The organism is Ruegeria sp. YTSC199 (assembly GCF_059609725.1).
Genome location: NZ_JBXWMF010000002.1, coordinates 1 through 113920, shown reverse-complemented (window position 1 = coordinate 113920; position 113920 = coordinate 1). Strand labels below are relative to the sequence as shown.

The window sequence follows — 113920 nt, the reverse complement described above, 5'->3', positions numbered from 1 at the left end:
AAGATCCTTTGCGGTATACGTCACCCGCCGGCAGGCAGCCGGTAAACTGCTCGGCATCACGGCCAAACGTTGCGCCGACCTTGTTGTCTACGCGGGTGCTGTTGTTCGCTGTGCGCAGGACGCCGAACAAAGTACCGTTCACATTGACCGTGCTCAGGAACAGGTTGGTGTCAGACCCGGTCAGAACCACCGCGTCGGTGTCGCTGCGTCCGCCGTTGTCGATTGCGACACGGGCAACTTTCTCGGCATCGGTCTGGTCGGTCACCACGGGAACTACAGGCAGCACGGCCAGTTCAGCCGGTACGTTCGTGGCAGGTGGCAGGAAGGCTGCCGCACCCGGCACATCCGAAATGGAGCGGGGTTCACCATCGATCCCCGTGAACCCGACGCCTTCGCGGTTGTACGGGTCCTCGCAGGCCGCAAGGGCCAGAACGGTCATTGTGGATAACAAGATTTTTTTCATGACGGCCAACATTTTGGAACGGTTTGTTGAAGCGTAGGGGTAAGCCCCTGCAAAAAGCAACCCACCGAGGACCCGATTGCCCTGCCCGCTGATGCTTCGTTGCAACGGCGTTAGACGTCATGAAGAACCGTCCCCGAAATGACGAGCAAAGAAAAAGGGTCCCGCCAAGGCAGAACCCTTTGAAACTGTCCAAGCTGGACGGCAGATTACTTAATCTTGCCTTCCTTGTACTCGACATGTTTCCGAGCGACCGGATCGTATTTACGAACGGTCATTTTCTCGGTCATGGTGCGTGCGTTTTTCTTGGTCACGTAGAAGTGGCCCGTGCCCGCGGTCGAGTTCAGACGGATCTTGATTGTCGTCGGCTTCGCCATGGTTATCTCCTGCGTCCGAAAAGGCAGGGGCCTTTCGGTTGAATTCCTATGAGCGTGCGCTTTTACCCGGTCGCGCGGCTGAGTCAACCGGATTCCACCCGTAAAGCGCACAAATCATGCACTCGAGGCTTGCCCCGGTTTGGTTGGCTCACGGTTCTGTGATATGGTCGCGCGATTAAACCCCAGAAAAGAAGCCGATAACAGGCTCGCACCCCGAGGCGCCACGTCCAGGCGAGACGCTCTGCCAGCAGAGTTTTTATGATCACTTGGGGGGCATGACAGGTGGAGACACCGACGAGATGGCGACGCGGCATGTCTTCGTTTGCCCCGATGGGCCGGAAATGGCACCGGGAAGAACATACAGGGCGTGCCCGGTCCAGGTTTTCGCTTCCGTGGTACCCCGCCGGACATCTTTTCTCCTGCCGAACAGGCCCAAAGGCCATCGCGTGGAAACGGGCGGGCAGCGCAATCAGCCTGCCCCCAATCTCCCGGGGCAGCATGGCGTATTCGTGGTACCGGAGCCGCATTTAACGTCGTGGACGCTTGACTGATCGCGGAGCTAACAGGCCGCGTCAGGCTGACACTCGCAAGAGGGCTGTAGGACCAGCCTGATTAAAGGTCCTGAATCAACTTTTTACAGGAGGTAGACATGCCAATTTTCATTACATACGCGTCCTATTCGCAGGATGGAGTCAAGGGGATGCTGAAAAAGCCTGTGGACCGTACGGCCCCTGTCAGGGCTTTGCTGAAAAAGGTCGGCGGCAAGCTTTTGGGGTTCTATATGACGACGGGTGAAAATGACGTAGTGGTCATCAGCGAAGCCCCGGACGGCACGGATGCTGTGGCTGTTGGAATGGCCGTTGCCGCATCAGGCGCGGTGTCGAAAGTCCAAACGGTGCGCGCCTGGAAGGCGAAGGACTTTGTTGCCGTTACCAAGAAAGCCGCAAAACTGACCGGCGCCTATGCGCCACCGGGCAAGTGATCAGAAAGACGCGCGGAGGGCCTGTAAGCCGGATCTTGTTCCGGGGTTGCCCCCTTCGATGACCATTCCTCTAGGCCGTGCATTGCTGCGCGGCTCAAGCTGCCAACCCGGTCCCTCTCGGCCAAGACGCGCTTAGCGGCGGTATCGGCGGACGCCGACCGGCCCGCGCGGGGACCCTATTTGGCATTGCTCCCGGTGGGGCTTGCCGTGCCGCCGCTGTTGCCAGCGGCGCGGTGGGCTCTTACCCCACCGTTTCACCCTTACCGCGCTTTGCCGGAGGCGAACCTCTGCAAAGGTGCGGCGGTCTGTTTTCTGTGGCGCTTTCCGTCGGGTTGCCCCGCCCGGGCGTTACCCGGCACCGTTGTCTTGTGGAGTCCGGACTTTCCTCTCGGGCCAAGGCCCCAGCGGCCATCCGGCCCTCCGCGCAGTGCGGTGGGTATGCTTTGGTCTGGGTGACGTCAAGAGGTTAGGCCAACATGAGGCTAGATGAAGAGCGGATCACGACTTACGTAACGAGTGGCGCGAAATCGGCAGGGTGAAGGCCGCCGGTGGCCCAGGGACGATACCTGAGCCGTACCGCAGCCAGCAGTGTGTCATCGTCGACCTCAGAGGAATACCCTGCGGCGCGGGCCGAGGCCCGGAACGATTGGATCGTTGGGTTTTGCGGCCCCTTACCTTCTCCGCGGCGGCCTGCGAGGTTCAGCCGCTCCAGTCGTTGCCATGGGAATCGGGGGCCAGGGTCGCATTTTCGACCCGGAGCCATGTCGGAATGGCCAATCACGTGATCCGGGCTGATCGACCACCGCTTCTGGATCTGGTGCAACAGGGTTTCAAGCGCTGCCAACTGAGGCTCAGAAAACGGATGCGCCCCGGCGTTGTCCAGTTCAATACCGATCGAGCGGGAGTTGATGTCACTTTGGCCGTTCCATTCGCCAGCGCCTGCGTGCCAGGCACGGTGATCTTCGTGGACCATCTGCCAGAGCGTGCCATCAGAGCCGATCAGATAATGTGCCGAGACTTCATAAGCAGGATCGCACAACCGCTTCAGTGCAGCACTGGCGCGGTCCATTGCAGTGTAGTGAAGCACGATCATGGTTGGCGTAAGCCCATCCCTGCGCTCACCGAAATTAGGGGACGGGTGCCAGATCGGCGTCAGCGACTTAGTTGTTGACGGCACTGCGGAACGGGCTGGGGTCCCAGCCGCAAGCGTAGCCGTCACCATCCGGGTCGAGGCCTTTGCGGTCACGCTGCGGGCCGCCATTTGCAAGGAACTCGATCTGGGCCTGGTCAGCTGACGGGAAGCGCGCACAATTGCGCTGCGCCTTGGCCTGCAGGTTGAACCCGGCACGGCTATAGAGTTGCGTTCCGACCGGATTCGACGTGTTCAGCGCGTATTGCACGATGTTAGGCTGACCATCAGAACCCCGCGCCGGAACGGCGGTCGGCGCAACAACCTCATAGGTCTGGCGGTTCTGTTCGATCAACGCCGCGTCGGTTTCGATGCTGCGACGGCCTGAGACCGCCTCGAAATCCTGTTCGTCCGAAATGGTGTTGTTGATGGGGTCCTCAACGGGTGAGGGTTCGTAGGTGCTTTGCCCTGACGTGCTGGCCAAAGCTGCTGCCGCTGCCGAGGCAAGGTCAGCGTTCTCGCCGGCTGGCAACGGAGCACCATCCCCGGGCGCGCCAAGCTGCTGCTCGGACACTTCAACTGGACCAAGCAGGGGGTTTCCGGTGTATCCCTGCCCCGCCAACTGCGCCTCACGCTGCGCCTGATAGGCGGGCGTGTTGAAATCCGTGCCACCCACGGGGGCCACCGTATCACAGGCGGCCACCAATCCGATTGCGGGAATCAGAAGCGTAAAGCGCATACAGCTGCTCCGTATTGTGTTGTCTTGCCTGACCCGAGGATTACCACCATTTGCTCGGCTTGGCCACAAACCCGGCCGCGGTCTCCAGCGCGTAGGCCGTGTTCAGCAGATCGCCCTCTTCCCACGGGCGCCCGATCAGCTGCAGACCGAGCGGCAGACCTTGCTTGTCCAATCCGGCAGGCACGGAGACACCCGGCAAACCGGCCAGATTCACCGTCACGGTGAAGACGTCGTTGAGGTACATCTGAACTGGATCAGCCTCGGTCATTTCACCCAACCCGAACGAGGCCGACGGGGTGGCCGGGGTCAGGATCGCGTCCACACCTGCGGCGAAAGCGTCCTCAAAGTCTTTCTTGATCAGGGTACGGACACGACGCGCGCGGTTGTAATAGGCATCGTAGAAACCTGCGGACAGCACATAGGTTCCGATCATGACGCGCCGCTGCACCTCGTGGCCGAAGCCCTCGGCGCGGGTTTTCTCGTACATCTCGGTGATGCCGTCGCCCTGCGCCAGCTGCGCGCGGCGGCCATAGCGGACACCGTCATAGCGCGCGAGGTTCGAGGACGCTTCGGCCGGGGCAATCACGTAATACGCGGGCAGCGCGTATTTGGTGTGCGGCAGCGAAATATCGACGATCTCGGCACCCGCAGCCTTCAGCATCTCGGCACCGTCAGCCCAGAGCTTTTCGATCTCGGCGGGCATACCATCCATACGGTATTCTTTCGGGATACCGATCTTCTTGCCCTTGATGTCGCCAGTCAGCATTGCCTCGAAGTTCGGCACGGCCAGTTCAGCGCTGGTCGAGTCCTTGGGGTCGTGACCGCACATCGTTTCCAGCATGATCGCCGCGTCGCGCACATTCTTGGTCATCGGTCCGGCCTGATCCAGCGAGGACGCAAATGCCACGATGCCCCAACGCGAGCAACGACCATAGGTCGGCTTGATGCCGGTGATGCCGGTGAAGGCTGCAGGCTGACGAATCGAGCCGCCGGTATCAGTGCCGGTTGCGGCCAGGCACAGGTCGGCGGCCACAGCCGAGGCCGACCCGCCGGACGAGCCGCCCGGTGTCAGCTGTGCATCGTCATTGCCACGACGCCATGGGCTGACCGCATTGCCATAAACAGAGGTTTCATTGGACGAGCCCATGGCGAATTCGTCCATGTTCAGCTTGCCCAGCATCACGGCCCCAGCGTCGGCCAGCTGCTGCGACACGGTGGATTCGTATTCCGGTTTGAAGCCTTCCAGAATCTTTGAGGCCGCTTGCGACGGCACACCCTTGGTGCAGAACAGGTCCTTGATGCCAATCGGCAGACCACACATCGAAGGTGCGTCACCGCCCTTGATCCGCTCATCCGCGGCCTTGGCCCGCTCCAGCGCGATCTCGGGAGTCTTGTGGACAAAAGCGTTCAGTGCGTCGGCGTCATCAATGGCCTTGAGGCAAGATTCGGTCAATTCGACCGAGGTCACGTCACCCTTGCGCAGCGCGTCGCGGGCCTCGGCCAGGCCCAATTTGTTCAGATCGCTCATGTCTTACTCCACAACTTTGGGAACAGCGAAGAACCCTTCGCGCGCATCGGGGGCGTTGGCCAGAACCTTGTCCTGTTGGTTGCCGTCGGTGACCACGTCCTCACGACGCTTCAGTCGCATCGGCTCGACCGAGACCATCGGCTCGACACCTTCGACGTCCACTTCGTTCAGCTGTTCGATGAAGCCGAGGATGGTGTTGAACTCGGACGCCAGCGCGGGCAGCGCGTCATCCTCGACCTTGATCCGGGCCAGTTTGGCCACCTTGGCGGCGGTGCTTTGGTCAATCGACATCGGAAAACCTCATATGCGTTAAGGGGCATTTACCTGTCCGATGCTCAGGTCGCAAGGGCATGGAAGGGAGGTTATGGCCTGGTTCGTACAGATCGCCGCAGCTGCCATTCAATTTTGCATATCCCCTATGCGCAAAAGTAAACCGTTTAGTTCATTTTTGGCATTGAAAATGTGTACTGAACGGTTCATTTCATGAGGTACGGCACAGCCTAAAACGGAGAAAGACAATGAAAACGTTCATGACTGCATTAGTATTGTCCACCACTGTTCTTGTTGCCCAGGCGCAGGCCTTTGGCCCCACCATGAACACCCTGACGCGCGACCTGACTTTCCCCGAGACTGTCTCGCAGCCCGTCACGCAGGATCAGACCAAGCTGGGTAAATGACATACCCCCTCGTCCCGGGTCGGGCATTCGACGTCCGGCCCGGAAAACTGCAATTGACTACTGCGCTTATTGCGTCCAATCGCTAGGGTGATCAAAGTGATCCGCCGGGCCAGAAAGCAGGTTCGGCAAGCCAACGGAGCGGAAGATGAGCGCGCGCAAACAAGCAGTTCTGGACGCAATTGATGCGGCCAATACCCAAGACCCCAACCTTGAAGACGACCAACCGGTCGAGTTGCTTTACGGCCAGCGCATGAGCGCCGAATTGGACCGGCTTTTCCCAGATGCTTCGGATGTATTGCAGATAGCTGCGCGGGGTCAGCACGTTGAACGCTGGAAGTTGGCACGCAGCGAATACCCCGAAGGCCGGGCTGGATATCTGGCCTGGCGTAAGGCGCAAGGCGTGCATCACGCCGAAGTCGTCATGGGGATGATGGAACAGGCCGGTTACAGCGCCGATGAGATCGAAGCCGCCGGGCGCATGCTGCGCAAACAGGGCATCAAACGAGATGACGATGTTCAGGCACTGGAAGACGTCATCTGTTTCGTCTTCCTCAAATGGTACTTTGCGCCATTCGCCGAGAAACACTCAGCCGAAAAAATCCAGAGGATCGTCGAAAAGACCGCCCGCAAGATGTCGACCGAGGGCCGGGCGCGTGTGCTGTCCGAGTTCGATCTGCCCGAACATCTGGCTGCTGCGTTTCAAGACTGAGGCGCACGGGCCATGTGCCTGCGATAAACCTCGATCATCCAACCCAGCATGGTGGCATTCAGGATGTGCCACATGAAATGCGTACCCAGCGGAAGTTGCGCGCATAGGGGTTCGTCCAGAGCACGAAAGGTGATCGAGGCGATCAGGATCACCGCACCGATTGCAAGACCACGCGCCGTGTCGGGGACGCGGTTGCGCAGCAGAAATGCGTAGATCAGAATCAACAGGGGCACCGGCGCATAAGCGGACGATCCGCCCAGCCCCGGAATGAACTGGAACAAGGGGATCGTGGCTACGGCATAGGGCACGAACAGGACGGTAACGATCAGGGCATAGGTCGGCCGCATTTGCCAGACATCCCGGTTAATGGCGTAAATATAGACCAGAATGTACAGCAGGATTGGCGCGACATCAGCCATCGCGGCCCAGACCTTTGCGTGGGTGTGGAACATGAAACTGCCCACTCCGATCCCCGCCAGGATGATCACCAATACCGTCGCCAAAGGCATCCCCTGCCCGCGCACACGCTGCCACATGACAAAAGCCGCGATCAGGAATGCCGCATTTGTCACGGCGTTGATCGGCTCAGCCCAATAGGCGGGCGACAGGCGCTCGCAATATCCGTCAATTTCCTGCAACCAGTCCATGAACTTTTACATAACCGATGCTACGTTGGCGCCAAGAGCTTGTTTTGGGAGGGCGTTTTCATGAACATCATTTGGCTGGGTCACGGCAGTTTCCGTATCGAAACCGAAGGGCAGGTTCTGCTGATTGACCCGTGGCTGACCGGCAACCCGGTGCTATCCGAAGAACATCACGACGCCGCATTGGACGGCGCAACGCATATTCTTCTGACGCACACGCATTTCGATCACGTTGCTGACGTGGTATCACTGGCCAAACACCTCAAGGTGCCCGTGGTCGGCCAGTTCGACTTGATGGGTTATTGGAGTGAGGCCGAGGAGCTGGAAACCATTGGGTTCAATAAGGGCGGCACGGTGAACCTGAGCGGCGTCAAGGTGACGATGGTGCCCGCTTCGCACAGTTCGACATTTTCAACGCCAGAGGGCCTGCGCACCGGCGGCAGCGAGGTTGGCTTCATGATCGCGTCCGAGGGACATACACTCTACGTCTCTGGCGATACGGATATCATGGCCGATATGGATTGGATGGGGGATTACTACAAACCCGATATCGGCATCCTGTCAGCGGGCGGCCATTTCACGATGGATATGAAAGCAACGGCTTATGCGGCCAATCGGTATTTCAATTTTAAGACCGTTATCCCCTGCCACTACAAGACTTTCCCGATTCTGGAACAATCCGCTCAAGCGCTGATCGACGGGTTGCCGGGGGTCGACGTCATCGAACCCGAACTGATGAAACCCATCACTCTCTAGGATCGCGACGCGCGGCGAAGAATTCCTTCAGCAGATCGGCGGCCTCCTGCCCTGCGATGCCGTCGTATATCTCAGGGACATGGTGCGCCTGTTTGTGTGTAAACACCCGCGCACCATGGGCCACTCCGCCGGATTTCGGATCGGCGGCGCCATAGTAAATGCGCCGGATGCGTGCCGCGGCCAGTGCCGCCGCACACATCGCGCAGGGTTCCAGTGTGACATAGAGGTCATGGTCCGGCAGCCGTTCGGACCCGGCCTCGGCGCAGGCGGCGCGCAGGGCCAGAATCTCGGCATGAGCGGTGGGATCGTTCAACTCTCGCGTCCGGTTTCCGGCTGAGGCCACAACGCGACCATCCGGCGCGGCGATGACGGCGCCCACCGGAACCTCTCCGCGATCCGCCGCAGCGCGCGCCTCGACCAGCGCCTTGTCCATATGCGATCTGAACTCCATGCCCCTGACTGCATCAGAAACCTGTCTTTCGCAAGCGGGCGGGATGCGCTATGGCCTGCGGATGACCAAAACCCCTCCTCCCGGCGACCGGATCGCCAAAGTGCTTGCCCGCGCGGGTGTCGCCTCGCGCCGTGAAGCCGAACGCATGATCGAAGCAGGCCGCGTGACCGTGAACGGCAAGACCATTGACAGCCCTGCCCTGAACGTCACCGACAAAGACAGGATCACCGTGGACGGCAAACCAGTGTCCGAGCCGGAACCCTCGCGCCTGTGGTTGTACCACAAGCCATCGGGTTTGGTGACAACGACCCGCGACGAAAAAGGCCGCGCCACCATTTTCGACAACCTGCCCGAGGACATGCCCCGCGTCATGAGCGTGGGGCGGCTGGACCTTAACTCGGAAGGGTTGCTGTTGCTGACCAATGATGGCGGCATCAAGCGCAAGCTGGAATTACCTTCTACAGGATGGCTACGCAAATACCGTGTGCGTGTGAACGGCCGCCCCAAGGACGAAGATTTTGCACCGCTACGCAAGGGGTTGGTGATCGAAGGCGAGCGTTTTCTGCCGATGGATGTTTCGCTGGATCGCCAGCAGGGTGCGAACGCCTGGCTGACCATCGGCCTGCGCGAAGGCAAGAACCGCGAGATTCGGCGCGCGATTGAGGACATCGGTTTTGCAGTGAACCGTCTGTTGCGTGTATCCTACGGCCCGTTTCAACTGGGCAGCCTCAAGCCCGGCGAGGTCGAGGAAATCCGTCGCCGCGTGATGCGCGATCAGCTGGGGCTGGACGCAGAACCGGAAGCCCAGCCGAAACGCCCCGCGCGACCGCAAAGAAAACGGGCGTCCATCGGCAAGAAAACTCGCAAGTGACGTGGGTTTGGCAACCTTCCCCCTAGCGCCAAGCCCTCGTATCGCCTAAATTTTCCGAAAGGAGAGCCATTGGGGGGAGCCATGTCAGGGACCGGAGTGCAAAAACTGGCCTACGCAGCCCTTCTGGTGCTGTTGTTCGGTGTCTGTACCGGCGTGCTGGGGGGCTTGTAGCGCATGTCAAAGCGATATGGCGGGAAGTTCAGCCCACAAGGCGGTGGGTCTGACGACGACCAACAGCCACGCGGGCAATTCCACGGCGCGCGGGTCGAACCGGCAGGCGCGCGGGTGAATATCCTGTTTCTGCCCGCCATTCCGCTGGTTTTTCTGTCTCTGAACGACGGCGCAATCGGGATGACGATCGGGCTGATCGCAGCGGGCCTGCTAACCGGTGCCGCCTTTCTGCTGCGCGAGGGTTTGCGCGCCGAAGCCGCCTATAACGCGCGCCGCTCTGCGCGCCGTCCTGCTTTTCCCCGCAAGATTTTCGCAAGCGTATTGACCGGGCTGGGTGCCGCGCTGGCCGCGTATCGATCCGAGTATCTGGACGCCGAGGCCGCCGCGCAGGCGGGCCTGCTGGCTCCGATCCTGTTTGGTACGGTGGCCACGCTGCTGCATTCCGTGTCCTTCGGGCTGGACCCGATGAAGGACAAAGGCATGGAAGGAATCGACACCTTTCAGCAAGACCGGGTGGCCCGGGTGGTCGAGGATGCCGAAACCCATCTGTCCGAGATGACCGACGCCATCAAGCGTGCCGGGGACCGTCGGGTCGAGGCGCGCGTCGAACGCTTTCAGGACACCGCCCGCGATCTGTTCCGCACGGTCGAGGAAGACCCGCGCGATCTGGCCGGTGCCCGCAAATACCTGACCGTCTACCTGCAGGGCGCGCGCGATGCGACGGTGAAGTTTGCCGATGTCTTTGCCCGCACCCGCGATGCGCAGGCGCTGGCCGATTACACCGCCTTGCTGGACGATCTGGAACAGAATTTCGCGGCCCGTACCCGCAAGATGCTTTTGGATGACCGCAGCGATCTGACGGTTGAAATTGACGTGTTGCGCGAACGCCTGCAACGCGAAGGCGTCCGGTTGGACTGACCGGACAGTTATTTGAGAAAGGATTACCCCATGTCTGATGCGATCAAGAACAAGGCGGTGGAAGCTGAAACGCTGGTGCAGGAGGTCACGGCCGTTGCCCTACCCGACCCCACCGCCGAGGTCATCTCGCTTGAGGAAGCAGACGAACCCGTCAGCGCCGAGATCCGCAAGCGGATGGATGAGATCGACATGGAAAACACCAACTCGATCGTCTCTTTCGGATCTTCTGCCCAGGCTGAACTGCAAGAGATCAGCCAGGCCATGCTGGCGGATGTCCGCAACAAGGATGTGGGTCCCGCCGGAGACAGCCTGCGCAATATCGTGACCACGATCCGCGGCTTTTCCGTCAGCGAACTGGATGTACGCCGCGAACGCAGCTGGTGGGAAAAACTGCTGGGCCGCGCCGCGCCCTTTGCCAAGTTCACCGCGCAGTACGAAGACGTTCAGGGCCAGATCGACCGCATCACCGACGACTTGCTGGGCCATGAGCACACGCTGCTGAAAGATATCAAGTCGCTCGACCTGCTGTATGAAAAGACGCTTGGTTTCTACGACGAGCTGGCGCTCTATATCGCGGCGGGTGAGGAAAAACTGACCGAGCTGGACAGCCACGACATCCCCGAAAAAGAGGCCGAAGTCCAGGCCGCACCCGAGGACCAGCAGGTGATGAAAGCGCAGGAACTGCGCGATGTGCGCGCCGCGCGCGATGATCTGGAACGCCGTGTGCATGATCTGAAGCTGACGCGGCAGGTGACAATGCAGTCGCTGCCTTCGATCCGTCTGGTGCAGGAAAACGACAAGTTTCTGGTGACCAAGATCAACTCGACGCTGGTGAACACCGTGCCGCTGTGGGAAACCCAACTGGCGCAGGCCGTCACCATCCAGCGCAGCGCCGAGGCCGCAGCTGCCGTGCGCGACGCCAATGATCTGACCAATGAGTTGCTGACCTCGAACGCGGCCAATCTGCGTGAGTCCAACAAGATGATCCGGGAGGAAATGGAGCGCGGTGTATTCGATATCGAAGCGGTCAAACAAGCCAACGCCGACCTGATCGGCACTATCAACGAAAGTCTTGCCATCGCGGACGAAGGCAAAGCCAAACGTGCCGCCGCCGAGCAGGAATTGCAGAAGATGGAAGCAGAACTGCGTGACACGCTGGCCTCGGCTAAGGCGCGCCGGGACGGTATCGGCGACAATGCCGGAACGGCAGTTCCGGGCTGACGGCGGGCTGCGCGTGAAGGTATCGGGATATCTGAAGCACCTGTTGGGTTTTGTCGCACTGTTGGCTTTGGCTAACTGCGATGAAACTCTGACGTCTTCGGTTGTCCCGCAACCGCGCCCAGCCGCGCCCGCACCCGCACCCAACGCCTATGTGCCGCCGTCTGCGGCCAGCCAGGATTTGGCCCGGTTCTATCAGCGGGTCGAACGAGACCTGTTAACCCGTGGCCTGTTGCGCATAGACGGTGGTGGCCCCGATACCCCCTATGACGCCGACGATCTGGCGCGCAATTTCGAGGCCATCGCATTCTACAGCGAATATCCCGAACACGCAGTGACTGCGTCTTCGCACACAACGGACGGGCAGCTCAGCCGCTGGACCGGCCCGGTGCGCGTGCAGACCGAATTTGCCCCGTCCGTTGCGCCCGAGGCGCGCGAACTGGATGCCGCGCAGGTCGAATCCTACACGGCGCGTCTGGCCAAACTGACCGATCATCCGATTTCGGTGGTCAATCGCAAGGCCAATTTCCACGTCTTTTTTGCGGGCAAGGATGACAGCAGCTATGTGGTCATGCGCCTCAAGCAATTGATCCCCAATATCAGCCAGGCTTCGCTGGATCTGGTCGCAAACCCGCGCGCCAATATCGACTGTTTCGTGTTTGCCTCGGCCACAAGCAACGCACCAAACCGCTATGTGCGGGCCGTCACGCTGATCCGGACCGAACTGCCTGATCTGCTGCGCCGCAGTTGTATTCACGAAGAAATCGCGCAGGGCCTCGGCTTGTCCAACGACAGCCCTGCCGCTCGGCCCTCGATTTTCAACGACGATGACGAATTTGCGCTGCTGACCAGCCATGACGAAAAATTACTGACGATGCTCTATGACCCGCGTCTGACAACCGGTGTGACAGCCGAGGACGCCCGCCCCGTGGTGCGTATCATTGCGCGTGAATTGATGGGCCAGCAGCTCTGAGCCCAAGGAAAGGAGACCCCAATGGGTATTTTCGATTTTCTGACCGGAGAATTTATCGACGTCATTCACTGGGTCGACGACACCCGCGACACCATGGTCTGGCGATTCGAACGCGAGGGCCATGAAATCAAATACGGCGCCAAGCTGACTGTGCGCGAAGGTCAGGCGGCGGTGTTCGTGCACGAAGGGCAATTGGCGGATGTGTTCACGCCGGGTCTTTACATGCTAGAGACCAACAACATGCCGATCATGACCACCCTGCAACATTGGGATCACGGCTTTCAGTCTCCGTTCAAGTCCGAGATCTACTTCGTCAATACCACCCGGTTCAATGACCTGAAATGGGGCACCAAGAATCCGATCATGCTGCGCGATCCCGAGTTCGGGCCCACGCGCATTCGGGCCTTTGGCACCTATACCGTGCGTGTAAAGGATGCGGCGAAATTCCTGACTGAGATCGTGGGCACCGATGGTGAGTTCACGATGGATGAGATCAGTTTTCAGATCCGCAACATCATCGTGCAGGAATTCAGCCGGGTGATCGCCGGGTCGGGTATCCCGGTTCTGGACATGGCCGCCAACACCGCCGATCTGGGCAAGCTGATCGCGGCCGAGGTTTCCCCGGTGCTGGATGGTTACGGTCTGGAGATGCCTGAATTCTATATCGAAAACATCTCATTGCCGCCCGCGGTTGAGGCAGCGCTGGACAAGCGAACCTCGATGGGTCTGGCAGGCGATCTAGGCAAGTTCACCCAGTATTCAGCAGCCGAGGCGATGACGGCCGCCGCCAACAATCCCGGCCAGGGCGGCGGCATGGGCGCTGGGCTTGGCATGGGGATGGGAATGGCGATGGCCAACCAGATGGCAAACATGGCAGCGGGCCAACCGGGCGGCCCGTGGGGCAGTTCCGCCCCCACTGCCCCGCAACCGGCAGCGCATGCAGCACCGCCTCCTCCTCCACCGGTTGAGCATGTATGGCATATTGCGGTTGATGGACAGACCAGCGGACCGTTCTCGAAAGCCAAGATGGGACGTATGGCAACGGACGGAGATATCACCCGCGACACCTACGTCTGGACCGCCGGTCAGGATGGTTGGAAAAAGGCCGGAGATGTACAGGAGCTGGCGCAGCTGTTCACCATTCTGCCGCCGCCTCCGCCGGGAGCCTAACCTTTCAGGCGTCAGTGCAAGAATAGGGTGGCAGGATGACCGAAGAACACAGATTCCCCTGCGAGCAATGCGGTGCGGACTACCGATTCAACCCCGGTGACGGCAGCCTGACGTGTGACCACTGCGGGCATTCCGAGGCAATCGGCGCCGGCCCCTGGGGCGGCGGCAGCCTGAAAGAGTTGGATTTCGATGCGGCCGTTGCGGATCGGCTTCCGGACAGTGAAATCGAAGAAACGCGGGTTCTGTCCTGTCCCAACTGCGCGGCTCAGGTCGAGTTCGATCCTGCCACCCACGCGGCTGAATGTCCGTTCTGTGCGACACCGGTTGTGACCGATACGGGGGTCAACCGGCACATCAAACCGCGCGGCGTGCTACCCTTTGCGCTGGATGAACGCGCGGCGCATAAGGCGATGGGCGACTGGTTGGGACGGCTGTGGTTTGCACCGAACGGGCTGAAGGATTACGCCCGCAAAGGTCGCAAGATGCAGGGCATCTATGTGCCCTACTGGACCTTTGATGCCGACACGCAATCCAGTTATCGCGGAGAGCGCGGCACCGTCTACTATGAAACCCGAACTGTCATGCGTGACGGTAAGCGCGTGCAGCAGCAGGTACCCAAGGTGCGGTGGTCTCCGAAATCCGGGCGGGTGAAGCGGTTCTTTGATGACGTGCTTGTGCTGGCCTCACGGTCTTTGCCCAAAAGTTATACTGACGCGCTGGAGCCTTGGGACCTGCCGGCGTTGGAGCCCTATCAGCCTGAATACCTGGCTGGGTTTCGGGCCGAGGCCTATACGGTCGAATTGCAGGAAGGATACTCCGAAGCGCGCGGGTATATGGCGCGGGTCATCGAGCGGGACGTGCGCTTTGACATCGGTGGAGACCGCCAGCGGATACACGCAATCGATACGGATGTACGGAATGTAACTTTCAAGCACATCCTTCTGCCGGTGTGGATGGCGGCCTACAAGTATCGCGGCAATACATATCGTTTCGTCGTCAACGGACGCACCGGCCGCGTTCAGGGCGAGCGCCCCTGGTCCGCCATCAAAATCACCATCGCCGTTATTCTGGGCCTGCTTGTGGCCGCTGGCGTCGGGTATCTGATGGCGACCGGTCAACAAGGGTAAAACGGCTCCGAAACCCACAATTGTTACCGCTTGAACTCCGCTCAATCAGCCGCCATTCTGCGCCGCGTCAACGCCGAGCGGGGAGGCCTGTGTGACACTATCCGATCTGAACCACTTGCTGACAGCACGACATTCATGTCGGGCGTTCCTTCCCGACCCGGTGCCGAAGGAGCAGATCGAGCAAATCCTGATCAGCGCCGCGCGTGTACCCAGTTGGTGCAATGCCCAACCCTGGCACGTGATCCTCACCAGCGGCGAAGAAACCGACCGGTTTCGAGCGGCACTGCAGAAAGAAGCGACTATAGGCACACCTGCCCCGGACCTGCCGTTTCCGACCTCCTACACTGGGGTCTATCAGGACCGCCGCCGCGCGTGCGGCTGGGCTTTGTATGCGGCAGTTGGCGTGGAACGCGGCGACCGCGCGGCCTCGACCCGGCAGATGATGGAGAATTTCTCTCTGTTCGGCGCACCGCATTGTGCCATCATCACCAGCCCGAAAGAGCTTGGGGCTTATGGCGCGCTGGATTGCGGCGGGTTCGTTACAGCGTTTTCACTGGCTGCTCAGGCTCTGGGCGTGGGCACGATCCCACAAGCAGCGGTAGCCACTTACAGCCCGTTCCTACGCCGCTATTTCGACATCCCGGATGACCGGGTGATTTTATGCGCGATTTCTTTTGGTTATGCAGATAAGGACCATCCAGCCAATGGCTTTCGCACCGATCGCGCCGATCTGGGTGAGATCGTCGAATGGATCGGATAACAAACGCACTTAGCGGAGAGTAAATTTGCGCGCAGTACTACAACGAGTTTCACGCGCCAGCGTATCGGTGGCCGGTCAGGTTATCGGCCAGACCGGGCACGGGCTGATGATCCTGGTCTGCGCAATGCAAGGCGATGATGAGATCAAGGCGGATAAACTGGCTGCCAAGGTTTCAAAGCTGCGGATTTTCAAGGATGACGCAGGGAAAATGAACCTCTCGGTGAAAGATATCGAAGGGTCCGCATTGGTGATCAGCCAGTTCACGCTGTCCGCCGATACATCGCGCGGCAACAGGCCGGGATTTTCGGAAGCGGCCGCACCGGATCTTGGCAAACAACTGTATGAGGTATTTGCCCAGCGACTTGAGGCGCATGGCGTGCCGGTCGAAACCGGTGAGTTTGGGGCGGATATGGCGGTAGAGTTGGTCAACGACGGGCCGGTCACGATTTGGGTGGAAAGCTGATGGACAGAAAAGAACAGGCAATTCGCATCTGGCAGGCCGGCGTCGATGAAGTGGGCGGTCACGCTGCAACCAGCAAAGTGCTGCACGATGTCCCCGTGCCCGACCAGATTCTGGCCGTGGGCAAACCCGCAGCGGCCATGGCACGCGCCGCGTTAGAGCATTTTGGCCCTCGCCCGACGGTGGTTGTCACCAAGGACGATCACGGGCGCGACCTGCCGGAACATGTGACGGTGATCGAGGCCTCTCACCCGGTTCCGGACAGCCGCAGCCTTCAGGGCGGTCAGGCCCTGCGCGAAGCGGTCGAAGCGATGCAGCCGGGTTCACATCTGCTGTTGCTGGTTTCAGGCGGAGCCTCTTCGCTGGCCGAGGATTTGCTGCCGGGCAAAACGCTTTCTGATCTCGAGCAACTGAACAAAAAGCTGCTGGCCGAGGGGATGGACATCACGGCCATGAACGCCGAACGCCGCAAGCTGTCCCGGATTAAAGGCGGTGGGCTTCTGTCTCATTTTCAAGGGAAAAAGGCGACCGTATTGGCGATTTCGGATGTGCCCGGGGATGACCTGAACGTTGTCGGCTCGGGGATCGGGGCGCTGCCGGAGAGCTATGATTTTGAGGCAAGCACGCAAATCGTGGCGTCTAACGCTCATGCCCGCGCGGCCGCTGCGGATTTGGCGCAGGACGAAGGCCTGACGGTTCTTTCCAACGAAGAATGCCTGCACGACGACTTTCTGAACGTCGCCAAATCACTGGGCGCGCGTATCCGTTCCATGCCAAGCGGTGTCATGGTCTTTGGCGGAGAGCCAACGGTTGTCCTGCCCGAGAACCCGGGGCGCGGCGGGCGGAATCAGGGGTTGGCGCTGGCATTGGCCCGCGAAATTGCCGGAACCGAGGGCCTAACCGTAGTCGTGGGTGGAACGGATGGCACGGACGGCCCAACCGACGCGGCCGGAGCGATCATTGACGGCGCCACTTGGGGGGAAGGCGCGGAACAGGCGCTGCAGAAGGCGGATAGCGGCAGCTATCTGGATCGAGCAGGCGCATTGCTGGTGACGGGGCCGACGGGAACGAATGTAATGGATCTGCTTGTCGCAATCCGCAATTGATCTGACGATTTTGACCCAACCTGATTTGCAATTCCGCCGGACAGTGTTGAAATGACGCCGCCAGCCAACGCGCTACGCTCGATCGAAGACCTTCCCGACGTTGGCATCGAGATGCCTGATGGCTGTCGCTTGTCTGCACGCGTCTGGCGTCCGACGGATGCAACTGAAAACCCCGTCCCCGCTATTCTGGAATTCCTGCCTTATCGTAAACGCGATGGAACGACAGTGCGCGACGCGCTGACTCATCCGTGGTTCGCCGAGCGCGGTTATGCCTGCATCCGCGTCGACATGCGCGGCAATGGCGACAGCGAAGGGCTGATGGAGGACGAATACACCCAGCAAGAACTTGACGATGCCGTCACGACGATCAATTGGCTGGCACAGCAACGCTGGTGTACAGGTTCGGTTGGAATGATGGGGATCAGCTGGGGCGGGTTCAACGCGCTTCAGGTCGCGGCGCTGCAGCCCGAACCGCTGAAGGCGATCATCACCCTGTGTTCCACAGCCGACCGCTATGCGGACGACATCCACTATAAAGGTGGCTGCCTGCTGAACGAGAATCTGGGCTGGGGCGCGACGATGTGGTCGTACTCTTCCCGACCGCCGGACCCGGAGCTGCGGGCGAACTGGCGTGAATTGTGGCTGGAACGGCTGGAGCATGAACCATTTCTGCCCTCGGTCTGGCTGCGCCACCAAAGACGAGACAAGTATTGGCAACACGGCTCGGTTTGTGAAGATTTCCGCGCGATTCAGGCGACGACCCTCGCCATCGGTGGCTGGGGGGACGCATACAAGAACACAGTGCCTTTGTTGGTTGAGCAACTGAAAGCCCCGGTCAAAGGGATCGTGGGGCCTTGGGTGCATAAATACCCTCATTTCGCGGTGCCCGAACCGCGGATAGGGTTCCTGCAGGAAGCTTTGCGGTGGTGGGATCACTGGCTGAAAGGTGTCGACACCGGCGTCGACACCGACCCGGATTATCGTGCCTATCTGATGGATGGCGTGCGGCCGCAGCGCTGGTACAACGAACGGCCGGGGCGTTGGATCGCCGAGGCTGATGGCGCCACGTCCCACCTGCCCAGCCTGACGCTGGGCTTGTCCGATGCCGGTTTGGGACAGAACGGCCCGCTGGATATTCGGGTGCGGTCCCCGCAAACCTGCGGCATGGAAGGCGGAGAGTATTGCGCCATCTGGCTGGGCCCCGACATGCCCGGAGATCAGCGCTCGGATGATGCACTTTCGGCCTGTTTCGACGGCGCACCGCTGGCTGAAGACATGGACATCGTGGGCGCGCCGCGCATCCGCCTGCGCCTGAGCGCCGACCGCCCGCAGGCACAGATTGCTGTCCGCCTGAACCATGTACACCCGGATGGGGCCTCGACACGCATTACCTATGGCGTGCTGAACCTGTCGCATCGCGACAGCCATGCGGAACCAACGCCGCTGACACCGGGCACCGTATATGACGTTGCGCTGAATCTGGATCACATTGCCTATCGCATACCCAAAGGGCACAGGCTGCGAGTCGCGATCTCCAGCGCGTATTGGCCGCTGATCTGGCCGTCGCCAGAACGTACCGAACTGCATCTGACGCAGGGTGACATTACAATACCCCGACGCCCATCCGGTGATGACGAATACACGTTTCCGCCGCCCGAGTCGGCCCCTCACCTGGGTCAGACATCCCTGCGTACGCCGAACAATTCGCGGCGGGTAGAAATGGACATGAACTCGGGCGAAACCCACCTGATCATCGAGGATGACTTTGGTCTGGTCACCAACGATGATCACGGCCTGACACATGGTGGAACCGCGTATGAACGCTGGACAATTCACCCGGACGATCCCCTCTCTGCCCGGGGATTTTGCAATTGGACACAAGAAGTCAGCCGGAACGGTATCGACCTGCGCACCGAAACCTCCTGCGAGATATGGGCGGATCAGAATTCCTTTTTCCTCAAGGCCCGCATGGATGCTTTTGAGGACGAAAAACTGGTATCGACTAAGCAACTGGAGGATACCGTACCTCGTGACCAAATGTGATGCGGGTCGCTCAAGTGTCAGACATTTGTTCTTGCCCGTCCGACCGAATTCCGCCTACTTTGACTCATGCGTCAATAAAAAGCCCAAAAGGGCAACAATCCAATCAACTGGGAGACCATAATGAACGAACAAATCACTCACATGACCAAACAGGTCACAGCTGGCAAGCTCACCCGTCGCGAATTCATGGGGAAAGCAGCGGCTTTGGGTGTTTCTGCGGCGATGGCCAGCACCATGTTTGCAGACGCCGCGCGTGCGGCCGGCCCGAAAAAGGGCGGCGATCTGAAGTTCGGCCTGCAGGGAGGCGAATCCACCAACTCGCTGGACCCGGCAACCTATGCAAGTTCGGTTCCGTTCCAGAACGGCAAGCAGTTTGGCGACCAACTGGTCGAGGTTGCGCCTGACGGTACGATCGAACCCCGACTGGCCGAAAGCGTCGAAGGCAGCGCGGATGCGAAGGTCTGGACCTTCAAGCTGCGTCAGGGCGTTGAATTCCACAACGGCAAGACCATGACCAGCGAAGACGTTCTGAAGACCATGCAGCGTCACTCGAACGAAGATTCGAAGTCCGGTGCCCTGGGCATCATGAAAGGCATCGAGTCGATGAAGGCCGATGGCGACAATTTTCAGGTTACTCTGGCTGAGCCAAACGCTGATCTTCCCTACCTGATGGCTGATTATCACCTGATCGTTCAGCCGGATGGCGGCATGGAAGATCCCGGCGCGGGTATCGGCACCGGCCCCTATCAGGTCGAAGTCAACGAACCCGGCGTCCGCCACGTATACAAGAAGTTCGCCAACCACTGGAACCCGGATTTCGGCAACTTTGACAGCGTCGAAGTGGTGGTCATCAACGACGCAACTGCTCGTACCGCTGCTCTGCAATCCGGTCAGGTGCACGCAATCAACCGGGTCGAGCCTAAAGTGGCTGATCTGCTGGGCCGCGCGCCCAACCTGACGGTGCATTCGACCGCCGGCCGTGGCCACTATGTGTTCATCATGCATTGCGACACAGCGCCGTTCGACAACAACGAACTGCGTCTGGCGTTGAAATATGCAATCAACCGTCAGGAACTGGTCGACAAGGTTCTGCGTGGTTACGGCACCGTGGGCAACGACATGCCGGTCAACGCGGCCTACCCGCTGTTTGACGGCTCGATCCCGCAGCGCGAATTCAGCATCGAAAAAGCAGCCGAGCACTACAAGAAGTCCGGCCACGATGGCTCGCCGATCATTCTGCGCGTCGCCGATGGTGCCTTCCCTGGTGCCGTGGATGCTGCAGCCCTGTTCCAGCAAACCGCTGCTCAGGCGGGTATCCCGCTGGAAATCAAGCGCGAGCCCAACGATGGCTACTGGTCCGAGGTCTGGAACGTTCAGCCCTTCTGTGCGTCCTACTGGGGCGGCCGTCCGGTGCAGGACCAGATGTACTCGACCGCTTATCTGTCGACCGCAGACTGGAACGACACTCGCTTCAAGGTTCCGGCATTCGACGAGATGCTGTTTGCGGCGCGTGCCGAGCTGGACAACGACAAGCGCAAGGACATCTACAGCCAGATGGGCATGATGGTCCGCGACGAGGGCGGCCTGATTTGCCCGATGTTCAACGACTTTGTCGAGGGCGTCAGCAATCAGCTGGAAGGTTGGGAAAGCGATCCAACCCAAGAGATGATGAACGGCAACATGTCCCGCAAGATGTGGTTCGCCTGATAGGAACCACGGATCATGCATCCTATCATCAAACTGGTTTCCCAGCGCCTTGCGCTGGGACTCCTGCTTCTCTTCGGTGCATCGGCTCTGATTTTCGGCCTCACCGAAGCCCTTCCAGGGGACGCGGCGCAAGCGGTCCTTGGCCAATCCGCAACCCCCGAGGCGCTGGCAAACCTGCGCGAGGAAATGGGCCTCAACCGCCCCGCTCTGACCCGCTATTTCGAATGGTTGGGCGGCATCTTACAAGGTGATCTGGGTCAGTCTCTGACAAACAAACTCGACATCGCTGAGAGCATCGGCAAACGGCTGGGGAACACGCTGTTCCTGGCTTGTGTTGCCGCCATCGTCTCTGTCCCGCTTGCTATTTTTCTGGGCCTTCTGGCCGTCCGGTATCGCAATCGCTGGCCGGATAAGCTGATCTCTGCCATCACCCTGACAACCGTTTCCATCCCCGAGTTCCTGATCGGCTACGTGGTGATCTACTTCGTCTCAGTGAAGCTGGGTTGGTTTTCTTCGCTTGCGATGATCAACGACTCGATGTCCTTCGGGGAAAAACTCAACGCGATTGCGCTGCCTGCTTTCGTGCTGACACTAGTGGTTCTGGCGCAGATGATGCGGATGACCCGCGCTGCAATCCTGAACCTGATGCAATCGGCCTATATCGAGACAGCAGAACTGAAGGGCCTGTCGAACTTTCAGGTTATTGCACGTCATGCCTTTCCCAACGCAATCTCCCCCATTGTCAACGTCGTGATGCTGAACCTGGCCTATCTGGTCGTGGGCGTCGTCGTTGTCGAGGTGGTTTTCGTTTATCCCGGCATGGGGCAATACTTGGTGGACTCGGTGACCAAACGTGACGTGCCGGTCGTTCTGGCCTGCGGTGTCGTCTTTGCCGCCGTCTATATCGGGCTGAACATGGTGGCCGATATTGTGTCCATCCTTGCCAACCCAAGACTGAGGCATCCGAAATGATGAAGAATATTCCTATTTCGGCCATGATCGGTCTGTTTTTCACCGGGCTGTACTTTTTCATTGCCTTCACCGCCCCGCTGATCGCCCCTTACGGTATGGCCGAAGTGGTCGGCGATGTTTGGGAACCGTCAAGCGCCGAGCACCTGCTGGGCACCGACAATATCGGTCGGGATTTGTTAACCCGCATGATCTATGGCGGTCGCACGACCATCTTTATCGCCGCAGCCGCAACGATCCTCAGCTTTGTCACCGGCACTTCTTTGGGCCTGCTGGCCGCCGTGCTGGGTGGGTGGGCCGACCAGGTCCTCAGCCGGACGGTTGACCTGGTCATGTCGATCCCAACGCTGATCCTGGCGCTGGTTATTCTGGCGATTGTTCCGGTGACGGTTCCGATCCTGATCCTGGTGATGGGCCTGCTGGACGCCACGCGCCCCTATCGCCTGTCGCGCTCCGTCGCTGTGGACATCAACGTGATGGATTATGTCGAGGCCGCCAAACTGCGTGGCGAAGGTCGGGGCTGGATCATCTTCCGGGAAATCCTGCCCAACGCCCTGTCGCCTCTGGTGGCTGAATTCGGGCTACGGTTCATCTTCATGGTTCTGTTTATCTCGACCCTGTCGTTCCTGGGCCTAGGCGTTCAGCCGCCGCTGGCCGACTGGGGCGGCATCGTGAAGGAAAACAAGGACGGCATCGTATATGGCATCGGCGCGGCGCTCTACCCTGCTGTGGCTATCGCAACGCTCGCCATCTCGGTCAACCTTGTGGCTGACTGGGTTCTGAACCGTACCACATCGCTGAAAGGAGGCCGGGGATGAGTGATACCCTTCTCAAGGTCCGTGGCCTCAAGATTGGCGCGACTGTCTATCCACCGGGCGAAAAGCCCCATGACATCGAGATTGTGCACGGGGTCGATTTCGACCTCGAACGCGGCAAGGTGCTGGGGCTGATCGGCGAATCCGGTGCCGGTAAATCGACCATCGGTCTGGCATCCATGGCCTATGGCCGCGGTGGTGTCGAACTGACCGGCGGAGAAGTCTGGGTCAACGGGCGCGACATTCTGAAATCTCCGCATAGCGATATTCGCAATCTGCGTGGTGGCGAGGTTGCCTATGTCTCGCAATCCGCCGCCGCGTCGTTCAACCCAGCCAAGAAGATCATGGATCAGGTTGTCGAAGCCGCGGTCGAGCATAAGAAGTTTTCACGCAAAGAATCCGAAGGCCGTGCGCGAGAACTTTTCGCCAAGCTGGGTCTGCCCGATCCGGACAATATTGGTGATCGTTATCCGCACCAGGTTTCGGGCGGTCAGCTGCAGCGTTGTATGACGGCGCTGGCGCTATGCCCCGAACCTGATCTTGTAGTCTTCGATGAACCCACCACGGCTCTGGACGTGACTACGCAGATCGATGTTCTGATGGCCATCAAGGAAGCCATCGCAGATACCGGCGTTGCCGCGCTCTACATTACCCACGACTTGGCGGTTGTGGCACAAGTGAGCGACGACATCATGGTTCTGCGGATGGGCAATACGGTCGAATACGGCAACACCGATCAGATCATCAACAACCCACAGGAAGATTACACCAAGGCCTTGGTCTCGGTGCGGTCCATCGAGCACGAAGAAAAGAAGCCCACACCCGAACCGGTTCTGAGCGTTGACGGGATCACCGCGCGCTACAAGGGTCTGAACTTCGACGTGCTGCACAACGTCAATGTCGAGCTTCATCCAGGGCAGACACTGGCGGTTGTGGGCGAATCCGGCTCGGGCAAGTCGACGCTGGCCCGTGTGATCACCGGCCTGCTGCCTCCGCGGGATGGTGAGATCACCTTTAACGGACGCAAGCTGAGTTCCGATTTGAAAGGGCGTTCCCGCGAAGACGTGCGCGAGCTGCAGATGATCTATCAAATGGCGGACACAGCGATGAACCCGCGTCAGACCGTTGGCACGATCATCGGTCGTCCGTTGGAGTTTTACTTCAACATGCGCGGCGCGGAGAAGCGCAAGCGGATCATCGAACTGTTGGATGAGATCGAATTGGGCGAGAAGTTCATTGATCGCTATCCGGCAGAACTGTCAGGTGGTCAGAAACAGCGTGTCTGTATCGCGCGGTCACTGGCGGCCAAACCCAAGATGATCATCTGTGATGAGGTCACCTCGGCGCTTGATCCGCTGGTGGCGGACGGCATCCTGAAGCTGCTGCTGGACCTGCAAAAGATCGAGGATGTGGCATACCTGTTCATCACCCACGACCTTGCAACGGTGCGCGCGATCAGCGACAGCATCGCAGTGATGTATCAGGGTCGTGTGGTTCGCTATGGGTCGAAAAGCGAGGTGCTGAGTCCGCCGTTCGACGACTATACCGACCTGCTGCTCAGCTCGGTCCCCGAGATGCATCTGGGCTGGCTGGAAGAGGTCGTCGCCCACCGCAAAATGGAAAGTGCCGGGAACTGATCCCTGCCCTTTCCGTGACAGTTCGGTAAAAAAAGAAATCCCGGCACCTTATTAAAAAACAGGTGTCGGGATTTTGCTATTGGGGGCGCGAACGGGCAGGCCTCTGATCGCGAATCCCTTAGGGTCGCCTGAAAAATCTAGTCAAAAGGCCAACGACATGGACCGCAAACTACTCCTTATTATCCTGGACGGTGTTCCGTGGCGCAATTTCCGACGGTTGTTCGGCAATCTTGAAGGCTGGGTCGACAATGGAGAGGCGCGGGTCTGGAAACTGCGCGCTGTGCTGCCGTCGACGTCGGCCAGTTGCTACGCCTCGATTCACACCGGCGTCACTCCGCAGGAACACGGATGCACCGGCAATGGCAACGTCTTCCGCCTGAGCCACAAGGACGTTTTCAGCCAAGTTCGCGAGGCTGGTGGCGTAACCGGAGCAGTGACCCACAGCTATTGGTCACAATTCTTCAACCGCCACCCGTTCGATTACGTCCGCGACATCGAATATGATGAGCCTGAGAGTAAAACGATCAACCACGGTCGCTTTCACACCATGACCGGCTACGGCAAAGCCAATCAGATGACGCCGTCTGATGTAGACCTTTACGCCACTCTGACCAATCTCTGCCTGCGTCACGGGCTGGACTACGGCCTGCTGCATGCTTGTACATTGGATAGTATGGGGCACCGTTTCTACCACGACTGCGAAGAGATGGACCATGCCTGCTTCGTCGCAGACGAGATGCTGGCCCCCTTCATCCCGCGTTGGCGGCAACTGGGCTATGAGGTCGTCGTGACCGCCGATCATGGTCAGGACGAACGTGGCCATCATGGAGGGCGCAGCCCGTTGCAGCAGGAAACGGCGTTGTATTATTTCGGGGATGCCAAAGGCCCCGATGCTGACACCGTGATCGACCAGCTACAGCTGGCACCGACGATCCTGAATCGCATCGGCGCACCGATTGCCGAAACGATGAAGGCTGCGCCATTCCTGAAATAAGCGATCAGTCGTAGGGCCAAACCTCTTGGCCCAATGCTTCGATGGCGATTGATATCCGCTCAAAACTGTCTGCGGCGCGTTTCACCGAGGTGCGCGCCCGCAGATAACCGTGCACGAGGCCGGGTTCGTTGATCCATTGCGCTTGCCCTCCAGCTGCTGTGATCTGCTCGCAATAGATCGGCCCGTCATCACGTAACGGATCACAATCCGCCGTCACAACAATGGTCGGTGGCAAGTTCGAGAAATTGGTATCGCACAAGGGCGCAAAGGTCGGGTCATTGTGCGGAACCGTGCCGCCACAGCGTATCTTCTCGTAGAACTTGATTTCCTCAAGCGTCAATAGCGGGGCGTGCGCGTGTTCGATGTAAGACCCCGCCGATGTATCTCCGCCCAGTCCGGGGTAAATCAGAACCTGGCCCAGCACATGCTCAAGCCGCCCGCGGCCATAATGTGCAACCGCTGCCGCGAGATTGCCCCCCGCGCTGTCTCCAGCCAGAACCAGAGGGTCTTCGAATTCCGTGACCACCCAGTTGGCAGCGGTCCAGCTATCCTCAAACTGTGCCGGATGCACATGCTCGGGGCAGAGGCGGTAGTCGACGGCAACAACCCGATAACCGGTCTGCATGCAAATCTCGGCGCAGACGTCGTCGTGGCTGTCCAGCCCACCGACAACAAAACCGCCGCCATGAAAATAGACGACGGTTCGTGTTGGATCTCCGGCGGTATAAACCCGGACAGGCACGCCATCGGCGGACCCGTCCTGTATATCCAGACCCGGAGGCCGGGGTTGGCGAAATTCCTGACACATTTCGTTATAGACGCGGCGCTGATCTTCGATTGTTAGATCAACCGCGTTGTCAGGATAGCTTTCAGCCGTTCGCCTTATGAACGCCCAGGTTTCTTCATCGATCAGACGTTCATAATCCATTGTCCCTCCGCGGTCAGGTAGCCCATTCCCATGGCCGGGTGAATGATCCCAGCACTTTCCCGACATCGTCGTCCGAGGAGCCGTTGGCGTCAAGCTGCGCGACAAGCCCGCGCTTCTTGTCGTCGATCACCGAGACAACGCGCGCATCCAATTCGGCTTTTTCCAGCGCGCCGTTATAGATGCGGGTGATTGCCTGTTTGCGAAGCTCGGGCTTGAACACTTTACCCACGGCGGTTTTCGGCAGTTCGTCCAGAATGGTCATGTGCTTGGGCTGCGCCGCACGCTCATGGACATGCACGCTGCAATACTCCATCAGCTCTTTCTCGGTCACGCTGGCCCCGTCGACCAGCTCGACAAAAGCACAGGGCACTTCGCCGGAATAGGCGTCGGGCTGACCGATGGCCCCGGCAAAGGCGACGGCGTCGTGACCCAGCAAGGCCTCTTCGATCTCAGCCGGGTCGATGTTGTGTCCGCCACGGATGATCAGGTCCTTGGCACGACCCGTAATCCACAGATAGCCATCCTCGTCAAACCGGCCCAGATCACCGGTGCGCAGGTATTTGTCGAAATGATAGAGGTCCACATTCTTATCGACCTCGGTATAGGTGTTGCCCGCATAGACACCGGGGTTCGAAATACAGATCTCGCCAATCTCATCCGAACCGCATTCCTTGGGGCCGTCCGGCCCGTTCTGTAGGATTTTGACATCCGTATAGGGGAACGGAATCCCGATCGAGCCGATTTTCTTTTCCCCATCCACCGGGTTGCATGACACCAAACAGGTTGCCTCGGTCAGACCGTAGCCTTCGACAATGGTCACGCCTGTGGCTTCTTCAAAGCGGCGGAACAGCTCAACCGGCAGCGGAGCTGAGCCAGAAAACGCTGTTTTCACGGTTGAGATATCTGCATCCACCGGGCGCTGCATCTTGGCGGCAATAGCTGTGGGTACGGTGATGATGAAAGACACTTTCCAGCGTTCGATCAGCTTCCAGAAATTATCGAACACGCCGTCGCCGCGATACCCGGCAGGTGTTGGGAAGATCACATGCGCGCCCGACGACACCGCCGCCATCACGATCACATGGACGGCAAACACGTGGAACATGGGCAGCGGGCACATGATGACGTCTTCGTCCGAGAACAGCAGCGTGCTGCCCAGCCAGCCGTTATAGATCAGGCCCGAATACTTGTGCTGCGCCACTTTGGGCATACCCGTGGTGCCGCCGGTATGGAAGTAACAGGCAACACGGTCTTCCTTGCTGTCTTCGAAGGTCAGCGTCGTGGGTTGCTTGGCCAGTTCCTGATTGAAATTCTTGTAATCCGCATGGGCCAGATGTTCCTTGTCGCCCATCTTGGGGCGCAGGAAAGGCACCAGCCAGGATTTCGGCGGCGTCAGATACCGGTTGAGGTCAATCTCAAGAATGGTGTTGACCTTGGGCGCGTGTCGCACCGCCTCTTCGACCTTTTGCGCCACGTCGGTCTTGGGGAACGATTTCAGCGTCACTACCACCTTGGCGCCGGTCTCGCGCAGGATCGCGGCGATCTGTTCGGGTTCCAGTAGCGGGTTAATCGGGTTGACGATCCCGGCAACCGCGCCGCCCATCATGGTGATCAGCGTCTCGTTACAATTGGGCAGCACGTAGGCGACCACGTCCTTTTCGCCCACACCCAGCGATCGGAACAGATTGGCGGCCTGGTTGACCTTGCCCAGCAGCTCGGACCATGTCAGCGTCTCGGCCTTGTCGGTCGGGCCGGACAAAAGCTGAAAACTGATCGCATTGCTGTTGGGGAACTTGTCTGCCGTGCGCGACAGCAACTGGTGGAAAGTGACCGGAACATCGCGGTCCTCCCACGACATTTCCTGCTCCATCCTCGCCTTGTCTTCCAAACCCACAAAGGCCATGTGGTTCCTCCCCTATCTCTCCCGTGTCCCGCACGGGTTTTGTATCCACGCCAAGATGGAAGCAAAACCGCGCAGGTTCAAGAAAGGCCTTAGCTGTGAAGGCAGCAAAGAGGTAGAATGACGCTGCGGACTTAGCCGTTTTGCCCCTGCGTCACTTTATTCGGCGGCCATTCCGTCGGTGAATTGCAGGCGCGCCAGTCGGGCATAGAGCCCATCCTGCGCCACCAGATCGTCATGAGTACCCTGTGCCACGATCTGGCCTGCTTCCATCACCACGATCCGGTCGGCCTTTTTCACCGTCGCCAGTCGGTGTGCAACGATCAGCGTCGTGCGGCCCGCTCGCATTTGATCCACGGCCCCCTGAACGGCACGTTCGCTTTCCGCATCCAGCGCCGAGGTTGCCTCATCCAGCAGTAGAACCGGCGCGTCGCGCAGGATCGCGCGGGCGATGGCAATGCGCTGTTTCTGCCCGCCCGACAGCATCACGCCGCGCTCACCGACGAAACTGTCATAGCCCTCGGGCAGAGCCGAGATGAAATCATGCGCAGCCGCGGCGCGGGCGGCGGCCTCGACCTCGGCATCCGAGGCGTCCAGACGGCCAAAGCGAATGTTCTCGCGGGCTGAGGTGGCAAAGATGATCGGGTCCTGCGGCACCAGCGCCATATAGCGGCGGAAGTCGGCCCGGTCGATGTCTCGCAAATCGACGCCATCCAGCCTGACCTGCCCCGAGGCCGGGTCATAGAACCGCTGAATCATCTGGATGACGGTTGTCTTACCCGCCCCGGAGGGGCCAACAAACGCCACAGTCTCACCCGGGTTGACCTGAAGCGTGAGATGCTCAAGCGCCACTACATCGGGGCGCGAAGGATAGCGGAAGGTCACATCGTCAAAGCGAATCTCGCCACGAACCGGCGCCGGCAGCGCGGTCGGGTTGGCCGGGTCGTTGACCGTGTCCTGCGTGTTCAGCAGCTCGACTAAACGCTCGGTCGCACCGGCGGCGCGCTGCAACTCGCTCCAGATTTCCGACAGAGCTGCGACGGACCCCGCCATGATGATCGAGTAGATCACGAACTGGATCAGCACACCTTCGGTCATTACGCCGTTGCGGACGTCATTCGCACCCATCCACAGCACGCCGACGATCCCGGTAAACACCAGAAAAATTACGATGACCGTCAGAACCGCGCGGGTCTGAATCCGGCGCAGCGAGACAGTATAAGAGGTCTCTGTCATGTCATCGAACTGCTTGCGGCTGGCCTGCTCGTGGGTGAATGCCTGCACCGTTTGCACCGCGCTCAGTGCCTCGCCCGCGTTACCGGACGACGCCGCGATCCAGTCCTGATTCTCGCGGCTGATCACACGCAGACGCCGCCCCAGCAGCAGAATCGGCACCACCACGATCGGGATCAGCAACATCACCATGCCGGTCAGCTTAGCCGAAGTCAGCAACATCAACACCAGACCACCCAGAAACAACAGCACGTTCCGCAGCGCGATAGAGACGGACGAGCCCAACACAGACTGGATCAGCGTCGTGTCCGTTGTGATCCGACTCAGGACCTCGCCTGTCATGATGCGTTCGTAAAACTCGGGGCTCATGCCGATGACGCGATCGAACACCGCTTTGCGGATATCGGCCACCACGCGTTCACCAAGCCGGGTCACCAGCGCATAGCGCAAGCCGGTTCCAAGGGCCAAAACGGCGGCAATGCCCAGCGCTGCCAGAAAGTACCAATCCAGCAGCTCGCCATCTTCGATACGGAAATTATCGACAACGCGGCGCACCGCCAGCGGTAGTGTCAGGGTCATGCTGGCGGTCAACACCAGCGCCAGCGTCGCACCGATCATCAACAACCGGTATGGCCGCATGAACGGCCAGAGTGACGCCAGAACGCCAATCTTCTTGGAGCCCGCGCGCTCTTCGCTGGCACCCGGAGCGGATTGTTGTGCTGGACTGGCTGAGGCTCTTCTTGCCATGCTTGGCCCTTAACTCATGTTCGCGTTCGTTTGCCCGCTTCTTGGCGGCAGCGCACCGCCGGGTCAAGCTGCGCATCGCGAATTGGTCCCTTCTCAGGGCCATTTGACGCAGAATTCTGGGGCTGACTTGGAGCGGGCGGCGGGAATCGAACCCGCTTCATCAGCTTGGAAGGCTGAGGTAATAGCCAGTATACGACGCCCGCTCAGCGCAGGTCGGTTTAAGCGATGCATCTGACGCCGTCAAGCGCCGTTCGACGGCGGATTCCAATTTCTGCGCAAAGCCTCGACGAGCCGTGAATAGTAGCCCCGCTACGCCTTCGCCGGAAGCCAGTCATGTGTGTCGAGACCAGAGGAACTCCGGATCATCGACGCATATTGTAATGGCTGCGCAGCCGTTTGAGCAATCAATGACGCCGGATAGGTGGTTGCGGCGGCCAGCGCTTCCTGCAGTGGCACCCCCACCTGAGAAACAAGATGCGGATGGCCGAAGTCGGGTCCAGATCGGCCAGTGTTCCGTCCTTAAGCGTCAGCTGCCCATCTGTTCGCGCAATCCGACGGCCTTCAAGTTCGAACGCATTCTGATCCGTGCCCGCAAAAGCCATCGCGTCGCTGACCAGAAAGATTTGACTTGGAGCGGTTTTGGCGGCCCACGCGGCGCATCACCTCTGGGTGAACATGGATACCATCGGCGATCAGACCTAGGCGATGACGCTGGCCGATAAGTTCGTCGTACTGCTAGACGGGCGGGTGGCACAGATCGGCACCCGATGAAGTTGTACAACAACCTCTCCAACCGGTTTGTTGCCGAATTTCCAAAACCTTCGTCGATGAACTTCTTGCCCGAATTGTTGCTGATGAGTTGAATACCATCTACATCCGACCCGAAGACTTGTTCCAGCTTAGTGATGGCCCGTTGGCTATTTGCGTCAGTCATGTCGAGAAACTGGCCAGAGACACAAACGTCATCACCAGGGTGCGGGACCATACAGAAACGGCACGGCGGTTCGGTCAACTGGCGATCGCGGAAGATCAGGAGCTGAGATTCACCTTTTCGGCCGACAAGGCCAATCGATTCGACCCGACAGTTCAACGACTGCGCTGAGAAGCGACTACGCACAAAGGTGATCTTTGTCCGATGTCTCACCCGCCACGCAGCCGGTGTAGGTATTGGCTTGTTTTACGCACCTGAAAGAAGCTCTTTTCCGATGACCCAAGCAGTGTCCTTAATAGTGCTGTCAACAACCTGTCACAAAGAAGCTCTACATCCGATTCAACACTTTTCATTCGACCGCCAGGAGCCATCCATGAACAACGTTGACCCCACCACTTTGTCTGCCGACGACTGGGACGAGCTGCACTTTCCCCGCCCCGAAGAAAACGACTTTGACCACGTTGTTGAACACGCCATATCGCGGCGTGGTTTTCTGGGCGGCGTGTTGGCCTTTGGCTCGGGTGCAGCGGCCATGGGGGCGGGCCTGATGGGGTCCAGTTCGGTGCAGGCGCAAACTGCATCGCGCTTTGCGTTCACTCCGATTGCAGCGCAAACCGACGGCACAGTGCACGTCCCGGAAGGGTACGAATGGAAAATGCTGATGCGTTGGGGCGATCCGTTGTTTTCCGACGCCGACGGTTATGACCTGACAGACGGTGGTGCGGTCGAGAAATCGGACCGCGTGTTTGGTGAAAACACCGACGGGATGGAGACCTTCACGTTCCAAGGTCACGAGTTGATCGCGATTAACCACGAATACCCGAACCGCAAGATCAATCTGCCCGCCGCGAATGAAGGCGTGCCTGCCAATGCCGATGATGTTCTGAAGCTGCAGAACATCCAGGGCGTCACCGTGATGGAAATCACCGAAGGCCCCGACGGCTGGTCGGTTGTCAAGGACAGCCCCTTCAATCGTCGCATCCACCATAACACGCCCATGAGGATCGTTGGCCCGGCGGCCGGCCACGACCTGCTGAAGACCGAGTCCGATCCGACCGGCACCACCTCGCTGGGCACTATGAACAACTGTGGCGCGGGCAAGACCCCATGGGGCACCTACCTGACCTGCGAAGAGAACTTTAACGGCTATTTCGGCTCGTCCTATAAAAACGCCAGCTATGACCAGAAGGTCGCGGATGGCATGACCCGGTATGGTATCAAGGCCGAAAGCTGGAACGGGTACGAGTTCTTTGATCCGCGTTTCGACACCTCAAAAAACCCGAATGAGCCGCACCGCGCCGGCTGGATCGTAGAAATTGATCCGACCAAACCGGACAGCACACCGGTCAAGCACACAGGACTGGGCCGCTTCAAGCACGAAAACGCCGAGGTGACACTGGCTGCCGATGGCCGCGTGGTCGTCTATATGGGCGACGATGAGCGCGGTGAATACCTGTACAAGTTCGTCTCGAACGGCACTTTCCAGCCGGGTGGCGAGACCGAGAACCTTCTGAACGATGGCACGCTTTACGTTGCCAAGTTCAACGATGACGCGACCGGTGCATGGCTGCCCCTGACACCGGGATCAACCGGTATGGAAGAGGCAGAGATCGCGATCTTTACCCGAATGGCCGCATCCAAGGCCGGCGGCACTACCATGGATCGTCCGGAATGGGTCGCCTCCAGCCCGGTCGCGGTCGAGGCCTACTGCTGCCTGACCAACAACAAGAACCGGGGCGTCAAGCCGAATGCCGGTGGTGACGATACCTCGGTCAACGGACCCAACCCACGCGAGGCCAACAAATACGGTCAGATCGTGCGCTGGCGCCCGGCGAATGACGACCACGCCGCCGAAACCTTTGACTGGGACCTGTATGTCATGGCCGGCAATCCAAAAGTGCATTCCGACGATCGCGCCGGTTCGCAAAACGTGAACGAGGGCAACCTTTTCAACTCGCCCGATGGCATGGCCATCGACTCGACCGGCCTGGTCTGGATCCAGACTGACGGCAATGACGACGACGAGGATGACTTTGCAGGTCACGGCAACAACCAGATGTTGGTTGGTGACCCGGTAACCGGTGAGATCGCGCGCTTCATGACTGGCCCGAATGGCTGTGAGGTCACAGGTCTGGCGTGGTCCAGCGATCTACGTACCATGTTCGTCGGCATTCAGCACCCGGGCAGCAACTGGCCCGATGGCGGTACGCCGCGGTCCTCGGTGATCGCGATCAAGCGCGCAGACAATAGTCTGGTTGGCTAAGCTGCACAAAAACGCCCCCGGCCTTGCGGTTCGGGGGCGTTTTTTTCAAATATCCTGACCCGGCGGCTCCAGTGGCCCGCCCGGCCCTAAAAGATGGCGTTCCGACAACCACGGGTTCAGTTGCAGCGCATTATTCAAAGTCTCTCGCGCTTCGTCCAATCTTTGAAGTCCCATCAAGGTCAACGCGCGCCCGCTGATCGCGGCCACATGGTTCGGCGATAGCTCGATGGCTTTGTCCAAATCGGGCAAGGCGGCGGCGAAATCCTGACCCAGGTAATACGCAAAGGCGCGCTGGTTATACCCTTCGGCATAGGATGGGCAGTAGGCGATCAGCTTGTCGAAATCCTCGATCGCACCCCGCAAGTCCGAAGCCCTGAGACGCGCCATTCCCCGGTCCAGCAACCGTTGTGAACTCGCGTCAGGCGCGTCCGCCCAGAACTCCCACAACTGGCTCGATAGGGTTCGGGCGGCCTGCTCGGTCTCGGCCTTCTGGATTTGCGAGATAACTCCGCTGACACCCGCGCTGTGATCTGGCGCAGCCGGGCATTCTCCGGCCTGCGATGGTGTAGAAACGGTCGACAGGATCAAAGCGAAAGCAATCTGTTTCATGATCCAATGGTGGTATCACCGAAGCTTTCGTCAACCCATCCCGTCAATGGCGCCTGATACACCGGTCTCTTTCACCGCCTCCATGGCCACGAAAGTAGAGGTATTGGCCACATGCGGCAAAGAGGAGATTTTCTCGGCCAGCACGGCGCGATATTCCGACATCGAACCGGTTCGGATTTTCAGCAGATAATCAAAATTCGACGCGATCATATGGGCTTGCTCGATCTCAGCGACCCTGCGCACCGCCGCGTTGAACTCAGCCAATGCCTTCTCGCGCGTGTCGGTCAGACGCACCTCGACAAAGGCGACATGGTCAAGCCCAAGACGGATCGGATCCAGCAGAGCCCGGTATCCGGTGATGATCCCTTCGGCCTCAAGCCTTTTCACACGAGCTTGTGTCGGGGATTTCGACAACCCGATGCGTCGCGCCAGATCGGCGACCGAGATACGCCCGTCCTCGGCCAGAATCGTCAGGATCGCCCGGTCAAACCGGTCCAGATCGGGGCGGTTCATTTGCATCGAAACCTCACAAAAATTCAGTCCATTCGCCTCTCGCAGCCCAAAATTAAGGCAATCTTCCCGCAAAATCGATCCTATATTTAACAAAAGCCCGGAGGATACATGACACACAGCCTGCTCACCCATATCGATGGCCAGACCTATGCCGATCAGTCCGAAATTCTGGATGCCCTGATCGCACAGTCGGAACTGAGCGAACCCGACCGTGCTGCGATTTGCGCGACGGCAGCGCAGTTGGTGCGCGATATCCGGTCCAGCACCTCACCGGGTATGATGGAGGTGTTTCTGGCCGAATATGGCCTGTCCACCGATGAAGGCGTCGCGCTGATGTGTCTGGCCGAGGCGCTGCTGCGGGTCCCGGATGCCGACACGATTGACGCGCTGATCGAGGACAAGATCGCGCCGTCGGATTGGGGGAAGCATCTGGGTCAATCCTCATCGTCGCTGGTGAACGCATCGACCTGGGCACTGATGCTGACGGGCAAGGTACTGGATGAAGGCAGGGCCTCACCGGTAGGTGCTCTTCGTGGGGCGATCAAACGGCTGGGTGAGCCGGTGATCCGCACCGCCGTGGGCCGTGCGATGAAAGAGATGGGCCGCCAGTTCGTGTTGGGCGAGACGATCCAATCCGCCATGGACCGCGCCAGCGCTATGGAAGCCAAGGGCTACACCTATTCCTACGACATGCTGGGCGAAGCCGCACGCACCGAGGCCGACGCCGCCCGCTATCACCTGTCTTACTCGCGCGCGATTGCCGCCATTGCAGATGCCTGCACCCATGATGACATCCGCGCCAATCCCGGAATTTCAGTAAAGCTTTCGGCACTGCACCCACGCTATGAACTCGCGCAGGAGCAGCGCGTGATGGACGAGCTTGTGCCCCGCCTGCGCGCGCTCTGCCTGTTGGCCAAAGCGGCCGGAATGGGCTTGAACGTCGACGCCGAGGAAGCCGACCGTCTGTCGCTGTCCCTGCAGGTAATCGAAGAGGTGATGGCCGAGCCCGCCCTCGCCGGATGGGACGGGTTCGGGATCGTGGTGCAGGCCTACGGCCCGCGCGCTGGAATCGTACTGGATACGCTCTATGACATGGCGGAACGCCATGACCGCAAGTTGATGGTGCGGCTGGTCAAGGGTGCCTATTGGGACACTGAGATCAAGCGCGCGCAGGTCGAAGGCGTCGACGGCTTCCCAGTATTCACGCGTAAGGCTGCGACCGATATTTCCTACATCGCCAATGCCCGCAAGTTGTTGGGAATGACCAACCGAATCTACCCGCAATTCGCCACCCACAACGCTCACACAGTCAGCGCGATCCTGCATATGGCCGATGATCAGCCGTTCGAGTTTCAGCGCCTGCACGGGATGGGTGAAACCCTGCACCAGATCGTAAAGGACCAAAGCAACACGCGCTGCCGGATCTATGCGCCCGTCGGCGCACACCGTGACCTTCTGGCCTATCTTGTGCGGCGCCTGCTGGAAAACGGTGCGAACTCGTCTTTCGTGAACCAGATCGTGGATGAGGCCGTGCCGCCGGAAGAGGTTGCCTCTGATCCGTTCGTCACCATTCAGGAACCGAAATCCCCCCTGCCAACCGGTCCCGAGCTGTTTCAACCGGAACGGCCGAACTCGAAAGGGTTCGACCTGCAGCACACGCCGACACTCGACCGAATTGACGCGGCCCGGGACGAATTCCGGGCACATCACTGGTACGCGCAGCCATTGCTAAAGGGGGACGCGCACCCCGAACAAGACCAGCCTGTTACCAACCCGGCAAACCCACAAGACCGGCCCGGCGCCGTCGCTGCGGCCAGCGCACAAGATGTCGAACTGGCGCTGGCCTCGGCCGGCCTGTGGCAGGTTCCTGCCGCAGATCGCGCACGCGTCCTGAACGCCGCCGCTGATCTTTACGAGGCACACTACGGCGAGCTTTTCGCCCTGCTGGCCCGCGAGGCAGGCAAGTCTGTTCCCGACGCGGTGGCCGAACTCCGCGAGGCTGTGGATTTCCTTCGGTACTATGCGGCCAACATCCCGCAGGCCGAACCGGCGGGAACGTTCACGTGTATCAGCCCATGGAACTTTCCTTTGGCGATTTTCACCGGCCAGATTTCCGCCGCATTGGCTACTGGCAACGCCGTTCTGGCCAAACCCGCGCCGCAGACCCCGCTGATCGCACACCGGGCCGTGCAACTGCTGCACGAAGCTGGGGTACCACGCGACGTGCTGCAATTGCTGCCGGGTGGACCATCGGTTGGTGCTGCGTTGACGTCTGACCCGCGCGTGTCAGGCGTGGCGTTTACCGGCTCGACCGCGACGGCGATGAAAATCCGCGCGGCCATGGCGGACAACCTGCGTCCCGGAACGCCCTTGATCGCCGAGACCGGTGGGTTGAATGCGATGATCGTGGACAGCACTGCCCTGCCTGAACAGGCCGTAGAGTCCATCATCGAAAGCGCATTTCAGTCAGCGGGGCAAAGGTGTTCGGCCCTGCGTTGCCTTTACGTGCAAGAAGACATCGCCAACGACCTGCTAACCATGCTGACCGGTGCGATGGAGGCGTTGCAGGTCGGTGACCCATGGATGCTGACCACGGATTGCGGCCCGGTCATTGATCAGGACGCACTGCAGGGAATCACGGATCACATCGCACAGGCCCGCGCAGAAGGGCGGGTTCTGAAGGAACTGGCAACGCCGCCCGAGGGTACCTTCATCGCCCCTACCCTGATCGAACTCTCCGGAATTGCCGCACTGGAGCGCGAGGTCTTTGGCCCGGTGCTGCATGTAGCGCGGTTCAAGGCGTCCGAGATCAATCAGGTCATCGCCGATATCAATGCAACTGGCTATGGGCTGACCTTTGGCCTGCACACCCGCATCGACGACCGTGTGCAGTATATCACCGAGGCCGTCCACGCGGGCAACATCTATGTCAACCGCAACCAGATCGGGGCCATCGTCGGTTCTCAGCCTTTTGGCGGCGAAGGGTTGTCGGGCACCGGCCCCAAGGCGGGTGGACCGAACTACATGGCCCGTTTCTGCGCGCCGGATCGGCAGGACAGCACGGCGCAATGGGACAGTACCATGGGTGATCTACCCGCCCCGCAGGGCCAACCCGTCGCCATCCGCACACAGTCCCTGCCCGGCCCGACAGGCGAATCCAACCGGCTGAGCGAAACCCCTCGTGCACCGCTGCTGTGCATGGGGCCGGGACCGGACGCCGCGCAGGCGCAAGCCAAAGCTGTTAAAGCTCTGGGTGGCACGGCCATCCAAGCAAATGGCATGATGGACCTGCACCGGCTGGAGAACGCCACCGGGTTTTCAGGCGTACTCTGGTGGGGCGACGAAGACACAGCGCGTGAAATCGATCGTCACCTGGCCCGCCGCAACGGTCCCATCCTGCCGCTGATCCCGGGGCACCCTGACCGCGCGCGCATACTGGGCGAGCGCCACGTCTGCGTCGATACTACCGCCGCAGGCGGTAACGCCGCCCTGTTGGGAGGTGCGGCGTAACCGTACCTTGACGCTGGGCTGCCAAAAGCCCAGCGTCGCCGCATGTTTCCGATCCGTGACCATAACCCCTCGGGGCGTACGCCATATGTCGTCTATCTTCTGATGGCGGCCAATATCCTAGTTTTTCTCAGCTATGTGGGAATCATGGGTAATGAGAGGCTGATCAGTCGGCTCTATTTCGATTACGCAGTCATCCCGGCACGGATCACCGACGGGTTTGCGCTGGAAACGCTCGTGACCTCGATGTTCCTGCACGGCGGCTGGATGCATCTGGCGGGCAATATGCTGTTTCTGTGGATTTTCGGCGACAACCTCGAAGACGAGATGGGCCACCTGCCCTTTTTACTGTTCTATCTGGTCGCCGGGGTAGGTGCAGGGTTTATCCACGTCATCACCGCGCCGGACTCGGTGGTGCCGACGATTGGCGCGTCAGGCGCTATCGCCGGAGTGATGGGGGGCTATCTTCTGTTGTTCCCGAAGGCCCGCGTGGACGTCCTGTTGATCCTGATCGTCTATTTCCGGGTCTTCACAATTCCGGCCTTTATCATGCTGGGCATCTGGCTGGGCATCCAGTTCATTGGCAGTTTCGCCAGCAACCCGGACGAAGGCGGCGTCGCCTATTGGGCGCATACCGGCGGCTTCCTTGTTGGCCTGATCCTGTGCATCCCCCTTTGGTTGAAACGCGGTGGGCCAACATACTGGAGCCGTACCCACGGCCACCCACCCCACCCCGAGCACAATTACAAACTGTCGAAATCCCATATTCCGCGGATACCACGAAAATAAAGGTCATCCCTTCGCCTGATCCGGAATCCGGCCACCGCTGAGGTACGTGATTTCCTGCGCAGCATCTTTCACCAAAGCGCCGAATTCCAGTGCCCTGTCCCCGTGAAAACGGACAGACCGGCCAGAAACGGAAATCCCGGCGCAGGGTCTCCGGCCCCGGCCATAGTAGATGGCGGCTCTGATACAGGGCATGCCTTCGTCCTATTCCTCGTGGCCATACGACCATCTCCAGCCACGGGTCTTGCCCAAATCTACCGTCAGGTACAGGTCTCCCGTCAGCCTGCGGTCTATAAATCGCTCGGGCTTCACTGGACTGACGATCTTACTGGCCGCATACGGGTTCATCGCAGCCATTATCGCCTTACCCGGCTCAACGAACATCCCGGACCGGCTGCAAGTGGCGATGAAAGCTCAGACACAGGATCACCACGCGCTGGATATTGTTGGGACATTCTCAACGGCGCTAGAGGGCAGCAAAAACCGTGTTTGAAACAACTACGGGTCTGGTAATCCCCTTCCCCGCCAGCGGAACGGGAGGGTGGAAGGACACTCAGCCCCAAGTATGAGGTTCTGATGGCGCGGTATGCGATGTTCAGCCATCGCTGGATCAACCTGTGCCAGTGTCAAGGTCTGGACATGCCGATCATCGAGTGCCCCTGGGGCAGCGGAGCACCGGCGGAGAAGTTTGCCGATGCTCTGACAGCAAACACGGACCTTGTGATCAAGGCAGTCCTAGTCCCCCATAACGAAACAGTCCCGTGAGTGCACTCGGACATGGCAGCGGAGCGCAGGCGAAGGATGCCAGTGTCCAACCTGCGATTCTGTTCGTCGATTGCGTCAACTCGCTGGCCTCAATGCCGTTCGACTTTGATGACTGGGGCATCGATATCGCGGTACCGGCATCGCAAAAGGGCTGCCTTCTGGCGACAGGTTTGCGATCCTCTGCGTCAACCCTAAGGGCTTTAGCAGCAATACCCGGCCGATATGACTTCAACGCCGATACCGTCAGTTGTGGCATCGGGCGGAGCGAGATGAATAGCAAGGCCTTCCGCATCAGCGATCTGGGCGGCCTGACGGACGTTATGGTGCTTTCGGGGCTGGCCACGACCGAGATTGCGACGGCCGATCTGAACCATCCTATCGAACTGGGCAGCGGCGCTGAAGAAATTCCGCACTGGCAGCTCCACCCTTATGCAATCAGCGGCTTGAGGAGGAGATTGACGTAGGAGACGCCAACCACAGCCGATCGCGCGACCTTCGCCTGAATTCTCGAGGCGTATGAGCGGTTCAAACCCCATGTCAACCGCACAGCCGAACTGCGGGTCGACTATTTGGACGAGTTAACCGGCGCGCAGCTGTTCATCAAACGCGAGAACTATCAGGAAGCTGGGGCCTTCAATGAACGGTCTCATCATACTGGTTCAATTTGGGTTTTGTTCATGATTGGCCTCAGTCCCATCGGGATAGGGGGGCCAGAGGCTGGTGGGCGTTAGCCAAATGCACTGTGCGGTTTTTCTTATTGTAGTGTTTCCTCGATTGATCGATCAGAAATTGAGCCTCGCGCAATCTGTTGAAGATCTCGCAATACCCGTTCTCCCAAAGTGCCCCTGGATTAAAATAGGCGGTCTTTGCGCCGACGGCGGCGATCTAACTACGAACAGCCTGTGCAACAAACACAAGGCCATTATCCGATCGGGTGAAGGCGGGAGCGCCTCGCAGGATGAACAGGTCCGATAGAACATCAATTACATCTGTCGAGTTCAGCTTACGCTTAAACTTGTTCGCAGGCATTCCCGGCTGTGCCCATCAAGGATATTCAAGGTGCGGAACACCATCTCATCATCTGTCCGGCATTGTACGAAACCATATGATCAGACATATTTTCGATACTCTGGCCGCAATCGGACACACGAATCGCAGTTCAGCCAGAGCCACCTTTTTTTCGGTTGTTTTGCTGGAACCTCAGCCCTTCGCAGCTTCCGTCCGAATAAACTTGTTGAAGATGAACGGGCCCACAAGTTGGCGTTTGACAGAAGGCAGCGCGCGGCGCGCGTCAGACCCACCCAGATCGCGGGCGCGCGGGATGATCAATGTATCAAGCTCCGCATTTTCCGACAGGCACTGGGGTTGTAGGTCGGGTGCCAACTCATTCCAACTCTCCCGCAATCATTGGTTTAAAGTTCACAAATGCAGAATTTAGGGGGAAATTTTAAAAAAATCGCAAATTTACACAATCAGGGTGCAAGCACCCTCAGCAATCGGTACTATTTGCACTGCCTAAGGCCATAGCCGGGGGAAAAACGGCCCGTCGATTCGATCGCCTTCACGGTAGCCCGCCGCCTCGAACTGCGCGCGCTCTTCTTTTGCCCAGTCGCCGCGATACCGGATGACCCCGTCCGGCGCCGTCATCCGCAGGGTAAAGCGCCGGACCGTTTCAGTTGGCGTGACCGAGGACAACCCTCCGTGCAACGTGCGCATGTCAAAAAAGATGCAATCGCCCAACTGCATATCCCATTGCAGCAGGTCATAGGCCTCGGGATCGGCGTTAACATCGGGCGGCGGATGATAAGTCCGGCCGGCGACCTCGGTTGGTTTATAGCTGGGATGCCCGTCCGCAAACCGGACCCGCATGAACAGTTTGTCCCACAGGTGCGAACCCTTGACGAAGGCAATCCCGTTCTCCTTGCTCACCGGCTCCAGCGGCAGCCAGAGGACGCACATCGTGCCTTCGAAATCGAAATAAGACAGGTCCTGATGGAAGGGCGGACGTGAGGTCGACCCGGCCTCGCGAAGGAACCAGTTGTCCATCACAAGGTTGATCGAGGATGCGCCCAACAGTTCAGCTGCCAACGGGGCACAGGGGGAATGACGCACAAAATCTGTGAATTGGGGGATTTTGCTCCAGGCCCAGTAGTCCTCGAAATAGGCCGGGGCTCTGAGATCTTTGGTGTGGCGGGTGAAGTTATCCGTAGGGTTGGCAAGGTCCGCATCGATCCCGTCGCGCAGCAACGACAGCCAATGATCCGAGAATTTCGAGCGCAGGACAACCGCCCCGTCGCGCTTGAAGGCGTCGATTTCATCGGGTGACACCGTTTGCATCTTGTCCATTGGGCAGCCTTTCGGATCGGTATCGCAAAGATGGCACTGTTGTTTGAGCAGGGTCAAAGAAATTCGCGCACATCGATCACGGGGACGTGAAGTCTGCCTCGGAAAAGGTGTAAACCGTGCTATCTTTGCGCTGTGGCTCGTTCTAGCCCGTTTGGATGACACCTAGCAGGAGGTTCCGACATGACGAATACACGCTTTACCCGTCGTTCCGTGATCGCCTTCGGCGGTACTATTCTGGCGACCGCCACGACCGGCCTGCTGCTGCCTGCGCGTGCGGCGGGGATGGCCCCCACGCCGTCAATGCGCGGTGGATCCAACAACTACCGTCCCGGCGCCCCCATCGTTGATCGGATCGGCGGCGGCGGGTTCTGGATGACCGGCACGGTGCGCCGCGCAGGCGATGGAGCCCCCCTGCCCGGCCGGCGTATCCAGATCTGGGCGCACACGACCGAAGGGCACGAACGCGACCCGCAGAGCCACGGCGCAACGCTAACAGATGCGAACGGAGAATTTCGGCTGGAGATGCCACAAATCGTACCTGCCTTTGGCCAACCGCATGGTCATCTGGCCTATGATAGCGGCGAGTTTGAGACCGTATTCCTGCGGCCGATCATGGCGAGCTCAAAGGACAAGACCCTCGCCGCACATTTCGTCCTGCAGCCCGCCTGACCTTTTGTGACCCGCGCCCTGTTGATCTGGACGGTTCTGGCCCTGATCCTGGCGGTTCCGCTGATTGCGGCGGCAAACAGCCCGCTTCTGGCGTGGCGTGATCCGGTCTACATCATCGCAGGGTTTGCCGGCGTAGTCGGAATGGGGTTGCTGTTGGTGCAACCTCTTCTGGCCGGACGTTACCTTCCGGGTCTTTCCCCTTTAGCCAGCCGCCAATGGCACCGACGGGTCGGCATCTGTCTGATTGTAGCCATCCTAATCCACGTTGGTTGCTTGTGGATCACCAGCCCGCCGGATGTTGTGGATGCTTTGCTGTTTGTCTCTCCCACACCGTTTTCGGCCTGGGGGGTGGTTGCGATGTGGGCGGCCTTTGCGGCCGCCTTCTTGGGTCTGTATCGGCAACGTCTGAAACTGCGGTTCCGCGTCTGGAGGCTGGGTCACACGGCGCTGGTCGCCGTGACCATCACCGGTAGCGTCGTGCACGCAATGCTGATCGAAGGCACAATGGAGACCATAACCAAAACCGCCATTTGCGCGTTGGTCTTGGTGGCGAGCGCCCGGACGCTCGCCAAACTGCGTGTATGGGATGTGCGCAGGCGTTAAACGCCCAGACACCAGCGCATTACCGCCTTTTGCGCGTGCAGGCGGTTCTCAGCCTCGTCAAAGATCACCGAGTTTGGCCCGTCCATGACCTCGGAAGTCGCCTCTTCCTCGCGGTGCGCGGGCAAACAGTGCATGAACAGTGCGTCCGGTTTGGCATGCGACATCAGATCAGTGTTCACCTGATACGGGCGCAGCAGGTTGTGGCGGCGTTCCTTGGCCGATTGGGAATCGTGCATCGACACCCAAGTGTCAGCGACCACCAGATCAGCGCCTTCAACGGCCTTGAACGGATCACGCTCGACCACGATCTTCGAACCCTTCTGGCGGGCAAAGCCCATGAACTCTTCCTCGGGGTCGAACTGCGCTGGGCCGGTGAAGGTCAGGTCAAACCCGAACTGGCCCGCCGCGTGCAGGAACGAGGCGCAGACGTTGTTGCCGTCACCTGTCCAGACAACCTTTTTGCCGGCGATCGGGCCGCGGTGCTCCTCGAAGGTCAACACATCGGCCATGATCTGGCAGGGGTGGGTGCGGTCCGTCAGGCCGTTGATCACCGGCACGTCCGAGTACTCGGCCATCTCGGTCAGAATGGTTTCGTCAAAGGTCCGGATCATGATCATGTCGACATAGCGCGACAACACACGGGCGGTGTCGGCGATGGTTTCGCCGTGGCCCAGTTGCATATCCTTCCCCGACAGTACCATGGTCTGCCCACCCATCTGGCGCACGCCCACGTCAAAGGACACGCGAGTCCGGGTGGAGGGTTTTTCGAAGATCAGCGCAACCATGCGGTCCTTGAGCGGCAGATCATCATCCGGGGCGGCTTTGGGCTGACCCAGTCGGGCCTGCTTCATCTCAGAGGCCTGATCGATCATCGCCCGCAGGTCGCCTGCGTCGGTTTTGTGGATATCGAGAAAATGGTTCATTTCGTTTCGCTTTTAGCTGTCGGGTGGTGGGGTCACCCCCCACACCCAAGGTAATTGGGAACAGATGGAAATCAGGCGGTCGCAAGCTCACCTTCGACCTGCGCAGCAGCCTTGTCGAGGCGGATCATGGCCTGGGCAATGTCATCCTCAGTCAGGGTCAGCGGCGGCAGCAGGCGGATCACATTGTCGGCGGCGGGAACGGTGATGACCTCATTGTCATAGCCCGCATTCACCACGTCCGTATTGGTTGCCTTGCATTTGATACCCAGCATCAGACCAGTGCCCCGAACCTCTTCGAAAACCTCAGGGTGATCAGCGACCAGGCCTTCCAGCTTTTGGCGCAGCAGACCGGCCTTGCGGTTCACACCTTCCAGAAAGGCGGGCGTGGCGACCTGATCGATCACCGCGCAACCGACGGCGCAGCCAAGGGGGTTGCCGCCATAGGTCGAGCCATGGGTGCCCGCCGTCATACCACTGGCGGCGTCTTCGGTGGCCAGTACGGCGCCAAGCGGAAAGCCTCCACCTATGCCTTTGGCGACCATCATGATATCTGGAGTAATCCCCGCCCATTCATGCGCAAACAGCTTGCCGGTCCGGCCGACGCCGCATTGCACCTCGTCCAGGATCAGCAGCAGCCCGTTTTCGTCGCAGATTTGACGCAAGGTCTTGAGCTCAGCGTCGGGGACAGGGCGGATGCCGCCTTCGCCCTGAACCGGTTCGATCAGAATGGCCGCGGTTTTGTCGGTGATGGCATTGGTGACGCCGTCGAGGTCCCCGAACGTGACATGCACGAAACCCGGCAGCAGCGGGCCGAAACCCTTGGTCATCTTCTCAGACCCCGCAGCGGCGATACCGGCTGACGACCGACCGTGAAACGAGCCGCTGAAGGTGATAATTTCAACCTTTTCGGGCTGGTCTTTATCATAGAAATACTTGCGGGCCATTTTCACGGCCAGTTCGCAGGCCTCGGTTCCCGAGTTGGTGAAGAACACCGTGTCCGCAAAGGTATGCTCGACAAGCTTGTCGGCCAGCGCCTGCTGTTGCGGGATCTGATAGAGGTTCGAGACATGCCACAGCGCATGTGCCTGCTCGGTCAATGCGTTGACCAAAGCGGGATGCGCGTGCCCCAGCGCATTCACCGCGATCCCGGCGCCGAGGTCCAGAAAACGTCGGCCATCCGCCTCGGTCAGCCAAGCGCCTTCGCCCTTCACAAAGGTCAGGGGGGCACGATTGTAGGTCGGCAGAACGGACGGGATCATCGGATCATCCTTTTCGAAATGTTAAGCCCCGTGAGTGATACACGAAGGCAGGGTTCGTCAACAGATTTGGTGGGGATTGCGCGGATTTACAGCGCGCAATGGATCAAACGGACCGGTTACGCGGCTATGCGTCGGCGTCGGAGTCGCAGGATATGTGCGTGTTTGATCATGACGGCGCGTATAGCGAGACGCGGGCGGTCTGAAAACCCTGAAAATCGCGGCACCCGAGATTTCATCCTGAGACGTATGGTTCTTGCTTGCTATTTCACCGATGCTGGCCCACCGCTAGGGGCATGACACTCGTGCGCCAGAATCCTGCCCTTGCGGCCTTGCTGATCGTGATTGCCAGCGCATTCATCGCTGGCACCACGCTGCTGGCCAAAGCGCTGGGGACGGATACGTTAGGTCCGGCGCTGCATCCGATGCAAATCAGCCACGGGCGGTTTCTGTTTGCCTTTCTTGTGATCGTCGGCGCGGTGGGTATCCTGCGCCCGAAGTTGCGACGCCCACATTGGGGGCTGCACATCGGACGGACAAGTTTCGGTTGGGTCGGGATTACGCTAATGTTTGCCTCGGTCGCGTTCATCCCCATCGCTGACGCCACGGCGATTTCCTTTCTGAACCCGGTCTTCGCGATGGTGCTGGCGGTCCCTCTATTGAAAGAGGGTGTTGGCCCATGGCGCTGGCTGGCTGCAGCAGTCGCCCTGGCCGGAGCGTTGATCCTGCTGCGACCGACGCCTGCCAGTTTCCAGCCCGCGGCCCTGCTGGCCCTGACGGCGGCGGCGGTGATCGGGATGGAGCTGATCTTCATCAAGAAACTCTCGGGCCGGGAAATCCCGATCCAGATCCTGCTGATCAACAATGCGATGGGACTGACAATTGCCTCGGTTGCGGTAAGCTTTGTCTTCCAGATGCCCACGCCACAACAATGGGCGGCACTGGTCGGGATCGGCGTGCTGATGGCCTGTGCTCAGGCCTGTTTTGTCAACGGTATGGCGCGTGCGGATGCATCCTTTGTGGCTCCGATCAGCTATGCCACGCTAATCTTTGCCGCCCTTTACGATTTTGCGGTGTTCCGCGTGATCCCGGATGCGATCAGCCAGATCGGTTCGGCCATCATCCTGACGGGTGGGCTGATTCTGGTGTGGCGCGAAACGCGGCAGCGTCAGGCCTTGAGCCGGTAACCCGTGCGCAGCATCTGCCATGTGATCGCACCGACCACCAAAGTTGCGCCAGTGCAGACGACCATACCCAACCACGGAGAACTGTCGGACACGCCGATCATCCCATAGCGCAAGCCGTCAATCAGGTAGAACACCGGGTTCAGATGGCTCAGGTTGTTGAGAACAGGAGGCAGCGCCTCGACCGAATAGAAGGTACCCGACAGGAAGGCCAACGGAGTGACGATGAAGTTTGTGATCGCTGCCATCTGGTCGAACTTGTTGGCAAAGATACCGGCAAAAAGACCCAGAGCACCCATGAAAGCACCGCCGAGGATCACGAAGATCAGGGCAATCAACGGGTTCTGCGGCGCAATAGAGAGGAACACCAAAAACGCCGCCGAAACGACAAAAGCGATCAGGACGCCTCGGGCTATGCCTCCGGCCAAATAACCAAGCAGAATCTCCAACGGCGACAGCGGCGGCATCAGAGTATCGACGATATTCCCCTGCACCTTGGCGATGATAATTGAGGATGAGGTGTTGGCAAACGCATTCTGGATCACCGTCATCATCATGATCCCCGGTGCCAGAAACAGGATAAACGGCACGCCCATCACGTCGGGGCGCCCCGGTCCAATGGCGATTGTGAAGATCATCAGGAACAATCCTGCCGTTACCAGCGGTGCCAGCAGGGTCTGTGTCCAGACCGCCAGAAACCGAAGGGTTTCACGTTTGGCCAGCGTGTAGAGGCCCATCCAGTTGACCGTACCAAACCGGCGCGCGTCCTGATCCACAAGATTCTGCATGTCTGCCCCATAGCTGATTCGAAGACCGCTTGTAACTCGGACCGCAGTGATTAAAATAGGGCGCTGAGACGAATTCCCAAGGCGGCCCGAATCCGGGGCCGCTTTACGCTTTTGAAAGGCAACCGATGTCCTGGACTGACGAGCGCGTAGAACTGCTGAAGAAAATGTGGGGCGAGGGCCAGTCGGCCAGCCAGATCGCCAAGGAACTGGGCGGCGTGACCCGCAATGCCGTGATCGGCAAAGTGCACCGTCTGGGCCTGTCGAACCGCGCAACCGGTGCTTCCCCGGCCAAGGCCGAACCCAAGGAAAAACCGGCACCCGCGCCCAAGGCTGAAGCCAAGCCGAAACCCGCACCCAAAACCGAACCGGCCCGCCCGGCCCCCGCCCCGGCGGCCGCGGCGAAACCCGCCGTCCCCGCCCGCCGCCAGATTATACCGGCAGGCCAACCGCTGCCGCCGCAACCCTCGGCCAACGAAATCAGCCCCGAGGCTCTGGCCAAGGTCAACGAGATCGAAAAGAAAGCCAAGAAGCTGACGCTGATGGAGTTGACCGAAAAAACCTGTAAATGGCCCGTGGGCGACCCCGCAACCGAGGATTTCTGGTTCTGTGGCCTGCCCGTTGAGCCCGGCAAGCCCTATTGCGAGGCGCATGTGGGCGTGGCCTTCCAGCCCATGAGCTCGCGCCGAGATCGTCGGCGGTAGTAGGTGCTAAGTGGTACGCAGCGGTATTTGCGGTGTGTCACTGAAAAGTTGTTTTCTCAACTGGCCACCCACCGCAAGGCGGGTGGCCAGTCAATTTTTGACCAGAGAGATTATGTTATTCAACCAAGATTAAAGTACAAGGTCCTGTTCTTAGCCTACGCTCTGCTGATCTTTGCTGCCTATATGCAACCGTTTGACTCGCAATTATTCGGAGCAAACACCGACGGAAAAGCCCTGTTACTGGTCCTTCAAGGTTTGTATTTTCTCGTTTGGCTCAGCCCCGCCCTACCCATATGTATTGGCGGATTCCCCTTGTTGGGGATGTGTTCAATCCCGCGTCTCCCAGCCACAATTCTGGCAATCTTGTCAGTCGTGATTGGACTGCTGCTGACGCTGGCATCCGGCGTTCTTGCCCTGTTTTCGGACACTCGACTATGGCATGGGATCAGCTTGACGATGGCCATCGCGTCCAGCTTTCTCATTTGGTCGGGTCGTGATGGGAAACCACACCCATCACGGGTTGCGAAAATCGGGATACTGATCTCGTCTCTGGCCGCACTCTGGTCCCTGCTGACGGTTCCGATGGTCCTGATACAAGCACGGCTAATCGCAGATGGCTCACCCTATTGTATAGCCGAACATTCGGAAAACTCCCCGATCGAATACCTGCACGGGCTGCGTGGATTCTCATTCTACACAACAAAAACCGGATACAAGTCGACTTCAGAATGGTACCTTCACGGTCTGATGATCGCTGGCCATCCCGAAGAGCAAAGGTTTTATAACTGGTCTCCAAGACGATGGCGGTTCGATCTAATTGAACGCCCGGATGCATTGATCGAACCCGTCAGAAACGCCTGCGATCCGAGCTGATCCCTACTGCGCCGGATGGGACGGCAAATCCGGCATCGGCACCCAGCCAGGCAACTCATTTGGTGCGACCGAGACATGCAGGCGTTCTGACGGATCGCGCCCGATTTTCCGGTGCTTGCGCAGCAGGAAAATCTTACCCCAGCCGCGCCAGGTTCCAACCGAAGGCGCAGTGGTTGCGGTCGGGAACCGATCGCGCCAGCCTTCGGGCAATGGCAAACCGTGCAGTTCCGCCTTATCCAGCATCCAGATCAGGGAAATGTTGCTGAGTGGCCGCGCGTCCTCGAACCCGTTCAGTTGCCCACCGACATCGCCGTGGGTGCCACGAAACCAGACCTGTTCGACGTGACCATCGAAATCAGAGGTACACTCCCACAGAACCGGTTCATAAACTTCACGCGTTTCGTCCAGCGCCATGGCTTGATAGCCGTGCCGGGTGGCAGGACCGAGTTGATGGTTGTGGAAAGCGTGTTTGTCCTCAGCCCAGCGCCACATCAGGGGCAGGCGCAGGCCCAGCGCCTTGACCGTGTCCCAGACGCCGATCATCTCAATGGCGATTTCCTCATGACAAAACTGACGACGGAAATCCCGGGCTGCGGTGCCGTTAGGATTGCATTCATAGTGGCGGTAGGCCTGTTTGATATTGCGCACAGTGGCATGCTCGGCCTTGAGCAGGCCAATCATGTCAATCACACCAGCAAGGCTGCGCACCCCGTAGGCGCCACGCGAGTAGCCAATAAAGAAAATCCGGTCACCGGGTTTGTAGCGCGACGCGAGGTAGCCATAGGCGCGACGGATCTGGCGGTTGATGCCGCGCCCCATCATCACGTCCAGCGAGGATTTCCAGCTTTCCCACTGCACGCCCGCTTCGTAGAACACCGAGACCTTACCGCCCATTTCCTGGCACAGGCGGAAAGTCCGCCCCGCATGGGTTTCAAATCCCGGCTCCAAAGTCGACATGGTGCCGTCGAGGATGATGACATGGCTGACAGGCTCGCGGTGCAGCGCCTCGGCCGAGTGTTCGGACCGCAGAGGCCGTCCGAGCCAACCCAGTACCTTTCTACTCAGCCGCGACAGAACCATGTGTCAGCAATTCCCATACTCTGTTGGGTGTGAAAGGCATATCCGCCTGCCGCACCCCGTGATCCCAAAGCGCATCCTGAACCGCGTTTGCCACAGCTGCCAGCGCGCCCACAGTGCCGGCCTCTCCGCAGCCTTTCATCCCCATCGGGTTGGAAGTTGACGGAACCGGCGCCGAGGTAAACTTTATCATGGGTATCTCGGCCGCGCGGGGCAAGTCGTAGTCCATCAACGAAGCCGTGAGCAGTTGCCCTTGCGCATCATGCACAACATGCTCGGTCAAGGCCTGCCCAATGCCCTGAACCACACCGCCATGCACCTGCCCTTCGGCCAGCATCGGGTTGATTAGGTTACCAAAATCATCAACGACTGTATAGTGGTCCACCCATGTTTCACCAGTGTAGGAATCGATAACAATTTCGGCAACATGCGCCCCGTTGGGATAGCTGCGCGCATCGAGGTTGGCGCGTGCTTCGTGTTGCAGCAGATCGGTGCGGCCATCGGCGCGAGCCATCTCAGCCGCCTCGGTCAGGGTCGGTGTCAGGTTTGATCCGGGCGCGCGGAATGTTTCGTGATCAAAGCTCACGTCTGTCTCCTCGACCCCCATCTTATCGGCCAGATAGGGCGTGAATGCGGCGATCATGACGTCGAATGTGGCCAATGCCGCCGTGCTTTGCACCGTGACCGAACGCGACCCACCGGTGCCGCCCCCGTGGAGCAGCTGGTCGCTGTCGCCCTGAATGATGGTGATCCGGTTCATGGGAATGCCCGTCTGGTTCGACAGGAACTGGGTATAGGCTGTCTCATGCCCCTGCCCGTTTGACTGTGTCCCGACGTAAAGGTTCACGGTCCCATCCTCGCAGAATGCGATCTTTGCGTTCTCGGAAGGGTCACCCAGAATGCTTTCGATATAGAAACAGAGGCCCTGCCCCCGGATCAGGCCACGCTCGGCATCGGCGGCCTTGCGTTCGGCAAAGCCCTGAGTCTGTTCGCCCACACGGGTCAGGACCATGTTGAAATCGCCGACGTCATAGGTCTCGCCAGTGGCGGACGTGTAGGGAAACTTCTCGGGCCGGATGAAGTTCTTGCGCCGCAGCTCCCACGGATCGACCCCTAGTTCACGTGCCGCGCGATCCATCAACCGCTCAAGCACATAGATCGCCTCGGGTCGCCCAGCACCACGATAGGCATCGACCTGCGTGGTGTTGGTGTAAAACCCCTCGACCCGCATATAGGTCGTCTGAACGTCATAAACCCCCATCAGAACCTTGCTGAACAGGTCGGTCTGGATCGCCTGAGCGAAATGGCTGTTGTAAGCGCCCAGGTTGACCTTGCTGTGGACCCGGTAGGCGGTGATCCGGTGATCGGCGTCAAAGGCCAGTTCGGCCAGCGAGGTCAGATCGCGGCCGTGATGGTCCGACAACATCGCTTCGGACCGGTCAGACATCCAGTGGACGGGCTGGCCCAGCTTCATCGCGGCCACGGCGACACAGAAATACTCGGGATACGGCATCACCTTCATGCCGAACCCACCACCCACATCGGGGGTAGTGACGCGGATCGCCTCAGTCTCCAGCTTTAGCTTTTGTGCCAGTTGCGCCCGCATGGCCCAGACACCCTGACCGCCGTAAGCAAACTGCAACCTCCCATCCACCCAATGCGCCTGACAGCCGCGTGGTTCGAGCGAGGTGATGATCACCCGATTGTCTGCCACGTTCAGCGAAACGGTATGAGCAGCCTGCTGGAACGCAGCCTCGGTCGCCGCTTCATCCCCCAACCCCCAGTCAAAGGCGCGGTTGTCAGGGGCTTCGAGGTGCAGCACCTCCCCTCCGGCGTCGATATCCAGCTTGGCGCGCAGGTCGTCGGTCTCTAACCAGATCATCTCAACCGCATCGCGCGCCTGCATCGGGGTTTCGGCAATCACCACCGCCACCGGCTCGCCGACAAACCGCACCCGGTCTTTCGCCAGCATATGCCGGTCCGGTGCCGCCGCCTTGGACCCATCCCGATTGGTCACCGTCGCCGCGTTCATCACAGTATCGATCCCCGCCCCGACCAGATCATCCAGCATCATGACCAGCCGCACGCCGTCCGCCTCTCGCGCGGCGTCCAGATCCAATGCGGTGATCCGGCCATGCGCAACCGGGCTGCGGAAGAAGGCAGTAAACAGCGCGTCACCTGGTACATCATCATCCATGTACCGCCCCTGTCCGGTCAGAAACCGCTGATCCTCGACCCGCTTGACTGGCTGGCTTTTTCCGAACTTGTCCATGGGATGCTCCTGTCGCTGCCTCACAGGCGACATTAGGTGGCACCGGTTCGTTGTCCAGTGCGTCCAACTCTGCTCCCTTGGCCCTTCCCCTTCCCTTGCGCATTCGTTATTGCAGGCGCTGACCCGAGATTGATGACGCAGGACGCACCCATGGCGATGGAAAAGACATTCAACGCGGCCGAGGCCGAGGCCCGCATCTACAAGGCCTGGGAACAGGCCGGAGCCTTCAAGGCAGGCGCGAACAAATCACGCGACGAGAGCTTTACCATCATGATCCCGCCGCCCAATGTGACAGGCGCGCTGCACGTGGGTCACGCGTTCAACAACACGCTGCAGGATATTCTGATCCGCTGGCACCGGATGCGTGGGTTCGACACGCTGTGGCAGCCCGGTCAGGACCACGCCGGTATCGCCACGCAGATGCAGGTGGAAAAGATGCTGGCCGCCACCCAGCAGCCCGGTCGCAACGAGTTGGGGCGCGAGGCCTTTCTGGACAAGGTCTGGGAATGGAAGGGCGAATATGGCGGCACGATCATTGAGCAGTTGAAGCGTCTGGGCTCCTCCTGCGATTGGTCGCGCAATGCTTTTACCATGGCCGGTGCGCCGCGCGACCCGCACACGGGGCATGAGAACTCTGCCAATTTCCATGACGCCGTGATCAAGGTTTTCGTCGACATGTACGAAAAGGGCCTGATCTATCGCGGCAAGCGTCTGGTCAACTGGGACCCGCATTTCGAGACCGCCATCTCGGATTTGGAGGTCGAGAATATCGAAGTCGCGGGCCACATGTGGCACTTCAAATACCCGCTGGCCGGGGGCGAGACCTATACCTATGTCGAAAAGGACGAGGACGGGAACGTTATCCTTGAGGAAGAGCGCGACTACATCTCGATCGCCACGACCCGCCCCGAAACCATGCTGGGCGACGGCGCGGTGGCCGTTCACCCTTCAGATGAGCGGTACGCGCCAATCGTAGGGAAACTCTGCGAAATCCCTGTTGGCCCGAAAGAGCATCGCCGTCAGATTCCGATCATCACTGATGACTATCCCGATCCCGATTTCGGATCAGGCGCAGTGAAGATCACCGGCGCGCATGACTTCAACGACAACATGGTGGCTAAGCGCGGCGGCATCCCGATGTACCGCCTGATGGACACCAAAGGTGCGATGCGGGCCGATGGCGCGCCCTATGCCGACGAAGCAGTCAAGGCGCAGGAATTTGCGCGCGGGCGCGAATTCACCGAGAACGAGATCGACGCGATCAACTTGGTCCCCGATCACCTGCGCGCGCTCGACCGGTTCGAGGCACGCGCAAAGGTGGTTGAAGAGATCACCGCTGATGGTTTGGCTGTAATGACCCGCGCGGATGATCCGCGTCTGGGTTCGGCCGCGTTGAAGCCGGATCACGAAGGCGCAGACAAGCAAGTCGCGCTGGTCGAGAGCAAACCGATCATGCAGCCCTTCGGCGACCGCTCGAAGGTCGTGATCGAACCGATGTTTACAGACCAGTGGTTCGTCGACGCCGAAAAGGTCGTCGGCCCCGCGCTGGATGCGGTCAAGGAAGGCACGGTCAAGATCATCCCCGAGTCGGGCGAGAAGACATATTACCACTGGCTGGAAAACATCGAGCCCTGGTGTATCTCGCGCCAGCTATGGTGGGGGCATCAGATTCCAGTTTGGTATGGCCTCGATCTGTCGGCCGAAGATTTCAAAGACGACGAAAATGACGGTGACCTTGATCTGGTCGAGTTGGGCCGTTTGCTGAACGAAGGCGGCATGCTGCACCGTGGCAATGTCATGGAATGCGCAGCGAGCCTTGAGGCAGTTACCGAAAAATTCCTCGACGACAACGCAAACATTCCGAGCCCGCTGAGCCACGCGACTGTGATCGAAGTCGCCGACAAGCAGGAAGCAATCCATCAGTTCGCTGAAAGCCTTGCCCAATACGCAGTAGAACAAGACCCGACCAAGCTGGTTTATCCGGTTTGGCGCGACCCAGACGTCCTCGACACCTGGTTCTCGTCCGGCCTTTGGCCCATCGGCACGCTGGGCTGGCCCGAGCAGACCGAGGAGTTGGAGCGCTACTTTCCCACGGACGTTCTGATCACCGGCTTCGACATCCTGTTCTTCTGGGTCGCCCGGATGATGATGATGCAACTGGCCGTGGTGAACGAGATCCCGTTCCACACCGTCTACCTGCACCAGCTCGTCCGCGACGAGAAGGGCAAGAAGATGTCCAAGACCACCGGCAACGTCATCGACCCGCTGGAGATCGTGGACGAATTCGGTGCCGACGCACTGCGCTTTACCAATGCCTCGATGGCGGCGATCGGCGGCGTGCTAAAACTGTCCCGCGAACGCATCACCGGCTATCGCAACTTCGGCACCAAGCTTTGGAATGCCGTCCGCTTTGCCGAGATGAATGAGGTCTTCACCGACGCCGTGCCGCAACTGGACGTGGCCAACCTGAAACCCAAGGCCGCCGTGAACCGTTGGATCATCGGCGAAACCGCCCGTGTACGAGAAGAGGTTGATGCGGCGCTGGAAAGCTATCGCTTCAACGACGCGGCCAACGGGCTTTATGCCTTTGTCTGGGGCAAGGTTTGCGACTGGTACGTGGAACTCTCCAAACCACTGCTGCAGGGCGACGACGCCGATGCGCAGGCCGAGACCCGCGCCACCATGCGCTGGGTTCTGGATCAGTGCATGGTTCTGCTGCACCCGATCATGCCATTTGTCACCGAAGAGCTCTGGGGCCTCACCGGCAACCGCGCAAAAATGGTGGTCCACGCAGACTGGCCGACCTACGCCGCCGGTGACCTGATCGACGCGAATGCGGATCGTGAGATGAACTGGGTGATCTCGGTGATCGAAAACACCCGCTCGGCCCGCGCGCAGATGCGGGTTCCGGCGGGCCTCTATGTGCCGATGCTGGTGACCGAGATCGACGCCAACGGCCAAGCCGCCTGGGACCGCAACGAGGCGCTGATCAAGCGCTTGGCGCGGATCGACAGCCTGACCAAGGCAGATGAACTGCCAAAAGGCACCATCTCCATCGCTGCCCCCGGCGCGTCCTTTGGTCTGCCGCTGGCGGATATCATCGATATCGGTGCAGAAAAGGAGCGGTTGGAGAAAGCCAAGGGTAAGCTCGCCAAAGAACTCGGCGGTCTGCGCGGACGTCTGAACAACCCCAAATTCGTGGCCTCGGCCCCGGAAGAGGTTGTCGCCGAAGCCAAAGCCAACCTTGCCGCCCGCGAAGAGGAAGAAGAGAAACTGAACGAGGCGCTCGCCCGTCTGGCCGAAATCGCCTGATCTTCCTCTTTCCAACATTACCTAAATCCAAACCCCACTTCCCAATCCGGCGGTGGGGTTTTCTTTTTACGCAGGGACTTGCCCCCAAAGCCTAACCCTTGCTAGCAATTGCCGGTGGCAAGCCCCGAGGTCAGAATGGCACGCACAATTCCGCCGATCCAAACCGTCTCGACCGGGCTGGTTGTGGCTATTGTCGGGTTCTTCAGCTCATTCCCCATCGTGTTACAGGGGTTGGCCGCCATGGGGGCGTCACCGTCGGAATCCGCCTCAGGGCTGATGATGGCCGCCGTTGCCATGGGGTTGGCGGGCATCGGCCTCAGCCTGTGGTACCGACAACCCATAAGCGTCGCGTGGTCGACGCCGGGCGTCGCGCTGTTGGCTGTGTCCGCGATGCCCGCGGCGGGCTTCTCCGACGCCGTAGGGGCGTTCCTGTGTGCGGGCGCGCTGACCGTGCTGGCCGGGCTTTGGCGCCCATTGGGGCGGTTGGCCGCAGCAATTCCGACGACGCTGGCACAGGCAATGCTGGGAGGCGTTCTGCTGCCCCTGTGCATCGTCCCGTTCAAGGCAGCCGTTGATCTGCCCTGGCAAGCTTTGCCAGTGATCCTGACGTGGTTCATCGCCGGGCGTATCAATCGACTGTTCGCCGTCCCGGCGGCGGTGATCGCTGCAGCGATTGTTGTGGTCCTGAACGCAGGCGATACATCGGTTGCGCCTTCTCATCTGATGGCCGCACCGGTCTGGACGACGCCGACCTTCTCGCTGGCTTCCGTCATCGGCATCGGAATCCCGCTTTTCATTGTAACTATGGCCACTCAGAACATCCCGGGCATCGCGGTGATGCGAAGCTTTGGTTATACGCCCGCGCCTGGCAGGCTGTTTTCTTCGGTGGGTGCGGCCAGCATTGTGTCAGCCCCGTTTGGCGCTCCAGCCACCTGCCTCGCCGCCATCACTGCCGCGATGTGTTCCAACGAGGACAGCCACGCCGATCCAGCCCAACGCTATTGGTCGGCCGTGATGGCGGGTGTTTTCTATTGCCTGTTCGGCATCTTCGCGGTGGCGATTACCGGTTTTGCGGTACATGCCGATCCTCTGCTGATGGGTACATTGACGGGGATCGCGCTGATCGGGGTCTTGGCCAATGCAACCCACGCGGCACTTGAGGTGCCTGCCGAAAGAGAAGCTGCAATTCTGACCTTTGCCATCACAGCCTCCGGTATTTCGGCCTTTGGTCTGGGGGCGGCTGTCTGGGGATTGTTGGCAGGCGGGATTGTCTATCTTGTGACACGTCGGGCACGGTAGCCGCTTTCAAAGCTGAAATGGTTGCGATATCCTCCCTCCATGTTTGGATCGCTGGGAAAACTGATCGAACGTCAGATCAAAAAGGCACAGTCCGAGGGCCTCTTGCAGGGGCTCGAAGGCGAAGGTCGACCTCTGCCAGACCGCTCCAGCGAAGCGCAAAGTGACCCCGCAATTGCAGCCAGCCATCGGATCATGGCACAGGCCGGGGTCCTTCCCGAAGAGTTCGAGATCAAGAAAAGGCTGGACTCGGCGCGAAAGAACTATGCCGGCCTGACCGACCCGAATGAACGCAAAGCCGCCATGGCCCGGATCGCGGACCTTGAGATGCGATACAATATGGCACGCGACGCGCGGCGGACTTTTATGCGCTGATTACTTGAACTCGGGCTTGCGGCCCTGCATCTGCGCCATCACGACCTCCATCTGATCGGGCTTGCCAATCAGTTCGACCTGTTCAGCAGATTCCTCCATCAGAACCTCGGCGCGGGGCTTGGTCTCGGCCACTTCGATCAGGCGTTTGGCAGCCCGGATGGCCGAAGGGCTTTGGCCCGCGATCTCTTCGGCCAACGCCTGCGCCTCGGTCAGGGGGTCATCCGAAAGTTTTGTGACCAGCCCCCAATCCGCCGCCTGCTGCGCGCCAATAGGACGCGCGGTGTAGGTCAGCAAACGCAGCACGTCCGATCGCACGAGTTGCGGCAACAGGACCATCCCCCCCATGTCCGGAATGATGCCCCATTTCATTTCCATCACCGCCAGCTTGGCCTCGGGGTGTGCAATGCGGATGTCTGCGCCCAGTGCGATTTGCAGACCACCACCATAGGCAACGCCCTGAATGGCGCAGATCACAGGCACCGGCACGCGCCGCCAGACCAAGGCCAGTTCCTGCATCTCGTTGGCATCGCCGTGGCTGCGAGCCATCAGCCATTCGGTCGGGTCCATATGGGCCATCTTGGCAAAGCTGGCCATGTCGAGCCCGGCGCAAAAGCTCTTGCCCTCACCCGACAGAACCACGGCACGCGCATCCGAGGCCGCGACCTCCTGTCCGGCGGACTGCAGCGCCTTGACCATCGCGTCATCCAGCGCGTTCATCTTGTCACCGCGCGTCAGTGTGACATGGGCAATGTGATCTTTGTATTCGACGGATACGCGTGTCATGCGAACCTCCCAAATTCCGTTGTTTTAACCATGCCCGGAACTTTGGCGACCTTCCACCTCTACGTCGGGGCAGGTCTGACGGCTCTCATGCAGGTGGTTGCCTGACAGGGGGCCATGGGTTTATCTCGCTGCATGACTGACCTACGCTATACCCCGCTTGCCCTGTCACTGCCCACAACCGTGCCCTTTATCGGGCCCGAGACCCAAGAGCGTCAGCGCGGCGCGCCCTTTGTGGCTCGGCTTGGCGCGAATGAGAGTATCTTCGGCCCCTCACCCCGTGCAATCGAGGCAATGGCGGCGACAGATATCTGGATGTACGGCGACCCCGAGAATCATGACCTGTGCCACGCGCTTGCGGATCACCACGGGGCAAAGCCGGAAAACATCGTGGTAGGCGAAGGCATTGATGGCCTGTTGGGATATCTCGTACGGTTGCTGGCTGGGCCGGGCGATGCGGTTGTCACTTCGGACGGGGCTTACCCCACCTTCAACTACCACGTCGCGGGATTTGGCGGCGTGTTACACAAGGTGTCCTATCTGGGCGACCACGAGGACCCTGCGGCGTTGTTCGCCAAAGCAGCTGAAGTGGATGCAAAGCTGGTCTACCTGGCCAACCCCGACAACCCGATGGGCAGCTGGCACAGCGGTGCTGAAATCGTCAAAGCGATGGATGCCCTGCCCACAGGATGCCTGCTGGTGCTGGACGAGGCCTATGTAGAATGCGCGCCCGAAGGTACCGCAGCCCCGTTCTCGGCGGATGATCCGCGCGTGATCCGGATGCGCACGTTTTCCAAGGTCTTCGGCATGGCCGGGGCGCGGGTTGGCTATGCGATTGGCGCGCAGGGGCTGATCGAAGCCTTCAACAAGGTCCGCAACCATTTCGGAATGAACCGAGCCGCGCAAGCAGGCGCGCTGGCTGCGTTGCAGGATACTGAATGGCTGGCTCATGTGCAGGAGCGCATCCGCGCGGCCCGCGACCGGATCAACCAGATCGCGCGAGACAACGAGCTAGAGCCCCTGCCCTCGGCCACAAACTTTGTTGCCATTGATTGCGGACGGGATGGCACTTTTGCCAAGGCGGTGCTGGAAGCACTAGTGGCGCAGGGTATCTTTGTGCGCATGCCCTCCGCCGCCCCCCAGAACCGGTGTATCCGTGTCAGCTGTGGAGAAGCGGCAGATCTGGACGCCTTCGCCGCCGCGCTGCCGAATGCCTTAGCGACAGCGCGGGAAGACACGCGGTAAAAGGGACCTATGCCTCATTGGGATAGAACGGCGGCTGCGGCCTCAAGCGCACCTTTGCTGCGCGGGATGCTCAGCGCGGCCATTGCGGTCTCCATCCCCCCCAACATCGCCATCACCATCTGACCGTTCACGTGGCCCATATGGCCGAGACGGAAAAAGCCGTTCCAGTCCTCCATGCCAAGGCCGATACCCAGCGTCAGGCCCATCTGCGCTTCGGTAAACTGGCGCAATGGCGTGCCGCGCTCATCCGTCAGGCACAGGGTGGTGACGGCGTGGCTGCGATGAGCGCGATCAGCGACGTTCAGATGTAACGCGCCACCTTCGGCCCAGGTTTCACAGGCTGTCCAGATCGCGGTGGCAAGGCGTTCGTGGCGCGCCCAGACATGCTCGATGCCTTCCGCGTGGATCATGTCCAGTGCAGCGCGCAGGCCATACAGGTGATGCGTCGGCGCAGTACCGTTGAAATACTGATAGAACAGGTCCGGGTTCACGCGCGGCTGCCAGTCCCAATACTGAGAGACTCGCGGCATTTCGACCCGCTTCGCCTGCGCTTTGTCGTTGAAGAAGACAAAGCCAACGCCGGCCGGAGTCATCAGTCCCTTTTGGCAAGCGGTGACCATGACATCGACGCCCCAGGCGTCCATTTCGAACCGGTCGCAACCCAGCGAGGCAATACAGTCCGCCATCAACAGCGCCGGGTGCTTCAGTTCGTCCAGCAACGCCCTCAGCGCCGGAATGTCGTTGCGGATCGAACTTGAAGTGTCCACATGCACAGCCAAAACCGCCTTGATCCGGTGCCCGGTGTCTGCACGCAGAGTATCCGCGATGCGCTCCATATCCCACGGCGCAGACGTACCGAAATCGATCAGCTCGACCTTGGCACCGATTGCCTTGGCCATTTCGGCCCAGCCATGGGTGAAGCGGCCCGAGGCTGGCGCCAGCACGGTTTCCCCGGCGGCGATCACGTTCGACAGCGCCGCCTCCCATGTGCCGTGGCCATTGGCGATATAGATGGCGACGCTGTGTTCAGTCCGGGCCACGCGGCGCAGGTCGCGCGTTAGGGCGGGCATCATCTCGATCAATTCACCGTCATAGATATTGGGCGACGGACGGTGCATGGCCTGCAGAACCGCATCGGGCATGACCGACGGGCCGGGAATAGCCAGATACTCGCGCCCCTGCACGAGAGAGATATGGTTTGTCATGGGGTCAACCTGTGTCAATTGACGCCCACCCTAGCGAAGCAAAAGGTGGCGTCAATCCATCAGCTTGGCGGCCTCACGGGCGAGTGTTTCGATCCCGGTCCAGTCGCCATCCAGAACCATCTGTTTGGGCGCAACCCAGCTACCGCCAGCGCAGACAACATTCGACAGCGACAAGTAATCCCGCGCATTTGCGGGCGACACGCCGCCTGTGGGGCAGAAGGTGATCTGGGGCAGAGGTGCGCCGATTGCCTTCAGAGCAGGCGCGCCACCCGACGCTTCGGCTGGGAAAAATTTCAGCATGTCGTATCCCTGCTCCAGCAGGCGCATCGCCTCGCTGGCCGTGGCAGCACCGGGCAGCAATGGCAGGCCTTCGGCCTCACAGGCGGCGATCAGAGCATTGGTTGCACCGGGTGAGACGCCAAACTGCGCGCCAGCCTCTTTGGCGGCGCGGACGTCCTCGGGGGTGACCAGTGTGCCTGCGCCTACGACGCCGCCGGGCACCTGCGCCATCTCGCGGATCACGTCCAGAGCCGCAGGTGTGCGCAGCGTGACTTCCAGCGCGGGCAGCCCACCGGCGACCAGCGCCTCGGCCAAGGGACGAGCGTGTTCGGCATCATCGACGACCAGAACGGGCACAATCGGCGCAAGGGCGCAGATTTCGCGAGTACGTTGAGTTTTGGACATGGCGATTACGCTCCGAAAATGCTGGCACCGGCGTCGGCGGAACCGACGTTGTTGCGGAAGGCGGCGAAAAGCTCACGCCCGACGCCGTGTTGATTGGCGGACAGGTCGGCGGTGACGGGGCTTCGGTCCAGTACGCCCGGGGTGAGGATTTCCAAGTCGCCCTTCACCGCATCAACGCGCAGCAGGTCGCCATCCTGCAGACAGGCAATTGCACCGCCCTCCAGCGCCTCGGGGCAGACATGGATTGCGGCGGGCACCTTACCCGACGCCCCGGACATGCGGCCATCGGTTACCAGCGCCACCTTTTGCCCCCGGCCCTGCAGGATCGACAGCATTGGTGTCAGCGAATGCAATTCGGGCATACCGTTGGCCTTGGGGCCCTGAAAGCGGACAACAACGATGACGTCGCCAGTGAACTCTCCGGCCTTGAAGGCAGCTTTGACCTCCTCCTGATCGTGGAACACCCTGACCGGTGCTTCTACCACCTGGTGTTCGGGGGCCACGGCCGAGACTTTCATGACGGCGGTGCCGAGATTGCCGGTCAGGCGTGATAGGCCACCGGTGGGCTGGAACGGGTCCGAGGCAGGGCGAACAATCTTTTCGTTCAGACTGTGGCCCGCGCCCTCTTCCCAGGTCAACTCGTCGCCCTTCAGCTTGGGCTCCTTGGTGTAATTGTGCAGGCCCTGCCCCGCCACAGTCAGCGTGTCGGGATGCAGCAACCCGTCCTCCAGCAGCGTGCCGATGCAATAACCCAGACCGCCGGCCGCGTGGAAGTGGTTTACGTCGGCCAGACCGTTGGGGTAGACCCGCGCGACCAATGGTACCACGGCGGAGATGTCGGAAAAATCTTCCCAATCCAGCACGATACCACCCGCGCGCGCCATTGCGATCAGGTGAATCAGCAGGTTGGTCGATCCGCCCGTCGCCATCAGGCCGACGATGCCATTTACAAAGGCGCGCTCGTCCAGCACTTGATAGACCGGCGTATATTCATTGCCTAAAGCGCTGAGAGACAGGGCGCGGCGGGCGCCCTCCTGTGTCAGCGCATCGCGCAGGGGGGTGTTGGGATTGATGAAGCTGGCCCCCGGCAAGTGCAGGCCCATGAACTCCATCAGCATCTGGTTGGTGTTTGCCGTTCCATAGAAAGTACAGGTGCCGGGGCCGTGATAGGCGGCCATCTCGGCGGCCATGAGCTCTTCGCGCCCGACCTCTCCGGCAGCGAATTTCTGGCGGATCTTGGCCTTTTCGTCATTCGGCAGGCCGCTGGTCATGGGGCCGGCGGGCAGAAACACGGCAGGCAAATGGCCAAAGGCTTGCGCACCGATGATGAGGCCCGGAACGATCTTGTCGCAAACGCCGAGGAACACGGCCGCGTCGTAGGTGTTGTGGCTGAGCGCCACTCCGGTCGCCAGCGCAATCACATCGCGTGAGAACAGGGACAGTTCCATCCCCGCCTCACCCTGCGTGACGCCATCGCACATCGCGGGTACACCGCCTGCGACCTGTGCGGTGCCACCCGCCGCGCGGATCGCATCGCGGATCAGGCCGGGATAGCGTTCAAACGGCTGGTGTGCCGAAAGCATGTCGTTGTACGAGGTGACAATGCCTAAATTCCCGGCAGTCCCCGTTGCCATCGGTTGCTGATCCTGACCCGCGCCAGCATAGGCGTGGGCCTGACCGCTGCAGGACAGATGCGCCCGAGCGGGTCCTTTCGAGCAGGCTTGCTCCATCCGCTCAATATGTGGCCCTCGCAGGTCAGCGCTGCGGTCGATGATCCGCTGGGTAACGTCGGTGATAACAGAATGAACCAATTTAACCTCCGATCTGACGCCAGCGGCGCCCATCGCGATGCATGAGCATCAATGCTTCTTCGGGGCCCGAACTGCCCTGATCATAACGGGCCGGGCGATCGCCCCGATCCTCCCAGCCCTGAATGATGGGATCGACCCAGGCCCATGCGGCCTCGGCCTCGTCCCCGCGCATAAACAGGGTCTGGTCACCGCGAATGACATCCATCACCAGCCGTTCATAGGCATCCGGCGCACTGGCCTCGGCGCCCAACGCGTCGGCAAAGCTCATGTCCAGCGCCACGTCGGAAAGTCGGAAGCCGCCCGGGCCGGGGTCTTTGATGGTGGTGCGCAAGGTGATGCCTTCGTCCGGTTGCAGGCGGATCACCAGCACGTTGCCGCGCAGCGGGCCGACATTCGGAAAGATCGTATGCGGGGGATCGCGGAAGAACACGGCAATTTCGGATTCCCGCGCACGCAGACGTTTGCCTGTGCGCAGATAGAACGGCACCCCGGCCCAGCGCCAGTTTCCCAGATGCACTTTAAGAGCAATAAAGCTTTCGGTCCGGCTGACGGGATTGCCGACGTGATCTAGATAGCCGCCTTCCCCATGTTCGGCACGATACTGACCGCGCGCGATGTCTTTAGGCTCAATCGGTTCCAACGCCTCGATTACCTTGACCTTTTCGTCACGCACGGCGTTGGGCGAGAACTTCGAAGGCGGCTCCATCGCCGTCAGGCACAGAAGCTGCACCAGATGGTTCTGGATCATGTCCCGCATGGCGCCGGACTGGTCGTAGTAGGCTCCGCGCCCCTCGACCCCGACGGTTTCGGCCACGGTGATCTGTACATGATCGATATGGGTCGCGTTCCACAGCGGCTCGAACAGCGAATTTGCAAAGCGCAGGGCCATCAGGTTTTGCACCGTCTCTTTGCCCAGATAGTGATCGATCCGGTAAATCTGATGCTCTTCGAAACAGGCGCGCAAGCCTTCATTCAGCGCTTTGGCCGAGGCCAGATCGTGGCCGAAGGGTTTTTCCACCACAATTCGGCTGTCCGGCGTGGCCAGCCCGTGATCATGCAGACGCTGCGCAATGCCCGAGAACAGGCTGGGACCGACCGACAGATAGAAGGCGCGCACCACATCCGGGCGCAGAGACTTCGCCAGATCGGACCAGCCCGCCTCACCCATTGCATCGACCGGAACGTATTCTACCCGGGTCAGGAATTGATCCAACAGGTCTTTTTTGAACTTCGGCGCGAATTCTTTCATCGACGTGCGGATCTGTTCACGAAACGCATCGCTGTCCATATCCGACCGGGCCGTGCCGATGATCCGGGCATCCTCGGGCATCTGGCCCACTTCGAAACGGTGATAGAGGCCCGGCAGAATCTTGCGCTGTGCCAGATCGCCAGTGGCACCGAACAACACCAAATCGAACGGGTTGACCGGAATTACACGTGAAACCATCGACAGGCTCCTTCAGTTTTCACCCGTGTCACCATAGCACCACCTCTTCGCAGCGCTCGTGACATGGGATATGTTATCGCTAACATTCGCGATCTGAATAGGCAATGCGGATGCGGAAAGCAAGCCCGGATTTGGAAAATCAGCTTTGATTGCGCAGCCATTCCATGACTGCGGGTCGCACCGACTGCTCTCCGCGGTGGCGCGCATCGGCGATGATTTTGCGCAGCGACTGCAAATTGGCCCGCAGCAGAAGACTTTTGACCGGACCGATCGAGGCCGGGCGCATTGACAGTGACCGAATGCCCATCGCCGCCAGACACAGCGCCTCAACCGGGCGGCCAGCATCTTCGCCACAGAAGGACAGCGGCGTGTCTGAGATGTTGCAGCGCTCCACGATCCGCTCGATGAAGGTGAGAAAGCTGACATTCAGTGTGTCATAGCGGCGACGCACCAATTCGTTCTCGCGGTCGGCGGCAAAGAAGAACTGTTTCAGGTCGTTGCCGCCGATCGAGACGAAATCGACCTCGTCAAAGAACTTCTGTGGCGCAAAGGCAAGGGACGGCGTTTCCAGCATCGCGCCGACCTCGATTGTCTCGGGCAGGACGTGACCAAGGCGCTTTTCCCGCTCGATAGTCTTGTTGACCTCCCACTTCGCCTCGCGGAATTCATCGGCTTGCGCCACAAAGGGGAACATTACTGTCAAAGGCCGGCCATTGGCGGCGCGCATCAGGGCCTGCAACTGCATCCGCATCACGCCGCGCTTGTCCAGTCCGACGCGAATCGCGCGCCAGCCCAGCGCCGGGTTCGGCTCGGCCACATGTTTCATATAGGGCAGAACCTTGTCCGAGCCGATATCCAGCGTTCGGAACACCACGCGTTTGTCCCCGGCCGCATCCAGAACACGCTGGTATTGCGCCACCAACTCCGACCGTTTCGGCATCTGGTTTCGGATCAGGAACTGCAATTCGGTCCGGAACAGTCCCACACCCTCGGCACCCGAGTTGTTCAGAGAAGGCAGGTCGGCCATCAGGCCCGCATTCATCACCAGATTGATCCGCTCGCCATCCCGCGTAACGGTCGGGGTTTCTCGGATCGAGGCGTAACGTTCCTGTGCCTTGGCCTGCATCGCGATCTTGTCCCGGAAAGCGCTGACCACGGTGTCCTCGGGGCGCAAATGAACGACACCATGATCGCCATCAACCAGGATGTGGTCGCCGTTCAATGCCTCCGTGGTTATGCGGCCCACGTGAACAACCAGCGGAATCGCCAGTGCGCGTGCGACAATAGTGGCGTGGCTGCCGACCGAACCTTCCTCGAGCACGATACCTCTCAGCGAACGACCATATTCCAGCAAATCACCAGGACCAATATTGCGGGCGATCAGGATCGGATCGGGTGGCAAGTCGGCTCCGTCGGTCTTGCCCTGCCCGGTCAAAATCCGCAGCAACCGGTTGGACAGATCGTCCAAATCCGCCAGCCGCTCGCGTAGATAGGGATCGGTGACCTGCTCCATACGGGCGCGGGCCTGAGATTGTTCCTTTTCGACCGCAGCTTCGGCACTGAGGCCGCGGGCGATGTCCTCTTCCATCCGCCGCATCCAGCCCTTGGAGTTGGCAAACATCCGGTAGGCTTCCAGAACCTGGAGCTGTTCTTTGTCAGCTCCCTGCGAGATTTCCAGCATTTTGTCGACGCCGACGCGCAGTTCTTCTACCGCCTCGTTCAGGCGCTCCAGTTCACGATGCGGGTCTTCGGCGATGGGGTTGGTCACCACCACGCGCGGTTCGTGCAGCCAGACATGCCCTTCGGCTGAGCCCTCTTGCGCCGGGCCACCGTTCAACTGCACCGATTGCTGGTGCAGCGGCGACAGGGCCGCGCCCTCGCCCACAAAAGCGCCCAGCTCGGCCATTTCAGCCAGAACCATGGCGACCACTTCCAGCGCATAAACTTCATCTGCCGAAAGCTCGCGCGCTTCGCGGGACTGAACCACAAGCACGCCCAGCTTTTCGCCCAGACGTTGAATGGGCACACCAAGGAAGGACGAAAACCGTTCCTCGCCGGTTTCGGGCATGTAACGAAAGCCCTTGGCCGACGGTGCATCCGCCGTGTTCATCACCTTGCCGGACTGGGCAACGCGGCCCACCAGCCCCTCGCCCATACGCATCCGGGTCTTGTGGACCGCTTCGGGTGACAGGCCTTCAGTGGCGCACAACTCGAGCGTTTCTTCGTCGCGGAACAGATAGATCGAGCAGACCTCGGCCCGGATACTGTCCGCAATCAGGCTGGTGATCCGGTCAAGACGTTCCTGACCGGCGGCTTCGCTCGCCATCTCTTCGCGCAGCCGCCCCAGCAGCTTGCGGGATTCTGTTTCGGTGCCGTCCGCCATGGCCCAACCAAATTAGTGTGTCAGGCGTGATCCTTGGCTGAGATGCTCAGGCCGCCTTGTCCAGTTCAAAGGCATCATGCAGTGCCTGAACCGCAAGTTCCATGTATTTCCGATCCACCAGGACGGAAATTTTAATCTCAGAGGTTGTAATGACCTTGATGTTGATCCCCTCATCCGAGAGGATCTTGAACATTTTGGCCGCAACACCGGACTGAGAGCGCATGCCGATACCTACGACCGAAACCTTGCAGACGTCTTCATCCGCGACCAGTTCGGCATAATTCAGCTCACCCTTGTCCTTGATCGCCAGTAGGGCTTTTTCCGCGCGTGCCACCTGATCGGTCGGGCACGAGAAGGTCATGTCGGTGCGCCCCTCGTCCGAGATGTTCTGCACGATCATGTCCACGTTCACGCCCTCATCGCTGAGGGCGGTAAAGATGGTCGAGGCGATACCGGGGCGGTCTGCCACCGATACGACGGTCATCTTGGCCTCGTCACGGGAATAGGCCACACCGGCCACGACATTGGATTCCATGATATCCTCCTCGTCAACGACCAGCGTACCGGCCTCGTCGGATTGTTCTTCGAAACTTGATAGAACGCGCAGTTTCACATTATAGCGCATCGCCAGCTCGACCGAGCGGGTCTGCAGTACCTTGGCCCCCAGCGAGGCCAGTTCGAGCATTTCCTCGAACGAAATACGATCCAGCTTGCGCGCCTTTTCACAGATGCGCGGGTCGGTGGTATAGACGCCGTCCACATCCGTATAGATGTCACAGCGTTCCGCACCAAAGGCGGCAGCAAAGGCCACGGCAGTGGTGTCCGAACCGCCCCGGCCGAGGGTGGTGATGCGGCCTTCGGGACTGATACCCTGGAACCCTGCAACGACGGCCACTTTCATGCCTTCGTCAAATTTCTGACCGATATTCTCGGTCGGAATTTCCTCGATCCGAGCCTGGCTATGGGCGCTGGTGGTTTTCAACGGCACCTGCCAGCCCTGCCAACTGCGGGCCGGAATATCCATTTCCTGCAGAGTCAACGCCATCAGACCGGCGGTTACGTTCTCGCCCGAAGACACCACAGCGTCATATTCACGCGCATCGTACAGCGGCGAAGTCTCATCGACCCAACCTACCAGTTCATTCGTCTTGCCAGACATGGCCGAGACGATGACGATCACGTCATAACCCTTGGCCACCTCAACACCGATGCGTTTGGCCGCGCGGCGGATGCGGTCGAGGTTGGCAACCGATGTGCCACCGAATTTCATAACGAGTACGGGCATGAGGGTGGTCTCTCCGCGCCTTGGAATTCAGATCCCGTGCGTCTTATGCGAGGGGGGCCGCAAGGGCAAGGGTTCAAAAACCGCATCGAATGCGGTATCGGGTCGCTTTACATCCACCCGCTGCAGTGTCAGCCTTAGGCGACGCATTTTCCAAGAGGTTTTCCATGCTCCGCCTTGTCATCGCAACCGTCCTGCTGTCCTCTCCCGCCTTTGCGCAGGTATCCACACTGGCTGCAACCGATGGCAAGAACGCTTTGGGTACTGTTCCCTGCGCCACGGGCGGCGCACCGCTGAGCGACTGCCACGCCGAATTGCGCCACCACGACGACGGCACCACCACTTTGGCCGTAGCACTGGGTGCCGGAGAAGTACGCAGCATCTACTTTACCGATGGCGTGCCGAATTCCAGCAGTTCGCCCGCCAAGATCAGCCACGAAACCCGCGGTGATCTCACGGTGGTTTTCATTGACCCGAATGAGGTCTACGAAATCCCTACCGCCGCGCTGATCCGTCAATAAGCGTGGGGGCGGCCGTCCCAGGTTTCGAAACTGCCCGTGGTGTCCAGTGACAACGCGTCGAACCGCTCGATCAGGCCCTCTGCGGCCTGATCCGAAGTGATTTCAGCCGCAGGTCCACCCATTTCCGTTTTCACCCAACCGGGGTGATAGATGCCAACGGCGATGCCGTCCGAGCGCAGATCGGTGGCCAGATTCCGCCCCAGATTCAATGCGGCGGCTTTCGAGGCACGGTAGATGTAGCTGCCGCCCGGTGCCCGCGTGTGCGACGCCATTTGCGAGGACAAGATGGCAACCTTGCCGCGTGCGGCGCGAAGGTTGGGCAACAAGGCCTGAACGGTCAGGAAAACGCCTGTGACATTGGTGGCAAAGCTTTGCGCCCACATCTCTGCCGAATAGCCGTCGATGCCCTGCCCCTTGTCCAGATAAACCCCGGCATTGCAGATCAGCAGATCGACCGGCTGGTTTGCCAGTTGCACCGCCATTTCCGCGTGCTGCGCCGGGTCGGTGACATCCAGTAACACTTGAGCGCTACCGTCCCGCGCGGTGCCGGTCAGCATGTCTCCGCGCTCCCGATAGTGATCCGCCAGCGTTCTACCGATTCCACGACCGGCGCCAGTGATCACAACATGCATGATCTAATTGGTCTTCCTGCTGGGCACAAATGGTAGCGGAGCTACCGGCACCCCATCATCAATCAGGGCCTGGGCTTCTTCCGGCCTGGCCTCGCCATAGATCGCCCGTTCGGGGGCATCGCCCAGATGAATCTTGCGGGCTTCGCTAGCGAAATCCTTGCCGACATAGTCCGAGTTCTCTTCGACCTTGCGGCGCAAATCAGCCAGTACTTCTTTGACGTCAGGTGCAGGGGCTGCCACATCTATCGTATCAGCTTCTGGCATCGGCGCCAGAGGTCGCACCTTGGCGTTGCGGGCCGGACGGACGCGTGGTGTCATAATCGCCTTTTCGACGTCACGACACCCGCACTCCGCGCATGTCACCATACCCGCAGTTGCCAGTTTGTCGTAAGCGGCGGCCGATTGAAACCAACTGTCAAATGTATGGCCGTTGCTGCATTTCAATGCGTACTGAATCATGGTCCGTCCAAATGTCGGTTGCCGAATAGATACCGAGGGACATGGCAAGATCAAGCCCTTCCAAAGGCAACTCAGTGCCTAACAGGCTCAAGCTTTCGTAACAATACTGCCAATTCGTGAGAATTTACCTTTTGAGCAGCCTTTTTTGAAGAAAACCACTTTCGGTCCCGCTGCCTCCACTCGGGAAAACGCGAGGCCACCGACTGCACCAATAGTGGAAACACATCTACAGAACACAGCACTGGCCCCTTTTTCTTGCGCTGCTTCTGGTAATGGAACCGCCCCAGCGCCTGCCTCTCGCACAGACCGCGAATACCGGCCTCTTCCCATGCTTCCTGACTGGCTGTCTCGGACGGGCTCAGACCGTCGATCAGCCATCCTTTGGGAATGATCCAACGACGAGATTTTCGCGTCGTTATCAGCAAAACCTCGGGGCGCCCCTGCTGGATACGATAACATAGCGCGGCCGACTGCTGCCGAACCGGCAAGTGCCGGGTCTTTCGCGAAACATATGGCGCGAGTCTGGCATCAGTCACGCTGTGCCGCCTTTCAACTAGAGTCCTTGCCTGTTTTCCCGCGGTTTTTTGCTTATTTAGCGGGCCTCTGGAAAACAGATACCATATAAAGCGTTTTTCTCCAAGCCCTTGGCTTTGGATCACATACGCGCCGCCAGCTTCCGAACCAGATCATCATGCGGGATATCTGCATCAATCGCCAAGCGCCGCAGACCAAAATGCACGCGGGCGATCTGCTGGTAATAGCGCGTATAGACATAGTTGGTGCTCCCCCCGGCGATCGCCCCAAGAACGGGCACGGATTGCGCCGCCAGTTTTTGCCCCAACACGACGGACAAACGCGGAGCAACCGTCGCGACCAACTTTTGCATGGCCGGGCCGGTTAACGTCAGCCTGACGGAAAAGAACCCAAGATCGGCACCATCGTCATTGGACAAAGGCCCTGCCGCCGACAGCACGCGCACGCAGTCGAACTTCACACCTTCCTCGGATGGGTCAAACCCCTCGCGTGCCGCGGCGCCCTGTATCGCGCGCAACAACATCGCAGTGGTCGCAGGCAGTTCCATCAAAGCAGTAGACACACCGCCCAAACCGCCCGCCGCCCCCATGGCGGTTGTCACTGCGGTGTTGACCCAGGGACGTTGATCGGGAACAGCACGGCGCGAGCCTTCCGCCGCGTGCATCGCCAGCCAAAGGGCCTGTTCCGTCGCACCCGTTAGACCCTGCCGGATAGGTTCCGGCAATTGTTCCAGCAGAGTTTCAGCCGACCCGCCCAGACTGTTCAACAGCTTGACGCCCGGACCGCCCGCTGACCTGTAATACCCGGCCAAACGGTCAAGTTCTGCTTCTGCATCCAGCTTTTCGACAAGCACCACGTCCTGCATAAATACCCTCCTGCCCTTTAGACATCGGGATTTATGGCCAGCGTTTCAATAGTTCAGCGACTCCAGCGGGTCACCGGGCCACGGACGCCATCCCAAACACCGGGCGACAATTCCACGCCCAGAACGCGGTCCGGGTTGGTGGGGGGCGGCATCTCGACCCCTTTGAGGAGAGTAAACCCGAACCGGGCGTAATAGGGCGCATCACCGACCAACATGACGCGCTCCCAACCCAACGCCCGACCAGCCTCGATGCCTTCATGGATCAGAAATCCGCCCAAACCCTCGCCCTGATGGGTAGGGTGCACAGCCACCGGCCCCAGCAGCAGCGCATCGTGATCGCCCACATGCACTGGCCAGAATCGAATGGCCCCAGCCAGGATGCCCTGCCCGTCCCGCGCCACCAGTGACATCCCCGTCACAGGTGGCACATCATCGCGCAGACGATACGAGGACAGCGCCTCTCGCCCCGGCGCAAAGCACAGGTCATAGAGGGCTTCAACCTCCCACCAATCATCCGGCTCTTCCGGCCTGATCCCGAACTGCTGCACCCCGGCCCTCTTTTCCTTGCTGGCTTTCGCCCTAGCACTTCGGTACGCCTTGGGCAAACGCTTGGAGATCAGATGTTCTACCGCCCCGAAGACGGCCACGGCCTGCCGCACAATCCGTTCAACGCCGTCATTACGCCGCGCCCGATCGGCTGGATTTCCAGCCGCGGTCTGGATGGGATCAACAATCTGGCGCCCTATTCCTTTTTCAACGGCGTCGCCTACACGCCACCGCAAGTGATGTTCGCGTCCACCGGAACCAAGCACGATCAGGATGGCGGTAAGGACAGTGTATCGAATATCCAGGCAACCGGCGTGTTTTGCGTGAACGTGGTTGCCCATGCACATCGCGACGCGATGAATGCCAGCTCAGCGGGCCTGCCCAAACATCACGACGAATTCGATCATGCCGGCCTGACACCGGTTGAATGCGAGACTATCCCTTGCGCCCGGGTCGAAGGCGCTCCGGCCGCATTGGAATGCAAGCTGACACAGATCGTCACTCTGCCAGGAGAGGCAAACCGGGTCGTGTTCGGCGAGGTCACTGGTGTTCACTTGCGTGACGATTGCCTGAAGGACGGTATTTTTGATGTGACAACCTTCAACCCGCTCGCACGGCTTGGATATCGGGACTATTCGGTGGTCACCGAGTTGTTTTCACTAAGCCGCCCGGACGATTGACACCGCCTAGGGGGCGTTGTTCCCAGCGCTCCTCGCGCGCCCATTCCGAGGTGTTTGAGGCCAGATGAAAGAAGGAATTCCTGTTTCCTCTGGCTGGCAATATCCAGTAGCGCGAGGCAGAGCCCCGAAAAATCAGTGGCCGCCCAAAATTCCGGTACGGACTGAATAATCGACGGCCAGTTCGTAATCCGGGTCATCATCGCTATCGACCATCAGGTGGCCGGCTTTGTTGAGCAGTTTGTGGCAGTCACGGCTGAGATGGCGCAGCATGACGCGTTTGCCTGCGGCCTCGTATTTACCGGCTATGTTTTCGATCGCCTGCAGCGCCGACTGGTCGACAACACGGCTTTCAGCAAAGTCCACGATCACCGTTTCCGGGTCGTTCGGTACATCGAACAACTCGACAAATCCATCGGACGAACCAAAGAACAGTGGGCCCTGGATCTCATAGACCTTGGCCCCTTTTTCGGTCGAAGACTCGCGGGTAACGGCGTGAATGCGCTTGGCATTGTTCCAAGCATAGGCCAGCGCCGAGACGATGACACCAACGACCACGGCAACCGCAAGGTCCTCCATCACGGTGACAACGGTCACCAGCACGATCACGAACGCATCGGTCAGAGGCACTTTGCGCAGGATCTTGAACGAGTTCCAGGCAAAGGTTCCGATCACCACCATGAACATCACCCCGACCAGCGCGGCCAGCGGGATCTGCTCGATCAGCGGCGCGGCAAACAGGATGAAGACCAGCAGGAACACCGCTGCCGCGATGCCCGCGATGCGGGTGCGGCCGCCGGATTTTACGTTGATCATCGACTGACCGATCATGGCGCAACCGCCCATACCACCGAAGAATCCAGTGGCCACGTTGGCGACGCCCTGCGCGATGCATTCCTGCGAGGCCCCTCCCCGCTTACCGGTGATTTCACCCACAAGATTCAACGTCAGCAGCGATTCAATCAGGCCGATGGCGGCCAGAATGACCGCATAAGGCAGGATGATTTCAAAGGTTTCCCAATTCAGTGGCACCATCGGGATGTGGAACGCAGGCAGCCCGCCCTCAATCGACGCCAGATCACCAACGCGCGGGACGTCCAAACCAAAGCCAATCACCAGAGCGGCAACGACCAGAATACCAGCCAGCGGCGCGGGAACGATGCGGGTAATGCGCGGCATGACCCAGATCACCGCCATGGTCAGCGCCACCAAACCCAGCATCGTGTAAAGCTGCAGGCCCGAGAGCCATTCACCCCCGACAACGCCGTGGCCGGTGTTTTCCATAGTACCCGGCACTTTGAACTGGCCCAACTGAGCAAGGAAGATCACGATGGCTAGGCCGTTCACAAATCCCAACATCACCGGATGCGGCACCAGACGGATGAACCGCCCCCAGTGCATGGCCCCGGCGATCACTTGCAGGATACCCATAAGCACCACGGTCGCAAACAGGTACTCGACACCGTGTTCCGCCACCAGCGCGACCATCACAACGGCCAGTGCCCCGGTTGCGCCCGAGATCATGCCCGGACGGCCGCCGACCAGTGCGGTGATCAGACCGACCATGAAAGCCGCATAAAGACCAACCAGCGGATGCACCCCCGCAACAAAGGCAAAGGCCACCGCTTCGGGCACCAACGCCAGCGCCACGGTCAGACCGGACAGCAGCTCGATCCGCAGGCGCGAAACAGTCAGCCCTTCGTCCGGAACCCAACGCAAGTCGGGTTTGGCAATACGATTGGCAAAGCTTGCCAGCATGGCTCGGGGCATAGGACAGTCCTGTTGGTATTTTGGGTTCGCGCGAAAGGGGCCTTGTAGCCGTCAAACCCGGCCTGAGATACCGCGTCAGGCGGGACCCTGATATGCGTCACACGCATACCTGACCAGCAACCAACACAAACCGTTGATGCCACTTGCCGAATCCTCTGCCGCCCCGCAGAAATTCCCCAAAGGTTTTTTCACGCGGAGCACAGCCATGACCCAGACCAAAATCGCCATCATCGGCGGATCAGGTATTTATGAGATCGATGGGCTGGAGAATGCGGAATGGGTTACCGTTGAAACCCCGTGGGGCGATCCATCTGATCAGATCCTGACCGGATCTTTGAACGGCGTAGAGATGGCTTTCCTGCCGCGCCACGGGCGCGGGCATGTGCATTCCCCGACCGAAGTGCCCTATCGCGCCAATATCGACGCGTTGAAGCGGCTGGGGGTGACGGATGTAATCTCGGTTTCTGCCTGCGGGTCGTTCCGCGAGCATATGGCACCAGGGGATTTCGTTATCGTGGATCAGTTCATCGACCGAACCTTTGCCCGCGAGAAAAGCTTCTTCGGCACTGGTTGCGTCGCCCATGTCAGCGTTGCCCACCCCACGTGTCCCCGCCTGTCCGATGCCTGTGAAACGGCTGGCAAGGCTGCGGGCATCACCATCCACCGCGGCGGCACCTATCTGGCGATGGAGGGGCCGCAGTTCTCGTCACTGGCGGAATCGAAAATGTATCGTGAACATTGGGGGTGTGACGTGATCGGCATGACCAACATGCCCGAGGCGAAACTCGCCCGCGAGGCCGAGCTTTGCTATGCCTCGATCGCCATGGTCACCGACTACGACAGCTGGCATCCGGATCACGGGGAAGTCGACGTGACCGCGATCATTGCCACCCTGACCGGTAATGCCGAAAAAGGCCGGGCTTTGGTCAAAGGTCTGCCCGACCTGCTGAGCAGCGAGCGCGCGCCCTGCCCGCATGGGTGTGACCGGGCGTTGGAATACGCCATTCTGACCGCGCCGGAAAAACGCGATCCTGCGCTGCTGGCCAAGCTGGATGCGGTTGCCGGTCGCATCCTCTAGCCAGGCTGTTGCTCCAACGCGCCTTGCACCTCAGCCCACAGCCCGTGAGACCAGAGATCGTTATGGGTTCCGCCGGCGATAACATGAAGTTGGGCAGTGTCCCCAGACATCGCCGCCAGCGCTTTACCGTGGTGCAGCGGGATGGTTTCGTCCTCGGTCCCGTGGAATATCAGGGTTGGCACGGTGATGCTGTCGATCAAGTCGCGGGTGGCGAACTGATCCTTCATTAGGGCGGAGACCGGCAGAAACGGATACCGCTCGGCCGCCACATCCACGGTAGCAGTGAACGGTGCCTCAAGCACCAGCAGCTGCGCATTAGGACGCTCTTTGGCCACCGCAGCCGCTATGCCGGTGCCGAGGCTCTGGCCGTGCAGGACAACGTCCGCGCCCTCTACGTCCAAACGGTCAAACAGCTGAATCCCGTCTGAGACCAACGCCAGTTCCGAGGGCTCTCCCTCGCTGCCCGGAAATCCGCGATAGCTGGGCGCAAGCAAGCCAAAACCGCTGTTGAGAATTTCACGCATTCGGTCAGCCCGGTCGCCCAGATTGCCACTTTGACCATGAAAGAACAGAACCGTCGGCGCGCCCTCGGTCGCTGGCGGCGCGGACCATGCGGTCAGCACCACGCCGTCGGACATGGGGACATTGATCACGTCCACGTCCGCCAGCCCAACAGCCTTGGGGTCGGGCAATTCTCCGGAGGGTTTGTACAGCAGCGCGTTCTGATTTGCGTACATGTACCCGACGATCCCGGCATAAAAAACGCCAGCGATCAGGACCAACAGGGTTAGCACACGTTTCACCCGCTTGGTCTTCGACCGGGACATGTCTTCGAACACTTTCGAATAGTCAGGGGACGTCTGCGTCACGTTTGCCTCCAATCCTGAGTTTATCCAAGTTTGGAGTGTCAAACGCGTGTTTCAAGGAAGATGTATAAGCCTTAACAGTTTCTTTATTCGGCGCAGACCGGGCGCCATGCCCGGGACAGGCGTAAAGAAAACTCGTCCACGCTCGAGAATTGTTCGTCCGAAACGGGTATCGGAACAATCCACGAAAAGCTTGACCTTGCCGCTGCGCCAAGGCTTGGTGGGCTCGACACTTGAGCAGGAGCCCCCATGTCGCTTGACCTTTGGCTGGCCTTTGTTGCCGCATCGACCGCTTTGCTTCTGATCCCCGGGCCGACCGTTCTGCTGGTGCTAAGCTATGCCCTGTCGAAGGGGCGCAGTGTTGCCGTGGCCTCGGCCACAGGGGTCGCGGTGGGGGATCTGGCGGCCATGACAGCGTCACTGCTGGGATTGGGGGCACTGGTGCTGGCTTCTGCCACGCTGTTTTCCGTGCTGAAGTGGGTGGGCGCGGCCTATCTGGTGTGGCTGGGCATCAAATTGCTGCGCAGCGCGCCTGCGGGCGGGCTGCAGACAGTGGAGACCGGGCGTGACGTCACCGCCCACAACGTTTTTGGCCACGCCGCCGCCGTCACCGCGCTAAACCCCAAATCCATCGCGTTTTTCATTGCGTTCGTGCCACAATTCCTGCGCCCGGCGGAACCTTTGGGTCCGCAATTTGCCATCCTGATTGCAACCTTCGTCGGCCTCGCCTGGCTGAACGCCTTGGCCTATGCGTTGCTGGCTGACCGCTTGCGCCGAATGATCGGACGGGCCGGGGTCATCACTGCGATGACCCGGTTCGGCGGTTTGACTCTGATCGGAATGGGGATAGCAACTGCCGTCCTGCGTCGCCCGGCCTGAGGATCAATCCTCGGCGTTTTCCTTCATGAAACCACGGATGAACCGCCGGATTTCCCGCGCGGCCGACGTATCCAGTTCCTTGCACAGTTCGACAAATGCGTCGCGTTCATCCTTGTCCAGACGCAAGACCAACTGACTGTTTTTCTTGGTAGAACCTTTACCGTCTTTCTTTGCCACGTTCTTTTCCCCGTCGAACATTTGATTCTTTGAGCGATACAGTGTATATACATCGCATAGAAGTTGTAGATATCGAGCACCTAACAATAAAAAAGGATTATGGCAATGAACCTTCATGCCGCTCAGGCATTTCTTTTGCGAGACCAGCGCAACTGGCGCAAACCGCATCTGTCGTGGCTGCCTGCCGCGCTTTACCGGTACAAAAGCCTGCCGAACTCTGTTTCGCAACGTCGCAAGTAAGGCGGCGGTAATCTTTCCTTGCAAGGCTGACCCCAATGGGCCAAACACGCCCGCGTGTTTTGACGCCAGAGGGGTTGGCCATGTCCAGAAACAAGTCGGTCAAGGATTACATCCGAACCATCGTTGATTTCCCGCACGAAGGGATCATGTTCCGGGACGTGACCACTCTGTTTGCTGACCCGCGCGGATTTCGCATGGCGATTGACCAGATGCTGCACCCCTATGCCGGTGAACGCATCGACAAGGTTGTCGGCCTTGAGGCGCGCGGTTTCATCCTCGGTGGCGCGATAGCGCACCAACTGAGCGTCGGCTTTGTCCCAATCCGCAAAAAGGGCAAGTTGCCCGGCACCACCATCAGCCAAGACTATAAACTGGAATATGGCGAGGCCATTGTCGAGATTCACGATGACGCTATTCAGCCGGGCGAGAAAATCCTTGTTGTCGATGATCTGTTGGCCACCGGAGGCACTGCAGCCGCCGGGATCAAGCTGATCGAACGCTTGGGGGGTGAGATCGTCTCGTGTTCCTTCATCATTGATCTGCCGGAGCTCGGCGGTCGCAAAGTGCTGGAAGAAATGGGCATGGATGTGCATATTCTGTGCGAGTTTGAAGGGCTGTAGGCACCCTGTGGTCACAAATTTGTGAGTGGATATCCGAGGTTAAGCGGGCTTAGCGCGGCTCAGCCCAATATCAACCCGGTCCCATAGACACATTCAGTGATCTTGTTGCGATGGAAACCCGTATCCCTGTTGATGCCGCTTGAGGCATTTCAACAAGGGATTTGTATCATGTTTCGCAAACTCGCTTACGCCGGCGTTGCCAGCCTGTTCGTCGGCACCTCCGCTTTCGCTGATGGCCACTCCAAGGATATCGTCGACACCGCTGTCGGTGCCGGCAGCTTTGAAACCCTCGTCGCTGCTGTTCAGGCCGCTGATCTGGTGGACACGCTGAAGGGCGAAGGCCCATTCACAGTGTTCGCCCCCACGGATGACGCTTTTGCGGCCCTGCCCGAAGGCACTGTGGAAACGCTCCTCATGCCTGAGAATAAGGATCAGCTGGTCGCGGTCCTGACCTATCACGTTGTGCCGGGCAAAGTGATGTCGGGCGATCTGTCCGACGATATGACCGCAGCCACGGTTCAGGGCGGAGACATCACGATTGATCTGGACAACGGTGTGATGGTGAATGACGCCAACGTCGTTCAGGCCGATATCGAGACCTCGAATGGCGTGATCCACGTCATCGACAAGGTCATCCTGCCGGGCTCGTAAATGTCTCGGCGCGGCCCGGCACAGTCAAGGGCCGCGTCTTCACCTGAGAACCGCGCCTGGGTTCATGATCCCCAAAGGATCCAGCGCGGTTTTGATGGTGCGCATGGCAGCCAACTTTGTCGCATCCCCGTATGTCTCCAGATCACCGGCCTTGAGCCTTCCGACCCCGTGCTCGGCACTGACGGATCCATCAAAAGCGTTGACCAGATCATGCACGGCGTGCTTCACAGCCTGCCGTTGCCCATCAAATTCTGACCGGTCATGGCCCAGCGGCGGGAAAACGTTGTAGTGCAGATTGCCGTCCCCCAAGTGCCCGAAGCAATTGATGCGGAATGGTCCCAGCGCTGTCACGACTTGGGCACCACGACCAATAAACTCGGGAATCCGCGAGATCGGGATCGAGATATCATGGCTCGACACAGACCCGATCAAGCGGTTCGCCTCCGGAATGCGTTCCCGTACCGCCCAAAGGTCCAAACGCTGCGCCTCGCTTTGCGCGATGACGGCATCGCCGACAAGGCCAGCCTTGTCCGCTTCCACGTATAGCGTTTCCAGCGCCTCCGACGGCGCGTGCCCGGCAAACAGCCCTATTTCGATCAGCACGCACCATTCCGGCTGGGCCTCAAAGGGTTGCCGCACATCCGGCAGTACCTCGGTCAGGAATTGCAGCCCTTGCCGGTGGATCAGCTCAAACGTACTGACCGCATCACCCAACTGGTCCCGCGCCAGCGCCAGCAACTCGATCGCGGCCTTAGGCGATATGACCTGTAACATCGCGGTTCCCACCGCTTCGGGCCGCGGAAACAGATGCAGCGAGGCCGCCGTGATAATCCCCAGCGTCCCCTCGGACCCGATCAACAGGTTGCGCAGATCATAACCGGTGTTGTCCTTGCGCAAGCGGCTCAGCCCGTGCCAGATCTCACCGTCGGGCAATACCGCCTCTAGCCCTAAGCATAGGTCGCGGGCATTGCCATAGCGCAGCACGTTCACCCCACCCGCATTGGTGGCGAGATTCCCTCCAATCCGGCAAGACCCCTGCGCGGCCAACGCCAGGGGGAACAGCCGGTTGGCTTTCTCAGCGGCGGACTGAACATCGGCCAGAATGGCGCCCGCCTCGGCGATCAGAATGTTCTCGGTCGGGTAAACCGCCCGTATCGCCGTCATCCGCTCCAGCGAGATCAACAGCGGCGCAGGGCCATCAGACATGACCTGCCCGCCCACCAGCCCGGTGCCGCCGCCATAGGGCACCACCGGAACCCACGCATCCGAAGCCAGTCGGACCAACGCAGACACGTCCTCAACCGTCCGCGGCAGAGCAAGCAGCCCCGCGTGCCCTGCAAACCGGCGACGCGGTTCCTCCAAGTAACGTTCGGTGACCGGGCGCAGGATATCGTCACCCAGATTGGCACGGATCAGCTTGGCAAGGTTCTCATCGGCAGGATTCAGTGTCATACTCCTTCCTTGCCCAAGCGGCCCTGTCCCCACAAGCCCTATTCCAATTCAATCAGATAGCGCGGCTCCAACACCACCACCGTGGGCCGGTCCGGAAGTGTCTGCAGCGAAACGACCAGTTCCGAGACACCGTCACGCTCGACCGGGAAGTCGTTGCGGATATCGATCAAAAATCGATCCAGTGAAAAGCCGGAAAACCAGTGCATCGGGATTATGACCGAGCTTTTCAGCCGCTTCAAAACCGAGATCATGTCGGGTAGCGGCATGGTTGTGCCGCCATCCACCGCAGCCATAACCACATCCAGCCGCCCCAAGGCCGCAAACTGCTCGTCCGATGGTACATGGTGCAGATGCCCCAGATGGCCAATACACAGCCCTTCGATCTCAAACACAAAGATCGAATTGCCGCGCTCTTCGACCCCACCATAGGGGGACCGGATATCGGTCGAGACATTACGCACCAGCATCTCACCCAGATCGAGGTGATGTTCGATTCCCTGACCGAACTCGCCCCAACCTGGCAACACGTGGGGAATAGCCGGATCGGGATGGGCGGTCCAATGGGTGCTGTGGGCGTGGTTCATGGTGACGACGTCCGGAATCAGGTCGGCGCTGCCGATAAAGCCGGTGAAGTCCGTCACAGCGTTCAAGCCGCCGCGCGTCTGGATCAGAAACGAGGCGTGGGCAATATAGCTGATCCGAACTGAATACTCCGGGATCGGATCTGTCCACGCGGCCTTGTGAACATACTCAATGCCAGGAGCAGCATCCGCGATGGCGATACAATGGCTCGGCCGCCGCTCCTGCGCCGCAGCCCCGCCTGAGATTACCAACAATGCCGCAACAATCCAGCGCATGAGGCAAGTGTAGCCCAGAACGCTGGTAAGTCACGCCCGCAGACATCGCGTCAGTGAAATCACGGATTTGGTCTTTTTGGGAGCAGTTCAGAGAACGATGCACTTCCGCAGCTTGAACGGGCGTGAGACTTTTGCTGCACGCAATGACTGTGCCAGCACATCGCTCACAAAAAACGTGCGGCGCATGTGTGCGTCCATCCAGAGGTCTGGCCCGTCCAACGCAGACGCGCTCACGGCGATATCCTTGTCCTGCATTGCTCCAGGCGGTTCCCAGATGTTGTGGTTTTCATATGGCTTATCTATGCGCGGAGATTGGTCGGTCAGCACGGCAGTCTTTTGTGCGCCGAAGTTTAAACAAAAGTACTCGCCTTCAACCGACGTGGTGCGATCATGCTGAAACAGTTTGACCGGATAGAGGTTGCCTTCACCGAGATCAAACTGGCGTAGAACTGCCGCACACGCGGAAGATACGGTCCACAGACCTCCAGCCATAAAGAAATCAGGCTGCTTCTTTTTTGTCTTTGTACTTCGCGTACATTTCTTTTGGGAAACAGTCTTCTGACTGCGGTTCTCCAAGTCTGTTTCGCTTCATGGCTTCAACAGCGCGTTCCAGATCCCTCAGGACAATGTCTGCCTCAAACCCTTAGATGCTCGCCGTGCCCACCATAGCATCGCTGATCCAGATCATTGGTTTTTTGGGCCGCGCCATTGACCTACCCCACGTCGGTCTTCCCGCGCCGGTCTGATCGCAGGCTGGCATAGAGCACATGCGTCCGCCAGCGTCCGTTGATCTGCAGATACGACTGTGCAACGCCCTCGTATTTGAAGCCCGAACTTTCCAGCAACCCGCGTGAGGGCTTGTTTTCGGGCAGGCAGGCCGCCTCAATCCGGCTCAGGTCCAGACGGGTAAAGGCGTGGTGCACCACAGCTCCAATCGCCTCGCGCATATACCCGTTGCGGGCGAAGGCCTCACCGGTCCAATACCCAAGTGTCCCCGCCTGTGCCGGACCGCGTCGCACATTGTCCAGCGTGATCGCACCAACCAGCACGTCATCCGTGCGGCGGAACAGGAACAAAGGGATCGCCGTGCCGCTGGAAACCGACCGCTGCGCCCAATAAACCCGATTAGTGAATGACTTCCGGCTCAGGTGATCCTTGGCCCAGACCGGCTCCCACGGCGTCAGGAAGCCCTTGGAGGAACGCCGCAGCGCCGCCCAGTCGTTAAAGTCGGAGTGCACGGGCGGGCGCAAGCTCAGGCGCTCGGTTTCGAGTTTCAGCTTGCGTCTGCCCAACAGCATCACGCCGCACGCCTCTCCTGCAACTTGTCCAGCGTCGGCGCGCCTGAGACCGGGCCATAAAGCGCCAGCGCAGCCGGAGCCTTGACGGCCATGTCTTCGGCGAAGGCGCGCACGTCTTCGGTGCTGACAGCGTCGATTTTGGCGACGGTATCCTCAAGCGAGGGTACCCGGCCCCAGATCTGCACCAACCGCGCCAGGCGCTCGGCGCGGTTTGACGGGCTTTCCAGCCCCATCAGCATTCCGGCCTTCATCTGGGCACGCGCACGAGCAACCTCTTCGGGGCTCATGTCCTCAGCGGCGCGCTTCATCTCGTCGATGGTGATTGTCGCCAATTCCGCGACCTGCTCGGCCGAGGTGCCTGCATAAATCGTGGTCGTCCCGGTATCGGCATAGGCGCCGGTCTGCGCGAAGATCGTATAGCAGAGCCCGCGCGTTTCCCGCACTTCCTGAAACAGGCGCGAGGACATACCGCCACCCAACGCAGTCGAGTAAATCTGTGCCGTGTAGATCGCATCGTCGCGATAACCCGGGCTTTCCAGCGCCAGCGCGAAATGGGCCTGTTCCAGCTCTTTCTCTTGCCGTGCCTCACCACCAGTGAACCGGGCCGCTTCGGGGATCAGGCCCTTGCGCGGCTGTAGATGGCCAAACATCTCTTCGGCTATTTTTATCAGCGCATCGTGATCCACGGCGCCAGCGGCCGACAGGATCATCTGCTCGGGGCCGTAATGTTCGGCCACGAATCCCGACAGGTCTTCACGCGAGAACGCACTCACTCGCTCGGTCGGGCCAAGAATGGTGCGGCCCAACGGCTGATCGTGATAGCTCTGCTCTTGCAACCAGTCAAAAATCACATCGTCGGGCGTATCATAGGCCTGGCCGATCTCTTGCAGGATCACGCCCCGCTCTACCTCGATCTCGCGCGGGTCAAAGACCGGGTTCAGAACGATGTCACCGATTACGTCCATCGCCAGCGCCACATCGTTTTTCAGAACGCGCGCGTAATAGGCCGTCACCTCGCGCGAGGTATAGGCGTTGATATAGCCGCCCACATCCTCGATCGCTTCGGCAATTTGCAGCGCCGATCGCCGCTCGGTTCCCTTGAAGGCCATATGCTCAAGGAAATGCGCAATCCCGTTCTGCTCGATCCGCTCATGCCGCCCACCGGCGGTTACCCAAATGCCGATGGCCGCTGATTGCAGCCCCGGCATGTTTTCACTGACGATACGAAATCCGTTCTTCAGTTGGTCTTGTCTGACAGTCACTCGGCGATATGCCCTTTGATATGATCCTCAAGGGCGCCCAGATCATTGACAATGCGGGTCACCCGTTCCGGACGTTCATACAGATCAGACATGCGGGAGGGAAGAGGCGGATGCACGTCGCTCGCCTTCTCGACCGCTGCGGGGAATTTCGCGGGATGCGCTGTGGCCAGGGTGACCATAGGCACGTCTGCCGAGCGATGCTCTTCGGCGACTTTGATGCCAACGGCCGTGTGGGGGCAGACCAACTCAGCACTGTGCTCCAGCGTGTGTTTGATCGTCTCCAGCGTTTCCTCTTCAGACACCCGGCCCGAGTCAAAGATTTCGCATAGCGTTTCCATTGCGCCCTGACTGACGTTGAAACCGCCATTTTTGAGCTCATCCATCAGTTGGGCGACGGCCCCGCCATCCTCGCCATATGCATAAAACAGAGCGCGCTCAAAGTTCGAGCTGACCTGAATGTCCATCGACGGGCTGATCGAGGGGATGGTGTCACCTTTGAAATACCCCTCGCCAGACAGGCAGCGATGCAGGATGTCATTCTGGTTAGTCGCCACGACCAGACGGTCGATAGGCAGCCCCATACGCTTAGCCAGATAACCCGCGAAGATGTCGCCAAAGTTACCGGTCGGCACTGTAAAACTGACCTTGCGACGGGGTGCGCCAAGGCTGACGGCGGCCGAAAAGTAATAAACGATCTGCGCCAGAACCCGAGCGAAGTTGATCGAGTTCACGCCCGCCAGCTTCACGCCGTCACGAAAATCAAAATCGTTGAACATGTCTTTCAGCGCGGCCTGACAATCATCGAAATCGCCATCCACGGCCAAGGCATGAACGTTACTGTCGTCGGGCGTCGTCATCTGGCGGCGCTGCACCTCGGAGACACGGCCATGCGGGAACAGGATGAACACGTCCACGGCGTCCAGCCCCCGGAATGCCTCGATAGCCGCCGAGCCGGTGTCACCGCTGGTCGCCCCCACAATAGTCACACGGTCGCCACGTCGTTTCAGCGCGACCTGAAACAGCTGACCGATCAACTGCATGGCAAAGTCTTTGAACGCCAGCGTCGGACCGTGAAACAGCTCTAGCAGGAAGTGGTTCTCGTTCAGCTGCGTCAGCGGCGCTCGGGCATCATGACCAAAACCTTCGTAAGCACGGGCGATGATCGCCTTGAACTCATCCTCTGCGAACGACCCGCTGACATAGGGCCACATCACCCGAAAGGCGATTTCCTCATAGGGCTGACCGGCCAGAGCGGCGATCTCGTCCTGCGTCATCACCGGAATCTCGGCAGGCAGGTACAGGCCGCCATCGCGGGCCAGCCCGGTCAGCATCGCCTCTTCAAAGGTCAGTTCAGGCGCTTGGCCACGGGTCGAGATGTATTTCATTGCTCTTCACTCTCAGAAGGGGCGCGGTTGCGCCACAGGAAATAACCGGTCATCGCGGCCCAGACCAGAGCCAGACCAAACCATGTGATTGCATATTGCAGGTGATCGTTGGGAATGCCCGCCGTGTCCACCGGCAGTGGCGTAACCCCCGGATCAGATTCCGATCGGGCAATCAACAGCACGGGCTCGGCCTCCAGGGCCGCAGCCAGATTGGGTACGTCTCGGGCAAACCAGATGTTGTCGTCAATGTCCGGCGCGGGCGTGTAGCTGTCGATCTCGTCCGGCCAGTGCAGATTGCCAGTAACCTCCATCGGCCCGGTCAAGCGATCAGCCTGCTTGGCTGTCGTCTTCACAAAACCCCGGTCCACAAGGATGGTCCGGTCTTCCGTGCTGAAGGATTGGATGATCCGATACCCCGCCCCAACCTGCTTGACCGAAACCAGAACATGAATTTCTCCCGGCTCCATTTCTCCGGCCACCGTCACCGGTAAGTATCTGTCACGCTCTCGCGAGATATCCTGCGGCAAGCCCACAGGCTCTGCCTCAATCCTAGCTTCGATGTCCGACAGCACATCCTGTTTCCACGCCAACCTTTGCACTTGCCAAACGCCCAGCCAGACCAACACGCCCAAGCCGGTAAGACCGAAGATCAGCAAAAAGAGAATGCGGTGCATCTTTAGACCATGTTGCAAAGCCGGAACCGGCGTCTTGTTAAGGGGCACGCGGACCGAATTGCAACCACGCAATTGTATCGGGCGCAATCTTGCACCTGATCGAGAAAAAGCCGCCCCAAGGGACGGCTTTTGCAATTGAACAGTCCGACCGGCGTTACATCAGCGGCGCCTGCCCCCAGATGTAGACGGCGAAGAACAGGAACAGCCAGACAACATCAACGAAGTGCCAGTACCAGGCCGCGGCCTCGAACCCGACGTGCTTTTCGGGGGTAAAATCACCGCGCAACGCCCGGATCAGGCAGACGGACAGGAAGATCGTCCCGATGATCACGTGAGCACCATGGAAGCCGGTTGCCATGAAGAAGTTGGAATAAAACTGGTCGCCACCGAATTTCCAGCCGTCATGGGCCAGCAGCTCGTAATACTCAAAGCCCTGCAGGAAGGTAAATGCGATGCCCAAAGCGATACCGATGGCCAGGCCCTGCACCAGCGCCCTGCGATCATTGTTATGGACCAGAGCATGGTGCGCCCAGGTGATGGCACAACCCGACAGCAGCAGAACCAGTGTGTTGATCAGCGGCAGGTGGAACGGATCTACCGCGTGGATATCCGGCTGGATGTATTCGGTGCCGGCATAATCGTACATCGGATACATGCGATGTTTGAAGAACGACCAGAACCAGGCGAAAAAGAACATCACCTCGGACATCACGAACAGGATGAAGCCATAGCGCAGGCCGATACGCACGACTGGCGTGTGATCCCCCGCGCGGCTTTCGGCCACCACTTCGGACCACCATGCAAACATGGTGTAGAGAACGGCCACCAGACCGGCCCAGAACATGAACGAGGTGATGCCGTGCATCCAGAGGACAGCTCCGAACAGCATCACAAAGCCGCCGACCGCGCCGAAAAGTGGCCAGATCGACGGGGTCAGAATGTGATAATCATGGTTTTTAGCGTGTGCCATCAGCGTCCCTCACCTACAGGCGTTAGTTCGTGTTTGTATCTGCCTGCATTTCAAGGGCGGCGTAGCCCTCGGGCAGGTCTATTTCATAAAATGTATACGACAGAGTGATCGTATGCACATACTTGGCTTCAAGATCCTCGACCATTTCAGGATCGACGAAGAATGTTACCGGCATCTGAACCCGTTCACCGGGCCGCAGTACCTGCTCTTCAAAGCAGAAGCAGGCGATTTTCTGGAAATACCCACCGGCCGAATAAGGCGCGACGTTATAGGACGCCTGCCCGGCAATCGGCCGGTCGGTCGGATTATAGGCCTCATAGAAGGCCAACCCGGTTTCACCGATACGCACTTCCATCTCACGCTCGACCGGCTTGAACTCCCAAGCCATGTCCTTGGCCTTCGAGGCGTCAAAGCGGACGGTCACAGTGCGGTCCAGAATATCCCCGGGCGCTTGCGCGGAAACGCCGGTGGTACCGCCAAATCCGGTGACGCGGCAAAACCAGTCGTAGAACGGGACAGCGGCCCAGGCCAGGCTGCCCATCAGGACAACCACACCCACCGTCTGCGCTACCGTTTTCTGCGGACCGGTCAATGCCATCAGTTCTGCACCTCCTGCGTCGGCACACCCAGACTTGTGCCTGAGACTTTGACGATCGTCAGGCCGAAAATGATCACGATGAAGGCCGCCAGTGTCAGACCGACACCCAGATTGCGGCTAAAGCGGCGTTCATGCAGTTCGTGGCTTTTGCGCAGGCTCATGACCAACCTCCCAAGCCAAAGGGTTTCAACAGCGCTTCGGCCAGAATCGCACCGAAGTGCAGGAACAGGTAGAGCAGTGACAGCTTGAAGAAAGAGCGCTCGACCTTGAAATTGTCCGCCTCTGCATCGTTCTCGGTCCGGCGCGAGATCTGCCACGCACCGCGCAGGAACAGGGCGTTCATCACCACCGCAACTGTCAGATAGATCGGACCGCCAATGCCCGAGAACGCGGCGCCGATTGCCAGCACAGCCAGGAACGCAGTGTAGACCAGAATATGCCATCGGGTCGCGCGGCGACCGTGGGTCACGGTCAGCATCGGCACACCCGCATCGTCATAGTCCGAGCGCATGAACAACGCCAGCGCCCAGAAATGTGGCGGCGTCCACATGAAGGTCAGGGCGAACATCAACCACGGTTCCAGCGTCATCGACCCGGTGGCTGCCACCCAGCCGATCACCGGTGGGAATGCCCCAGCCGCGCCGCCAATCACGATGTTCTGAGGCGTCAAGCGCTTCAGCCACATTGTGTAGACGACCACGTAGAAAAAGATGGTGAAAGCCAGAAAGGCACCGGCGAGCCAGTTCGTCGCCAGCCCCAGCATGATTACGGACAGGCCGGAAAGCGCCAGTCCAAGCGCCAGAGCTTCGCCCTCGTCCACCTTGCCGGACGGGATCGGGCGACGTTTGGTGCGTTTCATAACCTTGTCGATATCCGCATCCCACCACATGTTCAGCGCGCCGGACGCGCCACCGCCGATGGCGATGAACAGGATGGCACAAAAGCCCACAAACGGATGCACCGGTATCGGGGCCGCCAGCAGACCGACCAGAGCGGTAAACACGACCAGAGACATCACGCGCGGTTTCAACAAGGCGAAATAGTCGCCAAAGTTGGCCTCGTCCGCGTGCGCCGTGGCGTTCACAGTGCTGGCATTGATGCTTGCGTCGCTCATGTCCGGTCCTTCTGAGGGCCAAAGCTGCGCGATCCCCGCGCAGTCTGCGTGTGTTTACCTAGGCCTTGACAGGCTCAGTTCGAGGCAACCTGATAGGCGGCAGGCTGACCCGCATACTCTTCCAGAGCACCTTGCAACCATTGCTCATACGCCTCTTCGCTGACCACTTTGACCGTGATCGGCATATAGGCGTGGTCCTTGCCGCACAGCTCCGAACACTGGCCGAAATAGACGCCTTCCTTGTCAGCCTGGAACCACAGTTCCGCCAGCCGACCCGGCACACCGTCCTGCTTTACGCCGAAGGACGGGATGGTCCACGAGTGGATCACGTCGGAGGCGGTGACCTGCATCACGATGACCTTGCCGACCGGTACGACAACGGCGGTGTCGGTGGCCAGCAGCCATTCGTCATCGCTATATCCGGCATCGGCCAGCTTGGCGCGCATGGCGTCATCCAGAACGAACGGAGTGACATCCGCATCACCGGGGCGCGAACCTTCGTCCAGCGTGGCCGGGTGACCCAGCAGGTAGCTGTCGAACGCAAAATCGTGATCGACATACTCGTAGGTCCAGTACCACTGGTTGCCCACCACCTTGATCACAACGTCGCCCTCGGGAATTTCCTGTTGCTTGAACAGAACCGGCAGCGAGAAGGCACCGATAAAGACCAGAATCAGGATCGGGCCCAACGTCCAGGCGATCTCAACCGGGGTATAGTGCGAGAAGCCCGCCGGTGTGGGGTTCACACGCTTGTTGTAACGCACGATGCAATAGATCAGCAGCGCAGCTACGAACAGGCAGATCACGGTGATGATCACCAGAATCATGCCGTCCAGCCGCTGAATCCCGTCGGCAAGGCTGGTGGCCGCGGGCTGGAAACCCATGCCGCCGTCAACCGGTTTCCCAATAATTTCAAGCTCCTGAGCCATGGCGGGAAGGCTGGAGAGGGCTGTCATGAACCCCGAAAGCATCAAAGCATTCTTCATTTTCTGTCCTGATCGTTTGATCTTTGCGTCCCTGTCGAAAAGGTGTGAATCGGTCGCACCTCTCCCGTTGTCTTTGGCGAAGTTAAAAACCATATTCCTGATGCTAGATAAAGCAAAATGCTTGCGTCAAACAGACGCTATTTTTGATCTGGATCAAACCCGAAAGGTCCCAAGTGATGCCCAACGACCCGTTTCGCCCATTTGAAAGCGCCCTTCCGCAGGACGAAGCGCTTGCGGTTTTGCAGTCTGCCACTGCCGGGGCTGAAGACGGAGAACTGTTCGTAGAACGGCGAAAATCCGAAGCTCTGCTCTTTGATGACGGGCGTTTGAAGACCGCATCCTATGACGCATCCGAAGGGTTCGGCCTGCGGGCAGTTCAAGGTGAGGTTGCGGCGTATGCCCATTCCACCGACGTCTCGATTCCGGCGCTGAAACGGGCGGCGGAAACCGCTCGCCTAGCTGTGGGTGACGGTGGCGGTATATTGGCTGAGGCGCCGCGCCCTACCAATACGCGGCTTTATACGGACGAAGACCCGATCGAATCCGCCAGCTTCCCGGTCAAGATCGAAACCCTGCGCGAGATCGATGCCTACGCCCGCGACCTTGACCCGCGCGTCGTACAGGTCAGCGCCACCATTGCCGCCGCCGTGCAAGAGGTCGAAATCCTGCGGCCTGATGGCGTTTTGGTGCGTGATGTCCGTCCGATGACTCGCCTGAATATCTCGGTCATTGCGGAGCAGAACGGCCGCCGCGAAAGCGGCTCGGCGGGTGGTGGAGGTCGCGTGGGTCTGGACGGGCTGATTGATCCCTCTGATTGGCAGGACAAAGCCCGCGAGGCGCTAAGGATCGCGCTGATCAATCTGGACGCCGTCCCTGCCCCGGCCGGTGTGATGGAGGTCGCCCTCGGCCCCGGCTGGCCCGGCATCCTGCTGCACGAGGCCATCGGGCACGGGTTGGAAGGCGATTTCAACCGCAAAGGAAGTTCAGCCTTTGCTGGGCTTATGGGCCAGCAGATTGCATCGAAAGGCGTGACCGTTGTCGATGACGGTACCATCGCGGACCGGCGCGGCTCGATCACGGTAGATGACGAAGGCACACCAAGTTCGCGGACCGTGCTGATTGAAGATGGCATTCTGACCGGCTACATGCAGGACAGGCAGAACGCCCGATTGATGGGAGTTACACCTACCGGCAACGGGCGGCGTCAGAGCTATGCGCACAAACCCATGCCGCGCATGACCAATACGGTGATGCTGGGCGGGAACGCCGATCCTGCGTCTTTGGTTGCAGATATTAAAGACGGCATCTGGGCCGTGGGTTTTGGCGGCGGTCAAGTGGATATCACCAACGGCAAGTTTGTGTTTTCCTGCACCGAAGCATACCGGGTCGAAAACGGTAAAATCGGCGCACCGGTCAAAGGCGCGACATTGATCGGCGACGGGCCATCTGCGCTGAACCGCATCCGCGGCTTGGGCAACGACATGGCACTGGATCCGGGCATGGGAACCTGTGGCAAGGACGGTCAATGGGTGCCGGTCGGCGTTGGTCAGCCTACGGTTCTGCTGGATGGTCTGACGATCGGCGGATCAGCCGCCTGAGAGAGAATCGGCCCCCGCGATGGTTAACGCCGCGCCGTTGGAAATTTGGTTTTTTTCCGTCTGCTTGTTTCACACCTCAAGCAGACGTCTTTATTTTGCGCTTTAAAATCAGCCTATTACAAAGTTTCGCACATAAATCCCCGAAAATTTTCCGAATAATTTGACAGGATTCACAAGCTGTTAACCCCTGCAGCCGTAAACCAGTTCTGCAATCAGGCGGAGCAACGGATGACCGAAGAGCAGCTTTCTTCCAATCACCCCACACTCCCACCCACCACGGAAGAGGATCAGTTTTCCTGGCTTCGTCTGTTGCGCTCGCGCAAGGTCGGTCCGGCGACGTTTCGTCGGCTATTGCGGGAACATGGCTCGGCGCAGAACGCGCTGGTCGCGCTGCCTGAAATGGCACGTGCTGCCGGAATTGAAGGGTATGAAATTTGCCCGCCCGGCGTGATTGAGGCGGAACTCAAGGCCGCAAGAGTCGCTAATGCACGGCTTTTGTGCCTTGGGTCCGCTGATTTTCCTGATGCCTTGAATGACTTGTCGGATGCCCCTCCGATGTTGTGGGCGATTGGTGATGTGTTTTTGCTGCGCAAACCCTGCATTGCGATGGTCGGGGCGCGCAACTGTTCGTCTTTGGGTGCACGCATGGCGCGTGGGTTGGCGACCGACCTTGGAAAGCAAGGGTATGTCGTCGTGTCAGGGTTGGCGCGCGGAATCGACACTTCAGCACATATGGCGGCATTGGATACCGGCACTGTTGCGGTCATGGCCGGCGGCGTGGACGTAATCTACCCGGCAGAAAACACCGATCTGGCCAGAGACATCGCCCAATCGGGGCTGCGCGTGTCCGAGCAACCGATGGGCGTGACCCCGCAGGCACGGCACTTTCCACGCCGTAATCGGATCATCTCGGGGCTGGCTCAGGCGGTTGTCGTGGTTGAAGCCGCCGCTAAATCCGGCAGCCTGATCACCGCGCGGGACGCCTTGGATCAGGGGCGCGAGGTTCTGGCTGTACCCGGCCACCCATTTGATGCCCGTGCGGCCGGATGCAACCTGTTGATCCGCGACGGGGCCACCTTGGTGCGGGCCGCCGAAGACGTGATCGAAGCGTTGCCACAGAAGCGTGCAGACTTGTTCGAGCCCCCCCTGCCTGAAGCACCCGTGGAACCGGCCCCCTCAAGTGCATCCTTACATGATGAGATACTGGCCCGGCTGGGGCCGTCACCAATTGCCGAAGACCAGTTGATCCGCGACATCGCCGCCACTGCGGGCGAGATCGGTCCGGCTCTGGTCGATCTGGAACTGGACGGGCGCATTCAGCGCCAGCCCGGTGGCTTACTGTCCCTGACGGCCTGACGCACTTTCGGGGGACGCGCGGCAATTTACATGTCTAGAAGGCTGAAATCACCGCATATTTTGGGTTTTTAAAGGAACGCATTGACAATTCGCTCTTGCCCCACACATTTTGCACGATCATAGAAGGCGCCCAATTCGTCGAGCGAGGTTTTCCCTTAAATGCCTGTAGTTGTTGTAGAATCCCCAGCCAAGGCCAAGACAATCAATAAGTATCTTGGCCCCGACTACACGGTTTTGGCGTCTTACGGCCATGTACGAGACCTGCCCCCAAAGGACGGATCGGTCGATCCCGAGCATGAATTTGCGATGAAATGGGAAGTGGGCAATGACAGCCGCAAACACGTCAAAGCGATCGCCGACGCGCTGAAAGAAGACAACGCCCTGATCCTGGCCACTGACCCCGATCGCGAAGGCGAGGCGATAAGCTGGCACCTGCAGGAGGCTCTGACCAAGCGGCGCTCGATCAAGAAGGACACACCGGTCAGCCGGGTCACCTTCAACGCCATCACCAAAGACGCGGTGACCGAGGCGATGCAGAACCCGCGTGAGGTCGATATGCCGCTGGTCGAGGCCTATCTGGCCCGCCGTGCACTCGATTACCTGGTAGGTTTCAACCTGTCTCCGGTTTTGTGGCGCAAACTGCCGGGCGCGAAATCGGCGGGCCGGGTGCAATCGGTTTGCCTGCGTCTGATCGTCGAGCGCGAGATGGAGATCGAGGCGTTCAAGCCGGTTGAATACTGGTCGGTGCGCGCCTTGTTCGAAACACCGCGCGGTCAGACCTATGAAGCCCGTCTGGTTACTCTGGCCGGCAAGAAGCTGGACAAACACGATCTGGCGAACGCCACGCAGGCGGAACTGGCGGTTCAGGCAATCACCAGCCGCGCGCTCAGCGTCACCTCGGTCGAGGCCAAGCCCGCCGCCCGCAACCCCAGCGCGCCGTTTATGACCTCGACCCTGCAGCAAGAGGCCAGCCGCAAATTCGGTATGGGCGCGCGGCACGCGATGCAAGTGGCGCAGCGGCTTTATGAGGCAGGTTACATTACCTATATGCGGACCGACGGCATCGACATGGCGCCTGAAGCTGTGGCCGCCACACGCGATGCAATTACCCAGCGCTATGGCGCAGAATACGTGCCAGACAGCCCGCGCATGTATAAGAACAAGGCCAAGAACGCGCAGGAAGCACACGAATGTATCCGCCCGACGGATATGTCGCGCGACGCCAAGGCGCTGAAGGTCACGGATGAGGATCAGCGCAAGCTGTATGACCTGATCTGGAAACGCACCATCGCCTGCCAGATGGCCGCCGCCCGGCTTGAGCGGACAACGGTCGAGATCGGCAGCGCGGATGGCCAGGTCGGCCTGCGCGCCACCGGTCAGGTGGTTCTGTTTGACGGGTTCATGCGGGTCTATGAAGAAGGCCGCGACGACGTCTCTGACGACGACGAAAAGCGCCTTCCGCAGATCATGAAGGGCGATCCGGCTCCATTCGCCAAGACCTCTCTTAAGGATCAGTTCGCAAAAGCGGACGACAAGGCGGCCATTCTGTCGGAAAACGAAGCCGTGCTGGCGCTGCAACACCACACCCAGCCGCCGCCGCGTTATACCGAGGCCACCTTGGTCAAGCGGATGGAAGAACTGGGCATCGGGCGCCCTTCGACCTATGCCTCGATCGTGACCACGATTCAGGACCGGGAATATGTGCGCAAGGACAAAAACCGGCTGATCCCCGAGGAAAAGGGCCGGATCGTCACCATCTTCCTACTGAATTTCTTCCGCCAATATGTAGGCTATGAGTTCACCGCCAATCTGGAAGAACAGCTGGACGACGTCAGTGCCGGAGACCGGGACTATCAGGACCTTCTGGGCAAGTTCTGGCGCGACTTCTCAGCAGCGATTGGCGAAACGTCGGAACTGCGCATTTCCGAAGTTTTGGACAAGCTGGACGAAGCACTGGCACCCCAACTGTACCCACCGCGCGAGGATGGCTCTGACCCGCGTATCTGCCCGAAATGCGGCACGGGTCAGCTGCACCTGAAGACATCCCGCACCGGCGGGTTCGTGGGCTGTGGTAACTATCCAGAATGCACCTATACCCGCCCCATCGCGGGCGAAGGGGCCGAAGGAGACGAACGCCTGCTGGGCGAGGATGCGGGTGATGAGATCTGGCTGAAATCCGGTCGGTTCGGGCCTTACGTTCAGCGCGGTGAACCCACGCCTGAGAACAAGAAGCCCCCACGCGCTTCGCTCCCTCGCGGTTGGAGCAAGGATGACATGGATCTGGACAAGGCGCTGACGCTTCTGTCCCTGCCCCGCCAGATCGGTGAGCATCCCGAAGGGGGCATGATCAGCTCGAATTTCGGGCGGTTCGGGCCTTACATCATGCATCAGTTACCGGAAGAGGCGAAACCCGTCTATGTCAACGTCAAGGACCCCAACGACGTGTTCGAGATCGGTATGAACCGTGCAGTCGAGATGCTGGCTGAGAAGCGTGCCAATCCGGGACGCGGTCGACAGGCAGCGGCCAAACCCCTGAAAGAGCTTGGCGAACACCCCGATGGCGGCGCGATGCAGGTTCTTGATGGGCGGTACGGGCCATATGTGAAATGGGAGAAGGTCAACGCCACCATCCCCAAGGACATCAAGCCTGAGGATGTAACCCAGGAAATGGCCGTTGAACTGGTTAATGAGCGGGCGGCCAAGAAGGGCACCAAAAAGAAGACCGCGCCGAAGAAAAAAACCGCTGCCAAGAAGACAACCAAAAAAGCGGTCAGCTAAGGGTGGTTAGGTAGAAATACCACCACCCCCTTGGATTCGTTGACTTCCCCGTGACGTGGCGGCACAACCTGCCCATCACCATGTCATTGGGGGAGTTTTCCATGAAGAAAATCTATGCCAATGCCACCGAAGCACTCGACGGGGTGTTGACGGATGGCATGATGATCGCAGCGGGCGGTTTCGGCCTGTGCGGCATCCCTGAACTGCTGCTGGAGGCAATCAAAAATTCCGGTACTCAGGACCTGACCTTTGCCTCGAACAATGCGGGTGTTGATGATTTCGGCATCGGCATCCTGTTGCAGACCAAGCAGGTCAAGAAAATGATCAGTTCGTATGTCGGAGAAAACGCAGAATTCATGCGTCAGTATCTGGCTGGAGAACTGGAGCTGGAATTCAACCCGCAAGGCACCCTGGCCGAGCGCATGCGCGCCGGTGGCGCCGGCATCCCCGGTTTCTACACCAAGACCGGTGTGGGCACCGTGATCGCCGAAGGCAAGGAGCACAAGGACTTCGACGGCGAAACCTACATCATGGAAGAAGGCATTTTTGCCGATCTGGCCATCGTCAAGGCGTGGAAAGCCGACGACACCGGCAACCTGATCTTCCGCAAGACCGCCCGCAACTTCAACGTACCGGCCGCGACCTGCGGTAAGATCTGCATCGCCGAAGTCGAGGAGATCGTGCCACGCGGCTCGCTGGACCCGGACAGCATCCACCTGCCCGGCATCTACGTGCATCGCATTATTCAGGGCGATCACGAAAAGCGCATCGAACAGCGCACCACCCGCAAGAAGGAGGACGCATAATGCCCTGGGACCGCAATCAGATGGCCGCCCGCGCGGCGCAAGAGCTGGAAGACGGCATGTATGTAAACCTCGGCATCGGCATCCCGACGCTGGTGGCGAATTATGTGGGTGACAAGGACATCACCCTGCAATCCGAGAATGGTATGCTTGGCATGGGCCCCTTCCCGTTCGAAGGCGAAGAAGACCCTGACCTGATCAACGCCGGCAAGCAGACGATCACCGAACTGTCGCGTACCTCGTATTTCGACAGCGCCACATCCTTTGCCATGATCCGGGGCGGAAAGATCGCTGCGGCCGTTCTGGGCGCAATGGAGGTCGACGAAGAAGGCGATCTGGCCAACTGGATGATCCCCGGCGTGCTGGTCAAAGGCATGGGCGGTGCAATGGACCTTGTGGCCGGTGTGGGCCGTGTGATCGTGGTGATGGATCACACCAACAAGCATGGCAAGTCCAAACTGCTGAAGAAATGCACCCTGCCACTGACCGGTAAAAAAGTGGTGGATCGCATCATCACCAATCTGGGCGTTCTGGATGTGGTCGAAGGTGGCCTGAAGATCGTCGAAATCGCCGAGGGCGTAACCGAGGACGAAATCCGCGCTGCCACTGAGGCCAAGATCGTCAACTGATCCTTTTCACCAAAATGGCCCGCCGTTACTGGCGGGTCTTTTTCAGTTTTGGGTCTGGAAGACGCACCCGTCCGATATAAGCTCAGGCGGAGTTGAACACAGGGCCTTGGCAATCTGAAAGGCCGCAAGCACCTTGGGCACATAGTCCCGCGTCTCGGCATAAGGTGGCACGCCGTCATGTTTGCGCACGGCCCCTTCACCCGCATTGTACCCGGCCAGCACCATGATCGGATCATTGCCAAATTCACCCATCAGCCAATTCAGATATTTCACTCCGCCTGAGATGTTCTGAGCGGGCTGAAAACTGTCCTGCACCCCAAATCGCTTGGCGGTGGCAGGCATCAATTGCATCAAACCTTGCGCTCCGGCCGAACTGACCGCATCCGCACGGCCTGCCGATTCAACCGAGATCACCGCCAGCACCAGAGCGGGCGAAACTTCCGTCCCAACTGTTGACCGCAGAATCTCGATCCCTTGCTGCTGAGCAATGCTCTGGAGGGTCTGCAGGCGTGGTGAGGCCACATTGGTTGCGGCCAACGCTTTAATCGCGTCGTTCAACCGCCCCGCACCCGAAGCAGAGAGTGCCGGAGATATTTTATCCCAAAAGGCTTTGTAAGACCCGACCGGCTTGTTCTTTGGTTCTGCACCCGGAACGCTTGGGGGGACAGCTGTTGTGCGCGTGGCAACCTCGGGCACGGAAATCTCAGCACCGGTGCTGGGTGCGTATGGGGTCGCCGCATGTTCCTCTGGCGATATTTGAACGGTCACCTTGGGCCGCGTGCCGGGCTTTGGCGCCTTCACTCTCTTATATACGCCCCTGGGTTCAATCTCGGTTGCGACGGCTAACACTGGTACTGACACTACCAGCGTCAAGATGCCGGCGCAGGTCACTGCGTCCCGGAGTTTCATTTGCCTGCCTCATGTTTTTTTCTTTTCGATAGTTTGAAGCGCGAATCCCTTTGAAAAGCCAGAAAAACACGTCGAATTGGGGCAATTTCGCCTCATTTGCCGCAATTTTGCATCGGCGGCAACAGGGGGCGTCCTCCCCCGCATATTTTAAAACCTTTGTTTTCAGCACGTTAGGAAAAAAACTACCAAAAAGTTAAGCCCGGAAGAAAAAAGACGGTGTTTGGCCCAATTCCTGCCATGCCTGACAGGCAAACATAATGCCATACCGAGACGGTCGGGAGCGGACTGAGAGAGAAAGCTCTGTTAGACGCCGAGGTTTAAATGACTTTTTTGATCCTTTAGGAGGGACGTAACATGATCAAGTTCATCAAGAACTTCCGCAAAGACGAAGACGGCGCCGTAACTGTTGACTGGGTTGTTCTGACCGCAGCTGTTGTTGGCCTGGCCGCCGTTGCCTACACCCAAGTTGGTGATGGCACCAAAGCAATCGCAGACGCCGTTGGCTCGACCCTGGATGTCGCAGCCTCCAACGTTGCAAGCGATATTCCGATCACCCCGAAGTAATCGGAACCACAGCTTAGTCTGAGAAATTCTTTTGTGGGGCCTTGCCTGTTTAGGCGTGGCCCCATTTGTTTTGCAACAACTCCGAGTCCGGCGCTTTCATGATGAACAGAATCCAAACTTTCATAAAGCACGAAGACGGGGCAGTCACTGTTGACTGGGTCGTGCTGACAGCTGCGATCGTGGGCATCGGCGCAGGTGTATACGCTTACTTTGGCGAGCCTGTTAAAGAACTGGATGCCAGAGCTGGTGCAGCCCTGAGCAATGTCGATGTCGCCGAAGAGATCAGCGTCAAATTCGACACACCTGATTAATGACAGGAACGACCACTGATTGTCCGGAAAGCCACGGAGGCAAAAAAAATCTAATATTGTCCCATTTTTCGACACAATCTACCTTTATTCAAAACCGATCCTTGCCGTAGATTCTGCGGCAGCGAAGACAGAAAAGAAAAGAAACGAGGGGACGCGAATGCGTTTGGTATTTGGACTTGTCCTGATTGCCGGGGTGGCTTTGGCCGGGGGCGCGGTCTATATGGCCCGCGACTACATCGCTCAGTACCAGGATCAGCTCGCCCGTGAACGCCAAGCCACAAAGGATGCGCTGGCAAATGTCAAAACGGTGCCAACCGTAGGTGTCATCGTTTCCAACCGGGCCATGAAATACGGCGAGCCGCTGGTCGAGGATGATGTTCGAATCGTGAACTGGCCCGAGGATGCCATTCCAGAGGGCAGCTTTATGGACATGGCAGTATTGTTCCCCGAAGACGCCAAAGGTGATCGATTCGTGCTAAGAGCGTTGGAAAAAGACGAAGCGCTGATGGAGGTCAAGGTCACCAAGCCTGGTCAGGCAGCAGGCCTTGTTTCCCAAATTGAAAAAGGTATGCGCGCGTTTGCTATCAGCGTCGATGTTTCGTCTGGCGTTTCCGGCTTTCTGCGTCCAGGCGACAGCGTGGATGTGTATTGGACCGGTTCTGTCAGCCGGGAATTCGAAGGCGGCGGTGACCAAATTACCCGCCTGATTCAGACCAACATCGAATTGATCGCAGTGGACCAGACCGCCGGATCTGACCTGACGGGCACGACGATCGCGCGCACCGTGACCGTTGCTGCAACACCGGAACAGATCGCGGCTTTGGCGCAGGCGCAAAACACTGGCCAGTTGTCACTGGCCCTGGTTGGCGTGCAGGACGATACGGTCGCAACCGCAGTTGAAGTGGACCAGCGCAAATTGCTGAACCTTAAGGAATCGGCTCCTGCTCCGGCCCCGGTCTCCGAAAAGGTCTGCACCGTGAACACGCGGCGCGGCGGTGAGATCGTCAAAACCCAAATCCCCTGCACAAACTAACGTTAAATCAGAGATTTACGACCGCAAGCCGCGCCACGTGCGCGGCTTGTTTCGTTCTGGATGTTGCGCATTGTCCACATAAGGAAAATTCCGGAAACCATTGATTATTGCAATAAATTCGTAATTCGCGCAGTGTTACCGAGCATAGGGCATTAGACCCAAAAAATGAGGCGTGATCGGAGAGGCAGGTCACATGAAAATACGTTCTTGGATCAGCGCAACCCTGCTTGGGTTGGCGCTTATAGTTGGTCCGGCCGGCCAAACGGCCTGGGCTGAAACTTTGCGCGTGGTGAAGAATGGTACAGCGGAAACGCTGGACGTTCCGATGAACCGCGCAATTGTCGTGGAAAGCGAAGAACCGTTCGCCGAGCTCAGCATCGCCAATGCCGGCATCGCTGATATCTCGTCGCTTTCGGATCGCACGATTTATGTGTTGGGCAAAACACCTGGTCTGACCACGCTGACCCTGTTTGACGGCGCGGGCAACCTGCTGGCGAACGTTCGGGTGCGTGTGTCTCCGGATGTGTCCGAGTTTAAGGAGCGGCTGCGGCAGATTCTTCCGGCTGAGCCGATTGAAGTCCGGACTGCCAATGACGGCATCGTGCTTTCAGGCGTGGTTTCAAGCAGCGCGAAACTTAGCCGTGCACTGGAACTGGCCGAACGATACGCACCCGACCGCGTTTCGAACTTGATGTCCGTCGGCGACGTGCAACAAGTAATGTTGAAGGTACGTTTTGCCGAGATGAGCCGTAGTGTGGCCAAAAGTCTGACCGCATCGTTAGGTTTCGGCGGCGGTGACGTAACCGGAGGTATCAACACACTGAACACTGCAGGTGCGTTGGCCAACGCCTTGAACAACAACATTCCGATTCAGCAAACTAATACCGGCGCGATCTTGTTTGGTTTTGGCGCAGGCTCTACTCAGGTCCGCCTGCTGCTGGAGGCCCTTGAAGCCAAAGGACTTGCACGCAGCCTTGCAGAACCGAATCTTTCCGCCCTTTCGGGTCAAGAAGCGGAATTTCTGGCTGGTGGCCAAGTTCCGATCCCGGTTCCCGGGGATGACGGCCAAATCGCCATCGAATACCGGAACTTCGGTGTTCAGGTTCTCTTTACACCGCGCGTAGTGGACAGTGATCTGATCAATCTCGAGATGGGGGCTTCAGTTTCAAGCATTGATTCTAACTCGACCTTCACAATTGCAGGTAACAACGTCCCAACCTTTATCGTTCGGCAGACAAAGACGACGGTTGAACTACGAGACGGTGAAAGCTTTGCCATTGCCGGCCTGATCCAAGATGATTTCTTGGACGCAGCCAGTCAACTTCCATGGATCGGTGATGTTCCGGTGTTGGGTGCTCTGTTCCGTAGCTCGAATTTCCAGCGCCAACAAACCGAACTGGTCATCATCGTCACAGCTCATCTTGTGTCCCCGACACGTGGCGAAGCACTGGCATTGCCGACGGACCGGGTCAAACCGCCCAGCGAATTTGATCTGTTCGTAAACGGCAAAGTCGGTCGTACAACGCGTCCGGGTTCTGGTGCGGCTTCGGAAGTGGCCAAACAGGACTTTGGCAGCTCCTACGGCTACATTCTGGATTGATAGGAGGATAGGACCAATGCAGAAGTGGATTATCGCACTGGGTCTTTCGGTCTCTGTCTCCGCATGTACGCGTGAGGCGGGGTACGAAGTGGACCAAGGAGCTTTCGGAAATGCGTCCCTGAACAACATCAAGGTCATGAATGGTGAACTGACCTACGCTCAGATCCTGGGCCAGCGGTTCGCGGCCGAGGTTCCGACGCAGATCAACTTTGCCTTCGACAGTGCACAGCTGGATGAAACGGCTCAACGTGTTCTGTTGCGGCAGGCCTCGTGGATCAAACAATTCCCCGAAGCACGATTCCGCGTGTATGGCCATACCGATGCGGTTGGTTCGACGTCATATAACAAAGCACTGGGTCAGCGGCGCGCCAATGCTGCCGTTGCGTTCCTGACGCGACAGGGCATCTCGCGCTCGCGTCTCGAGGCTGTCGTGTCCTTTGGGAAAACGCGGCCTCTTATCGACACGCCGGACAGGGATCGCCGCAACCGCCGCACGGTGACAGAAGTTTCGGGCTTTGTGGATCGTGCACCGCAGCTGCTGGATGGCAAGTACGCAGAAATCATCTATCGCGAATATGTCGAGAGCGCGACAAGAGAAAGCTACATCCAAAGCGAAGAAGGCTCTGGTGGTGAATAATCCCTAGGAAATGGGCGGCATCGTCGCCCATTTCCCTACAATTGGTTCTTTTGCGCCCAAATCTTGCCTAAGTTCCAAGCCAAATTTTCAACAATTAGGTGACTCGCGGCCAATCCTGGCCGCACTGGGGCAAGAGCGAACCAGACAGGCATTCAAGCCCACTGTGTTCGCCTGCTCCCGCGACGAGGATTGTGTAAATGACGAGCGCTTCGCCACAAGACGACAAGAATGCCATTCAGGCTTGCACTATCAGCCGTGATGTCCAGAACTTCGATCTTTTGATCGAGGACATGGAGGCCGCACTGGGGGAACGCTGGGGTGACCTGGGTTTCGCTGAAGCTCTGGCCTTTTTCAGCCAACCCGATGCCGATTCTCTGGAATTTGTGGCACTTGCAATCGATGGCGAGGATGAAGACAACCTATCATTGATGGGCGAAATCATCACCCGCGCCAAAGAAAAGAAAATCAAGATTGTTCTGATCGCCGAAGATGTCACGCCGGCATCTCTGCACCAGCTGCTGCGCAAGGGTGCGGATGAATTCGTCCCCTACCCCCTTCCCGAAGGCGAGCTGCAGGAAGCGATCACCCGGATGAACCAGCCGGATCCGGTCGCAGTTCACGAGACATCTTCGCCGCTGACGCAAGGCGAATCAAAGGAGGGTGCCCTGTTCGTCGTGCACGGTCTGGCCGGAGGCGTTGGATCCACCACGATGGCGGTCAACTTGGCCTGGGAACTGGCCACTGTTTCCGAAAAAGAAGAACCGTCGGTTTGCCTGCTCGATTTGGACCTACAGTTTGGCACGGTATCGACCTATCTGGACCTGCCCCGCCGCGAAACCGTCTTTGAAATGCTGTCCGACACAGCCTCGATGGATGAGGAAGTGTTTGCGCAGGCGCTGCAAACCTACGAGGAAAAGCTGCAGGTTCTGACCGCGCCGTCAGATATGGTACCACTGGACCTGATCACGCCGGAAGATATCCAACGGGTTATCGACACGGCCCGCCGCCACTTTGACTACGTCGTCGTGGACATGCCATCGACGCTTGTTCACTGGTCGGAGACAGTTCTTCAGGCTTCGCACGTGTACTTCGCGTTGATCGAACTGGACATGCGCTCGGCCCAGAACGCGCTGCGGCTTAAACGTGCCCTGCAGGCCGAAGAACTGCCGTTCGAAAAATTGCGTTTCGCCCTAAATCGGGCTCCGAAATTCACCGATCTGAACGGCAAAGGCCGGGTAAAGCGGATGGGGGAAAGCTTGGGTATCTCTATCGATCTGCAACTGCCTGATGGTGGCAAACCAGTCATGCAAAGCGGTGACCACGGACAACCGCTGGCAAATGCAGCCGCCAAGAACCCGCTGCGTCGCGAAATCGCAAAACTTGCAAAATCGCTTCACAGCTTGGGCAGCAACAACGCTGAAGCTGCATAATTCAGTCTGAAAGGGAACGAGCCGCCGTGTTTTCAAGATACAAGAAACAGCCCGAAGCGCAGCCGGTTCAAACCCCGGCCGCAACGCCGAAGCCTACGGTTGAAAAAGCACCGTCGGCCAATGCGGTCGCCCGACGCCCCCAGCAAAAGAAAACCGCCGAGCCTGTGGTGGCCGATCGCGATCGCAAACGCAAAGAGCGTCTTGGTGAAATCAAGATCGAACTGCACCGCGAGTTGCTGGAAAACCTAAACCTCGCCGCGCTTGAGAACGCGGGCGAATCGGAGTTGCGCGCTGAAATCAGCGCGATTGCCAGCGAAGTTCTGGAATCGCGAAACATCGTCCTGAATCGCGAGGATCGCACACAGCTCAACAAGGAGCTGTATGACGAGGTAACGGGCCTGGGTCCGCTTGAGACCTTGCTGCAGGACGACACGGTCAACGATATTCTGGTCAACGGTCCGCAGCAGATTTTCGTGGAACGGGAAGGTAAACTGGAAATCAGTGAAATCACCTTCAAGGACGAAAAGCACCTGATGCGGATCATCGACAAGATCGTGTCCGCTGTAGGTCGTCGTGTTGATGAGTCCAACCCCTATGTTGACGCCCGTCTGGCAGATGGTTCGCGTTTCAACGCGATGGTTCCGCCGATTGCGGTGGATGGCTCGCTGGTGTCGATTCGTAAGTTCAAGAAAGACAAGCTGGGCATCGACGACCTGGTCAATTTCGGCGCGTTTACCGAAGAGATGGCCGCCTATCTTCAGGCGGCTGTATCGACCCGGCTGAACATCATTGTTTCGGGTGGTACGGGTTCTGGTAAGACGACAACTCTGAACGCCTTGTCCAGCTTTATCGACGACGCCGAGCGCATCCTGACCATCGAGGACACAGCGGAACTTCAGCTGCAACAGACCCATGTGGGTCGGATGGAAAGCCGCCCGCCCAACGTTGAAGGTAAGGGTGAGGTCAGCCCGCGCGACTGTCTGAAAAACGCACTGCGGATGCGTCCTGACCGCATCATCGTGGGTGAGACGCGGGGCGCCGAGGTGATCGACATGCTGCAGGCCATGAACACAGGCCACGACGGCTCGATGACCACGATCCACGCCAACTCAGCGCGTGATGGTATCTCGCGCTTGGAAAACATGATCGCTATGGCCGGTATCGAGATGCCTATCAAGGCGGTCCGCAGCCAGATCTCAAGCGCTGTGAACCTGATCGTGCAAGCCAGCCGTCTGCAGGATGGTTCGCGCCGTATGACCTCGATCACCGAAATTACCGGCATGGAAGGTGATGTGATTTCAATGCAGGAAATCTTTAAATTCCAGCGGGTTGGCCTGACACCGGACAACAAGATCATCGGCCACTTCACGGCAACAGGCGTGCGCAGCCACTATTCCGAGCGCTTCCGCCTGTGGGGTTTTGATCTGCCCACTTCGATCTATGAACCGACGACTATGTAGGAGATCTGGATATGCAACTGCCTCTTGAGGCGCTCATATATGTCGTGATCTTCATCGCGGTGTTCTTTCTGGTCGAAGGCATCTATCTGGTGGCTTTCGGGAAATCCATTAGCCTGAACAGCAAAGTCAACCGCCGTCTCGACATGCTCGACAAAGGGGTCGGTCGGGAACAGGTTCTGGAACAGCTGCGCAAGGAAATGCAGCAGCATATGAAGACGCAGAGCATCCCGCTCTATTCGCTGCTGGCAGACAAGGCGCAAAAGGCGGCGATTGCCTTTACTCCGCGACAGCTGATCATGGTCATGATCCTCTTGTCCGGCTTTGCCTTTGTAGGCCTGAGCATCGGCACCGCGACGGATATGGTCCTTCGGGTCGCTCTGTCAGTCTTTATCGGAGTTGGCGGCGTTTACACCTGGGTAAACCGCAAGGCAAAAACACGCATGGCCCTGATGGAAGAGCAACTGCCTGATGCGGTTGAGCTGATGGTCCGTTCACTGCGTGTCGGTAACCCGTTCGTCTCATCCGTCCAGATCGTTGCAAGCGAGGTGCAGGACCCGTTGGGCACAGAGTTTGGTATCATCGCCGATGAATGCGCCTATGGCCGTGACGTGGGTGAAGCCCTGAAAGACATGGCCGAGCGTCTGGGTATGCAGGACCTTCGCTTTTTGTCGGTGGCCGTCGGGATTCAGCAACAGTCGGGTGGTAACCTTGCCGAAATCCTGGCCGGTCTGGCCAAGGTGATCCGCGCCCGTTTCCGCCTATTCCGGCGCGTCAAGGCGATCACCGCCGAGGCGCAATGGTCCGGCAAATTCCTGTCCGGTTTCCCGGTCTTCTGCCTGCTGTTCATTCTTGTGAGCGATCCCGGGTACTATGACGACGTGATCGATCACCCTCTGTTCATCCCGCTCTGTTTCTTTGTCGGCATCATGCTGACGCTGAACCTGATTGTGATGCGCGTTCTTACCAACATTAAGGTCTGAGGGCATAGCAATGGAATTCCTGACCCAAATCAACGACCTGATCAAAGAACACCTGGGTGAGTTCGGACCGCTGATTGTTATCGGCGTTCTTGGGCTCTTCATGATCCTTATCGCCGTTTCTCTGATGCTGAACCAGCCAGAGGATCCGCTGAAAAAGCTGCAGAAATCAACTGCGGCACCCAAGTCGGATAAAAAGTCCAAAAAGGACAAGCTCCGCAACACCAGCCGCAACGAACAGCTTCAGAAATTCGCCACCTTCCTTGAACCCCAGAATGAGGAAGAACTTTCGGCGATGCAGCTCAAGTTGCGTCAGGCCGGGTATCACTCGAAGGATGCGGTGCGTTTCTTCCATTTTGCGCAGTTTGCACTGGGTATTGTCGGAATTCTGATCGGTGTGTTGTTGGTAACGGTGCTGTCAGGCGGAGAGGAATTCACCGGAAGCCAAATGACAATTCGCGTTCTGATTCCGTCAGCCGCAGGGTATTTCCTGCCGCGTTATTGGATCACTCGGCGCGTCGAGGAACGGAAAGAGGCGATCACCGCCGGGTTTCCCGATACGCTGGACCTTATGCTGGTTTGCGTCGAGGCCGGTCAGTCACTGGATCAGGCCATTGTGCGCGTGGCCCGCGAGATGAGCGCCTCCTACCCGGATATTGCGCAGGAATTCGAAGTTGTCGCCCATGAAATGAAGGCCGGTAAGGACAAGGATACAGTGTTGCGCGATTTCGGATCCCGTTGCGGCGTTCAGGATGTCAGCTCATTCGTGACCGTGATGATCCAATCGGCAACATTCGGTACATCCATCGCCGAAGCTCTGCGGGTTTATGCCAGCGAGATGCGTGACAAACGCGTGATGCGGGCCGAAGAGGCCGCGAACAAGTTGCCAACCAAGATGACGCTTGCCACAATGATGCTGACGGTGCCGCCTTTGCTGGTCATTCTGGTCGGACCTTCGGCAAAAGGGATCGCAGACTTTGGAAAAAGTGCCGGCGGATAAGCCCGCGAAATTCAGCTTCAGGCGTATCCGCTCTGGGATATGCCACACGTTAAGGGCCGCCATGGTGATCGCCATGGTGGCCTCTTGTACTGATACGGGTACAGCGGATGATTTGGATGCCCCCGGGATTGACCCGAAAGGCGAAGGCGCAGACGAAATCATGGTTGGAAATCGGTTGATGGCCGCTGGAGAATACGAGTTGGCGTTGGATTCTTTCACCCGCGCCGCGCTGGATCAGGGGATGACGGCGCAGATATTGACCTCAATGGGCACGGCCAACCTAGGGCTAAAGCGCCTGGGACAGGCCGAAACTCTGTTGCGTCGTGCCGTAAAAACTGACCCCGACTGGTCCGTTGCGTGGAACAATCTTGGCGTTTTGCTGGTCGAGGCGGGCGAATACCCCGAGGCTGCGCAGGTCTTCAAACGGGCCTATGCGCTGAACAATGGCGAAAGTGACGCAATCCGAGACAATCTGCGCTTAGCACTCGCAAAAATGGAAAATCCTGTTAATAATAAGGCGGAAGAACAAGAATATACGCTGGAGCGGCAAGGCGACGGGCAATACAAGCTGCGCAAGCTCCCATAACACAGGCAAGAGCAGTAAGGGACGCAAAAATGCGCCAACAATTCTTGATTGCGCCAATGGTCGTGTGCGGGCTGATCGTGTCCGGCTGCGAAAAGGAAACCGAGGAAGAGAAAGTCGAGCGCACTTATCAGGAGGTCAACGTCATTGACGAGACCAACCTGAACGAGGTGCTTCTGACCGCCGCGGATCCGAATGAAGCGGTCACCTACTTCCAGGGCGCCGCAGCCAAAAACCCCGGCAGGATCGACCTGCAGCGCGGATTGGCGATCTCTCTTTCCCGGGCAAAACGTTCGACCGAGGCCGTCGCCGCCTGGAAGAAAGTGACTACCATGAAGGGCGCCGCAAGTGTCGACAAGGTTGAATATGCCGACGCCCTTGTGCGTGCCGGCAACTGGAGTGAGGCCAAATCCGTACTGGATTCCGTGCCGCCCACATATGAAACCTTCAATCGCTATCGCCTTGAAGCGGTGGTGGCTGACTCCAAAAAGGATTGGAAACGCGCGGATCACTTCTACGAAACCGCGGTTGGCCTGACAACACGCCCCGGCGGGGTAATGAACAACTGGGGCTATTCCAAGTTGACACGCGGTCAGTATGCCGAAGCCGAACGCTTGTTCAACGAGGCGATCCAGCAGGACAAGAACCTGTTTACCGCCAAGAACAATCTGGTTCTGGCCCGAGCTGCGCAGGGCAATTACAGTTTGCCGGTTGTTCCAATGTCTCAGATCGAGCGTGCCATGTTGCTGAACACGATGGGTATTTCTGCTGTCAAACAAGGGGATGTGGCCACGGCCAAGAACCTGTTCCGCGAAGCCATCGCCACGCACCCTCAGCATTTTGACGAGGCCGTCCGCTCGCTCCGCGCGCTCGAGGAAGCCTAATAGATGAACATTCCCGCGAATGCGGCGCTGATATTTCTGCCCTTCGTTCTACCGATCTGCCTGTACGTGACCTTCACGGACTTGCGCGCCATGCGGATCAGGAATCAGGCGGTATACGCGCTGTTGACGGTGTTTGTTGTCGTTGGTCTTTTCGTTCTCCCACCATGGTCAACCACGTGGTCAACCACCTCCGTAGGCCCATGGTCGATATCGCTCCCACCCTACGTCTGGCATTTACTGCATGTCGTACCGGCTCTGGCCATTGGCATCCTGTTCTACGTAATGCGTCAAATGGGGGCAGGAGACGCCAAGTTTCTGGCCGCTGCCTCGCCATTTATCTGGCCCGGCGACTATTTCCTGGTTGTGTTCATTCTGGCCACGATGAATGTGGCGGCTTTGGCCACCCACCGGCTGGCGCGCAGTACGGGGCTGCGGAGTTTCGCACCCGACTGGAAAAGCTGGAGCAGGGCCAAACACATACCGATGGGCCTTTCTCTCGGCGGCAGCCTCGCCCTCTATCTAATTCTCGGCACTGTTTACGGCTCGTAAACTATCATTAAGCCGCCTTGTCCGTGCCTTGGTGCTGACACAAAGCCGGGCCAGATTTTCCACTAACGGCCCTTTTCGGGGCTTTTTGCGCGAAAACTGGATAGACGGGCAACGCTCATGAATATGCAGACAACCTCGGTAATGGCCCCCCCTGCCCCAAAGGGTTTGGGTGAAATGAGACTGCCCATCGTCATGATGCGCGACATCTTGTTGAAAACGATCTTCCGCAAGAATGTGGACACCGTTTCCGAGATCGCCGGTGCGATCTGTCTGCCGGGTTCCGTCACACAGGAACTTATCGACATGGCCCGCGAGCAAAAGTTGATCGAGGCCACCGGGACGCTGAACGCCAACAGCGGGAACGAAATGGGTTACCAGTTGACCGACGCCGGCAAGGCCCGTGCACTGGACGCGCTAAGCCAGTCTGAATATTTCGGCGCCATGCCCGTGCCGCTGGATGTCTACCGCGAACAGGTCAAACGTCAGTCGATCCGCAACATTCAAGTTACCCGCGACCAGTTGGTTGGTGCGATGGGGCATCTGGTTCTGCCAGACAGCCTGCTGGACCAGCTTGGCCCAGCGGTCAGTGCCGGCCGCTCGGTTCTGATGTATGGCCCACCGGGCAACGGTAAATCTTCGATCTCGAACGGGATCAGGGATGCTTTGGGCGACAACGTGTATGTGCCCTATGCCATCGAATATGCCGGTCAGGTGATCACGGTCTATGATCCGATCGTGCACACTGCGATCGAACAGGAACCTGATGACCCGAACAGCCTGCGTCGCCGTAAACGGTTCGACACGCGCTATGTCCAATGCGAACGCCCAACCGTTGTGACGGGTGGTGAATTGACGCTTAGCATGTTGGATCTGGTCTACAACCCAACGGCGCGGACCTATCAGGCACCTTTGCAGCTGAAGTCCACCGGCGGCATTTTCATCGTGGACGACCTTGGCCGTCAGCAGGAACCGCCGCAGGCCCTGATCAACCGTTGGATTGTTCCACTGGAAGAGAACAAGGATATCCTCGGCCTGCAATCGGGCGAAAAGTTCGAGGTGCCCTTCGACACGCTGGTTATCTTCTCGACCAACTTCCACCCGAACGAGATTTTCGACCAAGCGGCCCTGCGCCGGATTTTCTTCAAGATCAAGATCGACGGTCCGAATCAAGAGAACTTCCTGAAAATCTTCGCCATGGTGGCCCGTAAACGCGGTATGCCGCTGGACGAAGCTGCACTGGTGCATCTGCTGAAGGTCAAATACCCGACCATCAACAATATCTACGCGAACTATCAGCCGATCTTCCTGATCGATCAGATGATCTCGATCTGCGAATTCGAGGGCATTCCCTACCAGATGAGCCCCGACCTGATCGACCGCGCGTGGTCCAACATGTTCGTCAAAGACGAGACAATCGTAAAATAACGCCGTGCCATTTCAGCAATGGGCCGGGTAGTCTGCGCGCATGACGCAGATTCCCGCCCGGATCATCGATTGGTTTGCCACCAAAGGCTGGTCGGTCCACCCACATCAGCAGGACATGTTCAATCGGGCCTCGGACCCGGCCACTTTGCTGATCGCGCCCACCGGGGGCGGTAAAACCATGGCGGGTTTCCTGCCCACACTTGCCGAGTTGGCGAAAGGGGACCACGACGGTCTGCACACGATTTATATTTCTCCCTTAAAGGCGCTGGCTGCCGATATCCGACGTAACCTGCGTATCCCGGCAGACGAGATCGGCCTGCCCATTCGGATCGAAGACCGTACCGGAGACACTTCGGCGACGAGGAAGAAACGCCAGCGGGCAGACCCGCCGCATATCCTGCTGACCACACCGGAAAGCCTGGCCCTGCTGACTTCATATGAGGACGCGCCCCGGATGTTTGCTGGCGTGCAAAGGGTGATCATTGATGAAATCCACGCCTTGGCCGAAAGCAAACGCGGCGATCAGCTGATGCTGGCCTTGGCCCGGTTGCAAACCTTGTGCCCCGACCTGCGCCGGGTCGGGTTGTCAGCCACGGTCGAGGACCCCGATGCCATCGCGCGCTTTCTGGCCCGGCACCCCGACTCGAGTCAGATTGTGCAGGCCGACCCTGGCCCCGACCCCGACATCCGGATGCTGGAAACGCAGGAAATGCCGCCTTGGTCCGGCGGTGGCGCAGCTTACGCGATCCCGGCCGTTCTGGACCAGATCAAGCAACACAAGACCACGCTGATCTTTCACAACACCCGCGCGCAGGCCGAGATTTTCTTTCACAACCTTTGGCTTGCCAACGAAGACGGCCTGCCCATTGGCATCCATCACGGCAGTCTGGACCGGCAGCAACGCGAGCGGGTTGAGGCCGCCATGGTCCGCGGAGACCTGCGTGCCATCGTTTGCACCGGCTCTCTGGATCTGGGCATCGACTGGGGTGATGTGGATTTGGTAATCCAGATCGGTGCCCCCAAGAACGTCAAGCGTCTGGTGCAGCGGATCGGGCGCGCGAACCACCACTACAACGCGCCCTCAAAGGCTCTGCTGGTGCCTGCAAACCGATTCGAGGTTGTGGAATGCGTCGCCGCTCTCGAAGCCGCCAAGGCGCACGACCTGGACGGTGAACCACGCGGCCCGGGGCCCCGCGACGTGTTGTGTCAGCATATCCTGATCGCAGCGGCGGCCGGGCCGTTCGATGCGGATACACTATTCACAGAAATGACCGCCGCCGGCCCCTATGCTCAGCTAAGCCGTTCGGAGTTCGATGCCTGTCTGGAGTTCTGCGCCACCGGAGGCTACGCCCTGCGTGCCTATGATCGCTGGCAACGGCTGCAACAGCGCGCCGATGGTCGCTGGCAGTTGCGCGACCCCCGCGCGGCGCAGCGTATCCGCATGAACCTTGGCACCATTCAGGACACCGACACACTTAAGGTGCGCCTGAAACGCAATCGTGGTGGCAAACCCTTGGGCGAGGTGGAAGAAGCCTTCGCTGCCTCTCTGACCCCCGGAGACACGTTTCTGATAGGCGGACAAATCGTCCGCTATGAAGGGCTGCGCGAAATGGTGGTCGAGGTCAGCCGCCGCGCGGACCGTAAGCCGAAGGTGGCTGTTTTTTCAGGCACGAAATTCGCCACCTCAACGCAGCTGAGCGACCGTATCCTGCGGATGTTCGCGCAACCCAACTGGCCGCAACTGCCCGCGCACACGGCGGACTGGCTGGACCTGCAACGGAACATGTCCCGCCTGCCCCAACGCGACCGTCTGCTGATCGAAAGCTTTCCTAATGACGGGCGCGAGCATCTGTGTGTCTACGGTTTCGCGGGCCGCAATGCGCAGCAAACGCTGGGTCTGTTGCTGACCAAACGCATGGAGGAGACCGGACTGGCGCCGTTGGGTTTCGTGGCCACCGACTATGCAACTCTGATCTGGGGGTTGGACGCGGTGACTGATCCGCGCCCTCTGTTTCAACTAGATACCCTGCGCGATGGGCTGGAAACCTGGCTGGCCGGGAACGCGGTGATGAAACGGACCTTTCGCGCCTCGGCCACCATCGCCTGTCTGATCGAGCGCAACACTGATGGGCAACGAAAAAGCGGACGTCAGGCGACATTTTCCTCGGATATTCTTTATGACACGTTGCTGAAATACGATCCCGATCACCTGCTTATGCAGATCACCCGAGAAGAAGCCATGCGCGGGCTGGTGGATTTCGGACGAATCGAGGCGATGGTTGCACGCATTGGAGGCAGGCTTGACCTGCTGCGCCTGAATCGCGTCTCACCCCTTGCGGCGCCGCTGTTTCTTGAGGCCGGTAAGGTTCCGGTCAAAGGCGCAGCCGAGGAACGCCTGCTGGCCGAGGAAAGTGCCCGCCTATTGCGGGCCGCGGGGCTGGAACCCGGCTGATACCGCTTGCGCCCCGGTTCGAAACGCGCAAAGAACGGATCATGAACAGCATCGCGTTTTCTTTTGCCGGGCAAAGCCTCAGCGCGCTGGGGTCCGGGGCGCTCTGGTGGCCCGAGCAAAAGCTGCTCTGTGTTTCTGACCTGCATCTTGGCAAGTCCGAGCGCATCGCCCGGCGCGGAGGCCCGACCCTGCCGCCCTATGACAGCCAGGAGACGCTGATCCGTCTGGCCGCCGACGTCACGCACACCAATCCGGGCACGGTGGTCTGTCTGGGCGACAGCTTTGACGATCTGGATGCCTCGATGGCATTGGGTGCGGCCGAGAAACGGGACGTCACCGCCCTGCAGGCTGGCCGCCGCTGGATATGGATAGAAGGCAACCACGATCCCGGTCCGATTGATCTGGGCGGGACACACCTGTCTGAATGCAATATCGGTTCGCTGACATTCCGGCACATCGCACAGACAGAGGCCCAAGCGGAGGTGTCCGGCCATTTCCACCCCAAAGCCCGTCTGACGGCGCGCGGACGCGTGATCAATCGCCCGGCTTTTCTGGTTGATCAGACACGGCTGATCCTGCCCGCCTACGGCACTTACACCGGCGGATTGCGCAGTTCAGACCACGTATTGAACGCATTGATGGACGACAAGGCCCTGGCCATCCTGACCGGTCCTCATCCGCAGATCATTCCCATGCCCAGGAAAGACGGCTCAGACTAAGCCATCCTGTTCCAACGTCGGTCTGTACTTTCGGCTGACTGGAACAAGATCGTTATTCTTCAGCCGCACAAAGGTCTTGCCGCCCAGCCGTTCAACCCCGGCGATGGCTTCATCCACCACCCAGTGCGAACGGTGCGTACAATGGCCCGGCACCGGCTCCATCTCGGTGATCGCATCGGTAAAGCGCGACCGGATGGTGAATGTCCCCTCGGACGTCACGACATCAACGGCGTGATCCCGGACAGTCAGGCGATAAATCTGACCTTGAAACGTTTCCGGCAGACGCTTTGACAGCCGCGGCAGCACGGGTTCAGTCTCTTCCGGCGGCAACTCTTTTTGTCTGTGTCCCGGTATCAGTACTAACCCGGTGACAAACAGCGCCCCATACGGAGCCACTGACAGGAAACCGGGGGCTTGTTGGCCGTTGAAAGTGATCAACAGGTAGGACAGCACCCACAGGGCCGGAACGAAAAGCGCCAAGTTGACCAGAATCAGCGCGGTATCGCGCCAGGAAATATGAACACCCCCAAAACAGGTCCGCGTCACGTGTCTTGCGACCCCTGTCACAAGCAGAGCCAACCCCATGACCCCGACCCAAAACACCAGGCGTTGAAAAAAGGTCAGGTCAATGGCTGAGAAAGGTTGGAAAGCAGAGGCCAGCAAAGGTGGAAAGGCAACTGCGGCGATCACTTTGCGCAACGAGACCTCGGCCAGAATTGGGCTCAGGAATATGTTCATACCTACTCAACAATAAGCCTGCGGGTCCAGCGCAACCCCGAAGACTTGCAATATCACAACGTAACTGGCTGGATTCACTTGTTTATCATTGATACCCGTTACATTCAAACCCCGAGATTTAAAACTTAACGCGAGTATGTTGAAACAATTGGGCCGAGGGGTGTTTCCACCCCTCGGCCCCGAATCGATTGCAGTGCGCTGAGGATCAGGCGGTCAGGCCTTCGGGTTCCGGGAGTTTGTTTGCGCGGCATGCGGCTGTGAGGGTATTTGCAAGCAGGCAGGCAATGGT

General features: G+C 59.3%; 112 protein-coding genes, 1 tRNA gene, 1 other RNA gene and 2 pseudogenes (1 of these 116 cut by a window edge). 62 read left to right on the top strand and 54 right to left on the bottom strand.

The features are described from left to right. A protein-coding gene (locus AC2FEE_RS02245) for a hypothetical protein (protein WP_496862773.1) crosses the window boundary here: on the bottom strand, positions 1–439 show its 5' portion. The gene continues 44 nt to the left of window position 1, outside the view; the window shows 439 of its 483 coding nt (coding positions 1–439); the start codon lies at positions 437–439; its stop codon lies beyond the left edge, outside the window. Between the two features lie 230 nt (positions 440–669). After that, positions 670–837, bottom strand: coding sequence for a 50S ribosomal protein L33 (gene rpmG / locus AC2FEE_RS02240; protein ID WP_005630270.1), 168 nt, complete (start codon positions 835–837; stop codon positions 670–672). Positions 838–1486: 649 nt separating this feature from the next. On the opposite strand from rpmG, the gene AC2FEE_RS02235 reads away from it, so the two are divergent. Next, positions 1487–1819, top strand: a complete 333-nt coding sequence (locus AC2FEE_RS02235; RefSeq protein ID WP_496862771.1) for a GYD domain-containing protein — start codon at positions 1487–1489, stop codon at positions 1817–1819. Between the two features lie 8 nt (positions 1820–1827). On the opposite strand, the gene rnpB is transcribed toward AC2FEE_RS02235, so the two are convergent. The 5 genes from rnpB to gatC all read right to left on the bottom strand — a co-directional run bounded on the left by rnpB (position 1828) and on the right by gatC (position 5506). Continuing rightward, an RNA gene (gene rnpB / locus AC2FEE_RS02230) (RNase P RNA component class A) lies at positions 1828–2243 on the bottom strand. Between the two features lie 81 nt (positions 2244–2324). Beyond that, entirely contained in the window at positions 2325–2912 is a 588-nt protein-coding gene (locus AC2FEE_RS02225) for an N-acetylmuramoyl-L-alanine amidase (protein WP_496862770.1), read from the bottom strand. 67 nt (positions 2913–2979) lie between these two features. After that, positions 2980–3687, bottom strand: coding sequence for a hypothetical protein (locus tag AC2FEE_RS02220; protein ID WP_496862769.1), 708 nt, complete (start codon positions 3685–3687; stop codon positions 2980–2982). Positions 3688–3727: 40 nt separating this feature from the next. Next, the gene (gene gatA / locus AC2FEE_RS02215) at positions 3728–5215 is read right to left on the bottom strand and encodes an Asp-tRNA(Asn)/Glu-tRNA(Gln) amidotransferase subunit GatA (RefSeq protein ID WP_496862768.1); all 1488 of its coding nucleotides are present in this window, start codon (positions 5213–5215) and stop codon (positions 3728–3730) included. A gap of 3 nt (positions 5216–5218) precedes the next feature. Continuing rightward, positions 5219–5506, bottom strand: a complete 288-nt coding sequence (gatC, locus tag AC2FEE_RS02210; protein WP_170325838.1) for an Asp-tRNA(Asn)/Glu-tRNA(Gln) amidotransferase subunit GatC — start codon at positions 5504–5506, stop codon at positions 5219–5221. Positions 5507–5733: 227 nt separating this feature from the next. On the opposite strand from gatC, the gene AC2FEE_RS02205 reads away from it, so the two are divergent. Both AC2FEE_RS02205 and AC2FEE_RS02200 read left to right on the top strand, forming a co-directional pair. Continuing rightward, the gene (locus AC2FEE_RS02205) at positions 5734–5892 is read left to right on the top strand and encodes a hypothetical protein (protein WP_480681262.1); all 159 of its coding nucleotides are present in this window, start codon (positions 5734–5736) and stop codon (positions 5890–5892) included. Between the two features lie 145 nt (positions 5893–6037). Then, on the top strand, positions 6038–6601 hold the full coding sequence (locus tag AC2FEE_RS02200; protein WP_496862766.1) for a DUF4202 domain-containing protein: 564 nt from the start codon (positions 6038–6040) through the stop codon (positions 6599–6601). On the opposite strand, the gene AC2FEE_RS02195 is transcribed toward AC2FEE_RS02200, so the two are convergent. Further along, complete coding sequence (locus AC2FEE_RS02195) at positions 6592–7248, bottom strand: ceramidase domain-containing protein (protein WP_496862765.1); 657 nt, start codon at positions 7246–7248, stop codon at positions 6592–6594. The two genes, AC2FEE_RS02200 and AC2FEE_RS02195, sit on opposite strands and share 10 nt — an antisense overlap. A gap of 60 nt (positions 7249–7308) precedes the next feature. Between AC2FEE_RS02195 and AC2FEE_RS02190 the strand changes: the two genes are divergently transcribed. Continuing rightward, on the top strand, positions 7309–8001 hold the full coding sequence (locus tag AC2FEE_RS02190) for a metal-dependent hydrolase (protein ID WP_496862764.1): 693 nt from the start codon (positions 7309–7311) through the stop codon (positions 7999–8001). Here the strand turns inward: AC2FEE_RS02190 and AC2FEE_RS02185 are convergent. Further along, positions 7991–8452, bottom strand: coding sequence for a nucleoside deaminase (locus tag AC2FEE_RS02185; protein WP_496862763.1), 462 nt, complete (start codon positions 8450–8452; stop codon positions 7991–7993). The genes AC2FEE_RS02190 and AC2FEE_RS02185 overlap by 11 nt on opposite strands. Positions 8453–8513: 61 nt before the next feature. Between AC2FEE_RS02185 and AC2FEE_RS02180 the strand changes: the two are divergent. The 15 genes and pseudogenes from AC2FEE_RS02180 to AC2FEE_RS02110 all read left to right on the top strand — a co-directional run. Then, positions 8514–9293 (top strand): annotated as a pseudogene (locus AC2FEE_RS02180) (pseudouridine synthase); the annotation flags it as partial. A gap of 204 nt (positions 9294–9497) precedes the next feature. Further along, entirely contained in the window at positions 9498–10412 is a 915-nt protein-coding gene (locus AC2FEE_RS02175; protein ID WP_496862761.1) for a 5-bromo-4-chloroindolyl phosphate hydrolysis family protein, read from the top strand. Positions 10413–10442: 30 nt separating this feature from the next. Continuing rightward, complete coding sequence (locus AC2FEE_RS02170) at positions 10443–11633, top strand: toxic anion resistance protein (RefSeq protein ID WP_496862760.1); 1191 nt, start codon at positions 10443–10445, stop codon at positions 11631–11633. Further along, positions 11560–12603: a DUF2927 domain-containing protein gene (locus AC2FEE_RS02165; protein ID WP_496862759.1), complete on the top strand. Its 1044-nt coding sequence runs from the start codon at positions 11560–11562 to the stop codon at positions 12601–12603. The genes AC2FEE_RS02170 and AC2FEE_RS02165 overlap by 74 nt, the downstream gene beginning before the upstream one ends. Positions 12604–12624: 21 nt before the next feature. Beyond that, positions 12625–13773, top strand: coding sequence for an SPFH domain-containing protein (locus tag AC2FEE_RS02160; RefSeq protein ID WP_496862757.1), 1149 nt, complete (start codon positions 12625–12627; stop codon positions 13771–13773). Positions 13774–13808: 35 nt separating this feature from the next. Then, entirely contained in the window at positions 13809–14900 is a 1092-nt protein-coding gene (locus AC2FEE_RS02155) for a TFIIB-type zinc finger domain-containing protein (RefSeq protein ID WP_496862756.1), read from the top strand. 91 nt (positions 14901–14991) lie between these two features. After that, a complete protein-coding gene (locus AC2FEE_RS02150; protein WP_496862755.1) occupies positions 14992–15660 on the top strand; it encodes a nitroreductase in 669 nt (222 codons plus the stop codon). Positions 15661–15685: 25 nt separating this feature from the next. Then, positions 15686–16123: a D-aminoacyl-tRNA deacylase gene (dtd, locus tag AC2FEE_RS02145; protein ID WP_496862754.1), complete on the top strand. Its 438-nt coding sequence runs from the start codon at positions 15686–15688 to the stop codon at positions 16121–16123. After that, positions 16123–17226, top strand: coding sequence for a glycerate kinase type-2 family protein (locus AC2FEE_RS02140; RefSeq protein WP_496862753.1), 1104 nt, complete (start codon positions 16123–16125; stop codon positions 17224–17226). Before dtd ends, AC2FEE_RS02140 begins: the two co-directional genes overlap by 1 nt. A 51-nt stretch (positions 17227–17277) precedes the next feature. Next, complete coding sequence (locus tag AC2FEE_RS02135) at positions 17278–19269, top strand: CocE/NonD family hydrolase (protein WP_496862752.1); 1992 nt, start codon at positions 17278–17280, stop codon at positions 19267–19269. Between the two features lie 120 nt (positions 19270–19389). Then, positions 19390–20976 carry an ABC transporter substrate-binding protein gene (locus AC2FEE_RS02130; protein WP_496862751.1) on the top strand — a complete coding sequence of 529 codons (1587 nt, stop codon included), beginning with the start codon at positions 19390–19392 and terminating at the stop codon, positions 20974–20976. A 15-nt stretch (positions 20977–20991) separates the two neighbouring features. After that, entirely contained in the window at positions 20992–21948 is a 957-nt protein-coding gene (locus tag AC2FEE_RS02125) for an ABC transporter permease (protein ID WP_496862750.1), read from the top strand. Next, positions 21948–22763 (top strand): ABC transporter permease, encoded by an 816-nt coding sequence (locus AC2FEE_RS02120; RefSeq protein ID WP_496862748.1) that lies wholly within the window; start codon positions 21948–21950, stop codon positions 22761–22763. The genes AC2FEE_RS02125 and AC2FEE_RS02120 overlap by 1 nt, the downstream gene beginning before the upstream one ends. After that, on the top strand, positions 22760–24397 hold the full coding sequence (locus tag AC2FEE_RS02115; RefSeq protein ID WP_496862747.1) for an ABC transporter ATP-binding protein: 1638 nt from the start codon (positions 22760–22762) through the stop codon (positions 24395–24397). Before AC2FEE_RS02120 ends, AC2FEE_RS02115 begins: the two co-directional genes overlap by 4 nt. A 157-nt stretch (positions 24398–24554) precedes the next feature. Then, positions 24555–25391 (top strand): alkaline phosphatase family protein, encoded by an 837-nt coding sequence (locus tag AC2FEE_RS02110; RefSeq protein ID WP_496862745.1) that lies wholly within the window; start codon positions 24555–24557, stop codon positions 25389–25391. A 4-nt stretch (positions 25392–25395) separates the two neighbouring features. Here AC2FEE_RS02110 and AC2FEE_RS02105 read toward each other — a convergent pair whose 3' ends face one another. The 5 genes from AC2FEE_RS02105 to AC2FEE_RS02085 all read right to left on the bottom strand — a co-directional run bounded on the left by AC2FEE_RS02105 (position 25396) and on the right by AC2FEE_RS02085 (position 30801). Beyond that, a complete protein-coding gene (locus AC2FEE_RS02105) occupies positions 25396–26319 on the bottom strand; it encodes an alpha/beta hydrolase (protein WP_496862743.1) in 924 nt (307 codons plus the stop codon). Between the two features lie 13 nt (positions 26320–26332). Beyond that, positions 26333–28222 (bottom strand): acyl-CoA synthetase, encoded by a 1890-nt coding sequence (locus tag AC2FEE_RS02100; protein ID WP_496862741.1) that lies wholly within the window; start codon positions 28220–28222, stop codon positions 26333–26335. Positions 28223–28378: 156 nt separating this feature from the next. Then, complete coding sequence (locus AC2FEE_RS02095) at positions 28379–30199, bottom strand: ABC transporter transmembrane domain-containing protein (RefSeq protein ID WP_496862739.1); 1821 nt, start codon at positions 30197–30199, stop codon at positions 28379–28381. A gap of 128 nt (positions 30200–30327) precedes the next feature. Further along, positions 30328–30402 (bottom strand) — tRNA-Gly (locus AC2FEE_RS02090). Between the two features lie 201 nt (positions 30403–30603). Further along, positions 30604–30801: a hypothetical protein gene (locus AC2FEE_RS02085; protein ID WP_496862737.1), complete on the bottom strand. Its 198-nt coding sequence runs from the start codon at positions 30799–30801 to the stop codon at positions 30604–30606. A 257-nt stretch (positions 30802–31058) separates the two neighbouring features. On the opposite strand from AC2FEE_RS02085, the gene AC2FEE_RS02080 reads away from it, so the two are divergent. Beyond that, positions 31059–31301: a hypothetical protein gene (locus AC2FEE_RS02080; RefSeq protein WP_496862736.1), complete on the top strand. Its 243-nt coding sequence runs from the start codon at positions 31059–31061 to the stop codon at positions 31299–31301. Positions 31302–31503: 202 nt separating this feature from the next. Then, positions 31504–33393 carry a PhoX family protein gene (locus AC2FEE_RS02075; RefSeq protein WP_496862734.1) on the top strand — a complete coding sequence of 630 codons (1890 nt, stop codon included), beginning with the start codon at positions 31504–31506 and terminating at the stop codon, positions 33391–33393. Between the two features lie 45 nt (positions 33394–33438). Here AC2FEE_RS02075 and AC2FEE_RS02070 read toward each other — a convergent pair whose 3' ends face one another. Together AC2FEE_RS02070 and AC2FEE_RS02065 are read right to left on the bottom strand one after the other, a co-directional pair. Next, entirely contained in the window at positions 33439–34002 is a 564-nt protein-coding gene (locus AC2FEE_RS02070; RefSeq protein WP_496862733.1) for a tetratricopeptide repeat protein, read from the bottom strand. A gap of 30 nt (positions 34003–34032) precedes the next feature. Further along, positions 34033–34521, bottom strand: a complete 489-nt coding sequence (locus AC2FEE_RS02065; protein ID WP_496862731.1) for an Lrp/AsnC family transcriptional regulator — start codon at positions 34519–34521, stop codon at positions 34033–34035. A gap of 102 nt (positions 34522–34623) precedes the next feature. Between AC2FEE_RS02065 and putA the strand changes: the two genes are divergently transcribed. Then, a complete protein-coding gene (gene putA / locus AC2FEE_RS02060; protein ID WP_496862730.1) occupies positions 34624–38025 on the top strand; it encodes a bifunctional proline dehydrogenase/L-glutamate gamma-semialdehyde dehydrogenase PutA in 3402 nt (1133 codons plus the stop codon). A 42-nt stretch (positions 38026–38067) separates the two neighbouring features. Then, positions 38068–38811: a rhomboid family intramembrane serine protease gene (locus AC2FEE_RS02055; protein ID WP_496862729.1), complete on the top strand. Its 744-nt coding sequence runs from the start codon at positions 38068–38070 to the stop codon at positions 38809–38811. A 3-nt stretch (positions 38812–38814) separates the two neighbouring features. Here AC2FEE_RS02055 and AC2FEE_RS02050 read toward each other — a convergent pair whose 3' ends face one another. After that, the gene (locus AC2FEE_RS02050; RefSeq protein WP_496862727.1) at positions 38815–39003 is read right to left on the bottom strand and encodes an IclR family transcriptional regulator domain-containing protein; all 189 of its coding nucleotides are present in this window, start codon (positions 39001–39003) and stop codon (positions 38815–38817) included. 49 nt (positions 39004–39052) lie between these two features. Between AC2FEE_RS02050 and AC2FEE_RS02045 the strand changes: the two genes are divergently transcribed. The 3 genes from AC2FEE_RS02045 (at position 39053) to AC2FEE_RS02035 (ending at position 40037) form a co-directional block, all read left to right on the top strand. Then, complete coding sequence (locus AC2FEE_RS02045; RefSeq protein ID WP_496862725.1) at positions 39053–39301, top strand: hypothetical protein; 249 nt, start codon at positions 39053–39055, stop codon at positions 39299–39301. 83 nt (positions 39302–39384) lie between these two features. Next, complete coding sequence (locus AC2FEE_RS02040) at positions 39385–39573, top strand: hypothetical protein (RefSeq protein ID WP_496862724.1); 189 nt, start codon at positions 39385–39387, stop codon at positions 39571–39573. Beyond that, entirely contained in the window at positions 39570–40037 is a 468-nt protein-coding gene (locus tag AC2FEE_RS02035) for a hypothetical protein (protein ID WP_496862722.1), read from the top strand. The genes AC2FEE_RS02040 and AC2FEE_RS02035 overlap by 4 nt, the downstream gene beginning before the upstream one ends. Before the next feature lie 263 nt (positions 40038–40300). Here AC2FEE_RS02035 and AC2FEE_RS02030 read toward each other — a convergent pair. The 3 genes and pseudogenes from AC2FEE_RS02030 to AC2FEE_RS02020 form a co-directional block, all read right to left on the bottom strand. After that, positions 40301–40775, bottom strand: a pseudogene (locus AC2FEE_RS02030) (IS3 family transposase); the annotation flags it as partial. Continuing rightward, the gene (locus AC2FEE_RS02025; RefSeq protein ID WP_496863036.1) at positions 40774–40956 is read right to left on the bottom strand and encodes a hypothetical protein; all 183 of its coding nucleotides are present in this window, start codon (positions 40954–40956) and stop codon (positions 40774–40776) included. The pseudogene AC2FEE_RS02030 and the gene AC2FEE_RS02025, both read right to left, overlap by 2 nt. A 132-nt stretch (positions 40957–41088) precedes the next feature. Continuing rightward, positions 41089–41919 carry a phytanoyl-CoA dioxygenase family protein gene (locus AC2FEE_RS02020; protein WP_496862721.1) on the bottom strand — a complete coding sequence of 277 codons (831 nt, stop codon included), beginning with the start codon at positions 41917–41919 and terminating at the stop codon, positions 41089–41091. A 180-nt stretch (positions 41920–42099) separates the two neighbouring features. Here AC2FEE_RS02020 and AC2FEE_RS02015 point away from each other — a divergent pair, with 180 nt between their 5' ends. Next, on the top strand, positions 42100–42588 hold the full coding sequence (locus AC2FEE_RS02015; RefSeq protein ID WP_496862719.1) for a twin-arginine translocation pathway signal: 489 nt from the start codon (positions 42100–42102) through the stop codon (positions 42586–42588). 6 nt (positions 42589–42594) lie between these two features. Beyond that, positions 42595–43191, top strand: coding sequence for a ferric reductase-like transmembrane domain-containing protein (locus AC2FEE_RS02010; protein ID WP_496862717.1), 597 nt, complete (start codon positions 42595–42597; stop codon positions 43189–43191). Here the strand turns inward: AC2FEE_RS02010 and argF are convergent. After that, positions 43188–44114, bottom strand: coding sequence for an ornithine carbamoyltransferase (gene argF, locus AC2FEE_RS02005; RefSeq protein WP_496862716.1), 927 nt, complete (start codon positions 44112–44114; stop codon positions 43188–43190). The genes AC2FEE_RS02010 and argF overlap by 4 nt on opposite strands. Before the next feature lie 71 nt (positions 44115–44185). Then, complete coding sequence (locus AC2FEE_RS02000) at positions 44186–45373, bottom strand: aspartate aminotransferase family protein (protein ID WP_496862714.1); 1188 nt, start codon at positions 45371–45373, stop codon at positions 44186–44188. A 293-nt stretch (positions 45374–45666) separates the two neighbouring features. Between AC2FEE_RS02000 and AC2FEE_RS01995 the strand changes: the two genes are divergently transcribed. Next, a complete protein-coding gene (locus AC2FEE_RS01995) occupies positions 45667–46557 on the top strand; it encodes a DMT family transporter (protein ID WP_496862713.1) in 891 nt (296 codons plus the stop codon). Here AC2FEE_RS01995 and AC2FEE_RS01990 read toward each other — a convergent pair. Continuing rightward, a complete protein-coding gene (locus tag AC2FEE_RS01990) occupies positions 46539–47342 on the bottom strand; it encodes an ABC transporter permease (protein ID WP_496862711.1) in 804 nt (267 codons plus the stop codon). The genes AC2FEE_RS01995 and AC2FEE_RS01990 overlap by 19 nt on opposite strands. 125 nt (positions 47343–47467) lie before the next feature. Between AC2FEE_RS01990 and AC2FEE_RS01985 the strand changes: the two genes are divergently transcribed. Both AC2FEE_RS01985 and AC2FEE_RS01980 read left to right on the top strand, forming a co-directional pair. Further along, positions 47468–48043: a GcrA family cell cycle regulator gene (locus AC2FEE_RS01985; protein WP_496862710.1), complete on the top strand. Its 576-nt coding sequence runs from the start codon at positions 47468–47470 to the stop codon at positions 48041–48043. A gap of 372 nt (positions 48044–48415) precedes the next feature. Continuing rightward, positions 48416–48916, top strand: coding sequence for a hypothetical protein (locus AC2FEE_RS01980; RefSeq protein ID WP_496862708.1), 501 nt, complete (start codon positions 48416–48418; stop codon positions 48914–48916). 3 nt (positions 48917–48919) lie between these two features. Here the strand turns inward: AC2FEE_RS01980 and AC2FEE_RS01975 are convergent, their stop codons facing one another. Further along, entirely contained in the window at positions 48920–49996 is a 1077-nt protein-coding gene (locus AC2FEE_RS01975; protein WP_496862707.1) for a T6SS phospholipase effector Tle1-like catalytic domain-containing protein, read from the bottom strand. Further along, a complete protein-coding gene (locus AC2FEE_RS01970; RefSeq protein WP_496862706.1) occupies positions 49974–52265 on the bottom strand; it encodes a xanthine dehydrogenase family protein molybdopterin-binding subunit in 2292 nt (763 codons plus the stop codon). Before AC2FEE_RS01970 ends, AC2FEE_RS01975 begins: the two co-directional genes overlap by 23 nt. A gap of 150 nt (positions 52266–52415) precedes the next feature. Here AC2FEE_RS01970 and AC2FEE_RS01965 point away from each other — a divergent pair, with 150 nt between their 5' ends. The 3 genes from AC2FEE_RS01965 to AC2FEE_RS01955 all read left to right on the top strand — a co-directional run bounded on the left by AC2FEE_RS01965 (position 52416) and on the right by AC2FEE_RS01955 (position 57248). After that, positions 52416–55577, top strand: a complete 3162-nt coding sequence (locus AC2FEE_RS01965) for a valine--tRNA ligase (RefSeq protein ID WP_496863024.1) — start codon at positions 52416–52418, stop codon at positions 55575–55577. Between the two features lie 135 nt (positions 55578–55712). Beyond that, a complete protein-coding gene (locus AC2FEE_RS01960) occupies positions 55713–56876 on the top strand; it encodes a benzoate/H(+) symporter BenE family transporter (RefSeq protein WP_496862705.1) in 1164 nt (387 codons plus the stop codon). 39 nt (positions 56877–56915) lie between these two features. After that, complete coding sequence (locus AC2FEE_RS01955; protein ID WP_496862703.1) at positions 56916–57248, top strand: DnaJ family domain-containing protein; 333 nt, start codon at positions 56916–56918, stop codon at positions 57246–57248. Here the strand turns inward: AC2FEE_RS01955 and AC2FEE_RS01950 are convergent, their stop codons facing one another. Further along, on the bottom strand, positions 57249–58031 hold the full coding sequence (locus tag AC2FEE_RS01950; RefSeq protein ID WP_496862702.1) for a crotonase/enoyl-CoA hydratase family protein: 783 nt from the start codon (positions 58029–58031) through the stop codon (positions 57249–57251). Between the two features lie 132 nt (positions 58032–58163). Between AC2FEE_RS01950 and AC2FEE_RS01945 the strand changes: the two genes are divergently transcribed. Next, positions 58164–59273: a pyridoxal phosphate-dependent aminotransferase gene (locus AC2FEE_RS01945; RefSeq protein WP_496862701.1), complete on the top strand. Its 1110-nt coding sequence runs from the start codon at positions 58164–58166 to the stop codon at positions 59271–59273. A 14-nt stretch (positions 59274–59287) separates the two neighbouring features. Here AC2FEE_RS01945 and AC2FEE_RS01940 read toward each other — a convergent pair whose 3' ends face one another. From AC2FEE_RS01940 to AC2FEE_RS01915, 6 genes are all read right to left on the bottom strand, one after another. Continuing rightward, a complete protein-coding gene (locus AC2FEE_RS01940) occupies positions 59288–60478 on the bottom strand; it encodes a pyridoxal-phosphate-dependent aminotransferase family protein (RefSeq protein WP_496862699.1) in 1191 nt (396 codons plus the stop codon). A 51-nt stretch (positions 60479–60529) separates the two neighbouring features. Continuing rightward, a complete protein-coding gene (locus AC2FEE_RS01935) occupies positions 60530–61162 on the bottom strand; it encodes a bifunctional 4-hydroxy-2-oxoglutarate aldolase/2-dehydro-3-deoxy-phosphogluconate aldolase (RefSeq protein ID WP_496862698.1) in 633 nt (210 codons plus the stop codon). A gap of 5 nt (positions 61163–61167) precedes the next feature. Then, a complete protein-coding gene (gene edd, locus AC2FEE_RS01930; RefSeq protein WP_496862696.1) occupies positions 61168–63006 on the bottom strand; it encodes a phosphogluconate dehydratase in 1839 nt (612 codons plus the stop codon). Further along, entirely contained in the window at positions 62975–64420 is a 1446-nt protein-coding gene (gene zwf / locus AC2FEE_RS01925; RefSeq protein WP_496862695.1) for a glucose-6-phosphate dehydrogenase, read from the bottom strand. Before zwf ends, edd begins: the two co-directional genes overlap by 32 nt. A 139-nt stretch (positions 64421–64559) precedes the next feature. Then, complete coding sequence (gene ptsP, locus AC2FEE_RS01920; RefSeq protein ID WP_496862694.1) at positions 64560–66803, bottom strand: phosphoenolpyruvate--protein phosphotransferase; 2244 nt, start codon at positions 66801–66803, stop codon at positions 64560–64562. 46 nt (positions 66804–66849) lie between these two features. Continuing rightward, a complete protein-coding gene (locus AC2FEE_RS01915; protein WP_496862693.1) occupies positions 66850–68088 on the bottom strand; it encodes an aspartate kinase in 1239 nt (412 codons plus the stop codon). Between the two features lie 164 nt (positions 68089–68252). Between AC2FEE_RS01915 and AC2FEE_RS01910 the strand changes: the two genes are divergently transcribed. Next, positions 68253–68606, top strand: coding sequence for a hypothetical protein (locus AC2FEE_RS01910; protein ID WP_496862691.1), 354 nt, complete (start codon positions 68253–68255; stop codon positions 68604–68606). Here AC2FEE_RS01910 and AC2FEE_RS01905 read toward each other — a convergent pair. The 5 genes from AC2FEE_RS01905 to AC2FEE_RS01885 all read right to left on the bottom strand — a co-directional run bounded on the left by AC2FEE_RS01905 (position 68600) and on the right by AC2FEE_RS01885 (position 71644). Then, positions 68600–69238 (bottom strand): SDR family NAD(P)-dependent oxidoreductase, encoded by a 639-nt coding sequence (locus tag AC2FEE_RS01905; RefSeq protein ID WP_496862689.1) that lies wholly within the window; start codon positions 69236–69238, stop codon positions 68600–68602. The genes AC2FEE_RS01910 and AC2FEE_RS01905 overlap by 7 nt on opposite strands. A gap of 3 nt (positions 69239–69241) precedes the next feature. Further along, the gene (locus tag AC2FEE_RS01900; RefSeq protein ID WP_496862688.1) at positions 69242–69697 is read right to left on the bottom strand and encodes a DUF1178 family protein; all 456 of its coding nucleotides are present in this window, start codon (positions 69695–69697) and stop codon (positions 69242–69244) included. Between the two features lie 71 nt (positions 69698–69768). Next, positions 69769–70233, bottom strand: a complete 465-nt coding sequence (locus AC2FEE_RS01895) for an NUDIX hydrolase (protein ID WP_496862686.1) — start codon at positions 70231–70233, stop codon at positions 69769–69771. Between the two features lie 119 nt (positions 70234–70352). Then, positions 70353–71096, bottom strand: coding sequence for an EcsC family protein (locus AC2FEE_RS01890; RefSeq protein ID WP_496862684.1), 744 nt, complete (start codon positions 71094–71096; stop codon positions 70353–70355). Between the two features lie 53 nt (positions 71097–71149). Continuing rightward, positions 71150–71644 carry a GNAT family N-acetyltransferase gene (locus tag AC2FEE_RS01885; RefSeq protein WP_496862682.1) on the bottom strand — a complete coding sequence of 165 codons (495 nt, stop codon included), beginning with the start codon at positions 71642–71644 and terminating at the stop codon, positions 71150–71152. Positions 71645–71716: 72 nt separating this feature from the next. On the opposite strand from AC2FEE_RS01885, the gene AC2FEE_RS01880 reads away from it, so the two are divergent. Then, complete coding sequence (locus AC2FEE_RS01880; protein WP_496862681.1) at positions 71717–72322, top strand: flavin reductase family protein; 606 nt, start codon at positions 71717–71719, stop codon at positions 72320–72322. Between the two features lie 132 nt (positions 72323–72454). Here the strand turns inward: AC2FEE_RS01880 and AC2FEE_RS01875 are convergent, their stop codons facing one another. Further along, positions 72455–74089, bottom strand: a complete 1635-nt coding sequence (locus AC2FEE_RS01875) for a SulP family inorganic anion transporter (protein WP_496862680.1) — start codon at positions 74087–74089, stop codon at positions 72455–72457. 205 nt (positions 74090–74294) lie between these two features. Here AC2FEE_RS01875 and AC2FEE_RS01870 point away from each other — a divergent pair, with 205 nt between their 5' ends. Continuing rightward, entirely contained in the window at positions 74295–75167 is an 873-nt protein-coding gene (locus AC2FEE_RS01870) for an S-methyl-5'-thioadenosine phosphorylase (RefSeq protein ID WP_496862679.1), read from the top strand. Here AC2FEE_RS01870 and AC2FEE_RS01865 read toward each other — a convergent pair. Further along, positions 75164–76036: an alpha/beta hydrolase gene (locus AC2FEE_RS01865; protein ID WP_496862678.1), complete on the bottom strand. Its 873-nt coding sequence runs from the start codon at positions 76034–76036 to the stop codon at positions 75164–75166. The two genes, AC2FEE_RS01870 and AC2FEE_RS01865, sit on opposite strands and share 4 nt — an antisense overlap. 246 nt (positions 76037–76282) lie before the next feature. Between AC2FEE_RS01865 and AC2FEE_RS01860 the strand changes: the two genes are divergently transcribed. Then, on the top strand, positions 76283–76912 hold the full coding sequence (locus AC2FEE_RS01860; protein WP_496862677.1) for a LysE family translocator: 630 nt from the start codon (positions 76283–76285) through the stop codon (positions 76910–76912). Positions 76913–76915: 3 nt separating this feature from the next. On the opposite strand, the gene AC2FEE_RS01855 is transcribed toward AC2FEE_RS01860, so the two are convergent. Further along, positions 76916–77089 carry a hypothetical protein gene (locus AC2FEE_RS01855; RefSeq protein WP_170354960.1) on the bottom strand — a complete coding sequence of 58 codons (174 nt, stop codon included), beginning with the start codon at positions 77087–77089 and terminating at the stop codon, positions 76916–76918. Positions 77090–77194: 105 nt separating this feature from the next. On the opposite strand from AC2FEE_RS01855, the gene AC2FEE_RS01850 reads away from it, so the two are divergent. The 3 genes from AC2FEE_RS01850 to AC2FEE_RS01840 all read left to right on the top strand — a co-directional run bounded on the left by AC2FEE_RS01850 (position 77195) and on the right by AC2FEE_RS01840 (position 78600). After that, the gene (locus AC2FEE_RS01850) at positions 77195–77329 is read left to right on the top strand and encodes a hypothetical protein (protein WP_302477135.1); all 135 of its coding nucleotides are present in this window, start codon (positions 77195–77197) and stop codon (positions 77327–77329) included. A gap of 80 nt (positions 77330–77409) precedes the next feature. Continuing rightward, positions 77410–77949, top strand: coding sequence for an adenine phosphoribosyltransferase (locus AC2FEE_RS01845; RefSeq protein WP_170332709.1), 540 nt, complete (start codon positions 77410–77412; stop codon positions 77947–77949). A 168-nt stretch (positions 77950–78117) separates the two neighbouring features. Next, positions 78118–78600, top strand: coding sequence for a fasciclin domain-containing protein (locus AC2FEE_RS01840; protein ID WP_496862676.1), 483 nt, complete (start codon positions 78118–78120; stop codon positions 78598–78600). A 39-nt stretch (positions 78601–78639) separates the two neighbouring features. Here AC2FEE_RS01840 and AC2FEE_RS01835 read toward each other — a convergent pair whose 3' ends face one another. From AC2FEE_RS01835 to coxB, 12 genes are all read right to left on the bottom strand, one after another. Next, on the bottom strand, positions 78640–80052 hold the full coding sequence (locus AC2FEE_RS01835; RefSeq protein ID WP_496862675.1) for an FAD-binding oxidoreductase: 1413 nt from the start codon (positions 80050–80052) through the stop codon (positions 78640–78642). Positions 80053–80090: 38 nt separating this feature from the next. Beyond that, positions 80091–80909, bottom strand: coding sequence for an MBL fold metallo-hydrolase (locus tag AC2FEE_RS01830; protein ID WP_496862674.1), 819 nt, complete (start codon positions 80907–80909; stop codon positions 80091–80093). 87 nt (positions 80910–80996) lie between these two features. Then, positions 80997–81485, bottom strand: coding sequence for an imm11 family protein (locus AC2FEE_RS01825; RefSeq protein ID WP_496862673.1), 489 nt, complete (start codon positions 81483–81485; stop codon positions 80997–80999). A 137-nt stretch (positions 81486–81622) separates the two neighbouring features. Further along, positions 81623–82207, bottom strand: coding sequence for a GNAT family N-acetyltransferase (locus tag AC2FEE_RS01820; RefSeq protein ID WP_496862671.1), 585 nt, complete (start codon positions 82205–82207; stop codon positions 81623–81625). Then, positions 82207–83469 carry a M16 family metallopeptidase gene (locus tag AC2FEE_RS01815; protein ID WP_496862670.1) on the bottom strand — a complete coding sequence of 421 codons (1263 nt, stop codon included), beginning with the start codon at positions 83467–83469 and terminating at the stop codon, positions 82207–82209. Before AC2FEE_RS01815 ends, AC2FEE_RS01820 begins: the two co-directional genes overlap by 1 nt. Continuing rightward, entirely contained in the window at positions 83466–84854 is a 1389-nt protein-coding gene (gene thrC / locus AC2FEE_RS01810; RefSeq protein ID WP_496862669.1) for a threonine synthase, read from the bottom strand. Before thrC ends, AC2FEE_RS01815 begins: the two co-directional genes overlap by 4 nt. Beyond that, on the bottom strand, positions 84851–85528 hold the full coding sequence (locus AC2FEE_RS01805) for an SURF1 family protein (RefSeq protein WP_496862667.1): 678 nt from the start codon (positions 85526–85528) through the stop codon (positions 84851–84853). Before AC2FEE_RS01805 ends, thrC begins: the two co-directional genes overlap by 4 nt. Before the next feature lie 154 nt (positions 85529–85682). Then, positions 85683–86498 carry a cytochrome c oxidase subunit 3 gene (locus tag AC2FEE_RS01800; protein ID WP_496862666.1) on the bottom strand — a complete coding sequence of 272 codons (816 nt, stop codon included), beginning with the start codon at positions 86496–86498 and terminating at the stop codon, positions 85683–85685. A 22-nt stretch (positions 86499–86520) separates the two neighbouring features. Next, a complete protein-coding gene (locus AC2FEE_RS01795) occupies positions 86521–87096 on the bottom strand; it encodes a cytochrome c oxidase assembly protein (protein WP_496862664.1) in 576 nt (191 codons plus the stop codon). After that, entirely contained in the window at positions 87096–87257 is a 162-nt protein-coding gene (locus AC2FEE_RS01790; protein WP_496862663.1) for a cytochrome c oxidase system small membrane protein, read from the bottom strand. The genes AC2FEE_RS01795 and AC2FEE_RS01790 overlap by 1 nt, the downstream gene beginning before the upstream one ends. Next, positions 87254–88210, bottom strand: a complete 957-nt coding sequence (gene cyoE, locus AC2FEE_RS01785; protein ID WP_496862662.1) for a heme o synthase — start codon at positions 88208–88210, stop codon at positions 87254–87256. Before cyoE ends, AC2FEE_RS01790 begins: the two co-directional genes overlap by 4 nt. A 74-nt stretch (positions 88211–88284) precedes the next feature. Beyond that, positions 88285–89196: a cytochrome c oxidase subunit II gene (gene coxB, locus AC2FEE_RS01780; RefSeq protein WP_496862661.1), complete on the bottom strand. Its 912-nt coding sequence runs from the start codon at positions 89194–89196 to the stop codon at positions 88285–88287. Between the two features lie 176 nt (positions 89197–89372). On the opposite strand from coxB, the gene tldD reads away from it, so the two are divergent. The 5 genes from tldD (at position 89373) to AC2FEE_RS01755 (ending at position 96360) form a co-directional block, all read left to right on the top strand. Next, a complete protein-coding gene (gene tldD, locus AC2FEE_RS01775) occupies positions 89373–90794 on the top strand; it encodes a metalloprotease TldD (RefSeq protein WP_496862660.1) in 1422 nt (473 codons plus the stop codon). 228 nt (positions 90795–91022) lie between these two features. Further along, positions 91023–92150: a DNA-processing protein DprA gene (gene dprA / locus AC2FEE_RS01770; RefSeq protein ID WP_496862659.1), complete on the top strand. Its 1128-nt coding sequence runs from the start codon at positions 91023–91025 to the stop codon at positions 92148–92150. Between the two features lie 159 nt (positions 92151–92309). Then, a complete protein-coding gene (gene topA / locus AC2FEE_RS01765; protein WP_496862657.1) occupies positions 92310–94928 on the top strand; it encodes a type I DNA topoisomerase in 2619 nt (872 codons plus the stop codon). A 101-nt stretch (positions 94929–95029) separates the two neighbouring features. After that, positions 95030–95734 carry a CoA transferase subunit A gene (locus tag AC2FEE_RS01760; protein ID WP_496862655.1) on the top strand — a complete coding sequence of 235 codons (705 nt, stop codon included), beginning with the start codon at positions 95030–95032 and terminating at the stop codon, positions 95732–95734. After that, positions 95734–96360, top strand: coding sequence for a CoA transferase subunit B (locus tag AC2FEE_RS01755; protein WP_480593927.1), 627 nt, complete (start codon positions 95734–95736; stop codon positions 96358–96360). The genes AC2FEE_RS01760 and AC2FEE_RS01755 overlap by 1 nt, the downstream gene beginning before the upstream one ends. A gap of 42 nt (positions 96361–96402) precedes the next feature. Here the strand turns inward: AC2FEE_RS01755 and AC2FEE_RS01750 are convergent, their stop codons facing one another. Further along, the gene (locus tag AC2FEE_RS01750; RefSeq protein WP_496862653.1) at positions 96403–97269 is read right to left on the bottom strand and encodes a lytic transglycosylase domain-containing protein; all 867 of its coding nucleotides are present in this window, start codon (positions 97267–97269) and stop codon (positions 96403–96405) included. Positions 97270–97623: 354 nt separating this feature from the next. Between AC2FEE_RS01750 and AC2FEE_RS01745 the strand changes: the two genes are divergently transcribed. The 15 genes from AC2FEE_RS01745 (at position 97624) to pdeM (ending at position 112893) form a co-directional block, all read left to right on the top strand. Then, positions 97624–97833: a Flp family type IVb pilin gene (locus AC2FEE_RS01745; RefSeq protein ID WP_480593929.1), complete on the top strand. Its 210-nt coding sequence runs from the start codon at positions 97624–97626 to the stop codon at positions 97831–97833. Between the two features lie 101 nt (positions 97834–97934). Further along, entirely contained in the window at positions 97935–98144 is a 210-nt protein-coding gene (locus AC2FEE_RS01740) for a Flp family type IVb pilin (RefSeq protein ID WP_496862652.1), read from the top strand. Between the two features lie 157 nt (positions 98145–98301). Then, positions 98302–99177: a Flp pilus assembly protein CpaB gene (gene cpaB / locus AC2FEE_RS01735; RefSeq protein WP_496862650.1), complete on the top strand. Its 876-nt coding sequence runs from the start codon at positions 98302–98304 to the stop codon at positions 99175–99177. 193 nt (positions 99178–99370) lie between these two features. Further along, positions 99371–100777, top strand: coding sequence for a type II and III secretion system protein family protein (locus AC2FEE_RS01730; RefSeq protein ID WP_496862649.1), 1407 nt, complete (start codon positions 99371–99373; stop codon positions 100775–100777). Positions 100778–100793: 16 nt separating this feature from the next. Further along, complete coding sequence (locus AC2FEE_RS01725) at positions 100794–101414, top strand: OmpA family protein (protein WP_496862648.1); 621 nt, start codon at positions 100794–100796, stop codon at positions 101412–101414. Positions 101415–101611: 197 nt separating this feature from the next. Then, positions 101612–102844, top strand: coding sequence for a CpaE/TadZ family protein (locus tag AC2FEE_RS01720; RefSeq protein WP_496862647.1), 1233 nt, complete (start codon positions 101612–101614; stop codon positions 102842–102844). Between the two features lie 26 nt (positions 102845–102870). After that, a complete protein-coding gene (locus AC2FEE_RS01715) occupies positions 102871–104304 on the top strand; it encodes a TadA family conjugal transfer-associated ATPase (protein WP_496862646.1) in 1434 nt (477 codons plus the stop codon). A gap of 11 nt (positions 104305–104315) precedes the next feature. Beyond that, entirely contained in the window at positions 104316–105284 is a 969-nt protein-coding gene (locus AC2FEE_RS01710) for a type II secretion system F family protein (RefSeq protein WP_496862644.1), read from the top strand. A 10-nt stretch (positions 105285–105294) separates the two neighbouring features. Continuing rightward, positions 105295–106281 carry a type II secretion system F family protein gene (locus AC2FEE_RS01705; protein ID WP_496862643.1) on the top strand — a complete coding sequence of 329 codons (987 nt, stop codon included), beginning with the start codon at positions 105295–105297 and terminating at the stop codon, positions 106279–106281. A gap of 61 nt (positions 106282–106342) precedes the next feature. Continuing rightward, the gene (locus AC2FEE_RS01700) at positions 106343–106867 is read left to right on the top strand and encodes a tetratricopeptide repeat protein (protein ID WP_496862641.1); all 525 of its coding nucleotides are present in this window, start codon (positions 106343–106345) and stop codon (positions 106865–106867) included. 29 nt (positions 106868–106896) lie between these two features. Further along, entirely contained in the window at positions 106897–107748 is an 852-nt protein-coding gene (locus tag AC2FEE_RS01695; protein ID WP_496862639.1) for a tetratricopeptide repeat protein, read from the top strand. Positions 107749–107751: 3 nt separating this feature from the next. Then, the gene (locus AC2FEE_RS01690) at positions 107752–108297 is read left to right on the top strand and encodes a prepilin peptidase (protein ID WP_496862638.1); all 546 of its coding nucleotides are present in this window, start codon (positions 107752–107754) and stop codon (positions 108295–108297) included. A 117-nt stretch (positions 108298–108414) separates the two neighbouring features. Then, positions 108415–109722 carry a DUF8689 domain-containing protein gene (locus AC2FEE_RS01685; RefSeq protein ID WP_496862637.1) on the top strand — a complete coding sequence of 436 codons (1308 nt, stop codon included), beginning with the start codon at positions 108415–108417 and terminating at the stop codon, positions 109720–109722. Positions 109723–109762: 40 nt separating this feature from the next. Next, positions 109763–112174 carry a ligase-associated DNA damage response DEXH box helicase gene (locus AC2FEE_RS01680; protein ID WP_496862636.1) on the top strand — a complete coding sequence of 804 codons (2412 nt, stop codon included), beginning with the start codon at positions 109763–109765 and terminating at the stop codon, positions 112172–112174. 41 nt (positions 112175–112215) lie between these two features. Beyond that, positions 112216–112893, top strand: coding sequence for a ligase-associated DNA damage response endonuclease PdeM (pdeM, locus tag AC2FEE_RS01675; RefSeq protein WP_496862634.1), 678 nt, complete (start codon positions 112216–112218; stop codon positions 112891–112893). Here the strand turns inward: pdeM and AC2FEE_RS01670 are convergent. Further along, entirely contained in the window at positions 112885–113631 is a 747-nt protein-coding gene (locus AC2FEE_RS01670; RefSeq protein WP_496862633.1) for a LytTR family DNA-binding domain-containing protein, read from the bottom strand. The two genes, pdeM and AC2FEE_RS01670, sit on opposite strands and share 9 nt — an antisense overlap. Positions 113632–113920 lie beyond the last annotated feature (289 nt).

Coding starts and splice junctions, on each gene's coding strand:
- rpmG (WP_005630270.1), bottom strand. CDS start 837: ATGGCGAAGCCGACGACAATCAAGATCCGTCTGAACTCGACCGCGGGC.
- AC2FEE_RS02235 (WP_496862771.1), top strand. CDS start 1,487: ATGCCAATTTTCATTACATACGCGTCCTATTCGCAGGATGGAGTCAAG.
- AC2FEE_RS02225 (WP_496862770.1), bottom strand. CDS start 2,912: ATGATCGTGCTTCACTACACTGCAATGGACCGCGCCAGTGCTGCACTG.
- AC2FEE_RS02220 (WP_496862769.1), bottom strand. CDS start 3,687: ATGCGCTTTACGCTTCTGATTCCCGCAATCGGATTGGTGGCCGCCTGT.
- gatA (WP_496862768.1), bottom strand. CDS start 5,215: ATGAGCGATCTGAACAAATTGGGCCTGGCCGAGGCCCGCGACGCGCTG.
- gatC (WP_170325838.1), bottom strand. CDS start 5,506: ATGTCGATTGACCAAAGCACCGCCGCCAAGGTGGCCAAACTGGCCCGG.
- AC2FEE_RS02205 (WP_480681262.1), top strand. CDS start 5,734: ATGAAAACGTTCATGACTGCATTAGTATTGTCCACCACTGTTCTTGTT.
- AC2FEE_RS02200 (WP_496862766.1), top strand. CDS start 6,038: ATGAGCGCGCGCAAACAAGCAGTTCTGGACGCAATTGATGCGGCCAAT.
- AC2FEE_RS02195 (WP_496862765.1), bottom strand. CDS start 7,248: ATGGACTGGTTGCAGGAAATTGACGGATATTGCGAGCGCCTGTCGCCC.
- AC2FEE_RS02190 (WP_496862764.1), top strand. CDS start 7,309: ATGAACATCATTTGGCTGGGTCACGGCAGTTTCCGTATCGAAACCGAA.
- AC2FEE_RS02185 (WP_496862763.1), bottom strand. CDS start 8,452: ATGGAGTTCAGATCGCATATGGACAAGGCGCTGGTCGAGGCGCGCGCT.
- AC2FEE_RS02175 (WP_496862761.1), top strand. CDS start 9,498: ATGTCAAAGCGATATGGCGGGAAGTTCAGCCCACAAGGCGGTGGGTCT.
- AC2FEE_RS02170 (WP_496862760.1), top strand. CDS start 10,443: ATGTCTGATGCGATCAAGAACAAGGCGGTGGAAGCTGAAACGCTGGTG.
- AC2FEE_RS02160 (WP_496862757.1), top strand. CDS start 12,625: ATGGGTATTTTCGATTTTCTGACCGGAGAATTTATCGACGTCATTCAC.
- AC2FEE_RS02155 (WP_496862756.1), top strand. CDS start 13,809: ATGACCGAAGAACACAGATTCCCCTGCGAGCAATGCGGTGCGGACTAC.
- AC2FEE_RS02140 (WP_496862753.1), top strand. CDS start 16,123: ATGGACAGAAAAGAACAGGCAATTCGCATCTGGCAGGCCGGCGTCGAT.
- AC2FEE_RS02135 (WP_496862752.1), top strand. CDS start 17,278: ATGACGCCGCCAGCCAACGCGCTACGCTCGATCGAAGACCTTCCCGAC.
- AC2FEE_RS02130 (WP_496862751.1), top strand. CDS start 19,390: ATGAACGAACAAATCACTCACATGACCAAACAGGTCACAGCTGGCAAG.
- AC2FEE_RS02125 (WP_496862750.1), top strand. CDS start 20,992: ATGCATCCTATCATCAAACTGGTTTCCCAGCGCCTTGCGCTGGGACTC.
- AC2FEE_RS02120 (WP_496862748.1), top strand. CDS start 21,948: ATGAAGAATATTCCTATTTCGGCCATGATCGGTCTGTTTTTCACCGGG.
- AC2FEE_RS02115 (WP_496862747.1), top strand. CDS start 22,760: ATGAGTGATACCCTTCTCAAGGTCCGTGGCCTCAAGATTGGCGCGACT.
- AC2FEE_RS02110 (WP_496862745.1), top strand. CDS start 24,555: ATGGACCGCAAACTACTCCTTATTATCCTGGACGGTGTTCCGTGGCGC.
- AC2FEE_RS02105 (WP_496862743.1), bottom strand. CDS start 26,319: ATGGATTATGAACGTCTGATCGATGAAGAAACCTGGGCGTTCATAAGG.
- AC2FEE_RS02100 (WP_496862741.1), bottom strand. CDS start 28,222: ATGGCCTTTGTGGGTTTGGAAGACAAGGCGAGGATGGAGCAGGAAATG.
- AC2FEE_RS02095 (WP_496862739.1), bottom strand. CDS start 30,199: ATGGCAAGAAGAGCCTCAGCCAGTCCAGCACAACAATCCGCTCCGGGT.
- AC2FEE_RS02085 (WP_496862737.1), bottom strand. CDS start 30,801: ATGGCTTTTGCGGGCACGGATCAGAATGCGTTCGAACTTGAAGGCCGT.
- AC2FEE_RS02075 (WP_496862734.1), top strand. CDS start 31,504: ATGAACAACGTTGACCCCACCACTTTGTCTGCCGACGACTGGGACGAG.
- AC2FEE_RS02070 (WP_496862733.1), bottom strand. CDS start 34,002: ATGAAACAGATTGCTTTCGCTTTGATCCTGTCGACCGTTTCTACACCA.
- AC2FEE_RS02065 (WP_496862731.1), bottom strand. CDS start 34,521: ATGCAAATGAACCGCCCCGATCTGGACCGGTTTGACCGGGCGATCCTG.
- putA (WP_496862730.1), top strand. CDS start 34,624: ATGACACACAGCCTGCTCACCCATATCGATGGCCAGACCTATGCCGAT.
- AC2FEE_RS02055 (WP_496862729.1), top strand. CDS start 38,068: ATGTTTCCGATCCGTGACCATAACCCCTCGGGGCGTACGCCATATGTC.
- AC2FEE_RS02050 (WP_496862727.1), bottom strand. CDS start 39,003: ATGCCCTGTATCAGAGCCGCCATCTACTATGGCCGGGGCCGGAGACCC.
- AC2FEE_RS02040 (WP_496862724.1), top strand. CDS start 39,385: ATGGCGCGGTATGCGATGTTCAGCCATCGCTGGATCAACCTGTGCCAG.
- AC2FEE_RS02020 (WP_496862721.1), bottom strand. CDS start 41,919: ATGGACAAGATGCAAACGGTGTCACCCGATGAAATCGACGCCTTCAAG.
- AC2FEE_RS02015 (WP_496862719.1), top strand. CDS start 42,100: ATGACGAATACACGCTTTACCCGTCGTTCCGTGATCGCCTTCGGCGGT.
- argF (WP_496862716.1), bottom strand. CDS start 44,114: ATGAACCATTTTCTCGATATCCACAAAACCGACGCAGGCGACCTGCGG.
- AC2FEE_RS02000 (WP_496862714.1), bottom strand. CDS start 45,373: ATGATCCCGTCCGTTCTGCCGACCTACAATCGTGCCCCCCTGACCTTT.
- AC2FEE_RS01995 (WP_496862713.1), top strand. CDS start 45,667: ATGACACTCGTGCGCCAGAATCCTGCCCTTGCGGCCTTGCTGATCGTG.
- AC2FEE_RS01990 (WP_496862711.1), bottom strand. CDS start 47,342: ATGCAGAATCTTGTGGATCAGGACGCGCGCCGGTTTGGTACGGTCAAC.
- AC2FEE_RS01985 (WP_496862710.1), top strand. CDS start 47,468: ATGTCCTGGACTGACGAGCGCGTAGAACTGCTGAAGAAAATGTGGGGC.
- AC2FEE_RS01975 (WP_496862707.1), bottom strand. CDS start 49,996: ATGGTTCTGTCGCGGCTGAGTAGAAAGGTACTGGGTTGGCTCGGACGG.
- AC2FEE_RS01970 (WP_496862706.1), bottom strand. CDS start 52,265: ATGGACAAGTTCGGAAAAAGCCAGCCAGTCAAGCGGGTCGAGGATCAG.
- AC2FEE_RS01965 (WP_496863024.1), top strand. CDS start 52,416: ATGGCGATGGAAAAGACATTCAACGCGGCCGAGGCCGAGGCCCGCATC.
- AC2FEE_RS01960 (WP_496862705.1), top strand. CDS start 55,713: ATGGCACGCACAATTCCGCCGATCCAAACCGTCTCGACCGGGCTGGTT.
- AC2FEE_RS01955 (WP_496862703.1), top strand. CDS start 56,916: ATGTTTGGATCGCTGGGAAAACTGATCGAACGTCAGATCAAAAAGGCA.
- AC2FEE_RS01950 (WP_496862702.1), bottom strand. CDS start 58,031: ATGACACGCGTATCCGTCGAATACAAAGATCACATTGCCCATGTCACA.
- AC2FEE_RS01945 (WP_496862701.1), top strand. CDS start 58,164: ATGACTGACCTACGCTATACCCCGCTTGCCCTGTCACTGCCCACAACC.
- AC2FEE_RS01940 (WP_496862699.1), bottom strand. CDS start 60,478: ATGACAAACCATATCTCTCTCGTGCAGGGGCGCGAGTATCTGGCTATT.
- AC2FEE_RS01935 (WP_496862698.1), bottom strand. CDS start 61,162: ATGTCCAAAACTCAACGTACTCGCGAAATCTGCGCCCTTGCGCCGATT.
- edd (WP_496862696.1), bottom strand. CDS start 63,006: ATGGGCGCCGCTGGCGTCAGATCGGAGGTTAAATTGGTTCATTCTGTT.
- zwf (WP_496862695.1), bottom strand. CDS start 64,420: ATGGTTTCACGTGTAATTCCGGTCAACCCGTTCGATTTGGTGTTGTTC.
- ptsP (WP_496862694.1), bottom strand. CDS start 66,803: ATGGCGGACGGCACCGAAACAGAATCCCGCAAGCTGCTGGGGCGGCTG.
- AC2FEE_RS01915 (WP_496862693.1), bottom strand. CDS start 68,088: ATGCCCGTACTCGTTATGAAATTCGGTGGCACATCGGTTGCCAACCTC.
- AC2FEE_RS01910 (WP_496862691.1), top strand. CDS start 68,253: ATGCTCCGCCTTGTCATCGCAACCGTCCTGCTGTCCTCTCCCGCCTTT.
- AC2FEE_RS01905 (WP_496862689.1), bottom strand. CDS start 69,238: ATGCATGTTGTGATCACTGGCGCCGGTCGTGGAATCGGTAGAACGCTG.
- AC2FEE_RS01900 (WP_496862688.1), bottom strand. CDS start 69,697: ATGATTCAGTACGCATTGAAATGCAGCAACGGCCATACATTTGACAGT.
- AC2FEE_RS01890 (WP_496862684.1), bottom strand. CDS start 71,096: ATGCAGGACGTGGTGCTTGTCGAAAAGCTGGATGCAGAAGCAGAACTT.
- AC2FEE_RS01880 (WP_496862681.1), top strand. CDS start 71,717: ATGTTCTACCGCCCCGAAGACGGCCACGGCCTGCCGCACAATCCGTTC.
- AC2FEE_RS01875 (WP_496862680.1), bottom strand. CDS start 74,089: ATGCCCCGAGCCATGCTGGCAAGCTTTGCCAATCGTATTGCCAAACCC.
- AC2FEE_RS01870 (WP_496862679.1), top strand. CDS start 74,295: ATGACCCAGACCAAAATCGCCATCATCGGCGGATCAGGTATTTATGAG.
- AC2FEE_RS01860 (WP_496862677.1), top strand. CDS start 76,283: ATGTCGCTTGACCTTTGGCTGGCCTTTGTTGCCGCATCGACCGCTTTG.
- AC2FEE_RS01850 (WP_302477135.1), top strand. CDS start 77,195: ATGAACCTTCATGCCGCTCAGGCATTTCTTTTGCGAGACCAGCGCAAC.
- AC2FEE_RS01845 (WP_170332709.1), top strand. CDS start 77,410: ATGTCCAGAAACAAGTCGGTCAAGGATTACATCCGAACCATCGTTGAT.
- AC2FEE_RS01840 (WP_496862676.1), top strand. CDS start 78,118: ATGTTTCGCAAACTCGCTTACGCCGGCGTTGCCAGCCTGTTCGTCGGC.
- AC2FEE_RS01835 (WP_496862675.1), bottom strand. CDS start 80,052: ATGACACTGAATCCTGCCGATGAGAACCTTGCCAAGCTGATCCGTGCC.
- AC2FEE_RS01830 (WP_496862674.1), bottom strand. CDS start 80,909: ATGCGCTGGATTGTTGCGGCATTGTTGGTAATCTCAGGCGGGGCTGCG.
- AC2FEE_RS01820 (WP_496862671.1), bottom strand. CDS start 82,207: ATGCTGTTGGGCAGACGCAAGCTGAAACTCGAAACCGAGCGCCTGAGC.
- thrC (WP_496862669.1), bottom strand. CDS start 84,854: ATGAAATACATCTCGACCCGTGGCCAAGCGCCTGAACTGACCTTTGAA.
- AC2FEE_RS01805 (WP_496862667.1), bottom strand. CDS start 85,528: ATGCACCGCATTCTCTTTTTGCTGATCTTCGGTCTTACCGGCTTGGGC.
- AC2FEE_RS01800 (WP_496862666.1), bottom strand. CDS start 86,498: ATGGCACACGCTAAAAACCATGATTATCACATTCTGACCCCGTCGATC.
- AC2FEE_RS01795 (WP_496862664.1), bottom strand. CDS start 87,096: ATGGCATTGACCGGTCCGCAGAAAACGGTAGCGCAGACGGTGGGTGTG.
- AC2FEE_RS01790 (WP_496862663.1), bottom strand. CDS start 87,257: ATGAGCCTGCGCAAAAGCCACGAACTGCATGAACGCCGCTTTAGCCGC.
- cyoE (WP_496862662.1), bottom strand. CDS start 88,210: ATGAGCGACGCAAGCATCAATGCCAGCACTGTGAACGCCACGGCGCAC.
- coxB (WP_496862661.1), bottom strand. CDS start 89,196: ATGAAGAATGCTTTGATGCTTTCGGGGTTCATGACAGCCCTCTCCAGC.
- tldD (WP_496862660.1), top strand. CDS start 89,373: ATGCCCAACGACCCGTTTCGCCCATTTGAAAGCGCCCTTCCGCAGGAC.
- dprA (WP_496862659.1), top strand. CDS start 91,023: ATGACCGAAGAGCAGCTTTCTTCCAATCACCCCACACTCCCACCCACC.
- topA (WP_496862657.1), top strand. CDS start 92,310: ATGCCTGTAGTTGTTGTAGAATCCCCAGCCAAGGCCAAGACAATCAAT.
- AC2FEE_RS01760 (WP_496862655.1), top strand. CDS start 95,030: ATGAAGAAAATCTATGCCAATGCCACCGAAGCACTCGACGGGGTGTTG.
- AC2FEE_RS01755 (WP_480593927.1), top strand. CDS start 95,734: ATGCCCTGGGACCGCAATCAGATGGCCGCCCGCGCGGCGCAAGAGCTG.
- AC2FEE_RS01750 (WP_496862653.1), bottom strand. CDS start 97,269: ATGAAACTCCGGGACGCAGTGACCTGCGCCGGCATCTTGACGCTGGTA.
- AC2FEE_RS01745 (WP_480593929.1), top strand. CDS start 97,624: ATGATCAAGTTCATCAAGAACTTCCGCAAAGACGAAGACGGCGCCGTA.
- AC2FEE_RS01740 (WP_496862652.1), top strand. CDS start 97,935: ATGAACAGAATCCAAACTTTCATAAAGCACGAAGACGGGGCAGTCACT.
- cpaB (WP_496862650.1), top strand. CDS start 98,302: ATGCGTTTGGTATTTGGACTTGTCCTGATTGCCGGGGTGGCTTTGGCC.
- AC2FEE_RS01730 (WP_496862649.1), top strand. CDS start 99,371: ATGAAAATACGTTCTTGGATCAGCGCAACCCTGCTTGGGTTGGCGCTT.
- AC2FEE_RS01725 (WP_496862648.1), top strand. CDS start 100,794: ATGCAGAAGTGGATTATCGCACTGGGTCTTTCGGTCTCTGTCTCCGCA.
- AC2FEE_RS01720 (WP_496862647.1), top strand. CDS start 101,612: ATGACGAGCGCTTCGCCACAAGACGACAAGAATGCCATTCAGGCTTGC.
- AC2FEE_RS01710 (WP_496862644.1), top strand. CDS start 104,316: ATGCAACTGCCTCTTGAGGCGCTCATATATGTCGTGATCTTCATCGCG.
- AC2FEE_RS01705 (WP_496862643.1), top strand. CDS start 105,295: ATGGAATTCCTGACCCAAATCAACGACCTGATCAAAGAACACCTGGGT.
- AC2FEE_RS01700 (WP_496862641.1), top strand. CDS start 106,343: ATGGTGATCGCCATGGTGGCCTCTTGTACTGATACGGGTACAGCGGAT.
- AC2FEE_RS01695 (WP_496862639.1), top strand. CDS start 106,897: ATGCGCCAACAATTCTTGATTGCGCCAATGGTCGTGTGCGGGCTGATC.
- AC2FEE_RS01690 (WP_496862638.1), top strand. CDS start 107,752: ATGAACATTCCCGCGAATGCGGCGCTGATATTTCTGCCCTTCGTTCTA.
- AC2FEE_RS01685 (WP_496862637.1), top strand. CDS start 108,415: ATGAATATGCAGACAACCTCGGTAATGGCCCCCCCTGCCCCAAAGGGT.
- AC2FEE_RS01680 (WP_496862636.1), top strand. CDS start 109,763: ATGACGCAGATTCCCGCCCGGATCATCGATTGGTTTGCCACCAAAGGC.
- pdeM (WP_496862634.1), top strand. CDS start 112,216: ATGAACAGCATCGCGTTTTCTTTTGCCGGGCAAAGCCTCAGCGCGCTG.
- AC2FEE_RS01670 (WP_496862633.1), bottom strand. CDS start 113,631: ATGAACATATTCCTGAGCCCAATTCTGGCCGAGGTCTCGTTGCGCAAA.